Consider the following 113,116-nt stretch of genomic DNA (forward strand, 5'->3'; position numbering starts at 1 on the left):
GCCCAGCGTGATATTCTGAATTCCATCGTCGATCTCGTTCAAAAGATAGACGGCCCCGTCCTCGAATTCGGGCTTGGCAATGGCCGGACCTACGATCATCTGCGTGAGCATTTTCCCGATCGCCGCATCATCGCCTTCGACCGCGATGTGCGCTCCTATTCGTCCTCGACGCCTCCGGCCGAGAACATGGTGACAGGCGAGATCCGCGAATCGGGCCAAGCCTTCCTCGGCATCGGTGCTGCTCTCGCACATGCCGATATCGGAACGGGTCATGATGAGATCGATGCGGTAACGCTGACGTGGCTGCCGCAACTGATGGTTGGCGTTCTGGCAACGGGCGGGATCGCTGTCAGCGGTCTGCCGATCGAACGGCCAGAGCTTGAGCCGCTGCCGCTTCCACCAGGCATCAAGGAAGGCCGCTACTATCTTTACCGTCGGCGTTGATCAGGGCAGGAACAGCACGTCGTACTGATCGATGTCGCCGGGAAGGTCCGTCACGGTCATTTCCTTCTCTCCGTCTTCGAAGAAGACAAGGCAGCGATCGTAGAAACCGGCAAGCGTGGCGATAAACTCGCCTGTCTGCGCCGGGCCGTAAAAGCTTGGTGTGAACTCCATGTAGAGCGGCACGCGTCGCGACATGAGCGGTACCATGGACCGGCACGCCACCGGTTCGTATCCCTCGATATCCATCCAGACGAGACCGATCGCGGCAGGGTCGATCGAAAGATCGGCCAAAATCTCCGTCACCGGCCGAACCGGGACGCTGATCTTCGTGTCGCTGGCGCTTTGCCGGATGGCGCTGCTCTTGCCGTGATTGTTGGCATTCATGAAAAAATCAATTTCGCCCGACGTGTCACCGGCCGCGTAATTGACCGCCGTCACTCTACTGTCGAGCCGATTCTGCCGCAGATTGAGCTGCAGAAGCGGAAAGTTGCGGGGGTCGGGCTCGATCGTAACGATGTGCCGATAGGCGCCGCTGAGCGCGAAATAGACCGTCTGCGTGCCGATATTGCCGCCGATCTCAAGCAGGTGGCCGTCACCGCGCAACAGGCCGCGTTGCTGCAGGATCGTCAACAAGCGATCGACGTGATCGCGCTCGAAATGGCCCTTACGAAACACCTTGCGGCCGATGTAGTCGGCCGGCGAAAAGGTCATCAGGTGATCGCCGGCATCGACAGTCATCGAGACGACGCGCGGCCCGATGCTTTCGATCAAGACACGGCGGCCGGTGCGCGTATCTAAAAGCTTGCCAGCGATCGCGTTGCGCATCTTGCGCCAGCGCTTCATCCAGTATTTGGCGGTCAGCCGCGGTTGGCCGGGCATCAGGTCTGTCCTTCGAGCAGTTCGATCGCCTTGTCTCGCGGAATGACGTAAACTTTCAAGGGCAGTACGCGGCCTCTGACGCTGATTTCACGACTTTCTATCCCGCCCATGTCGGCACCGGCGAGAGCCGCTACCGGTTCGGAGACGACGAGCGCAACTTCGAATTCCTTCGCCGCGGCCTCCAGGCGGCTGGCGACGTTCACCATGTCGCCGATCGCCGTCGTGCTGCGGGCGCGGCCGAAGCCCAGCGTTCCCACCACCGCCGGGCCGGTATGGATGCCGATGGCGATGCGCAGCGGCATCGACAGTTCGTCCGACAGTTCCGCGCTGAGCTTCTCGATGTCGCGCGCGATCGATGCCGCAGCCGTCAGTGCTTGGCGGCAGGCCTCCTCGGGCGAGGTGCCGATGCCGAAGAGCGCCATGGCGCCGTCGCCGATGAACTTGTCGACCCGGCCGCCGGCCTTCTCGACCGCATTGCCGACCAGCGCGAAATAGCGGTTCAGCAGGAAGACGATATCGAAGGGCAGGCGGTCCTCGGTCAGCGCCGTGAAGTCGCGTATGTCGCAGAAGAGAACGGCGATTTCGCGCTCCCGGCCGGGCGTCGTTTCCTGCGTGTTGGCGGGCAACGCGGTCTCCGTCGCGCGAAGCAGAAGCGGCACCACGGTCACGTCTTGCGTTGGGCGCAGCTGACAAGCAAGCCGCACATCGGGTGCGGCGTTGATGCGCTTCAGCGTCGATTGCTCCATCCGGTCTGGAGCAGGAAGCGCCTCGAGATTGCTCAGCACCTGCACCCGGCAGGTCGAGCACTGCCCCTTGCCGCCACAGACGGAATAATGCGGTATCCCACCAAGTCTACTTGCTTCAAGAACCGTGAAGCCGCGCGGAACACGCACCACTTCCCCACCCTGATAGTGCACCGTGATCTGGTCGACACGTTCTCTCCAGCGGCGATGCGTTCTGGCCGCGACGACGAGAAACAAGGCACCTGCGAACGAGCCGTAAAGCCCGGTGCGGATCATCCTAACTTCCGCGATCGCTTCCGGGTCCTTCATGTAGCGCGCATTGAGGTTTGACTCGTAGCGACTGCTATCTGCAATACCCTCATAGGCCGGCTCGGCAATGGTGCGGCCCATCTCGATGAAACCAAGAATGGCGAGAACCGGCACGAGAATAGCCACGACCAGCAGCGACGCCGCTATATCCGTGTACCAGTTGCGATAACGTAGCCAGTAGTGCAGGCCGATGCAGCCGTGGAACCAAACGAACACGAGCGCGACCACCTGGCGCAGCCCATTGCCGGGCGCGGTGATCCACAGCGTGCGCATGATCGTTTCGTAGTTGTCGCGGTAGCCGTAGAGCGCATGAACGACACGCGTGCCGATCACGTGGTCGATCAACAAGATGGGAATTGCCAGACCGAGAATGATCTGGGCAAGCTCGCCCTTGGGCATGACGAGGCTGCGGCGGATGTAGATCGAGCGCAAGACCAGTGCGATGTGGGTGAAGATCGCGCCGTAGAGCGCCAGCGTGCCGACCGGATTTCGCCACAGTGCGGTGAAAAACCGTCTACCGTCTTCCGCCGCCGAAACGGAAATGAGGCCGAGCGCATGATTGGAAAAATGCAGGAACGCGAAGGCGAACATGACGAGGCCGGAGCCGAGCCGCGCGCGCCTGATCGAGCGTTCCGAAAAAATGCTGCTGACTGCGCCGCTCGCCATTCAATACCGTTCTTGAAACCCAAATCACATTTGCACTAGTGATAGGGCAATTGAGGTTTTATTGCCGCCTTTCGACCGTCCGCGCACGTCACATGTTCGTCAGCAAGCCGTAAGGATGAAGACCATAGCAAACTTTCGCCCGGCGGGCACAGGGGCCGGTCTTGAACACTGCGTCTCAAAGTGCGTGACCACATGCGCATAGCATTTTACGCACCGCTGAAATCGCCCAACCATCCAGTGCCCTCGGGCGATCGGCTGATGGCGCGGCTGCTGATCCGCGCCTTGCAGATGAGTGGGCATGAGGTCGACGTCGCGTCGGAGTTCCGCAGTTTCGCGTCGTCGCCGGAAGCGGCGGCAATGGTCGAAGGCGAAGCGGCCTCGGAACTGCAGCGATTGCGGGCCGAATGGTCGGGCGGAGACAAGCCCGATCTTTGGTTCTGCTATCACCCCTATTATAAATCCGTCGATCCGTTCGGACCGACGCTTTGCGCGGAATTCGGCATTCCTCTTGTCACCGCGGAAGCATCCTACTCTCCCAAACGCAATCAGACCGATTGGGCGCCGTATCAGGCGCGGATCGGCGCGATGGTCCGGGATGCAGCGGTCAATATCGGCTTCACGCGGCGCGACCGAGAGGGTCTCGAGCGGGCAATCCCCGAAGCGCACATCGCGGCACTTGCCCCCTTCATCGATACTGCGGCATTTGAGGGCCTCCAGCCAGTGCCGGAGCCCACACGGCTGATCACGGTCGCGATGATGCGCGCCGGCGACAAGATGCAGAGCTACGCGATGCTCGCCGAAGCGCTGGCCACGATAAGAGACAAGCCTTGGACGCTTGCGATTGTGGGTGACGGTCCGATGCGCGGTGAGGTCGAGCGCCTGTTTGCGGCATTCGAGCGGGGGCGGACCGATTGGCTCGGAGAGCGTGGTGCTGACGATATCGTCCAGGAGCTTGGAAGATCAAGCATCTACGTATGGCCCGGCTGCGGTGAAGCGTACGGGCTTGCCTATCTCGAGGCACAGGCGGCGGGCCTACCTGTGGTCGCGCAGAACACAGCGGGCGTTCCCGAAGTCGCGCAAACTGGCGCAACCGGACTGCTGACAGCCGAAGGGGATATCGCCGCCTACGCTTCAGCGATCGGCGAACTGCTCGACGATGCCTCGAAACGCACCGAGATGGCGAACGCGGCACGCCGCTTCGTTCTGGCCGAACGGTCGCTTGCGATTGCGGCAAAGGCGATCGACGAGATTTTATGCAGATACACAGGAAGACAATGATGATGGCTCACGACATCTGGGCGCCATTGCGGGCTGAGCTCGATCGGTGGCAGGCAGTCGGCAAGGCAGCTCGCCTCTGGCTTCGCGACGACGATGCGATCGAGCCGACGCCGGCGTTGGAACAGCTACTGAAGCTGACCAAGGACGCTAACGTGCCTTTAACGCTCGCAGTCATCCCAGCGTCCACGGGCGAGGCTCTTGCAGCGCGGTTGGCTGACGAGCGGCAGGTCATGGTGGCCTTGCATGGATGGTCGCACACCAATCACGCAGGGCCTGACGAGAAGAAGCAGGAACTCGGCGCCCATCGCGCGCCGGAAGTCGTGCTCGGCGAGTTGCGCGACGGCTTTGCCATTCTGCAACGGCTTTTCGGCCCGCGCTTCATCTCGATGCTGGTGCCGCCCTGGAACAGGATCAACGGTGCGCTTATCGCAGAGTTGCCGGCGCTTGGCCTTGAAACCCTGTCCGTCTACGGAGCGGCGAAGGCAGGAAGCCCGATACGCCTCCTGAACACCCACGTCGATATCATGAACTGGCACGGCATCCGTGGCGGCAGGCCGCATGACGAGCTGATAGCTGACATGGTGAGGGAACTGCGGGCCCGCTTCGATCACGATGCCGAGCCGATCGGCATACTCACGCACCATCTCGTGCATGATGAGACTGCTTGGGCGTTCCTTGCCGACCTTCTGGCCGAGACGAGCGCCCATCCCGCCGTCGCCTGGAAATCGGCGGCGGCGTTGGTCGGAGCCTAGAGTTCGAGAACCTGGTTATCCCGCGCCGCGAACGAGCTCGGGAAGGCGGCCTGCGCCTGCTTTTCCATGTCTTCCAGTTGCGCATCGGTGCGCGAGGGTGCGTGGTGGAAGAGCGCGAACTGCTTGGTGCCTGCCATCTTCGCCAGTTCGATGCCATGCTGCCAGGTCGAGTGGCCGAAGCCCTTGAAGCGCTGCATCTCGTCTTCGTTGTAGGTACAGTCGTAGACGGCGAGATCGACGTCCTTCATCATTTCCAACGCGACGGGATCATGGCTGCCGGGCGTGTGCTCGATATCATAGACCAGCGCGATGGAGCGGCCCTGATATTCGACGCGATAGCCGATCGCGCCACCGGGGTGGTTCAGCATGAAGGTCTTGATCCTGACGCCTGGATGCGGTTCCAGAATCTGTCCGGCGTGAAAATCGCGAAAGCTCATCGTCGCCTGGCAGATGTCGGTTTTGACAGGGAACCATGGCGGGCTGATGAACTGCTCGATCATCTCGCGCGTGGTCATCTTGCCATCGAGATGGCCGGACCAGATGCGAAGATCGATTGCCGGATAGTAGATGGCCTTGAAGAAGGGCAACCCGATGATGTGGTCATAGTGACAGTGGCTGAAGAACAGATCGACGTCGCGGACCTGCTCGTTGAGCATGCAGAGCCCGGCCTCGCGGGCGCCGGAGCCCGCGTCGAAGATCATACGGTGTTCGCCACAGCGAATCTCGATGCAGGAGGTGTTGCCACCATAGCGATCGAACTCGGGTCCGGAGACCGGGATACTGCCGCGAACGCCCCAGAACTTTACTTGAAAGAGATCTTTACTCATCGCTTTTTCAAAATGGTCCGACCCCACCGCGCTAACGTGATCATCATTTGATGCCAAGCGTGGCATTCCACAAGCCGTCTTGTTTTACGTACCGCATCCACCCTATCAAACCAACCGGTGGAATTTCTTAAGCAACCGGGTTTTGTCGCAGAAAGCAACAGCTTATGGTTCGATTTTCGTAAATTGCGGTGCGCTTTTGGTCAGCTTGCAGTGCCGAATCCTGATTTTCCTGAAAAATATATGGGAATTCGAATACGGGAATGCAAATGGCCGCCGATCCCACTTAAGTCGAAGGTTTCCCACTTGCCGTCTTGCTCGACGCTCATCCTTGGTCGTGCGATCATCCGACGCGTCGCCGCCCAATCGCCCGATTCTCAGCGACGGCGTCTTCATGGCATTCAGTGTTTCAGGTTCGCGTCCGTAACAGGACGATCCGTGTGGAAAACGAGGTGGTGCGTGGCAGGCGATGCTGATCATGGTTCGATTGCGAGGAAGAACGGCTACTTCATTACCGCCGTGGTGATCGCGATGCTGGCAGGATTGCCGCTGGCGGTGTGGATGGATGTGAGCAATCTCTCGCAAAGCGCGCTGAAGCGGCAGGCTCAGGACATGAGCTCGCTGATAACAGGCATTCGCTCCTACTACGCCACCAATGTCGTTGGCCGGATACTGGCGGCACACGCGGCTGGAGTGGACAGCGGCACGCCGGTCACCCACGAATATGCGACCATTCCCGGCGCGATCCCGATACCCGCGACGCTCTCGCTTGAGCTTGGGGACGTGATCAGGCAACAGCAGGCGAACATCACTTATCGCTTCGTTTCCGACCTGCCGTTCAACAAGCGGGCGCCGCATGATCTCGACCGTTTCGAGACCGCGTCCCTGGCCGCGCTGCGGGCCGATCCAAAACAGACCTTGAGCGACATCAAGAGAAGCGGGTTCACCAATACTTTTCGTCTGGTCACGCCGGTGCTCATGGCTCAAGCCTGCGTTGCCTGCCATAACACGCATCCGGAGAGCCCAAAGAGAGATTGGAAGATTGGCGACGTTCGCGGCATTCAGGAGGTCATCATCCGGCAACCCTTCGCCGCCAACGTCTTCGCCTTCAAATACCTGCTGCTTTACTTTCTTTGTTCAGCCGGTCTCGGCATGGCGTTGATTTTGCTGCAACAACGTCAAGCGACATTGATCCAGGGCTTCAACCGCGACCTGGAATCCGCCAACGAATTCCTGGCCAGCGTATCGATGAAGATTTCCCGCTATCTGTCGCCACAGATCTACAAGGGGATCTTCAGCGGCCAGAAGGACGTCGTGGTTCATACCGAACGCAAGCGGCTGACGATCTTCTTCTCCGACATCAAGGATTTCACCGCGACGACCGAACGCCTGCAGCCGGAGGCGTTGACGGAAATGCTCAACGAATACCTGACCGAGATGTCGGCGATCGCTCTGAAGCATGGCGGCACGCTCGACAAGTTCATCGGCGACGCCGTGCTTGTCTTCTTCGGCGATCCCGAGACCAATGGGGCGGCGGAAGATGCGAAGGCCTGTCTGAAGATGGCGATCGACATGCAGCACCGGCTTGGCGAGCTGAAGGCAAAATGGCGCGGCGACGGCACGGAAGAGCCGTTTGTTGTCCGCATGGGGATCAATAGCGGCTACTGCAATGTCGGCAACTTCGGTAGCAATGACCGAATGGACTACACGATCATCGGCGCCGAGGCCAACCTGGCGGCCCGCCTGCAGTCGATCGCCGAGGGCGGCAAGATCGTGATCAGCTACGAAACCTATGCGCTGGTGAAAGACATCGTTGATGCCACGCCGCTGCCGCCGATCACCATGAAGGGCATCCAGCGGGAGATCGTGCCCTATGCCGTCAATGGCCTGCTGCTTGGCGAGGATCATGCGATCCGCGTCATGAGCGAGCATTTCTCTGGGCTCGACCTGCACCTCGATATCGGGCAACTGGACCCCAAGGAGCGCGCGCGGGTTCGCGCGGCGCTTGCCGAGGCGATGGCCGCGCTCGATGAGCGCGACGCGCAGCGTTGAGATGAACCGCCGCTGCTGCGCGCGCGGATTTCGCTTAGCTGCTCCTCGGGACGAACACGGCCACGCTTTCGCGCTCGACCGTCAGCGGTTCACTGACATCAAGTCTGGTGAATGGCTCGTCCGCACCAGTCGCCAGCACGCGGCTCCACTCCTCGATCCCGTTAACTTGAGGCAGTCGGACCTCGCAATCTCCGCCGGCGTTGAACACCATGAACACGCCGGTGCGCTTTTCAGCGTCAGGCGTGTTGGCGCTGTAGGACATGTAGACGCTGAGCAGGCGCAGTTCCGGATCGTTCCAATCCTCTTCACCCATCTGCTCACCATCCGGCCGATACCAGGCGATTTCGGTGCGCCCATCCTCGCCCATGGCGCCGGTCAGGAAGCGCTCCTGGCGAAGCTCCGAGTGGTCTTTGCGGAGCGCGATCATCTTCTGGCAGAAGTCGAGGAAGGGATCGTCGAGGCTCGACCAATCGATCCAGCCGATCTCGTTGTCCTGGCAATAGGCGTTGTTGTTGCCGCCCTGGCTGTTCCCGACCTCATCGCCGGCCACGATCATCGGCACGCCTTGGCTCAGAAGCAGCGTCGCCATCATGTTGCGGCGGCGGCGGGCGCGGGCATCGCGGATGCCGGCATCATCGGTCGCACCCTCGGCGCCCATATTGTCGGAGTGATTGTCCGAATGGCCGTCGCGATTGTCCTCGCCGTTCGCCTCGTTGTGCTTGTCGTTGAAGCACACCGTGTCCATCAACGTGAAGCCGTCATGGGCGGATAGGAGGTTGACCGACGATGTCGCCGCGCGGTCGGAGTGGTTGAACTGCAGCTGCGAGCCGGTAAGGCGCGACGCGATGTCAGGCGCCATGCCGCCGTCGCCCTTCCAGAAGCGCCTGGTGTCGTCGCGAAACTTGTCGTTCCATTCCCGGAACGGATGCGGAAAGCCGCCGACCTGGTAGCCACCTTCGCCGACATCCCAGGGTTCGGCTATCAGCTTCACGCCTGACAGGATGGGGTCCTGGCGGATCGCTCCGAAGAAGATGCCCTGGCGGTCGAAATCGAGGTCCTGACGCCCGAGCGTGCTGGCAAGGTCGAAGCGGAAGCCATCCACGTGCATGACGCCGACCCAGTAGCGCAGGCTGTCGAGCACCATGCGCATGACCATGGGGTGCGCAACGTTCAGTGTGTTGCCGGTGCCCGTCGTGTCGTAGGTGTGGCGAGGATCGTCGGGGGAGAGGATGTAGTAGCTGGCATTGTCGAGCCCGCGGAAGGAGAGCGTCGGTCCGCGTTCGCTGCCCTCGGCGGTGTGATTGTAGACCACATCCATGATGACCTCGATGCCGGCGGCGTGGAACGCCTTCACCATCGTCTTGAACTCGGTGATCTTGCTTCCCGACAGGTATCGCGGCTGCGGCGCGAAGAAGCCCAGCGTCTGGTAGCCCCAGTAATTGGTGAGGCCCTTCTCAAGCAGATAGCGGTCGTTGGGAAAATGCTGGATCGGCAACAGCTCGATCGCCGAGATACCGAGCTTGGTCAGGTGGTCGATGATCGGCTCGCTGCACATGCCGAGAAAGGTGCCGCGTAGCTCGTCGGGCACATCGGGATGCATCATCGTCATCCCGCGCACATGCGCCTCGTAGATGATCGTGTCCGTCCACGTTCTGCGGATCGCCTGATCGCCATCCCAGTCGAAATCCGGATCCTGCACGATCCCTTTCACCATATAGGGAGCGCTATCGCGGTCGTCGAAGGATAGATCGTCATCCTTGGCGCCGATCATGTAGCCGTAGAGTGCGTCGTCCCATTTGAGTTCGCCGAGCACCTGCTTGGCATAGGGGTCGAGCAGCAGCTTGTTCGGATTGAACCGATGGCCGGCCTGCGGGTCGTAAGGGCCGTGAGCGCGATAGCCGTAGACTGTGCCGGGGCCGACGCCCGCGATGTAGCCGGACCAGATGTCGCCCTCGCGCTTTGGCAGCGCCATGCGCGCAACCTCCTCCTTGCCATCTGGCGAGAAGAGGCATAGCTCCATCTGTTCGGCATGGGCGGAAAACACCGCGAAATGCGTTCCCTGGCCGGTATATTCAGCACCCAGTTCGGGCTTGAGAAAGTCGAGTTCTGAAAACGAAAAGCTCATGGAACGCCCCCGCTTGGTTGTTAGCCTGCAGGGAACGTTGTTGCGCTGCAAAAGTTCCTTGGATCACGGCGAGGGCGTATCGATTTGCGCCACTGAAGATCAGGGCATCAGCTGCCCACCATTGACCTCGATGATCTGGCCGGTGACGTAGCCCGATAGCGTCGGCGATGCGAGAAACAGATAGGCGCCGACGCAATCCTCGGGCGTGCCAACGAAGCCCATCGGGATCGACTTGCGCTGCATCTCCATCTGCTCGTCGTTGGTGTAGCGTTCATGGAACGGCGTGGCGATCACGCCTGGCGCCACCGCGTTGACGCGAATGCGGTCGGCGACGAATTCCTTCGCATGGCCGCGGGTGATGGTGGAGACGAAGCCCTTGGCGGCCGCGTAAAGAATAGCGCCGCCACCGCCGCCGTTTCGCGCCGCGATCGATGTAGTGTTGATGATGAAGCCGCCCTGCTTCTTCAGCCAGGGATGGGCGGCGCGGGTGGCGGCCAGCACGGAGCGGGCGTTGAGGTCCATCACCTTCTCGTAATGCTCGTCGGTGAATTCCGAGGTCGGTTTGCGGCCGAGCATGCCTCCGGCATTGTTCACCAAGCCATCGAGATGGCCGAATGTCTTGGCGGTTTCTTCGACAACGCGCTCGGTCTCACCCTCCTTCGACACGTCGCCATGCACGAGATGGACGTGACCGCCCGCCACCTTGATCTCGTCGGCCAGCGCTTCTGCCTGCTCGCGGCTCGAATTGTAATGAATGCCGACCTTCATTTCCTGCCCCGCAAGCGCCCTGGCGAGCGCCGCGCCAATCCCCGTTGAGGCGCCGGTGATCAGAACGGCCTTGCCGGCCAGATCGGGAATTTTGATTGCCGCAAGCGATTGCGCAAGATGTGCCATGAAAACGATCTCCCAGTTTTATCGAAAGGCCGACGCGCGTCCGGCCAAGATGATGTCCCGCCGGGATTAGATTGGAGATCAGTTGCCCGCGTCAAGCTCCGGGTAGTGACGGAAGATGCCGTCTTCGTTGAAGGCGAGCCGGCGAGGGGAGGCGAGATAGGCGGCGATCCGGGGACGCTCGCGCACCGCCGCATGCAGATCGGCCAAGGCGGTGTAGCGGTCCTGGTAGCCCTTCATCGCATTCGGAAATGCATAGCAGAGACCTTCGATCACCTGGAACAGCGAGAGATCGACATAGGAAAGCTCCGAGCCGACGATGTGCCGCGAGCCGCTCGGGTTCTGTTGCAGCGCGCGTTCGAAATAGCCAAGGTATTTCGGGATACGCTCATCGATGAACGCAGTGGAACGGGCCTTTGCTTCGGCCTTCTGATCCTCGTAGTAGAGCCCCGTCGAGATAGGATGGTGGGTGTCGTGCACCTCGGAGACGAAATCGGTGATCGTCAGCTGAAGCCCGTTCGCGGTGTAGCGCAGCTTTTCATCGGAAGGCGCGAGCACGAGCTTCGGCCCGAGGTAGAAAAGGATGTTGGCAACGTGCGAAATCAGGATGTCACCGCCCTTCAGAAAGGGTGGGGCAAATACGGTCGTCGAATCCAACCCGTGATCCAGGATCTCCAGCATGGCATCGGTGCCCATGCCCGGTTGCTCGTCTCTCACGACGTCGACGTAATCGGCGCCCGCTTCCTCGAGCGCGAGGCGCACGAACTCGCCGCGTCCCTGAATACCGTTCCAATAGTAGAGTTGATAGGCCATACGCGCCTCCCTGAGGGCGCCTGGTCGCTGGATCGTCGTGCAGACGCCGCCTGTTTAGATTATCGGCGATCGGCATCGCCGCAAGGTATCTACTTTCGGCCATACCAGCGTGAAACAGCCGCGATGCGTTCGAATGCCGATCGGCGCATCGAAATGGCGGCTGGCTTTTCTCGGAAGAAGAAGGCCACGAGATTGTCGACGACGACGACAAGCAGCATGGCGAGCGCCAGATAGGCCGTTGCAGCAAGGACCAGGGTCGGCATTTTATCTCACACCGGAGCGATGAACATGTAGCAACCTGCTACGATGAGGGAAACGAGAATTACGTCGAAGTAGCTGCGGTTCATGACCATTCTCCCAGTTTTGCAGGAGAACCGTCAAAAGGTCACTTTTGTTCCATTGGGAACCGCCGCCACAGCACTTTTAAGTAAGTCCGAAATTGCGCTGCGACTGAAGATCTTGCTGGCATTCATTCAATACGACTGAATTAATGCAGAGATGTGACTGAAATGAAAACAGGGCGCCCCGGAGGCGCCCTTTTAAATCAATAATTTGCAGAGATCACGCCGACTTTCGCGGCGAGGATTTCTTGGGCGCACTTTTGGTCGCCTTGGCGGCGCTACTCACCTTGATCTCGGGAGCTGCGCGTTTCGTTCTGCTCTTGACTTCCTTGCCATCGGCGGACGCGGCGGACCCTTCGAGCGCGGCGCGCTCTTTCATCGCCTGTTCCCAATGCGCATGATCACGCCCGCTGGGGCGGCCTTCCTCTTCCCAAAGCGCATACGCGCGCTTCTGAACCCACTCTCTTTGAGTTTCCGTCATCGCCGATCTCCACTGCAGGGATGCCATCGTTCAAACGCGATACTGATTGAAGAGTTCCAGACGAATCGGATTGTTTCAAGTAATTTCTGACACACTGCAAAAATATATGTGGCGTTGCAGCACGATGCTTATCGAAGGCGCGGCATGTGCCCCCAAATACGGGCATTCCGGGGCGGCGGCTGGCGCGGTTATACTGTCATCAGACCGTGTCGGAGATTCACCGGGGATGCCAAGCATGTGTCACCCAAGGGCGTGATTGAACAGTCCTGAATTGCCGCTATATCTTGGTTGCATGTTTTATCTCATATCGACCTATTGGCCGCATATCCTGTTTGTTATTTCGTTGCTCATGGGGGCTGCCGCGGCAATCCACGCGACCATGACGAAGGAAGAGGTGCGCGCCGCGATCGGTTGGGTCGGCGTCATCGTCCTGTCGCCCATCGTTGGCGCCGTGCTTTATGCCATCGCCGGCATCAACCGCATAAGGCGAGCGTCCTTGAGCCTGCGCCGCGACGCGCTAATGCCGCAGGCCGATCTCGATGAACTGGAAACCTTCGACGCCGAAGCCGACATTGTCATCAGCGGTTTCGGCCGTCGTTTCGCGGCCCTGCAGACGCTCGGCGACCGTGTGGCGCGTAGCCCGATCGCGACCGGCAACACGATCGACATGCTCGAGACCGGCGATGATTGCTACGCCGCGATGAAGGCGTCGATCGACGGTGCCGAGCGAAGCGTTCTTCTCGAAACGTATATCTTCGATCGCGACCCGATTGGCCTCCGGATCGCCGACGCGCTGATCGCGGCGACGAAGCGCGGCGTGCAGGTCCGCGTGCTGATCGACGCCGTCGGCGCCCGCTACTCGGTGCCGAGCATCCTCGGTTACCTTGAGGATGGTGGTGTTTCGGTTTCCGTGTTCAACGGCAATGTCATCATCGGGCTGCGCTTGCCCTACGCCAACCTCAGAACGCACAGAAAGATCGTAATCGTCGACGGCCGTGTGGCGCTGACCGGCGGGATGAACATCCGGGCCGGTTTCACGCGCGAGTTTGCCGGCGAGGACTTCGCGCGCGACACGCATTTCATGGTCACCGGGCCGGTTGTCGCCGACCTGTTCGATATCGCGGCTGAAGACTGGCGTTTCACGACCGGTGAGGAGCTGACCGGCGACGAGTGGCGGATCGCAGCACCCGAGCGGGAGCCTGGCGATCCCGTCTTCATGCGCGTCGTCGCGTCAGGACCCGACAGAAGGGTGGAGACGAACCACAAGATGCTGATGGGGGCCTTTTCGGTCGCCCGTACGTCGATCAAGATCATGTCGCCTTACTTCCTGCCGGATCGCGAGCTGATCAGCGCGCTGGCGACGGCGGCGCGCCGAGGCGTCGAGGTCGATATCGTCGTTCCCGCCGCCAATAATCTTGTTCTGGTAGACAGGGCGATGACCGCGCAGTTCGACCAGATCGTCAGCAACTACTGCCGCATCTGGCGCGCCAGCGGCGCGTTCAGCCATTCGAAGCTGTTGTCGATCGATGGCGTCTGGTCTTATGTCGGCTCGTCCAATCTCGATCCGCGCTCCCTGCGGCTGAATTTCGAGATCGATCTCGAAGTTTTGAACGAGGGCTTCGCCAACGAGATCGAGGAACATATCGACGAGGCGATCCGGTCTGCCGCGCCGGTTACGCTGCAAGGCTTGCGGTCCGCGCCGTTTCCGGTGCGCCTGCTGAACAAGGTTCTCTGGCTCGGCTCGCCCTATCTCTGAGCGATTTTTGCATGCTCTGACATGGCAACTTTGAGCGGAGCGCCTATACTGAAGCCAGGGAACCCATTCGCTTCATGGAGCACCGGAAAACAGCGATGCATGCCAGGAACAACAATCTGCCAGCAAGCATTCTTGCTTCCATCCGAAACCACAGGAAGCGCGTCGAACTGGCTCATGCCAGTCCGATGTCACGCCCGGAAGGCACGCTGATTGCGTCCTACAATGTGCATAAATGCGTGGGCAACGACAGACGCTTCGACCCTGATCGCACCAGCCGCGTCATCCATGAAATCGACGCCGACGTCATCGCCCTTCAGGAGGCGGATACGCGTTTCGGCGAACGAACGGGCATTCTCGATCTGCCGCGCCTGGAAAGAGAGAGCGGCTTGGTGCCCGTGCCGATCAGCGGCGTGAACAAGGCGCATGGCTGGCACGGCAATGTGGTGCTCTTCAAGAAGGGGCTGGTTCGAGACGTTCACCAGATCAAGCTTCCGGGCCTGGAACCGCGCGGCGCGCTCGTCGCGGAGCTCGATCTGGAAAGAGGCGGCGCGCTGCGGATCATCGCCGCGCATTTCGGCCTTCTGAGGCATTCGAGAGCGCAGCAGGCGAAGGTGCTGCTCGAGTTGATGGCGGACAAGTCCGACATGCCGACCATCCTGCTCGGCGACTTGAACGAATGGCGGCTGGGCGACCGCTCGTCGCTTCATTCGTTTCAGTCGATCTTCGGTCCGCAGCCGCTCGCCGTGCCAAGCTTTCCAGCGCGTTTGCCGGTGCTTGCGCTCGATCGCATCATAGCAAATCGCTCGGGCGTGCTGACCACGGTCGAAGCTCACGATACGCCATTGTCGCGTGTCGCTTCCGATCATCTTCCGATCAAGGCTTTCGTCAATCTGCGGGAAGACGCCAAGTCCGCCTGATACGACTGCAACCGTGCCCGGTTTACCATAGGCGCCTCGCGCACCTTGACACAGCCTCCAGTCGTGAGAGGGTCTGCGCGGATCGGCACAGGGCCGGCACGGAGAGTATTGAAATGCGAAGCGCACGCCATCATCATGGAGATGCGGTCAGGCGGTCGATTGTGACGGCGCGGCGTGCCATCGCAGCCGTCTCCCTGCTTTCAATCTGTCTTGCGGCGCCCTCGCTCGCTGCAGACGAAGCCGTGCAGACGGAGGCGTCGAGAGCACAGGTCGCGAAGCTGCTGGACAAGATGGGCGAGCATTATGCGAGGGCGAGCACGCTCTCCGAACGCCGGGCCGCCTTCGAGCAGTTGATGCAAAAGACGCCGGGCCCATCACGGGTGCAGATCAAGGAGGTCGACGCCGGTGGCGTGGATGCCGAAATGATATGGCCGGCGCGGCTTCACTATTCGATCGGCAAGCGCGCAATTCTCTATGTCCATGGCGGCGGCTTCTACAGCGGTTCGCTCGACACGCATCGCGCTTCGGCCGCATCCTTTGCAAAGGCGGCATCGGCGGATGTGCTGCTGATCGACTATCGCCTCGCGCCGGAATATCCCTATCCCTCCCAGATCGACGACACGTTGACCGCCTACCTGTGGCTGCTCGATTCCGGATATGAAAGCGGCAACATCGTTGTGCTCGGTGATTCCGTCGGCGGCAACCTCGCGATCGAAGCGGTGCTGCGGCAGATCAAGCTTCAAGGGCCGCCGCCCGCGGCTGTGATCACCATCAGCGCGGTGACCGATCTTGCGGCAACCGGTGCATCGATCAAGACCAACGCCGTCAACGATCCATTCGGCAATGCATTGCAGATCGAGGCGGCGCGCAAGGCCTATCTCGGCGATCGCTCGCCAACGGACCCGCGCGTGTCGCCGCTCTATGCCGACATGAAGGGCTTTCCGCCGCTTTTGATGCAGGTCGGCTCCAAGGAGATTTCGCTCGACGACACCTTGCGTCTTGCCGACAAGGCCAAGCAGGCCGGCGTCGATGTGACGACGGAGGTGCTGCCGGGAATGATCCACCAATGGCAGCTGTTTCCGTTCTGGCTCGACGATGCCCGCAAGTCCAACCAGCGTGCCGCCGAATTCGCACTCCAGCATTTCGCCGACAAGCCGCGTCAGTAGACGCGGCAAGCGTTTCGATGGGCGCATCTATAACCCCGGCCGCCACAAGGCGCATTCGTGCCTCGCGGTCGAGCCGATTATAGGCAATCGTCAAGTAGACCTGAAGAGCTTCCAGCGGGTCGGGCGAAACGCGATGCCGCCTTGGTCAAGGCCGCCTGCCGCTGCTGGCGGCAGTTCAAGCTCGATCGGCGGATGGCCCTGTCCGATGTCGATCTCGACGTGGCGCGTTCCAGCAACGCGGCGGCTGCTGGTGACGACACCGGCGATGCCTTCCGCGCCATTACGAATCTCGATGTCGTGCGGGCGGAAGTAGAGGCTCGCCTCGCCGTCAGCCTCGCCCTCGGCGCGGATGCCGAGCGAGCGCCCATCGAACCAGATTTCGCCGTTGGAAATTTTGACCTTCAGACAGTTCGATTGGCCGACGAAGCCGAAGACGAAGGGCGAATTCGGGTGATCGTAGACATCATCGGGCGTGCCGACCTGTTCGATCGCGCCCTGGCTCATGACCACAACGCGGTCCGCGAGTTCCATCGCCTCATCCTGGTCGTGGGTGACGAAGATGGTCGTGTGTCCCGTCCTGTCGTGGATCTCGCGCAGCCACTTGCGCAGATCCTTGCGGACCTGCGCGTCGAGCGCGCCGAAAGGCTCGTCGAGCAGAAGCACGTTCGGCTCCACCGCCATGGCGCGCGCCAGCGCCACACGCTGCCGCTGGCCGCCGGAGAGCTGCGCGGGATAGCGCTTTTCGAGGCCGGGGAGCTGGACGAGATCAAGCAGTTCCAGCGCTCTGCGGCGTATTTCGTCCTTCGGAGGACGGCGCGAGGAATGGCGAACCTTCAGGCCGAAGGCGACGTTGTCGAGCACCGTCATGTGGCGGAACAGCGCGTAGTGCTGGAACACGAAGCCGATATTGCGCTCCTGCACGCTCTTGCGAGACGCGTCTTCGTCGCCGAAGTAGATAAGGCCGTCTGTCGGGCTTTCGAGCCCGGCGATCAGGCGCAAGAGTGTCGTCTTGCCGGAGCCCGACGGACCAAGCAGCGCGATCAGCTCGCCGGAGCGGATATCGAGCGACACGTCATGCAGAGCCGGAAACCGATCGAATTCCTTGCGTAGGTTTTGAACACGAACTTCCATTCTAATTCCTCAGTGCCGCCGGCTCGCGGCGATTTCGTCGCTGTATCGCATTTCCAGCAAGGTCTTCAAAACAAGGGTGACGAGCGCGAGCAGCGCCAGTAGCGTGGCAACGGCGAAAGCCCCGGTGAAATTATACTCGTTGTAGAGGATTTCCACTTGCAGCGGCATGGTGTTGGTCTGGCCGCGAATGTGGCCGGAGACGACCGAGACGGCGCCGAACTCGCCCATGGCGCGGGCGTTGCAAAGAAGCACGCCGTAAAGCAGCCCCCATTTGATGTTCGGCAAGGTCACGTGCCAGAAGGTCTGCCAACCGCTGGCGCCAAGCGAGATCGCGGCCTCTTCATCGCCGGTTCCCTGTTCCTGCATGAGCGGAATGAGCTCGCGGGCGACGAAGGGGAAGGTGACGAACATGGTCGCCAGGATCAATCCTGGAACCGCGAAGAGGATCTTGATGCTGTGGGCGCTCAGCCATTGCCCGAGATAGGTGTTGGCGCCGAGCAGCAGAACGAAGACCAGACCCGATATGACCGGCGAGACCGAGAAGGGCAGGTCGATCAGCGTTGTCAGAAAGGCCTTGCCCTTGAACTCGAACTTGGCGATTGCCCAGGCGGCAGCCACGCCGAAGACGACGTTCAACGGCACGCTGATGCCGGCGACGATCAGGGTTAGCCGGATAGCCGAAAAGGTCTCGGCATCCTGCAAGGCCGTGAAGAAGGCGGTCGGCCCCTTCCGCAGTGCTTCGACGAACACGGCTGTCAGCGGCAGGATCAGGATCAACGTCAGGAACACCAGCGAGGCGACGATCAGCGTCCACCGCGCCCATCGGTGCTCGGTGACGACGGAGCGCACTTTCGTGGCGGGCGAAGCGTGAGTTTCATGCGCCATTGCCATACCTCCGTCTGCTCCAACTCTGGATAAGGTTGATCACGAGAAGCATGGCGAAGGACAGCACCAGCATTACGGCGGCGATGCCGGTGGCTGCCGCATAGTTGTACTCTTCGAGCTTGATGACGATCAGCAGCGGGGCGATCTCCGATTTGAACGGCAGGTTGCCGGCGATGAAGATGACCGATCCGTACTCGCCGACACCGCGCGCGAAAGCCAGCGCGAAGCCCGTGAGAACCGCAGGCGCCAGGCCAGGCAACAGAACCCGGGTGATCGTCTGCAGGCGGTTCGCGCCGAGCGTGGCGGCGGCCTCCTCGACCTCCTTGTCGATCTCCTCCATGACAGGCTGCACCGTGCGCACCACAAAGGGCAAGCCGACGAAGACGAGTGCCACGACGATACCAACAGGGGTGAAGGCGATTCTGATGCCGAGCGGCGTCAGGAACTGACCAAGCCAGCCGTTGGGCGCATAGAGCGTCGCAAGCGCGATGCCGGCGACGGCGGTCGGCAGCGCGAAGGGCAGGTCGACCATGGCGTCGATGATGCGCTTGCCGGGAAAACGGTAACGCACCAGCACCCAGGCAAGCACGATGCCGAAGATGACGTTGACGCAGGCGGCCGCGAATGCGGTGCCGAAGCTGATCCGCAGCGCGTTCACCGTGCGGGCATCGATCGCGATCGACCAGAATTTCTCCCAGCCGAGTTCGCTCGAACGCCATGCGAGGCCCGAGAGGGGGATGAGGATAAGAAGGGTGAGCCAGATCAAGGTAAAGCCGAGTGCCATTCCAAATCCTGGAATGACACTCGGCCGCCTGAACCGCCACCGCGTGGGGCTATGTGCTCTCATGCGATGTATTATTGTGCCGGCTTGTAGATTTGGTCAAACACGCCGCCATCGCCGAAGAATTTCGGCTGCGCTTCCTTCCAGCCGCCGAAATCGTCGATCGTTGCAAGCGTCAGCTTCGGGAAGCGGGCGATATCGGCGGGGTCGGCGGCCTCGGGCTTGATCGGGCGGTAATAGTGCTTGGCCGCGATCTTCTGGCCCTCGTCGGAATAGAGGTAGTTCAGATAGGCCTCGGCGACCTTGCGCGTGCCCTTCTTGTCGACATTGCCGTCGACCACCGCGACCGGCGGGTCGGCACGGATCGAGAAGCTCGGGGTCACGATCTCGAACTGATCGGGGCCCAATTCTTCAAGCGAGAGATAGGCTTCGTTTTCCCAGGCAAGAAGCACGTCACCCAGTCCGCGCTGGACGAAGGTGGTGGTCGCGCCGCGTGCGCCGGTGTCGAGCACGGGAACGTGCTGAAGCAGGCTCGTCACATAGGCCTGCGCCTTTGCCTCATCGCCGCCGTTTGCCTGTTTGGCCCAAGCCCAGGCAGCAAGGAAGTTCCAGCGTGCGCCGCCCGATGTCTTCGGGTTCGGCGTGATCACCTGGACGTCGTCCTTCACGAGATCGGCCCAGTCCTTGATGCCCTTCGGATTGCCCTTGCGGACCAGGAACACGATGGTGGAGGTGTAAGGTGTCGAGTTGTTGGGAAGCTTGCTCTTCCAGTCGGCGGGGATCTTGCCGGTCTTCTGGGCGATCGCGTCAATGTCGCCTTCAAGCGCGAGCGTCACGACATCGGCATCAAGACCGTCGATAACCGAGCGCGCCTGGGCGCCGGAACCGCCATGCGAAGCCTGGACCGTCACCGTCTCGCCGGTGTCCTTCTGCCACTTCTGTGCGAAGGCGGCGTTGAAATCCTTATAGAGTTCCCGTGTCGGATCGTAAGATACGTTGAGAAGCGTCTGGTCGGCAAAAGCTGGTGCGACAGCGCCGATGGCGAAACTGCCTGCCAGAACCGCGGCCGCGAGAAGCCGGGTAATCCGTTGTGCGTGCATGGGAACCTCCTTCGTTTGTGATCCAAACTCTACCAAGTTGGTCGTATAATGAAACGAAGATTGTTTCTGTTCCATGCGGCGGTTTCGGAATGACGTGCCATTTCGTCCGCCGATTTGAAATGAATGTGCTGCTGAGCCTACAGCGCAAGCGACTGCGATTTGACTCGTGCCGCTTAAGGATGGGCGAGCTTCAAGGGTGACCTTCGAGCGGACGCGGGCATTCCATCGCTTGATGAGCAAAAGCTTTCGCGATGGAATTGAAATCCGTCTTGTTCGGCGACTATAGTCCGCCGACGCCGCGCTCGACTCGCGCGCGGGGAGGCAAGGGAAGGAATACGCAAATGACCAAAGTCCGCGCACTGGTGCTGGAGCGCCAGCATGAGCTCGCAATCCGCGAAATCGATCTGCCGATGGAAACCGGGCCGGGCGAGGTCAAGATCAAGATTCACACGGTCGGTGTCTGCGGCTCCGACGTTCACTATTACACGCACGGCAAGATCGGCCCCTTCATCGTCAACGAGCCGATGGTGCTCGGGCACGAGGCGGCGGGTACCGTCGTCGAGGTTGGCGCCGGCGTCACGCATCTGAAGGTCGGCGACCGCGTCTGCATGGAGCCGGGCATTCCCGATCCGAATTCCAAGGCAAGCCGGCTCGGCATGTATAATGTCGATCCCGCCGTCTCCTTCTGGGCAACGCCCCCAGTTCACGGCGTGCTCACGCCCGAAGTCGTGCATCCCGCCAACTACACGTTCAAGCTGCCTGATAATGTCAGCTTTGCCGAAGGCGCCATGGTCGAGCCTTTCGCCGTCGGCATGCAGGCCGCCACCAAGGCGAAGATTGCGCCGGGCGACACCGCCGTCGTGCTCGGCGCCGGTCCGATCGGCACGATGGTCGCCATTGCGGCGCTCGCCGGCGGTTGCGCCCGCGCGATCGTGGCCGATCTGGCGCAGCCGAAGCTCGATACCGCCGCTCAGTATCAGGGCGTGATCCCGGTCAATATCCGCGAAACGAACCTCGTCGAGGAGGTCTCGCGACTGACGGACGGTTGGGGCGCCGATGTGATCTTTGAATGCTCCGGTTCGCCGAAGGCCTGGGAAACGATCATGGATCTGGCGCGTCCTGGCGGCGTCATCGTTGCCGTCGGCCTGCCGGTCAACCCGATCGGCTTCGACGTTTCGACTGCCTCGACCAAGGAAATCCGCATCGAAACGGTGTTCCGCTACGCCCATCAGTATGAGCGGTCGATTGCGCTTCTCGGCTCCGGTCGCGTCGATCTGAAGCCTCTGATTTCCGATACCTTCGGCTTCGAAGACTCGATCAAGGCTTTCGACCGCGCCGTCGAAGCGCGCCCGAGCGATGTGAAGCTCCAGATCGTGATGGACTAGGCGCCGGCTGGCTAGCTCGTGCTAGCCGACACTTTTCTGAAAGCTCTTCTGAAGACAAGGGCCGCGCCAGCCACGATGGCCGCGGCCCCGAGCCCGACGAAGAGGTGATGGTGCAGCGGAAGACGACCGAGGATATGCTCGATCCCGTGTCCGAAGAGATAGCCGAGCGCCGTAAACAGCTGTCCCCATACGAGCGCCGCGATTGCATTCAACATCACGAACTTGCCGGTCGAGATTCGCGTCGTGCCGATCACGATCGGGCTGATCGTTCTCAGGCCGACGAGAAAGCGGAACGCCAGGATGAAGCCTGTCGGGTAGCGCTCGAGGAGCGATGTAACCTGCGCCAGCGTCGGCGTCTCCATCAGCCTGCGGACGACATGCCAGCGTGACGCATAGCGGCCGGCGAAGAACCACATCTGGTCTCCGGCGAATGAACCCGCCGACGCCATCAGCGAGGCCGACCAATAGGTGAGCAGCCCGCGATGGGAGATGATGCCGCCTAAAAAGGCTGCGGTTTCTCCCTCGAATGCGGTGCCAAGGAAGATCGCGATAATCCCATAGTGTTCGATCAGATGTTCTATGGACACGATTGATCCCTCAGCGTTTCTGGCCTGCCGGGTTGAAGGCTACACGCTCTTGAGGTCGCCAAGCAATGTCGGGATCAATTCGGAGACCGTCGGGTGGATCGGCACGGCCCATTTCAGCTCGGGATAGGTTGTCCCGGCGTTCATCGCGTCGATGAAGCCGTGGATCGCCTCGTCGCCCTCTATGCCAAGAATGGCGGCACCCAGGATCTGCTTGGTTTGCGCGTCGGCGATCACTTTCATGAAGCCCTTCGTCTCGCCCCGCTCCTTGGCGCGGCCGACCTTGGTCATCGGCCGGGTCGAGATCATGATCTCGCGGCCCGATGCGCGCGCCTGTTTTTCCGACATGCCGACGCGGCCGAGCGGCGGATCGATATAGAGCGCATAGGCGAGGATGCGGTCGCTGAGCTTGCGATCCTCGCCGTCGAGCAGGTTTGCGGCCGCGATCTCGAAGTCGTTGTAGGACGTATGCGTGAACGCGCCGCGGCCATTGCAGTCCCCCAGCGCCCAGATGCCCTCGACATTGGTCGCCAGCTTGTCGTCAACGGTGATGTAGCCACGCTTGTCGGTGGCGACGCCGGCATGATCGAGGCCGAGATCGTCCGTGTTCGGTACGCGGCCGGTTGCGATCAGCACATGGCTCGCCGTGATCTCGGCTATGCCGTCGGCGACCGCAACCTTGATTCCCTCCGCTTCGTTCTTGAATGCGATGCGGTCCGCGCCGGTGTGGACCGTAATTCCCTCCGCGCGCAGAATATCGGCAATCGCGTCTGAGATATCCTCATCCTCTCGCGAGGCGAGTTTGGGGCCACGCTCGATGACCGTAACCTCGGCGCCGAAACGGCGATACATCTGTGCGAACTCAAGACCGATATAGCTTCCGCCAATGACCACCAGATGCCGGGGCAGCGTGGCCAGCGCGATGATCGACGTGCTGGTCAAATAGTCGATGTCGTCGATACCCGGCATATCGGGAATGGCCGGTCGCGCGCCGACGTTGAGATAGATCCCGGGTGCGGTCAGCAATTCGCCGTTGACGCTGATCGTCCGTTCGCTTTCGAAGCGCGCATGGCCGTAGATCACGGTGACGCCGTCCATGCCGGCGAACCAGGAGATCAGCCCATTGCGGGCCTCCATGGTCACCGTCTCGGCTCGCTTGCGGACGATCGCCATGTCGACGCCGATCGCGCCCGGGATTGTCACGCCGTAGCCGCCGGCGTTGCGTGCCACATAGGCGGCGCGAGCGCTGGCGACGAGGGTCTTGGTCGGCATGCAGCCGGCGTTGACGCACGTTCCGCCGAGATACTTGCGCTCGATCAGCGCGACCTTCATGCCCTTCTCCGCCATCCGGGCGGCGAGGAAGGGGCCGGATTGGCCGGCGCCGATAACGATGGCGTCGAAGCTCCGCATCAGACCGACGCCACGATCAGGATCGCGCCGACAATAGCGACGGCGTCCTCGAGAATGGCGGCCGGCGGATCTCTATGAAACACGCTTGCCAATTTAGCGCGCGCCGCCGCACCGCCGAGTGTGCCCGCAGCCGCGCCAAGAATGCCGGCGATGAGCCCTGGTATCAATGATCCGCCGGCAGCGCCGATCGTCGCGCCTGACAGCGCGCCCATGATCAGCCTCGCGCCGAACTGCATCGGTACTTTTCTTGAGGGCGTGGATGGCAATTGATCCGTCACCAGTTCGACCAGCGCCAGCAGCGTGAAAATCCACGGGGTCCAGCGATAGCCCATGAAAGCGAGCGGTGTCTGAGACACATCGAACCAGCCGAGTGCTGCGCCCCAGGCGACGGCCGCGGGCGCTGTCAGCGCGCGCAGCCCGGCGATGATGCCGATCAGAAATGCGAGAAACAGAAGCATGCGCAATCCCCCATCGCAGCGCAGGCTCTGCCCGCGACAAGCGAAAGCTTGCACATTGTCGGGTCCGTTGCAATTTGGCGGAGAAGAATTCTCAATCAGTTCGAGAACGCCGCTATTCCCGTTATGGCGCGGCCGAGGATCAGCGCGTGAATGTCGTGCGTGCCCTCATAGGTGTTTACCACCTCCAGGTTGACGAGATGGCGGGCGACGCCGAATTCATCGGATATGCCGTTGCCTCCAAGCATGTCGCGCGCCATTCGGGCGATATCGAGCGCCTTGCCGCAGGAATTGCGTTTGAGAATCGAGGTAAGCTCGACGGGCGGGTGGCCGTCTTCCTTCATCCGGCCGAGGCGCAGGCAGCCCTGCAGCCCGAGCGTGATCTCGGTCGCCATGTCGGCGAGCTTCCTCTGGATCAACTGATTGGCGGCGAGCGGCCGGTCGAACTGCTTGCGGTCGAGCGTGTATTGCCGCGCCCGCGCATAGCAATCCTCGGCGGCGCCGAGCGCGCCCCAGGCGATCCCGAAACGGGCGGAGTTGAGACACGTAAACGGGCCCTTGAGGCCGGACGCGTTGGGCAACAGGTTCTCTTCCGGCACAAAGACGCCATCCATCACCACTTCGCCGGTGATCGAGGCGCGCAGGCCGATTTTGCCGTGAATGGCGGGGGCCGTCAGGCCCTTCCATCCCTTTTCGAGTATGAAGCCGCGGATCACGCCATCCTCGGTCTTCGCCCAGACCACGAAGACATCGGCAATCGGTGCATTGGAGATCCACGTCTTGGCGCCGGAAAGGCTGTAGCCGCCATCGACCTTCTTTGCCCGCGTCGCCATCGATCCCGGGTCGGAGCCATGGTTCGGCTCCGTGAGACCAAAGCAGCCGATCCATTCTCCGGTGGCGAGCTTTGGCAGATATTTCTGCTTCTGCGCTTCGGATCCGAACGCATCGATCGGCACCATCACCAGCGAGGACTGGACGCTCATCATGGAGCGGTAGCCGCTGTCGACCCGCTCGACCTCGCGGGCGATCAGGCCGTAGGCGACGTATCCGAGGCCCGCGCCGCCATATTCGGGCGATATCGTCGGGCCGAGGAGGCCGAGTTCGCCCATTTCGCGAAAGATGCTTGGATCGGTTTTCTCATGGCGGAAGGCTTCGAGCACACGCGGCGCAAGCTTTTCCTGCGCGTAGGAATGCGCGGTGTCGAGCACCATGCGCTCCTCATCCGTCAATTGCTCGACGAGCCGGAACGGATCGGACCAGTCGAAACTCTCGCGGGTGTGCTGCATGGTTCATCCTCCTCGATCCATCGGCATGTCGCGGACCCTATTGGGATACTGCCGGGGCGAGGGAGCGTCAACACGGCGCCGCCTCTGTCGCTCTCGACTGCGCGCGATCATGACATAGCTATCCCTCAATGGGCCCCTCAAATGGGATCGTCTGACGATGGGAGCAGGACATGACAAAAATCGCGTTTATCGGCCTCGGCAATATGGGTGGGCCGATGGCGGCAAATCTGGTCAAGGCAGGGCACACGGTCGCGGGCTTTGATCTGGTGTCGGCATTGCTTCAATCCTCCGAAGCGACCGGCGTGCAGCCGGCGAGTGACATCTCCCAAGCTGTGAGCGGTGCCGATGTCGTCGTGACCATGCTTCCACAGGGCAGGCACGTCCTGACGGCGTGGACAGACATCCTTGGCGCTATTCCCTCGGGAACGCTCGTCATCGACTGCTCGACGATCGACGTCGCCAGCGCGCGCAAGGCGCATGAGATGGCAAAGGCCGCCGATTGCCCATCGCTCGATGTCCCGGTCTCCGGCGGAACCAGCGGTGCTGCGGCCGGAACGCTGACCTTCATGGCGGGAGGAACGCCGGAGAGCTTCGCAAGGGCCAAACCCATACTCGAAGCGATGGGCAAGAAGATCGTCCATTGCGGAGAGGCAGGCGCGGGGCAGGCGGCGAAGATTTGCAACAACATGATCCTCGGCATATCGATGATTGGCGTCTGCGAGGCCTTCGCGCTGGGAGAAAAGCTCGGCCTCTCGCACCAGGCCTTGTTCGATGTCGCCTCGACGTCATCGGGCCAATGCTGGTCGATCAACACATACTGCCCGGTTCCCGGCCCGGTGCCGACGTCGCCCGCCAACAACGATTACAAGCCGGGCTTTGCAGCCGCCTTGATGCTGAAGGACCTCCGCCTGTCGCAGGAGGCGGCGCTCGCGACAGGCGCCTCGACGCCGCTCGGCGCCGAAGCCGCGCAATTGTTCGCTCTCTTCGAAAAGCAGGGCAATGGCGGTCGCGATTTCTCAGCGATCATCGAGATGTTGCGCGGCTGACGCCTTTCTTACGGCAAGCGCAGGTTCGTGCCGCCGACCCAGGCGGTTGCGATATTGGGTTTCGAGGCGGTGTTGATGATCTTCTGGAGAATCTGTTCGCCGCTATCGAATTCGTCGAACAAGCGCACCGATCCCTTCGGCGCCTTGGTGTCGACAACGATCGCATCGAACAGATAGCCGGGCTTGAACTGGCCGATCGGCAGATCGAGCGCCACGCCACCGCCTGCCGTCGCGATATAGAAGGCATCGCGGAAATCGATCTGGGCCGGCCCGTAGCTGGCACGCGATTCGGCATCGCGCTTGGGATCGACGCCGCTCTCAAGAGCGCGCGACATCAGGATCGCGCCGCGGCAGTTCTCAAGCATCGAGGCGCTCGGCCCGCCGGAGACATCCGTGCCGAGACCGACGTGTATGCCCTTGTCTAGGGCGGCCTTGAGCGGGAATACGGCGTTGGCGAAGTAAACGTTGGAGAGCGGGCAGTGGGCGACAGCAGCTTCGCGCTCCCGCACCTTGTTCATGTCACCATCCGTCAGGAAGTTGGCGTGTGCCAGAACCGTGCGCCGGCCGAGCAGGCCGAAGCGATCGAGCGCCTCGGTATCGGTCACGCCGTAGCGGGACAACACATAGCCATGCGCCCAGTCGCTCTCCGAACAGTGGGTCTGCACGTGGCAGCCGCATTCCTTGGCCAGAGCACCCAGCCCCTCAAGCGTCGCGTCGGTGCAGGATGGCACGAAGCGCGGCGTGATGACAGGAAGGACTTTCTTTTCAACGTTATCAGGATGATTGTTGATGTAATCAATCAGTGCACGCGTGCCTTCAATGGCTTCATCCGGCGAGGCGTCGCGGTAGTAATCCGGACACTCGTCGGCATTGTCCATCGCCACCTTGCCGATCAAAGCGCGTTGGCCCTTCTCCAGACATATGTCCGCAAGAGATCGCGTCGCATCCTGGTGCACGGTGGCGAAATAGAGCGCCGTGGTCGTGCCGTTTGCGAGGAGGTCGTCGACGAGCAGGCCGTAGCTGCGCTTTGCGAAGGCAAGGTCTTCGTAGCGGGCTTCCAGCGGGAAGGTGTATTTCTGCAGCCATACCTCGAGCGGCACATCGAGCGCGCTGCCAAGCTGTGGATATTGCGGCGCATGGACGTGAAGATCGATGAAACCCGGAAGGAGATAAGAGCCAACCGGCAGCGTGACCAGCTCGCCGCCTTCCTCGCGGGCCTCGCGAATGGTCCGGTAGTTCGGATCGCTCGGCCGATGCATGGCGGCGATCGTGCCATCCGCGCCGATGTCGATCAGCACCTCGTCCAGGATATCGATCTTTCCGCGCTCCGGAGCGTGAAATCCGGAGGCGCAGAGCGTTTTATTCCGCAAGTCCAATGCTGTATTCCCAATTCAATCAATGCGTCAGTATACGCGCACGTATGCACGAATTTAAATCTATAGCGAATGGCCGCGGGGTCCATCGCAGGAGCCCTGCGTTTTTACGGTGGCTGCCGTGCAATGATGGGACGCTCGGTCGTCCGGCAGCTGTCGCCGTGATTATCAGGCGCGAGTGGACTGCTCGGCATGCTGAAGCAACCACGCCCTGACCTTGGCTACAGATTGGGCTTGTCTCGGCTTGCGGAGCGAGACGACGTAAAAGTCCGATTGCGCACGCATCGTTTCCGTGAACGCCGGCACCAACCGGCCGGCGGCGATATCCTCGTTGACGAAGACCGCGCTTGCCAGCGCGATGCCCTGTCCGGCAAGGGCAGCCTCGATCGCGTGAGACGTTTGATTGAAGCGGACGCCCTTCGAGGTGGCGACGGGCCTTGCGCCAGCGATCGTAGCGATGAATTCCGGCCACTGATTGTGGGTATCGTGGAGCAGCACGAAACGCGCGAGATCGGTGGGGTCGAGCGGTCCGGTTGCTGGCATCAGCGCCGGGCTGCAGACCGGGACAAGCTCCTGCTCGAAAAGCAGATTGGCCTCCAGCGAGGCCGGAAAGGGCGGCCGCGCCAGCCGGACGGCGATATCAACGTCATCTGACTGGAAGTTGGCGACACGTTCGCTGGCGAGAATGCGCATATCGAGGTCCGGGTGGGCGGCCAGGAAATCGGGCAGCCTCGGGATCAGCCACTTCGACGCGAAAGTCGGCGTGACGCTGATCGTCAGCCGCAAGGGCTCCGGCCTCAATGTCGCCGTCGCATCGGAGATCAGTTCGAAAGCACGCCGGATGCTCTCGGCGTAGCCACGTCCCGCTTCGGTCAAGGCAAGCTTGCGGGGGAGGCGCTCGAACAAGGCGAGGTTCAACTCTTTCTCCAGGCCGCGGACCTGCTGGGCCACCGCCGCTTGGGTGACGCCCAGTTCCTCGGCTGCGGCGCGAAAGTTGAGATGGCGGGCGGCGACTTCGAAGGCACGCAGGCCATTGAGCGGCGGAAGGCGGAAAAGCGGATCGTTCATGCGATAGATTTTCTACTGATTGATGCCAATCGAATTGGCTCGAAGCGATGCCTTCCTGATGGTATCATATGGCATCAAGGCTGAAAACAAGCGCGATGCGCAAGAAGAGTGACGAAAGGGTGGATGTCGTGACAGTAGAAAAAGTGGCCCTGGTGACGGCAGGCGGCAGCGGCATGGGGGCTGATGCCGCCAAGCGTCTGGCGGCCGATGGCTTCAAGCTCGCCATCCTCTCGTCCACGGGCAAGGGAGAGGCACTGGCCAAGGAGCTCGGTGGCGTCGGCGTCACGGGCTCGAACCAGTCGAATGACGATATCAAACGCCTTGTGGATCTCGCCATGCAGGCCTGGGGCCGCATCGATGTGCTGGTCAACAGCGCGGGGCACGGCCCGCGCGCGCCCATCCTCGATATCACCGACGAGGATTGGCACAAGGGCATGGACGTCTACCTGATGAACGTCATCCGCCCAACCCGGATCGTCACGCCGATCATGCAGGCGCAGAAGTCTGGCGCGATCGTCAATATCTCCACCGCCTGGGCCTTCGAGCCGTCGGCGATGTTCCCGACCTCTGCAGTCTTCCGCGCCGGTCTCGCCTCCTTCACCAAGATATTCGCCGACACATACGCGGCGGACAATATCCGCATGAACAACGTTCTGCCGGGCTGGATCGACAGCTTGCCGGCAACCGAGGAGCGCCGCGAATCGGTGCCGATGAAGCGCTATGGCACGAGCGAAGAGATCGCGGCGACGGTCGCGTTTCTGGCATCGGACGGCGCCGGATATATCACCGGGCAGAATATCAAGGTGGATGGCGGGCTCGGCCGATCGGTGTGATCGAAACCGTTGACGTCGCGGAATCAAGCGGCTTTTTGACGGCCGCTTGATAAACGTCACGTCGCAGGCCTGCGATAGAGGTTATCTATCGAAATATTTTTCTTTATCTATTTCATTTATCGCTGGCCCCTGTTTATGTTGCGCTGCGAAAGCAGGTTTTCGCTTCGCAGCAATTTCACAGGAGCCTTCATGTCCCTTATCAACACATCCATTAAGCCCTTCAAGGCGCAGGCCTTCAAGCAGGGCAAATTCATTGACGTGACCGATGCCGACGCCAAGGGCAAGTGGGCGGTATTCTTCTTCTACCCGGCCGACTTTACCTTTGTTTGCCCGACGGAACTCGGCGATGTTGCCGATCACTATGCCGAGCTGCAGCGCCTTGACGTCGAGGTCTATTCGGTCTCGACCGACACGCACTTCACCCACAAGGCCTGGCACGACAGCTCCGAGACGATCGGCAAGATCCAGTACACGATGATCGGCGACCCGACGGGCACGATCAGCCGCAACTTCGAAGTCATGCGCGAATCCGAAGGCCTTGCCGACCGCGGCACCTTCGTCGTCGATCCCGATGGCGTCATCCAGGCGATGGAAGTCACTGCAGAAGGCATCGGCCGCAACGCCGTCGACCTGCTGCGTCGCATCAAGGCTGCGCAGTATGTGCGCGCGCATCCGGGTGAAGTTTGCCCGGCCAAGTGGGAAGAGGGCGAAAAGACGCTCGCTCCGTCGCTGCACCTCGTCGGCAAAATCTGACGTTCGAATGACTGCCGCCTTCCGGTCCATCTGGAGGGCGGCACCCAATACCATATTCAGCGCCCCAAACGCGGCGCGGCCATCCATTTTTAGCGGAGTGTCCCATGCTCGACGACAATCTGAAATCCCAGTTGAAGGGCTATCTGGAACGGGTCGTTCGCCCGATCGCGATCACCGCTTCGGTCAATGACAGCGCCAAGTCGAAAGAGATGTCGGAGCTTCTCGCCGAACTGGTCGCACTTTCCGACAAGATCTCGGTCGTGGAAACCCGCGATGACGGCGAGCGCGCACCCTCGTTCGCGCTGACCAGCCCAGGCCACGACATCAACCTTCGCTTCGCGGGCATTCCGATGGGCCACGAGTTCACCTCGCTGGTGCTGGCTCTGCTGCAGGTCGGCGGCCACCCGCCGCGCACCGAGCAGGCGATCATCGATCAGATCAAGGATCTCGATGGCGATTTCCTCTTCGAAACCTATTTCTCGCTCACCTGCCAGAATTGCCCCGACGTCGTGCAGGCGCTGAACCTGATGGCCGTCTTGAACCCGCGCGTGAAGCATGTGGCGATCGATGGCGGCGTGTTCCCGGCCGAGGTTCAAAACCGCCAGGTCATGTCGGTGCCGACGGTCTATCTCAACGGCCAGCTGTTCGGTCAGGGCCGAATGGAAGTCGAGGAGATCGTCTCCAAGCTTGACACCAACTCGGCTGCACGTGCCGCTGAAAAGCTGAATGGCCGCGAAGCCTATGACGTGCTCGTCATCGGCGGCGGTCCGGCCGGCGCTGCGGCGGCCATTTACGCCGCGCGCAAGGGCATCCGTACCGGCGTTGCCGCCGAGCGCTTCGGCGGTCAGGTGCTCGACACGATGGCGATCGAAAACTTCATCTCCGTGCAGCACACCGAGGGTCCGCAGTTCGCGGCCTCGCTGGAAGCGCATGTGAAGCAATACGACGTCGACGTCATGAACCTGCAGCGCGCCGAAAAGCTCGTTCCCGGCAAGGACATGATCGCGGTCGAGCTCGCCAACGGCGCCACTCTGCGCTCGAAGACGGTTATCCTGTCGACCGGCGCGCGCTGGCGGCAGATGGGCGTTCCCGGCGAGGACCAGTATCGCAACAAGGGCGTTGCCTATTGCCCGCATTGCGACGGCCCGCTGTTCAAGGGCAAGCGCGTCGCCGTCATCGGCGGTGGCAATTCGGGCGTCGAAGCGGCGATCGATCTTGCCAACATTGTCAGCCACGTGACGCTGATCGAATTCGACAACAAGCTGCGCGCCGATGATGTCCTGCAGCGCAAGCTGCGCAGCCTTCCCAACGTCGATATCCTGCTCTCCGCCAAGACGACGGAAGTGCTGGGCGACGGCCAGAAGGTGACCGGGCTCGTCTACGAAAACCGCGTTGCGGGTCAGCGCCACACGCTCGATCTCGAAGGCATCTTCGTTCAGATCGGTCTGCTTCCGAACACCGAATGGCTGAAGGGCGCGATCGATCTGTCGCCACGCGGCGAGATCATCGTCGATCATCACGGCCAGACCTCGGTCCCCGGCGTCTTCGCCGCCGGCGATTGCACCACGGTGCCGTACAAGCAGATCGTGATTGCGCTCGGCGAGGGCGCCAAGGCATCGCTTGCGGCCTTCGATCATCTGATCCGCACGTCTAGCCCGGACGAGGATGCGGTGAAGGCGGCTTGAGGCTGATCGACACGGTCCTGAAATGACGCTTCGCGAGCTGGAATACCTGATTGCCTTGGCGGACCACCGGCATTTTGGCCGGGCCGCCGAGGCGTGCCTGGTCAGCCAGCCGACGCTCTCCATGCAGATCCGGAAACTGGAGGAGACCCTTGGCGCTCCTCTGATCGAGCGCACGCCGCGCACGGTCATGTTGACACCGTTCGGCGAGGATACCGTCAAGCGGGCAAGGCGCATCATGCAAGAGGTCGCCGAGATCAAGTCATCGGCCTTGCGCAGCCTCAATCCCGAGGTTGGCACCCTGCGTCTCGGCATCTTCCCGACGCTTGCACCCTATTTCCTGCCGCATGCGGTGCCGCGCATCTATAGGCAGTTCCCGCGGCTGGAGACGCTGCTGATCGAAGAAAAGAGCGATGCGCTCCTGGCGCGGCTCAGAAGCGGCAATCTCGATGCCGCGATCCTCGCTCTTCCCATCAACGACGACCACTTGAAGGCAGAGTTTCTCTTCGAGGAGGACTTCCTGCTCGCCGTTCCCGGCACGCATCCGCTGGCAAAGCGGCGGTCGCTGACGCTCGGGGACCTCGATCGCTACGATCTCATGCTGCTCGAAGAGGGGCATTGCCTGCGGGACCAGGCGCTCGATGTGTGCCGCTTGTCGGGTGCGAGCGAGCGCACCTCGTTTCGCGCCACCAGCCTGGAGACGCTGCGCCAGATGGTCGGCGCCAATGTCGGGATCACGCTTCTGCCCGAGCTCGCCGCGCTGCATCCGGCGTCGGGCGATATCAGGCTTCTGCGTTTCGAAGGCATATCGCCGAACAGGCGCATCGGCATCTGCTGGCGCACGGGTTCGGCGATGGGCGCTTTTCTGGAAAGTATCGCCAGTCTTCTGCGCGAGGTTGCCCAGGAGCTGCTTGCCGACATCAGGCGCTCGCCGGCCGCTTAAAACGACTTCACTTCCACTCCCACAGGAGCTTGGTGGAAAACGGCCGTGCGCCGATCAATAGCTCGGGTTGCGTCAGCTTGGCCTCGAATGTTGCGGCATCCGCGTCACCATTCAGCCCGACAAAGAGCATCTTCATCGAAGCGCCGCGCGGCTGGCCCTTCTTCCGGTAGGCGAACTGGACCGCGCAGGTGGGATATTCCCATCCCGCCGTCAGCGTTTCCGCGAACGCTTCCTCGCCGAGCCCGTTCGCCCGCCCCGTCGACGCCAGGAACTGGCCCAGTCCGAAGAAGCCGGAGAATACCCGGTACGCCGTCTCCTGCGACATCTGCGTGCCCTGTCCGCTTGCCGTGTCGCGACGATAGAAGAGACTGTCCACCTGACCCTGTTTGCGGCTCATCGCGTAGCTGATCAGGTTTTTCTGGGCGAGCAGCTCCATCGTCAGATCGTAAGTCTGATAGCTGCTGGGGTCGGTATGCAGATCGTCGATACGTGCCTTCAGATCGACAACATAGTCACGATAAAATGCGGCGCTCATCGGCGTTTCCTCATGTTTTCCGGCGCGTGGTAGCAGAAAACGCGGAAATTCCAAGGGGGCGGGCGACTTGCGCCGCAACGGCCATGTGGCGCAGATCTGCGACAGAAGCTGCGCGTCACGCGCATAGCGCATAGCTGTTCTGCAGAATTGTGCCTATGATTTGAGCGCGCTTGCTGTATAAACAAATCATCGAAGCGATGCACCTCCTCCCGCAGAGCTTCGAGTTGCAGGTGGCCTTATCCTCCTCCCAAGGGCGCCTGTGGGAATGACAGCACTCCTCCTCCCAGCTGTCATTCGGTTATTTTCGAAAAGCCTGTCGCACCTCCTCCCGCGGCAGGCTTTTTCGATTCTGGCCCACGCGTTCTTCAGCTTTCAGTTTTCCGGATCAACGGGTAGCGCCAGCGCGCAAACCATTCGGCTTGCGCGCCTTTCGTGGTCTTGCGTCAACTGATGCCGCCGAGGCAGACGTACTTGATCTCGGTGAACTCCTCGATGCCGTATCGCGAACCTTCGCGGCCGAGGCCTGAGAGCTTCACGCCACCGAACGGCGCTTCCGCCGTCGAGATCAGGCCCGTATTCACGCCGACCATGCCATATTCCAGCGCCTCGGCCACGCGGAACACACGCGCGAGGTCCTTGGCGTAGAAATAGGAAGCGAGGCCGAATTCGGTGTCGTTTGCCTGTTCGATTACATCCGCCTCATCCTTGAAGCGGAAGAGGGGAGCAAGCGGGCCGAACGTCTCTTCGCGCGCGACGGCCATATCCTTCGTGACGTTGGCGAGGACGGTGGCCTCGTAGAAGGTGCCGCCCAGCGCATGCGGCTTGCCGCCCTGGATGATGTTCGCACCCTTGGCGAGCGCGTCGGCGACGTGCTCCTCAACCTTCTCAAGCGCCGGCTTGTCGATCAAGGGGCCGAGAATGACGCCTTCATCGAAGCCGTTGCCGGTCTTCAGCTTCCCGACCGCTTCCGCGAGCTTCTTGGAGAAGGCGTCATAGACGCCATCCTGCACGTAGAGCCTGTTGGCGCAGACGCATGTCTGGCCGTTGTTGCGGAATTTCGCGATCAGAGCACCCTCGACGGCTGCATCGAGATCGGCGTCGTCGAAGACGATAAACGGTGCATTGCCGCCGAGCTCGAGCCCGAGTTTCTTGATCGTTGGCGCGCTCTGCTTGTAGAGCTCGGCGCCGATTTCGGTCGATCCGGTAAAGGTGAGCTTGCGCACGGTCGGGTTTGACGTCATCTCCGCGCCGATCGCGGCAGCAGACCCTGTTAGCACCGAGAAAAGCCCCGCCGGCAGGCCGGCGCGCTCGGCAAGCACCGCGATCGCGATCGCCGAGAACGGTGTCTGCGATGCCGGCTTCAGCACCATGGCGCAGCCCGCAGCCAGCGCCGGGCCAGCCTTGCGGGTGATCATCGCGTTCGGGAAATTCCAGGGCGTGATTGCCGCGACCACACCGATCGGCTGCTTCATCACCATGATGCGCTTGTCTGGCTGGTGGCCCGGTATCAGGTCGCCATAGATGCGCCGGGCTTCCTCCGCGAACCATTCGATGAAGCTCGCGCCATAGACGATCTCGCCGGTGGCTTCGGCAAGCGGCTTGCCTTGTTCAAGCGTCAGGATGCGCCCGAGGTCGTCCTTGTTCTCGATCATCAGATCGAACCACTTCCGCAGGATGCCGGCGCGTTCCTTGGCGGTGCGGGCGGCCCAGCCCTTCTGCGCGACGCGCGCCGCCTCGATTGCCGCCTTCGTCTCGCCGCCGCCGAGCTTGGGCACGCGGCCGATAATCTCTCCGGTGGCCGGATTGTTGACCTCGATCGCATTGGCGGGATCGACATCGATCCATTCTCCGCCAACAAGAGCGGCCTGGCGAAAAAGGGAGGGGTCTTTCAGCTGCATCGCATTCATCCTGTTTGACACGTTGCCGGCATGGCTGCCGGCACTGATCGGGCCAGCGTCTTTCTTGTGCGAAGGATAAACTGGTGTCCCGTCCGGCAAGATCAAATTGGCCGAATTGCCCAAGACTTGCAACTGGAGCCATTGGTGGCTTTTCAGTGCCGGAAGCGGCGCGACCGTGGGCCGCGCCGATGTTCAACGGGTCAAACGGCGGAGCTCAGGCTTTCTTGGAAGGGCGTCCATGCAGCGGCTCGGCGCGGTGCCAGTTTTCCAGGATCCGGCCGTCGGTGTGGTTCTGCTTTGCCCAGCGGATCCCGTTCGAGATGACTTTATGAATGGTCTTGTCATGGTAGATCGGGTAGCTCTCGTGACCGGGGCTGAAGAAGAAGATGCGTCCCCGGCCGCGCTGGAAGGTGCAGCCGCTGCGAAACACCTCGCCACCCGAATACCAGGAAATGAATACCAGCTCGTCGGGCTGCGGGATGTCGAAGGGCTCGCCGTACATTTCCGACGCGTTCACCTCGAAATAGGGCGGCAGTCCCTCGGCGATCGGGTGAGACGGATTGACCACCCACACGCGCTCGAGATCGCCCTCCGGTGTTTCACGCCAGGAGAGGTTGGCGTTGGTGCCCATCAGGCGACGGAAGAGCTTGGAGTGATGCCCGGAGTGCAGGATGAGCAACCCCATCCCCTTCAGGACGCGCTGCTGGACACGGTCGATCAGTCCGTCGCTGACGTCCTCATGGGCCATATGGCCCCACCAGAGCAGGACGTCGGTGTCGTTGAGTACCGAGTCGGGAAGGCCTTCGTCGGGATCATCCAGCGTTCCTCGACGGATTTCGAAATCGGGATGTGCGATGCCTGCCGCAATCGCACCGTCGATGCGGTCAGGATAGATCTCCTGAACCTCCTTGTGCAGTTGCTCGTGGCGTCCCTCGTTCCAGATGGTGACCTTGATCGTCATGATGTCCTCGATGTTATCAACGTGATTAGGATACTTGAGCCGAGCGGATGACACGCCCGGTGGTGTCGAACAGATGGCAGGCGGCGCCATCGGCTGTCAGAGAGACGCGGTCTCCCGGCCGCACCGCGATATCGCCTTCGGCGCGTACGACGATCGGCTGCGCCTCAGAGCCGACGGTCATGTAAGTCTCGACGCCAAGGCGTTCGACTATGACGACGTCGGCCGTGAAATTGCCCTGGCCCTCGGGCGCGATCTTGAAGTGCTCCGGGCGGATGCCGAGCGTGGCGGCACCCTCGGGCACCGTTCCGGCGCCACCCGGCAGGTCGAGCGCCAATCCGATCGGGCTCTGCACGCGCAACGCGCCGGCCTGCGGCTTGCTGATCGTCACGGGAACGGTGTTCATGCGCGGAGAGCCGATGAAGGTGGCGACGAACTCGTTGTCAGGCTTGTGGTAAAGGTCCATCGGTGCGCCCTGCTGGGCGACAAGCCCCTTGTTCAGGACGACGATGCGGTCCGCCATGGTCATGGCCTCGACCTGATCGTGGGTGACGTAGACGACGGTCGCCTTCAATTCGCGGTGCAAGCGCTGCAGCTCGGCGCGCATCTGTACCCGCAGCGCGGAATCGAGGTTGGAGAGCGGTTCATCAAACAAGATCAGCGACGGCTTCTTGATGATGGCGCGACCGATCGCGACGCGCTGTCGTTGGCCGCCGGACAATGCGGCGGGGCGGCGATCGAGATAGTCAGTTAGCTGCAGGATTTCGGCGACGCCTTCCACCTGCTTGCGGATTTCCGCTTCCGGCACTTTCTTCAGGCTGAGCGAGAAGCCGATATTCTGCGCCACCGTCATATGCGGATAGAGCGCGTAGGATTGAAACACCATGGCGATACCGCGTTTGTCCGGCGGCACGTCGTTGATGCGCTTGCCGTTCAAGATGAGGTCGCCGTCGTCGATGCCTTCCAGCCCGGCGATCATCCGCAGAAGGGTCGACTTGCCGCAACCCGAAGGACCAACGAATACGGCAAACTCGCCGTCCTCGACGGTGATGTCGACGCCCTTGATGACCTCCAGGGCGCCATAGAATTTGCGAACGTTCTTGAGATTGATCATCTGTGAAACTCTTTCTGGATATCAGCCTTTGACGCCGCCCGCGAAGGTCTGGACGAGGAAGCGCCGCGCGAAGCCGAAGGCGATCACAGCCGGCAGGAGGTAGATGAAGGCGAGGGCGGCAAGCAGGCCGTAATCGATCTCGTTGATGCGCAGGAAAGCGCGAAAGAGGCCGAGGGGAAGCGTCTGCAGCTCCGGTGACGAGAGGAAGATCAGCGGCAGCAGGAAATCGCCCCATGCCGACATGAAAGCAAACAACCCGGCCGCGGCCAGCCCCGGCAGCGCCAGCGGGATCAGGACGCGGCGGATGCGCTGCGTCATCGTTGCGCCGTCCATCAGCGCTGCCTCCTCATAGTCGCGCGGCAGGCCGTCAAAGAAGGTTTTCATGATCCACAGCGCCAACGGCAGCTGCATGGTCGCGAGCACCAGGATCAGGCCGAGATAACCGTCGATGAACCCCGTCCAGCGCATGATCGGCCGGGCGTACTCGCCGAAGATCGGCCGTAGGATCGCGCCCTCGGCATTGTTGAGCGTCAGCAGGAACTTGTAGAGCGGCACCACCAGCGCGGTCGGCGGCAAGACGCGGATCAGAAGGATCGCGTAGAGAAACGGCAGCTTCCACCAGGCCCGCGTGCGCGCCAAGGCATAGCCACCGAGGCCGGCCAGCACCATCACCAGCACCGTCGCGGAGCCGACGACAAAGAGCGAATTGAAGAGCCACTTCGCCCCGTCTTCCTTGGTGAACACACGCAGATAATTGTCGAGCGTCCATTGCTCCGGCCAGCGGAGGAACAGCTGGGCGTTGCCATCGAGCGACGCGAGCAGAACCCAGAGGAACGGGACAGCGCAGAAGATCGAGATCAGCGACAGCGTGGCGTAGGCAAGCAGGTCCGATCGGGTCTTGTTGGCGTTTTCTGTCGGGGAAAGCACTGCCATGTCAGACCTCCACCTTCATTGCCCGCACGTATGCGATGCCGAGGATCAGCGAGATCACCAAAGTGACGACCGCGACCGCGGCGCCGTAGCCGAGCTGGAAGGCAGTGAAGGACTGGTTGTAGATGTAGATGCTGATGACTTCGGTCGCGCCACCAGGGCCGCCGCGCGTAAGCGCATAGACAAGACCGAAGACCGCGATCGTCGAGACGGCGGAGATCAGCATGTAGAGAAGGATCGTCGGCATCATCAGGGGAAGCGTGATGCGGCGGAACATCTGCGATGGCGTGGCGCCGTCCATGCGGGCAGCCTCATAGATCTCGCTCGGAATGGTGCTGAGGCCCGCAGTCAAGAGGATCATCGCTGTGGCGATGCCGCGCCAAGTGTTGACGACGATGATCATCGTCAGCGGGAAGACCTGGAGCCAATCGGTGGGTGTCACGCCGAAGAAGCTCACGATACGGCTGAGCGTGGCGTTCTCGCCGCCAGCCAGCATCGAAATCCACATGAAACCGGCAACGACCTCAGGTGCTGCGTTGGGCAGCAGGATCATCGAGGAGAAAATCTGGCGGAACATGATCTGCCGACGCAGGGCAACAGCCGAAATCAGCCCGAGAACGAACTGGCCGATCACAGCGGATCCGACCACGAAGAAGAACGTCACGATGATAGCGTTCCAGAACTTCGCGTCGTTCAGAAGCCGCATGTAGTTGCGAATGCCCACAAAGCGCGGACGCAGCGCTGCGGCGCCCGTGAGGGCTTCGTTGGTGAAGCTCAGATAGACGGAGTAAAGTGCGGGATAGATCACGAAGGCCAGAAGCAGGACCAGCGACGGCAGCAGGATCACGAGGAGCTGCCGCTCGACGCGTCGTTCGTGAGAATTGAGGACCATGAAGCTCGCAACCTTGTCTGATGATCGCAGACGCGGCCAGCTGGCCGCGCCTGCAGTCTTGGGCGGAAGTCGAAGGGCTTGAGGCTTATTTCACCACGTCGTCGCCGAGCGTTTCCTTGACGTAATCGACAAGGATCTTCTGGGCGCCGGCAGCATCCGTTTCCTTGCGCAGCAGCGCCTCGGTTGCGCGTGCCACGCCTTCGGCGATGGTGCCGAAGCCGGAAGCCTGCTTCAGGAAGACGCCATTGCCGGCCGCGGCGTGGATCGGAACGAGTTCCGTCAACTTCTGGAACTCGGCGCTCTTGGCCGCATCCTTGCTTGCCGGAATATTGCCGATGCGCGCGGCGTAAGAGACCTGCGTGTCGACCGAGCCGATCTCAAGCAGCGCCTTCGTCGCCAGTTCCACGTTCGCAGACTTCGCGTTGACGGCCCACGGAGCAGCAAGGTTCGCGAGCACGTACTGGCCGCCCGTCTGGCCGGGAACGGTCCAGGTGCCGACGATCTTTGCCACCTCTGGGATCGGGTTCTTGCTCTCGCGGCCCCAATCGAAGATGTAGCACCAAGAGCCGCAAGTGGTTGCCGCAAGCTTGCCCTCAGGGAACATCTGGTACTTGGGAATGACCCACGGCTCGGGGCCAAGCAGTGGCTGCGTCGGCATCAGGTCCTTGTCGATCAGCTCCTTGTAAACGCCGAAGACGTCCTTGATGCCTTCACCGCTGAGATCGAGCTTTCCATCTGCATCGACGAGTTGCGGCGTCTTGGAGCCGACGAGCAGATGCTGGAAGCCTTCATCGAAGGCGCCGCTGCCCCAGGACACGCCGGCCGGAAAGAGCAGGCCGTAAGCGCCGGTCTTCGCCTTCACTTCAGCGGCACGATCCAGCAGGTCTTGCCAGGTCTTCGGTTGCTCGGTCGAAATGCCGGCTTTCTCCAGCACATCCTTGCGGAAGTAGATCTCCTGGATGCCGAGCATGAACGGCATGACGTAGGTTTCGCCGTCGGGGCTCACGGCCAGCTGCTTTGCGACGTCATAGAAGTTCGCGTAGCCGTCCCAGGCGGTGATCTCTTTGGTTACAGGGGCGAGGTATCCGGCTTCGACCATATCGGCCACAGCCGCCGTCGACGGGATCGAGAACAGATCCGGCGCGTTGCCGGCGCCAAGCTCGGTGAGCAGCTTTGTCAGGTAGTCCTTGTCGGGCGCCGGGTACTCGACGACCTCGACGGTCACTCCGTATTTCTTTTCGATCGCCTCGACCGTCGACTTCATGGCGTCGATGCCGGCTTGGCCGTGATTTGCAATTCGGATTGTTTCGGCATGTGCCAGCGTCGAGACCGCGCTCAGCAAAATGGCGCACAGGCCACCAATGACCGTCTTCTTCAACGGAAGTCCTCCCTTTTTGATTGGCGGCGCCCTCCAGCACCGTGTGAAAAATGTACACGCATTCCTAAACGAGGCAAGGCGGATTTCTCAAAGAATTTATATCAACATATAATATATTGATTTTACGCAATAAAATAGAACTTGCGTCAAGTTTTCCGTTTGTGTAATCGTGTACACAATCATGTGGGAGGAGTTTCATGACACAGAAATTGCGGCTGGGCGTGATCGGCGCCGGCCTGAAGGCGGCCGAGTATGCGGCGAGCTGGGCGACAATGCCGGAGGTCGAGTTCGTAGCGCTTGCCGATACGACCGCTTCGTCGCGCCAGCGTCTGATCGACGTCTGCACCGCAACCGGCGCAGCGGCACCGAAGAGCTTCGAGGACTATCGCGAGATGCTCACGAAATGCCGGGATGAACTGGACATCGTCTACATCTCCACCCCGCACGCCTTTCATGGCGAGCAGGCGGCAGCCGTCGTCGAGGCCGGCATCGATCTTTTCCTTGAAAAGCCGATGGTCACGACCGTTGCCGAGGCTGAAACGCTGATCGCGGCGCAGAAGAAGAGCGGCGTCACGGTTGTCACCGCTTTCCAGGGCGGCCTCTCGCCGTTGGTGATCGATACGCGCAAGCGTGCTCTTGCAGGCGAATTCGGCGAGCTTATCGCGATATCGGGCATGATCTGGGAGAGTTGGGCCGACAATTATGCCGGTCACTGGAAGCAGGAGCCGGAAATCTCGGGCGGCGGCTTCATGTTCGACACCGGCGCGCACATGATGAACACCGTCTGCCTGCTGGCCAATTCCGACTTCGCCAGCGTGTCGGCCTTTATGAACAGGCACGGCCGCAAGGTCGATATCGTCACAGCAGTGTCCGCCCGCCTGAAGAACGGTGCCTTGGCGACCTTGACGGCGGCAGGCGAGGGGCCTCCAGGCTGCGCCTCCTACATCACCTTCTTCTACTCGAAGGCGATCGTGCGGATCGATGCCTGGGGCGGCTGGCGCGAAATCAGCGTCGGTCGGCTCAACGAGCCGCGCGAAGAGGCCGAAATTCTCGGAAACCCGATGAAAAACTTCCTCGCTATTCGCGCTGGTGAAATGGAAAACACCGGCTCCGTTGAAATGGGACTGCGTTTCGCTAGGCTGTGGGATGCAATCAAGGAATCGGCGGCAGCCGACGGCATGCCCGTCCGGCCCGCCGAATAGACGTATCGGACACCAGACATGAACAAGCGGCGGATCACCTCGAAGGAACTGGCAAAGCTCGCCGGGGTATCCTCCGCCACCATTTCCCGCGCATTCTCGCCCGATTCCAGGATCGGCAGCGCCACGCGCGATCGAATTTTGTCGGTCGCGCGCGAACACGGCTATCAGCCGAACGCGATTGCCCGCTCGCTGAACAATCAGCGCTCAAGGCTGGTCGCCCTCGTCGTCAATGCAATCGGAAACCCTTGCGAGGCCGAAGAGCAGCAATTGCTGGTCCACAGGCTGCAGGCGCGCCAGCTGCTGCCGATCATCCTGTGCTGTGCCGATCACGATGATCGGCTGCAATTGATGCGGCTGGCATCCACCTATCAGGTGGATCATGTCGTGGTTTTCTCGGACATGGTGTCGATGCAGGACGCGGTCGATATCTTCCATACCACCAAGCCGATCATCGTCTCGTTCGAACCGCTGGAGAATGAAAACGTCTCCAACATCCGCATCGACGGCTCGGCCGCGGCCGACGAGATCATCGAGAAGATCGTCAATGACGGCAAGAAGCGCTTCGCCTATCTCTCCGGCACCAAATCCAGCTGGATCGACAAGCTTCGACGCAAATGGTTCGCGGACGCGCTCGCCAAGCGCGGACTGGCCATCGAGGCCGAGGCCTTCGGCGACTACACGTACGATTCCGGCTTCAAGGAAGCGGTGCTGCTGCTGCATCGCTCGAAGGTCGACGCCATCATTTGCGGCAACGACGTGATGGCGATCGGCGCGCGAGACGCCGCGCGGCGCATGCTCGGCAAGAACACGCCTGATGACATCGCCATCGTCGGCCAGGATGGCATCGCCATGGCCGCATGGGATTGCAACGATCTTACGACACTCAGCCTCGATCACGTGGCCTTCATAGACGCAGTTGTCGATCTCATCGAGCGCCACGATGCCGATCTGCCGGGGCCGCACAGCATAACGCTGACCTGTAATGCCCGCTGGGGATCCACCGCCTGACACGATCCGCGTCACGCGAATAGGTCGCTGTTTTAGGTGTGGCTTGACTACAGGCTTCAAACGAAATGGTATGCGCGCCTGATATCATCCAATGGCGGCGCCGCCAGCGTGGCGCCGAGAGCAAATGATCGCGATCAGGCGGCGCAGCATCGGTCTATTCGTGTCGTGGGGTTTCCGCCTCTCTCTTTGCATGACACTGATTGGCCCGGCCAGCGCTGCTGAGATCATCGAGGCTCAGCCGGAGGCAGCCTGCCTTTATACGCGCTCGATGACCGGCTCGGCGGAGACGCTTTGCATTCGCAAGGACAGTTTCAACCGCGATCTCTGCGGCGCGATCGAACGCACCGCGACCGAGCACGACCTGCCGCCGGACTTCTTCGCCCGGCTGATCTGGCGCGAGAGCCGGTTCAGGCCGGACGCGCTGAGTTACAAGGGTGCGCAGGGTATCGCGCAGTTCATGCCGGGTACCGCCAAGCTGCGCGGCTTGCAGGACAGTTATGATGTTCTGGAAGCCTTGCAGAAATCGGCCGAATATCTCGACGAATTGCGCGACCGCTTCGGCAATCTAGGTCTCGCGGCGGCAGCGTATAATGCCGGCGAAAACGGGCTGTCCAACTTCCTCAATGGCGGCGGCCTGCCGACGGAGACGCGCAGTTACGTGATGGCGATTACCGCCCATAGCGTCGAGGAGTGGAAATCCTCGGCCCCCGACAAGGCGGCGGGTCCCTTGGCCGAGGATAAGCCGTTCATCGAAAGCTGTGTTGCCCTTGCCGATCGCCGCAAGATGGCCGAGCCGGCTTGGCGGCCGGAAGGGAACTGGGCGCCATGGGGCGTGCAGATCGCGGCGAGCGCCAATCCTGATGTCGCCCGTCGTCTCTTCTACGAGGCTGTCGCGCAGTTTCCGGCGCCGCTCGATCAGGAGCAGCCGCTGATTCTGCGGCAGCGCGACCGCAGCTTCGGCTTTCGGCCGCGCTATGTGACCCGCATCGCGCGGCAGACGAGGGAGGAGGCCAATGATGTCTGCAAACAGATCCGCAAGACCAACCAGATCTGTCTGGTTTTCAAGAACTGAGGCGTTGCGCTCGGTGGCATTCGCGATCTTCCGCGATGCCCCCGGCCTATTCGGCGAATTAAATTGCACGGGTGTGCAAAAAATGAATTCCGGCCCTATCTTGTCATGTCACTGTTACGCGTCGGCGATAGCAAAACCACAGTCCTAAGGGCAATGCCCCAAAACCGAATGGAGACGGTCATGAACAGACGCGAGTTTCTTGTCACATCATCGGCGGCAGCCGGTCTGCTGGCCCTGCCACGCTTTGCAATGGCTGCAGATGGGACGATCAACCTCTACAGTGGCTCCGACGCCAACATCATCGATTTCTGGAACAACACCGTGCTTCCGGCCTTCAAGAAGGCCCACCCTGAAGCTGCCGTGAAGGTCACCGATGCAGGCGACAACGCCGGCTTGCGTGCGATTGCAGACCGCGCTCTGGCAGCGCTCAAGTCGAAGACCGATCCGCAGTCGGATATCTTCGAACACTTCGATCCGCGTTTGCCTGCTGGCGCTATCGATGCCGGCCTCTGGGTCAAGTTCTCGGCCGAAAACATCGACGGCTTCGCGAACGTCAATCCGCTGAGCGTCGACAGCGAATACTCGCTCCCCTATCGCGGTTCGCAGGTGCTGCTCGCCTACGACAAGACCAAGCTCGACCCCAAGGATGCGCCGAAGACCTGGGAACAGCTGACGGCCTGGATCAAGGCCAACCCTGGCCAGTTCATCTACAACCGCCCGGACAAGGGTGGCTCTGGCGGCAACTTCGTGCGCCGCGCGATCCACGAGGCCAACGGTCGTGATCCGAAGAAGTTCACCACAGATAACTACACCGCCGAGCTTGGCAACCAAATGCTGACGCCGGCTTGGGCGATCCTCAACGATCTCGCGCCGTCGCTGTACGAAAAGGGCGCCTACACGGCCGGCAACACACAGTCGATCCAGCTGCTCGCCCAGGGCGTTGTCACGATGACGCCTGTTTGGTCCGACCAGGTTCTGCAGGCTCTGTCGCAGGGTGTCCTGCCTGAGACGACGGGTCTTGTTCAGCTGAGCGATCTGGCGCTCTGCGGCGGCTTCTCGCGGATGACGGTGTTCTCCAACGGTGCCAACAAGGACGCCGCGCTCAAGCTCGCGGCCTTCATGCTGACCAAGGAAATCCAGGAAGCGATCATCACCGAGATCGGTGGCTTCCCCGGCGTTTCCTGGGATCATATCTCTGACGAACTCCGCCAGAAATACGCCGATGTCATCCCGACCACGATCCCGACCTTCCCGGCCGGCGATTGGGAAAGCAACATCAACGACGGTTGGTACCGTAACGTTGCTCCGGGCATCAGCCGCACCTGATGCGTAAAGGCATGACATTATCGCTGCCGGCGCGGGCAACCGCGCCGGGCAAAGCGCAAAATCCGGTAGGGCTTCTTCTGGTCGCCCTGCCGGTGTTCCTGCTCGGATGGCTGATCGTCTACCCGATCTTCTCGGCCGTGATCACCACGGTGTTCGTCCCGCAGGCGGATGGCACGAGGTCGGTATCGCTGGCCTCCTATGCGTTTTTCTTCAGCGACTCCTACAGCCTCGCCAATCTCTGGGTGACGTTGTGGACGACTGTCGTCTGTGGCGTTCTGCTGCTGGTGATCGGCTTGCCGATCGCGCTCTATCTGCGCTTTTCGCAGGGACGTCTTCCCGCCTACGTGCAGGGTATGGCGATTTTCCCGATGTTCGTGCCATCGATCATCCTGTCCTACGCACTGATCCGCACGATCGGGCCCAACGGCACCGTCGATCTGCTGTTGAACGCTGTCGGACTGCCGAAAATCCCGTCGCCCTATCTGACCCCATGGGGCCCTGTGATCGGGCTGGTGTGGGACAATCTTCCGTTGACGGTGCTGATGCTGACGGCCGGGCTTGGCAATATTCCGAAGAGCTCGGTCGAGGCCGCACGTGATGTCGGCGCGTCGCCGATGCGCGTTTTCGTCTCGATCATCCTGCCGCGCATGGGCAATTCGCTCCTGGTCACGGCATCCTTCGCCGTCCTCGGCATCTTCTCGTCCTTCACTTTGCCCTATGTGCTCGGCCCGGCATCGCCGGAAATGATGGGACCGTTCATGCAGCGGACCTTCTCCGATGTGAACGATCCCCTGAATGCGCTGACGCAGGCGGTGATCTCCTTCGGCTTCTGCCTGGTCTTCGGCATCTTTTATGTGCGCTCGATCGCCAAAAACCGGGAGGCGTCGCGATGAAGATCGCAAGCAAGGTCAACGGTTCCGAGATCGATTGGGCGGGCATCCTGTTTGCCGTGCTGCTCACGCTCTTCATCGCCGTGCCGCTGATCGTGGTCGGCACCTGGGCTTTCACCGAGGTGTGGCGCTATCCGTCGGTCATTCCGCAGCAGTTCGGTTTCCGCTTCTGGTCGCAGACGCTGTCGCGCGCGGATGTTTGGGACGCGCTGTTCCTCAGCCTGCGGCTGACGACGACGGTCACGCTTCTCTCCGCCATCATCTGCCTGCCTGCGGCCTACGCTTTCGCGCGCATGTCGTTTCCCGGAAAGAACGTGCTCTTCCTGTCGTTCCTGGCATCGCACGCCTTTCCGAAGTTCGGCCTGCTGGTGGCGATCGCCGGCATCTTCCTGAAGCTTGGGCTGATCAGCACCTTCTGGGGCGTGGTGCTGATCCAGCTCGTCGGGACGCTGATGCTGATGATCTGGATCCCGGTGGCGGCTTTCCAGAACATCGATCGCCGGATGGAAGAGGCCGCGCGCGATGCGGGCGCCGGGCCATTGCGGGTATTCTGGTCGATCACGCTGCCGCAGGCAGCGCCAACGATCTTTGCCGCATTGCTGCTGACCTTCGTCGGCACATTTTATGAAACCGAAGGCGCCTGGCTGATTGGCGCGCCTGAAATACGCACCATGCCGGTTTTGATGATCACCTTCATCAACAACCAGATCGTGGTGCAGTATGGCGCCGTTCTCTCGGTGATGCTCTGGGTGCCGTCGTTCATCGCGCTGATGTTTGCCCGCCGTGTCGTCGGAACGGGTGCGTTTGCTCGCGGCTTCGGCGCGTGACGTTAGGATCGGGCTTCGCCCGAGGAAAGGCTTGATATGGCACGCTTGACGATCAAGAACGTCTCCAAGACGTTCGGCACCTCGTTCGCGGTCCGTGATTTCTCGCTCGATGTGGAAGACGGCGAGCTCGTCTGCCTGCTTGGTCCATCCGGGTCCGGCAAGTCGACGCTGCTTCGCATGATCGGCGGCTTCGAGCAGCCGAGCGGCGGCTCGATCCTGATCGATGCCAAGGATGTGACGACGCTTCCGCCGGAAAAGCGCCCGACGGGTATGGTCTTCCAGAGCCACGCGCTCTGGACCCATATGGACGTCTTCAACAACATCGCCTTCGGCCTCAAGCTTCGTCGCCTGCCAAAGGCCGAGATCCGCGAGCGTGTCGAAAACGCTTTGGCGCTGGTCGGCCTTGCCGACTACGGCCGGCGCATGACGACGCAGTTGTCGGGTGGCCAGCAGCAGCGCGTGGCGTTGGCCCGCTCGCTGGTGCTGGAGCCAAAGATCCTGTTGCTCGACGAACCATTCGCCAGCCTCGACCAGCATCTGCGCGAACGGCTGCGCGAGGAAGTGCGCGACATCCAGCAGCGCGTCGGCATCACCACGCTCTTCGTCACCCACGGCCAGGATGAGGCATTGGCGCTCGCCGACCGCATCGTCGTCATGCGCGACGGCAGCACCGAACAGATCGCACCACCAGACATCGTCTACCGCGAGCCGCAGACGGAATTCGTGGCCGGCTTCATCGGCTCGATGAATTTCGTCAAGACCAGCATTCGTGGCGGCGTCAGCCAGCATCCGGCCTTTCCCGTTGCCGTACCGATCGAAGATGGCGACGTCGTCCTTGCGTTCCGTCCCGAGGCGCTGTCGCTACAGCCATCGAAGACGCTCTCGACCGCGATCGTCCATCGCAGCATCGATTTCGGCACGCACAAGATCGTGGATATCGACCTTGCCGACGGGACGCGCTTGAAGGCGATGACGGCACCGGATAGCAGCTGGGTCAAGGGCGCGGGCATCGAGCCGACGGCTTCCGCATTCCGGGCATTCCGCGACAACCAGCTGGTCTACCAATCGGCAAACTCAGGCGAGCGACATCATGATCGAATCCTTGGCAACGCTTGACCGCAGCGGCATCGCGATCGATCAGGCGGGCCACAAAACCTGGCTGAAATGGCATCGCGGCCACCGCTATGCCGGCGATATCTCGTTTACGGGACAACGCATTGCCGAGGCGATGGCGCTGGGCGCCAGCATCGAGATCGATCTCGTGCGTTACAATGGCGCCGGCTTCGCCGTCCTGCACGACGAGACGCTGAACAAGGCGACGACGGGCGAGGGGCGTGTGATCGATGCGACGGAGAGCGACTTGCGCGTTCTCCATCTGCGCGACCCCTTCGGCGAGCCGACGGCCCACAAGGTCATGCTGATCGATGATCTCGGCCAACTGCTGAAGCGCGTCGGCCGCGACGGTGGTGCTGTGCTGCAGCTCGATCTCAAGGAAGATTCTCCTGATATCCGCGAAGAGGATATCGCCGCCTTCGCCGCCGCGATCTCGCCGGTCGCAAAGTCGGTCATTCTCTCGGCAGGTGATCCCGAGGCTGTGGAACGGTTGTCCCAAGCCGTGCCGGACATGCCGATCGGCTACGACCCCTGCCACCATGGCGCGATCGAGCGGCTGAAGCAAAGCCGCGACTTCGACGGTTTTGTCGCTGATGCCGTGGCTGCCTCGCCACGCGCGCGGATGATCTACCTGCATCATCAGCTGGTGCTGTTTGCCGACGATGCCGGATACGACCTCGTTGCGGCCTTCCATCGCGCCGGGCGCAGCATCGACGCGTACACGATCAATTCGGCAATTCCGGCCGCATTGCCTGTCGTGCGCCGCCTTCTGGCGCTGAAGGTCGACCAGATCACCACCGATGACCCGGTCGGTCTGGAAGCATTGCTTCTCGGCTAGGGCTGTTAGCCCTCGAAGCCTTCTACGAGCCAAGGGTGCAGCGCGGTGTTGGCTGCAAGAATGTCGCCGTTCGCCGTGACGGGGCCGCCCTTGAAGGCTGAAACCGTGCCTCCGGCTTCTGTCACCAATAGCGCGGCCGCGCCGTAATCATGCTTCGATAGGCCATCCTCAAAGAAACCGTCCAGACGGCCGCTTGCGACGTAAGCAATCGACAATGCCGCCGACCCCAGCCGCCTTACGCCGGCGGTGTTGCCCATCAATCGCTTCAAAGCCTCGAAATAGACGTCCGCTGCAACGGCCTTGACCTGGCCGGGAACCGGCAGACCAGCGCCGACCACGACGTTTTCGATATCGGCATTGTCGACGCAGGAAATGCGCTCGCCGTTGAGATAGGCGCCGCCGCCGAGCTCGGCGCTGAACAGCTCGTCGAGCATCGGGTCATAAACCACGCCGGCGACGATCCGGCCGCCTTCGGCGATCGCGATGGTCATGCCGAAATGCGGGATACCCCAGGCAAAATTAGTCGTCCCATCGATCGGATCGATATAGATGATCGGGGCATCCGCACCCACCACCCGGTTGCCGACGTCTTCCTCGCCCTTGATGGAGTAGGAGGGAAAGGCCGCGATCATATCGGTCACGATGATCCGCTCGACAGCAACGTCGATCTCTGTCTGGTAATCGCGCGGCCCCTTCGACACCACATCGCTGATGCGCCGGCGCTGCAACGACCGGCGAGCCGTTTCGCCGGCTTTCACGACCGTCGTCGCGAGAGTGATCAGGCGCGGGGAGGCGGTCGGAGAAAGACGCGAGGAGACGAGGGAGGATGTCATTGGGAACCCGGGTGATGAAACTGCAATACGGCCAGCACGCATGGCAGAGCCGCGTGACGATTTCGTGACGTACGCGGCGCTTTCCAAGCATGATGTTGAGGCCAACCTTGGCACGCCTCAAATCGGCTTGCGTCCGGATAGCTCGCGGAATGACGGTCGTTCGCCTTGCCCGCGCCGAAGCTTTCCAGCGCGCGCCCGGCGACCCAGCTCTGCCGAGAGCTACCCGATCGCGCGTTCCGCCTCGCCATCGCGTGAGCCAACCAGCAGATCCCTAACATTTGCGAGCGTCGCTGCGATCGAGCGTGGCTGTAACGAATAGAACACGGATTGCGAGGCGCGCCGCGTCGAGACGAATTCGCAGGCACGCAGGATCGCGAGATGCTGGGAGAGCGCCGATTGGCCGAGGCCGAGTTTCTTGGCGAGCACGTTGACCTGGATCTCGCCCTCGGCGAGGTTGGTCAGGATCGCAAGGCGGTTGGCGTTTCCGAGAACCGCAAGCTGCTCCGCCAGAGCAGCAATGCTCTGCGGGTTCCGATTGTCTTCCTGCATATGATTTTCCCAATGAATAGGCGGGAATCGTCGTCCACGATATCGCGCGGTCCGCCGTCCCCGGAAGTTTAAGCACGAAATTTAACGACTAGCCCGATACGGCGGGCAGTCGCGCGAAGGTCGACGGATGAATGGATTGGAAGCCAATGTGGAAGCCGGCGGAACGAAGCCGTGGCGGCAACAGCGCATTTTCCGCCATAAGGGGCGGCTGGCCATGCTGTGATGGAATAGTGGACATCATGTTCACCCGGTTGAAGTTACTCTGCCACAATCGTTCACAGTGTTGAAAAGATGGTTAACGACTGCGCTCCAAACCCATGAAAAGTTAGAGTTCTAGCTGCCGAGCGCACTCGCATCGGCAGACGATGTCATGGCCAAACATCGTCCTGCATGCGGGCGCGGCTGTTGCTGAAAATCGGTGTTGGTCGATCTAAAGTAATATTTTTTTTGCTGAATTGAGGTATCTGCACGGACGGCCTTGGTTGACGCGCATGAAAGCTGTAAAGACCTCGGTTGATGAACACTGCCGTTCGGTGGCGCTGCGCGTCGGCGCCCCACACACCATGACGTTGGGATTGCGATGAACCTGTACTTGGAATACCTGGCCGAAATCAAAAGCAGAGAAACTCAAGGGCTCGCCCCCAAGCCGATCGATGACGGCGCGCTGACCGGCGAAATCATTGCCCTGATCGAGGATGCCGGCAGCGAATATCGCGCCGATGCTTTGAAGTTCTTCATCTACAACACGCTGCCGGGCACGACGAGTGCCGCCGGCGTCAAGGCCGCCTTCCTCAAGAAGATCATCCTGGGCGAGACCATCGTGCCCGAGATCACGCCGAAATTCGCCCTTGAGCTGTTGTCGCACATGAAGGGTGGCCCGTCGGTCGAAGTGCTGCTCGACGTAGCGCTCGGCAATGACGCCGAAATTGCCTGTCAGGCCGGCGACGTGCTGAAGACCCAGGTTTTCCTCTACGACGCCGACATGTTCCGCCTGCGCGATGCCTACAAGGCCGGCAATGCCGTCGCGAAGGACGTTCTCGAGAGCTACGCTAAGGCCGAATTCTTCACCAAGCTTCCCGATGTCGAAGACGAGATCAAGGTCGTGACCTTCATCGCCGCCGAAGGCGACATCTCGACCGACCTTCTTTCTCCCGGCAACCAGGCGCACTCGCGCTCCGACCGCCAGCTGCACGGCCAGTGCATGATCACGCCTGAAGCACAGACCGAGATCGTCGCCCTGCAGCAGCAGCACCCGGACAAGCGGGTCATGATGATCGCAGAAAAGGGCACGATGGGCGTCGGCTCCTCGCGCATGTCCGGCGTCAACAACGTGGCGCTGTGGACCGGCAAGCAGGCAAGCCCCTACGTTCCCTTCGTCAACTTCGCCCCAGTCGTCGCCGGCACCAACGGCATCTCGCCGATCTTCGCGACCACCGTCGACGTTACCGGCGGCATCGGCCTCAACCTGAAGAACTGGGTGAAGAAGCTCGACGACAGCGGCAAGCCGATCCTCAACAATGACGGCAACCCGATCCTCGAGCAGAAGTTCTCGGTCGAAACCGGCACCGTGCTGAAGATCGACGCGAAGAACAAGAAGCTGCGCGACGAAGCCGGCAACGAGCTGGTCGATGTCGCTTCTTCCTTTACGCCACAGAAGATGGAGTTCATGAAGGCCGGCTCGTCCTACGCCATCGTCTTCGGCAAGAAGCTCCAGACCTTCGCCGCCCAGACGCTCGGCGTCGAAGCGACCCCGGTCTTCGCACCGAACAAGGAAATCGCGATCGACGGCCAGGGCCTGACCGCTGTTGAGAAGATCTTCAACCGCAACGCTGTTGGCGTGACACCTGGCAAGGTGCTGCATGCTGGCTCCGACGTGCGCGTCAAAGTCAACATCGTCGGCTCCCAGGACACGACAGGTCTGATGACCGCGCAGGAACTGGAAGCGATGGCGGCAACCGTCATCTCGCCGCTGGTCGACGGCGCTTATCAGTCGGGCTGCCACACGGCATCCGTCTGGGACAAGAAGGCCCAGGCCAACATTCCGAAGCTCATGTCCTTCATGAACAACTTCGGCGTCATCACCGCCCGCGATCCGAAGGGCAGCTACCATGCAATGACCGACGTCATCCACAAGGTGCTGAACGACATTACCGTCGACGACTGGGACATCATCATCGGCGGCGACAGCCACACCCGTATGTCGAAGGGCGTCGCCTTCGGTGCCGACTCCGGCACTGTCGCGCTGGCGCTCGCCACCGGCGAAGCCACCATGCCGATCCCGCAGTCGGTCAAGGTCACCTTCAAGGGCACGATGCAGCCCTACATGGACTTCCGCGACGTCGTGCATGCCACCCAGGCACAGATGCTCAAGCAGCATGGCGACAACGTCTTCCAAGGCCGCATCATCGAAGTCCATATCGGCACGCTGCTCGCCGACCAGGCCTTCACCTTTACCGACTGGACGGCCGAGATGAAGGCCAAGGCCTCTATCTGCATCTCCGAAGACGAGACGCTGATCGAGAGCTTGGAGATCGCCAAGTCGCGCATGCAGATCATGATCGACAAGGGCATGGATAACGAAGCGCAGACCCTGAAGGGCCTGATCGCCAAGGCCGACCGCCGTATCGCCGACATCCGCTCGGGCGAAAAGCCGGCGCTGACGCCGGACGATAACGCCAAGTATTTCGCGGAAGTCGTCGTCGATCTCGACCTGATCGACGAGCCGATGATCGCCGACCCAGACGTCAACAATGCCGACGTCTCGCGCCGCTACACCCACGACACAATCCGCCCGGTCTCCTACTATGGCGGCACCAAGAAGGTGGACCTCGGCTTCGTCGGCTCCTGCATGGTGCACAAGGGCGACATGAAAATCGTGGCGCAGATGTTGAAGAACATCGAGAAGAACGAGGGCAAGGTTGAGTTCAAGGCTCCGCTCGTCGTCGCCGCTCCGACCTATAACATCATCGACGAACTGAAGGCCGAAGGCGACTGGGAAATTCTCCAGAAGTATTCGGGCTTCGAATTCGATGACGTGAAGCCAAAGACCGCGAACCGCACCGAGTACGAGAACATCCTCTATCTCGAGCGTCCGGGCTGCAACCTGTGCATGGGCAACCAGGAAAAGGCCGAAAAGGGCGACACCGTTCTCGCCACCTCGACCCGTCTGTTCCAGGGCCGCGTCGTTGAAGATACGGCGGAAAAGAAGGGCGAGTCGTTGCTCGCCTCGACTCCGCTGGTGGTTCTCTCCGCGATCCTCGGTCGTACGCCGAGCATCGAGGAGTATCGCGTCGCCGTCGAAGGCATCAACCTGACGAAGTTCGCTCCGCCGAAGACGACGCCGATCGACAGCCGGTCCGTCCACTACTAAGATCTGATCTGACAAAAAGGCCCCTCAATGCAGTTCATTGAGGGGCCTTTTTTTGTTTGGGACAATGAATTATCGGCGGTTGTTGCGATCAATCATTCACCAAATGGCGCGCTGCTTCACTGCACTTCGTTGACGTAGCGATGATTGGCGGTCGTGGCGCGGTGAGAGGATATGAGAACCGGAGCCGCGAGTTGATCGTAGGCGATCTCGTCAATCGTCAGCACTGCGAAAGGCTGCTGCAGATCAAGCCAACGTGCATCCTGTTCCGTCGCCAAATCCGCCCCGATCTGCTCGCGTATCGCTGAAATGCGGATGTTGTAGGCGTCCAGCAGGTGGAGATAGAAGAGCGGTGGGATATCCTCCGGCCTGTCGGGGAAGTCCGGCACGCGTGACAGCGGTAGCGTCAGCGTTTCATGCATGATCGGCCGTTCGTCGACGCTGCGCACGCGGTGAAATGTCACGATCTCGGCGCCCTCATCTATCTGTAGCTTTCGCGCGTCCTGCGCCGAAGCCGTCCCGCGCGCGATCTCAGTCACCCGAGTAACCGATTGTCGCAGCGAGCCATCGAGACCATGCAGCCGGAAGTACTGGAAGAACAAGCGCAGGCTGTGTTGCGGCTGTCGGCCGGTGACGATCGTGCCGGTCTTGCGACGCCGGCTGAGCAATCCGTCATTGGTGAGATCCATCAATGCGCGTCGGATAGTGCCGACGGCGACCCCGTAGGTTTGCGACAGCGCCACTTCGCTCGGCAGGACAGAGCCCGGAGCGAGTTTCCCAAGCATGATCGCCTCTGTGATCTGGCGCTTGACGACCTCATAGAGCGGGACGGACAACTCGCTCAATCGCGGCGCATCTGCTGAAATAATGGGCAAGTCAGGCAATTATTTGCCTCTTCTTTGGAGTTGACTCATGGAATGGATGTAAGCAGTATTACTATATAGTTTATATGAAAGCGCAAGCTAACGAGCCGGCGCATGCATGCCGAGGACGTACCATGTCTGAGCCGAAATCTGTCCCGCATCAAGACGCTTTCGCGTTGGCCATGGCAGTGATCGAGCGCGATATCGAGACGGCTGTGCAGGATCTGGCGCGCATGGTGGCTGTCGATACGTCCTTTCCACCCGGTCTTGGCTATGACGCCTTTGCTGATCTGATGACCGAACTGACGGCGCCGCTTGGCTTTGAGTTCGAGCGGGTGACGGTTCCTCGCGATCTCTGGTATGTCGCCGGCGGCCCGGCCTCTGGCGAGCGCACCAACCTCATCGCCAGCCGCGAGACCGGCCGCCCGATCTGTGGTCTCTACTACCATGTCGATACCGTTCCGGTGGCCCCGGGCTGGTCACGCGATCCGCTGGCGCTGACGGTCGAGGGCGATAACCTCTACGGCCTCGGCGCCGCCGACATGAAGGGCACGATCGCCGCAACGCTTCTGGCTCTGCGCGCAGCCAAGGAAGCCGGAGCCTCGCTTGCCTACGACCCGATGCTGCTACTCTGCACCGACGAGGAGGGTGGGCTCTACCCCGGCATTCGCTATCTGGCCGAGCAGGACATGCTCAAGGGCCACATCCTCAACTTCAACGGATCTGCCGCACCGCGCGTCTGGGCCGGCTGCTTCGGCATCTTCAATCTCCAGGTGACGATTACCGGTCATGCTGTTCATGCCGGCGAGGGCAACCGCACCGGCTCCGGCGTCAACGCGATCGAAGGCGCGCTGCCGGTTCTGAACGCATTGGCGGCCCTCAAACCCATCGTGGCTACCCGCACGTCGAAGCTGGCGCCGCCACCGCATGCCAGCGGGCCGCTGCGGCCACAGCTGACGATATCCGCGGTCAATGGCGGAACGGCCGGTGGTCAGGTTCCGGCGGAGATCAAGATCCTGGTCAGCCGCCGCTATGCGCCGGAAGAGAGCTACGAGCAGGCGAGGGCGGAAGTCGAGGCTGCGATCCGCGACTGTGTCGCAGGCAGCGATCTCGGTCTAGCCATCGACATCGTGGGGCACCTCATCCCGACCGACGATCCCGATGGTCCGCACTGGCCTCGTTGGCAGCAGGCACTGTCGCTGGGCTTCGGCTATCAGCCCGAGGATTTTCACAAGTGGGGCGCGGCGAGTTGCTCGGACTTTGGCTACGTCCAAAAGGCGGGTTTCGGCCCCGAGGTGCTTCTGGGCGGCCTCGGCCGACCTGAGAGCTGCATTCATAGCCCGGAAGAACACACGACGCGACAGGATATCGTCGCGCTGGCCAAGAGTATTCTCGCCTATCTCGCGGCCGATTTCGCCGCCGACGCCATTCCAGAACACCGCATCTAGTCATATCAAAAGAGGGAACTGACACATGTTGGAAATGAAACGCCGCTTCTTCCTGGCCGGCACCGCCGCCATTTTTGCCGCGCCGGCGTTGGGCCTGGCGCAATCGGCAACGCCTGCAAGAGGCGGCACGCTGCGTATTTCCATCGATCAGGCGGCGAGCGTCATCCATCCGCTGCTGACGCGCGTCAACCCCGAATACATGGTCACCGAGTTGCTCTACAGCAACCTGACGCGCCTCAAGGTCGACATGTCGATCGAGCCAGATCTTGCCGAGAGCTGGAGCCCCAACGAGGCCCTGACCGAATGGACCTTCAAGCTGCGCACCGGCGTCACCTTCCACGACGGCTCGGCTTTCACGGCAAATGATGTCGTCGCCACCTTCAAGGCCATCCTCGATCCGGCAACGGCGTCGCCCGGCCGCAACAATGTCGGCCCCATCTCCGACATCGTCGCCATCGACGATGCGACCGTGCTGTTCAAGCTCTCGGGCGCTTATGCCGACTTGCCGGTCGCCATGGCCTACACCAATGCGCGCATCATCCCCGCCGCGATCGCCATGGGCGATCTCAAAAGCCTGTCGACCAAGGCTGTCGGCACCGGTCCGTTCAGGCTTGTATCTTACGAGCCGGACCGCCTGATCGTGGTCGAACGCAACGAGAAGTACTACGACCCGGCGCGCCCTTATCTGGACCGTGTCGAAGTTCAGGTCTTCCCTGACAATTCGGCCGAAACCTCGGCCCTGATCGCCGGCGATATCGATGTCATCTCGACGATCCAGCCGACCGAGTTCCTGCGCATCGACGGAACCGACGGTCTCGTCGGCCTGCGCACGCCGTCCGGCCAGTTCTGCAACATCAACTTCGGCTGCGACACGGCGCCGTTCAACGACGCCCGCGTTCGTCGCGCAATCGCGCTGACGGTCGATCGCGAGGCCATGGTTGGCTTCGTGACCGAAGGCTTCGGCACCGAAGGCAACGACACGCCGCTCAATGCTTCCTACCGCTTTTTCAAGGACGTGGCGAAGCGCGAGAAGAACATCGAGGAAGCCAAGAAACTGCTTGCTGAAGCGGGTTTCCCGAACGGTCTCGAAGCAACCCTTATCGCGTCGGATCGCCCGGCGGTTCGCACGCAGCTCGCCGTTGCGCTGAAGGAAATGGCGAAAGAAGCCGGCGTCACCATCAACGTACAGACGATGCCGCACGCGACCTATCTCGAGCAGGTCTGGAAGAAGGGCAGCTTCTACGTCGGCTTCTACAACATGCAGCCCACGCCCGACGGCATCTTCAAGCTTCTCTACACGTCGGACGCCTCGTGGAACGAAACGCGCTGGAACAACAAGGCATTCGATGCACTCATCGCCGAGGCACGCGGCACGATCGACGAAGCCAAGCGCACCGAACTCTACACCAAGGCCCAGGAAATCATGAACGAGGATGTTCCATCGATCATCCCGTCCTTCTTCGACGTTCTGGCCGCAAAGCGCAGCTGGGTCGAAGGTTTCGAAGCGCATCCGCGCGCTTCGGTTTTCCGCCTCGACTACGCTTCGCTCACCGACAAGGCGCCGAAGCGCGGCTGATGACGTCAACTTCGCCGGACGCCTGAACCGGGCGTCCGGCCCTCTTGACCAAGGAACACGCCCCTGTCTCCGAACTACATAGCCAAGCGGCTGGTGATGATTGTCTACACGCTTCTCGTCGTGTCGCTCATCGTCTTCGCCATCACCCAGATCCTGCCCGCCGACGCCGCCGTCATGATGCTGGGCGAAAACGCCACCAAGGATGCGCTTGATGCGCTGCGCCAGAGCATGGGTCTGGACCAGCCGATCTGGCAACAATATGCGACGTGGCTCGGCCATGTGCTGCAAGGTGATCTCGGCACCTCGCTGCGCACCGGCCAGCCGGTCGGCCCGGTCATGTTCGAGGCTCTCGGACGCTCTCTGCTGCTCGCCTTCCTATCTATCGGCATGATGCTGATCCTTGCCATTCCGCTCGGCATCATCGCAGCCATACGGCGCGGCAAGGTCGCCGACATGGTCGTGAGCCTGATCTCCTATGCCGGCGTTGCACTGCCTGAATTCGTCACCGCAACGCTTGCAGTCCTCATCTTCGCCGACTGGATGAAATGGCTTCCACCGACAGGTTACGTGCCGCTGACGGATGATTTTGTCGATGGCATTTCGCATCTCGTCCTGCCGGTCTGCGTCATTTCGATCATCCTGATTGCCCACGTTTCGCGCATGGTGCGCTCCGAACTCGTCGATGTGCTGCATACGGATTATATCCGCGCGGCAAGGCTGAAAGGCATGACGCGTGGACATGTGCTTCGTCGCCACGCGCTGCGCAATGCGCTTCTGCCGACGATCACCATCGTCGCGCTCGATGTGGGTTATCTTCTCGGCGGTGTCATCGTTGTCGAAGAAATCTTCGCCATTCCCGGCATCGGCCGTCAGCTGATCGTCGCTATACAGGCGCGCGATCTGCCCGCCATCCAGGCAGGCGTGCTGATCATGGCCGCCACTTATTCGATCGTCAATTTTATCGCCGACATCCTCTATGCCTGGCTCGACAAGAGGATCCAGTATGACTGAGTTCATGAAACGTCTTCTGAAGACGCCGCAGGGCGCCATCGGCACCTTCCTCGTGGTTTTGGTCCTCGCCATCGTCATTTTCGGCCCGATGGTCGCGCCTTACGACCCGGAAAAGCTGTCGCCGCTTGCCCGTTACAAGGGACCGAGCGCCGCCTACTGGCTCGGTACCGACCAGTATGGTCGTGACATCTTCAGCCGCCTGTTGATCGGCGCGCGCGCCACAGTCGTCATGGCGGTTCTCGCCACCATCGTGGGCACCCTGATCGGTGCACTGATCGGCACCGCCTCGGCCTTCCTCGGCGGCCGCGCCGACGAGTTCATCATGCGTACCATCGATGCCGTCATGTCGATCCCGAGCCTGCTTTTCGCGCTTCTCGTGGTCAATCTTCTCGGCTCCAGCACGGTCAATGCGCTTGTCGCAGTTGCCATCGCCTTTGCGCCGGGCATGGCCCGTATCACCCGAAGCGTGGCGCTGTCGGTGCGCAAGCAGGACTATGTGAATGCGGCAATCGCCCGCGGCGAAAGCTCCGCTTACATCATCCGCCGCGAAATGCTGCCGAATGTGATTGCGCCTATTATCGTCGAGATGACCATCCGCGTCTCCTTCGCCGTGATGCTGTTTGCGACGCTCTCGTTCCTCGGCCTCGGCGCACAGCCGCCGGCTGCCGAGTGGGGCCTGATGGTTTCGGAAGCCCGTCGCTACATGCATCTTTCCGCCGGCATCCTGATCTGGCCGAGCACGGCGATCGCCATCGTCGCCGTCGGCTTCAACCTCCTGGGCGACGGTCTCCGCGATGCCCTCAATCCGCGGACTTGAGGTGACCCCCATGACCATTACGGAAAACAAGCCGGTTCTCGCGATCGAGAACTACTCGCTGGACTACGAGACCTCCAACGGCCCGTATCACGCGCTGAAGAATATCGACCTCTCCATCAGTCGCGGCGAGATCCTCGGCCTTGTCGGCGAGAGCGGCTCGGGAAAGACCTCGCTTGCCTGGTCGATCATGCGCTACCTGCCGAAGAATGCCCGCGAACCGGGCGGACGCATCCTGCTTGGCGGTGACAATCTGCTCGATAATTCCGAGCGGCAGATGGAGGCCATTCGGGGCCGCCGCATCAGCATGGTGTTCCAAGACCCGAGCACGTCGCTCAACCCGACGCTGTCGCTTGGCACGCAGCTGGCCGAAGTTCTCGTCCGCCACCGCGGCCTGACGCGGCAGCAGGCGTGGAAGGAGGGCGAGGAGCGGCTGGCTCATGTGGGCCTTAAGACGCCGGCGCAGATGATGCACCGCATGCCGCATGAAGTTTCAGGCGGCGAAAAGCAGCGCGTCGTTATCGCGTCCGCCTTCGCCTGCAACCCGGAATGCATCATCTTCGATGAGCCGACCACGGCGCTCGACGTGATTACCTCGCGGCAGATCCTCGACCTGTTCGTCGAACTGCAGGCAGAGACGGGTGTCGCCTCGCTCTATATCTCGCATGACCTTGCCCTGGTTGCCCGCACGGCAAGCCGTGTGGCCGTGATCAAGCGTGGCGATATCGTCGAACAGGGCAATGTCCGCGACATCTTCACCAACCCGCAGCAGGATTATACCCGCGAGCTGATCAACGCGGTTCCCGATCCGGCTCATCGTCTGGTGAAGGACGAGGTGGCCGCCGGCGACAAGCTATTGGTCAAGGTTGAGAGTGTCAGCGTGCATTTTGGCCGCAAGCCATTCCTGGCGGCACTGACCGGCAAGAAGACCGAACGCGTCACCGGCAACAACGCGATCAGCCTCAGCGTCAGTCCGGGCGAGATCCTCGGCATCGTTGGCGAAAGCGGCTCGGGCAAATCGACACTGGCCAAGGCGATGACCGGCCTCAACCGGTTCGAGGGCAAGATCTGGTTCGACGGTCGTGAGATCAGAAGCCTCGGCGATATGGACAATGCCTATCGCAAGGATGTGCAGATCATTTTCCAGCATCCTGATGCCTCGCTCAATCCACGCCAGAAGATTTCCGAAATCCTCTCGCGCCCGTTGAAGCTGTTCGGCGACGGCAAGGATATGGAGAAGCAGATCGGCGACATGCTGGAACAGGTGCGCCTGCCGCGCACCCATGCCAACCGTTATCCGCACCAGCTTTCCGGCGGCGAAAAACAGCGTGTGGCGATCGCCCGGGCCTTTGCCTCGAAGCCGAGGCTGGTCATCTGCGACGAGATTACATCGGCGCTCGACGTGTCCGTCCAGGCCTCCGTCGTGGAGCTTCTACTCGAACTGCAGAAGGCAAGCGGCACGGCCTACCTGTTCATTACCCATGATCTCAACCTGATCCGCCAGATCGCCCACCGGATCGCCGTCATGTATCGCGGCGACTTGATCGAGGTGGTGAAGGCCGACGAGATCGATAGTCCAGACCGGGCGGACTACACGCGCCGCCTGATCGAGGCGGTGCCGCGCGCCGCCGCACAATACCAGTGATACCGCATCAAGGAGCATGACAATGGACCCGAAGTCCCTGTTGGACCGGATCGACGAAAAGGCCTGCCTCGATTTCCTGTCGAAGATGGTCCAGCACAAGAGCCATTCGGAAACCGAAGGCGAGAAGGATCTCGCCCGCTGGATGGCCAAGGAGCTTGAGAAGATCGGCGTCGAAGCCGAACTCCAGCCGTTCGACGAAGGCCGTCGCTTCAACACGATCGGCCGACTGAAGGGCACCGGCGGGGGCAAGAGCCTGCTGTTCAACGGCCATCTCGATACCAACCCGGTGACCGAAGGCTGGACAGTCGATCCCTATGCCGGCCTCGTCGACGACAAGTTCATTTACGGCATCGGCGTCTCCAACATGAAGGCCGGTGACGCCGCCTATTTCTGCGCCGTGAAGACCCTGCTCGATGCCGGCGTCAAGCTGAAGGGCGACGTGACGCTCACCTTCGTGGTCGGTGAATTGCAAGGCGGCGTCGGCACGCTGGCGGCGATCCACAGCGGCGTGAAGGCCGACTACTTCATCAACAGCGAGCCGAGCGACCTTGTTGCCGTCACCATGCATGCGGCAGCACTCAGCTATGTCATTGAACTGACCGGCGACACGCGCCATCTGTCGAAGCGCGAAGAATCCGTCGATGCGATCGCAGCCGCCTGCGATATCATCCCGCGCATCAATGCCATGACCTTCAGTGGCGCTAAGAGCGACGTGCACCGTTCGATCAATCGCGGCCATGTCGGCGTTGTCCATGGCGCGCTTGGCCGTGATCTGGAAGAATGGCGTCCGCCACAGGTGGCCGATTTCGTCCGCCTCAAGGGCTCGTGCCGCTACGCGCCCGGCCAGACGCAGGAAGGCGTTCTTGCCGATCTCGACCGCGAACTGCGCGCTCTGGAAGGCCGCTTCCCGGGTCTGAAGGCCAAGCTGGTGCCTGAGATGATCGAAGGCCGCCCGCTGATGCCGCCCTTCGAGGTCTCGCCGGATAGCCGTATCGTCAAGTCGATCAATGCTGCCTATGAAGCCGTGCGCGGCGAAAAGCAGCCGACCGGCGCCATCACACCGACCCGCTTCTACGGCACCGATGCCGGTCATCTCTATCATGAGCTCGGCATGGAAGGCATCGTCTGCGGTCCGGGCGGCCGTTACAACACCATGCCCGACGAGCGCGTCGACATCGTCGACTTCCTCGACATGATCCGCGTCTACATGCTGACCATCCTCGACATCTGCGAGGTGGCATAAGATGTTCTCCCGGGCGGAATATGATCGTCGCATCACTCTCGCCCGGGAGGCCATGGCGGCTTCCGGCGCGGATTTACTTCTCGCCGACAGCGGCGAGCTGCTGGCATGGCTGACGGGTTATACCGTCTCCGAAACCATGTATCGCGCGGCCTTTTTGCCGCGCGAGGGTGAAGCCTGGTTTGCCCTGCGCGCGCTCGACGAAGCGCCGTGCCGGGAAAAGTGCTGGATCACCGATGTCGTCGGTTTTGCCGATACAGAGGAAGCACAGGCGGCAGTCGCCGCAAGCATTCGCGACCATGGCTTCGGCGCGGCGCGGATCGGGCTCGACACCAATTCCTACAGCATGAGTGCCGCCACCTTCATGCGGCTGCAGGCGCTTCTGCCGGAAGCGACTTTCGTGCCGATGCCGGGACTGAGCGACAGCCTGCGCTGGGTGAAATCGCAAGAAGAGATCGCCGTGCTTGCCCAAGCATCCGCGATTGCCGACAAGGCGATGGCCGAGATCGCAAGACAGGCCAGGCCCGGCATGACCACGCGTGATGCGGCGGCCATCGCATCCGGCGTATTCCTGCGCGAAGGAGCAGATACCGGCGAGGTCGGCCCGGTGGTCAAGGCTTCCGGCAGCCATGAATTCCTGCATGGCGTGTTCAAGACCGAGGCGATCGAAGAGGGCGACGTGCTGCATGTCGAGCTCATTCCCCGCGTCGGAAACTATGGCGCGCGGATGATGCGGCCGATCGTGGTCGGCAAGCCGTCAGCAGAACTCACGACCGCTGCCGAAAAGCTAATCGAATTGCAGGACCGCCAGATCGCCGCAATGAAACCGGGCGCTATCGCCAGCGACGTCGATGCGATCATGCGTCAGGGCGCGCTCGCTGCAGGCCTGCGTCCCGTCTATGACAATGTCACGGCCTACACGCTCGGGCTTTACACCCGCACGCCGCGCACCAGCGATTTTTCCGGTGTCTTCCTGCCGACCTCGGACTGGCCGCTGGAAGAGGGCATGGTCTTCCATCTTTACGCCACGGCACAAGGGCTCGGCTTCAGCGAGACTGTTGTCGTCAGGAGGGGTGGTGGAATTCGGCTAACAAACAGCCCGCGCCGTATCCTTTAAAGGAAACGCTTAGGTGCGGCGCCGGCTAACAAAGGCGAGTTATGCCGCGACCGTCGGGAACAATGCGGTCGCGGTAATCCCGAGCGCCTTGGCGATCCGCGTCACGAGGCGCTTATCTCCTTCATGGCCGGCTTCGACCTTGGCAATTTCCATCTCGGTCAGCCCACAAGTCACGGCCACCTGCTCAATGCTGTAGCCGGCCACGTGTCTTGCCGAGCGCACAGCCTCACCAAGGTCGATCGTCAATGGCGTTGGAACGTTTGAATCCTCGATATTGCCGTAGGATCGTGACATGTGCGCTTCTCCAAATGTGTCCACTTTCCGACACAATTTAGGTGGTGCGCTAACAATTGCAATGCCACTGAATTCACTATTCGTTGTACGGAATGGTTCACTCGGCAGCCGAGCCGCTCAGCCTAAGGTCTTCTGAGAATTGCCAGCGCGGGCGCCTTCGGTGCGCTGAAGCACGAAGACCGCCTCGCCAAAAATCTCGCGCCGCCTCTGATGGCGAAGCTTGTAGGCGCGTTCCTGATCGGCTGTCTGGATATCGGTCGGCGCGGCCGAGGCTTCGTTTTCGACCATATCGATCAGCAGATTGCGCATGACGGCGTTTGTTTCCCGGATCTCCTGCATCTCGGCCAAGACGGGAGAGGCGCGCAGCTTGCGGGCGATAGCCTCATCGATCTTCTTCTCAACGAGGCGCGTTCTGGCCGCGAAATATCGCGCGATGGAAAACGCACACAAAGCGGCGCAGAGCACGATGATGATTGACGTCATTGGAAGCCTCCTTGTCCCATGTAGATCGTGGCTCGGAGCGCCAATTTCAATGTTTCGATAAGCGTCGGTCGGCTCGCCAAGTCACGATTTTGACTCGGCCAGTGATCCGGCACGCTGACAATGTCCGCGATTGCCATCTAAGTCATTGATTTTACGTCGTCGTATCCTGCGAAATGTACCTAAAACCTGAGTTTCGCACCTGTAACGATAGCCCGGTTTCTTAAAGCTATCCGTTAACAAGACAAACAAAAACCCGCCGGTGAGGGCGGGTTTTGATAAGGCTGGCTCTCTTGGATCTTATTGATCGACGTCGTGTCGATAGTAAATTCTTGATTGGCAACTTTTGGCGTCTATGGCCGGAACGATGTTGCGGTTGTTGAGCTTACGGAACATTTCGGTCGGCTTTTTCCCTTTAAGTTTTGCAAGTGCTGTGAGTGAAATATGGCGGCGATGAAAGTCCGTCAGCAGCTCCTTCGTCGTAAGCAAGTGTGTCTGCTTCCGATGCTGAACGGGCTGAGACTTCAGAAACCCTTTCCTCATCAGCGCCATCGCGTCCGCTTCGCAGATGTCGATCTCTTCGGCCACGTCGTAGCAAGATACCCAACCTTGATCTGGCCCGTCAGCTTTGGCACGAAGCTCCTTCGTCGAGACGTGAATCCCTTCGAAGAACTGATCAGGTACGAAGAACACCTGTTCGAGTTTGCCGTCGGCGAGCATTTCGATAACATCGTCGACAAAGCACAAGCCTGGACCCGCAGCTTCGTGAATCCGGCGCATGTCCGGCGTCTTGACCTCACCTGCAGCGCGAGTGAGTTTCGCAAGCAGGTTCTCCGCCTCGGTGATCGAGTAGAGGCGATTGATACCTGCGGGGTCCGGACGAGGCTTCAATGCATTCGGACCTTGCTTTGCGAAGATCGCGGTGTTCCGCAGCCGCTCCAACCTCATACGCTTCACTAGATCCATACGTGGCAGCAACTCCTGGCGTGGGAATGCGCGCTCGGCCAGTTCTGCATCAAAAACGATCCTGCTGTGAGCTTCGCGGCGAAAGCCATTCTGCGGAGCAATGAAGCCTTCTCGGGTAAGGTTACCTTCGGCCACGAGTGGGCTGATGCCGTATTCGCGTGCGAAAGAAATCACGCTGTGCCACCGCCGCTTTCTCGGTGATCCCAAGAACGAATCCGTTGGACCGATAGGCAGGGCGTCTGTGGCGACGTCCCGAAGTAGATCGCGCAGACCTTTGTGGTCGTCGTCCTGATGGTTGTCCAGATAGCGGTAGAGGTTCCCAAATAGATGCTGGGCGCCTTTGGGACGCGACGAATGCCAGAACGCACTTGTCAGATTTTCGAGGTGCCACCGAAGACTGCCTGCGGTGTCCCCGATCAGATTAAATCCGCGTTCACGGACGACCGCCAATTCTTCAACGGAGGTGGGAACATGGGCATTGGGACCGCTCGCATCGAGGACCCCTAACCGTTCGCAAAGCTGCTTGACCACATAGTAGGGAAGGGCATCGAGATCGGGAACGGGGTCGGCCTCGTGATCGAGGCGAGCGGCGAAGTAGCGGTCCGACTTGGAAAGCTCAAGGGGCTCAACGCGACTGGCTTTGAACTCCACCATCGAAATTCGCTCGGAAACAGCCGCCACGAACTCACGGCGTAGTTGATCCGGACCGCTCGCGCGGTCCAAGACGACCCCGTGCTTGTGGCAACCCGCAACGTCCGTGATCGTCCAAGAGAACCGTTCGAACGGACGAACGACTGGACGGCCGGGGCGGCTATCCAAATCTTCCATCACGCAGAGCGAGCAGAAGCGGGGTGCAGAACGTGATACTGTGCGGCCGCTGACGACCGAACCCCCAACGTTGATGCTGAACTTGTCATGCCGGTGGATCGACGCTTTTGCGAATGTGTCCGCCGACATGCCCGTATAGGCGCTGAGAGTTTCGTACACGGGATCGCTCGGCCGGTCGAAGCCCATATACGAGATCCCAAGATGCCGAACCATGGCTCGGGCATTGCCCGAGCCATTGATCGCAGCAAGACGAGCGATGATGCTGAAGATCGTTTCGGAGGATGCGACCTCCACAGGCTTCAACATCATTTGCCACCTCGTTTACGGTTGCGCTCACCGGCCTCGATACGAGCATCGGCGACCGCCTGGCGCGCAACCAGTTCCGCAAGCGGCACTACAGGCGTCAGGTCCTTCCAGTCGGCGGCCAGGAAGATGTTGTGGTGCGGCTGGCATCCTGTCAGGAAATCGTAGCACTCAACGAAGTGCGCGAGACCGACAACGTCCGATCCCACTTCGATCGCAAAATCGCAGGCCATACGAACCAAGTCGATGATGGTGCCGAAGCCGCCTTCGGAAGCGTGGATCAGCCGGTGCACGATATCCTCGGTCAAAGCCTTGCGAACCTTCTTGACCTTGCGCCCCCCTTCAACATCTTCCACCTCCACGTCCTGCAGAAGCGCCCCGTCGACCTTCATGCCGGCGTGAGTTTCGATAATGCCCTGTGCAATGACACGAATACGTTCGAGGTCACTGGGGAAGGTGACGCGCTCGAGTTCCACGACCAGGCTGCGGTTGCGGAGCTGGGGCTCGTGCTCGATGAACTTGGCCAGGGCGGGTACGCCGGCCAAGACGAGGTGGAGCGGCCAGTCTTCGATCTGCAGCAAGCTCTTGAGGATGTCGGCAAGGTTGCGGATGGTCGCTTTGTCGGTCTCCTTCAGAGCATGCTGAGCCTCATCGATGAAGAGCACCAACACCGAGTACTCCTTGAGCACACGCTTCGCCAGTTCGAAGAGATCGTACTCGGGAATACGATCAGCATTGATCAGCGGATAGCCGGTCGCCTTGATGATCTTGGTCGCAAGGAGACGTAACTTTAGCGGCTTGGGCATGTCGAAATAGATCATGGGGCTGATCATCTCACCCTCCTCGTTGCGATAAGGCTGAAGCTCCGCGCGTTTGAGAAGCGTGTTCTGAAGAGCCGTCGACTTGCCGGAGCCGCTTTCGCCGATGACAAAGAGCGCGCGGCGACGACCAGAAGTGCCGTGCACGGATGCCGCAGCGTTCTCGACGATCTTGGAGACGGCGCGCTCGACACGCTGGTGGCGGTCGGAAGTAATGTAGGCCGAGTAGAGACCGCCGCGCTTCTTGGCGCGATCGGCGGCTTCTGGAGTGAGGACCGACAGCAAACGCGCGGCGGCCTTGTTGAAAAAGTTCTTGGCGTCAAAATTGGTCATAGCGTAGCCCTCCTTTAGAGCTGGATGTCGCTGGCAGACTTGATGGTGACCGGGGCCGCGGAGGCGGCAGCGATCGGCGCGGGGGAGACGTAGCCGGCGATGCCGGTGTTCGGATCGACGGTGAGGATTTCATCGTTGATACCGGGGATGCCGTGCATCAGCGGGTCTTCGGCAACGATGAGCGGCACCAGGATCGGGTCGCGATCCTCCAGATCATCGATAAGGGTGATCGGGTCGAAGTAACGGAGCTGGAGCTCCTTCATCTTGGTCGCATCCATCGAGACGGTCGCGAGGTTGGCGCGAGCGCGAGCCGCGTCGCCGGCCAGACGCAGACGATTGACTGCATCGAGCATCGTGGAGAGATGAAGCTTGCGGTTTTCCGCATTCTCCAGTGCGACTTCGCGGCATGCACCCGTCCACTCCCAGATCGACAGGTCGTTCGGGATGGCGGCGGTCGCATCGACGCTCAGCCAGCCGGTGCCGTTCCAGACGCTGATCGTTTTCAGGTCGTACGGATTGACACGGATATCGACCGTGGCCTTGGTCTTCATACGCAACGCCTGGAGTTCGCGGGACTGATAGTAGATCCCGAAGCTTTCGACGCCGTGGTCGGTAACGATGCGCGTGACCTTGGAGCCGAAGATATGGCGGCGAATGCGCGACGGAGGCGGCGGCATGACGCCGTACACCATGGCCAGGCGCATCCAGGCGTTATGCGGCGTCTCACCGGATAGACCCTCGTGCGGGACATGATGATAGATATCAATGATCGCCTGGCCGAGTAGCGTGTTGACCTCGTCCATAGCCAGCGTCACGCGCTTCGTGGGATCAAGATCGCCCTTCTCGAAGATGTCGCCAAAGGTGCGGCCTTCGAACCAGTGCATGAACTGCTTCGAGAAGGTTTTGAGAACCGACTCGATGGCACCACGCATCTGGGGGCGGCCGGCCTGCGGGAACATGTGCATCATGCCCATGGCGCGGGTGACCGAACGAACACGGTAGTTGTTGAAGGCGCCGCCGTTATCGGTCACCAACAGCTCGGGCGTCAGATGATACGGCCACAGCGAGGTCGCACCACAAAGCTTGGCGAGATAAGCCTTGTCCGTCACCATCATCTCGATGGCATCGATGGCATGCTGTCCGTCAGCAGCGCCCTGCACAAAGCGTAGAGCAAGGATGCAGCGGGTCGCCACGTCAATTGCCACAATGACACGAATACGCGTCGATTTCAGCTTCGCGCGCTGCTCGGCAGTGAGATGGGCGAACATGCCGAGCCAGCCGACCCACTTGAGCAGATCGATCGTCCACTCGTCCATTTCGACGCGTTCGCCGGGGCGCTGGACATCGACCCCCTTGGAGCTGATCTGGTACTTGCGCAAAGCAACATCCATACCCTCGCGGGCCTGGCAGACATGGAAGCCGTCCATGTCCTTGATAAGCTTTTCGAAGACCTTGCGGGTCGGCATCTTGTGCGGCAGGAGAGCATTGGCTGCGCGGGCTGCGTTGAGCTCGTAGAGCTTGGCTTCGAGCTCGCGATAGAGCGCTGCCATCGTCGGTTTGCGCGGATCCGCAAACTCGGCAGCCTTCTCCATCCAGACTAGCATGTCGCCCGCATCATGCACGCTGGGGCGACCCTTGGAGCCGCTGCAGCGCTTCACGAGAGACATGACTTCGTAGCCGCCTTCGATGTAGCGCTTGTAGATGCGACGGAAATGACGCTTGCCAGGCAAGGTGATAGTGGTGCGCTTGCCGGCGCGCTGCTTGCCGTCCAGCTCGGCCTGAATGAGCGGCATGATGCGGTCCAGCGACTCGTCGCTAAGCGAGACGCGGGGCAACTTGCGGTCGGCGCGGGCTTCTTCCTTCATGCGGAGTACGATGTCGCATGCCGCCGCGTAGTAGGTAACACGGGCCTGCTCGTCGTCTGAGAGATCGACGACGCGTGCTTCATCGAAGCGCGCGCGAGACTTTGCGCGACCTTCGGCGAAGTGATCCTGGTCGAAGTCCAACTTGCCGGAGTGGACGAGATCGTAGATCTGGTCGTGCGTGAAGAACTCGCGCATGGCCGTGTTCTCGCATGGGACAAACACATGCCCGATATCCGTCACCTGGTATGTGCGGTATTTGGTCTTGTCGATGATGATGAGCGCCGTCGGTGCGAAGTAGTAACGCTTGCTGGCGTCGACGAAATTGCGGGTAAAATTGGTCATGTCTGATCTCCTTTCGATCAGTTGATGTTCAGGGAAAGAACTGGGTGGGCGGTGGCCGCGAACTGCATGGAGGCGTTGTCCAAGAAGGGCTTGCGACCGCGGCCGTGGTAATCGCCGAAAGCGTTGCGTCCGACCGGCGAAGTGAGCGAGCGCAATTCCTCCTTTGCTTCCTCGAATAGGTGCGGCCAGATCGAACGGCGGCGGCGTTTCAAGTGCTTGGAACGGGGGCGGGGCGTTTGGGCGCGCAAACTCTCCCAAAATTCTTCCAGGCTCTTCTGATCACGCATTGCTTTTGTCATCCCGTCAGCCTCCGCGTCGGTCATGCCGGAGGAGCGGTATTCAACGCCGCCTTCGATGGTGCGGATCGCGGTCGAAGCAGCGTAGCTGGACGGAGAAACTGTAGGCAGGCTGGTAGTTTCGATGAGCAGATTCGTCATGTCTGATCTCCTTTCAATCAGTGAATGTTGATGATGAACTCGAGGGACTGAGCCGCCTTGGCACGGGCGCGCTCGTACTCGCGCAGAGCGCGGCGGAAACCATGCGGGCCGGGCAAATCCTCGTCCGCGGTCGTGAAGCCGGAATTGAGGAGCACCGTCTTGACCTTCTTCAGAAAGTCTTCGAGCAGTTCGTTGCAGCGAAAGCCTTTAGGACGATTGGGGTCGTCCATCATCGAGCTTTCGAGCGTCAGGTAGATGCGGCAGGCCTGGGCGAGGATCTTCGTGCTGCGTGTGAACGAGGCCTTGGTCTGAGCGCCGTGGCCGACGCCACGCATCTGTTCAAGCATGCGAAGAACGGCGGTGCCGTGGACGAAGTCGGCCGAGCTGATGGAGTGCGTAGGCGTAGTCATGGAAGGATTCTCCTGTCCGATGGGGGAATTGGGTTCCGAAGCCGCCGGAGCGGCTGTGGACTTGTTCGGGGCGGCGCCAGTGAGGCGACGGAGCAGGCGGGAAAAAGCGGTCATTGGGAGCACCTGTTAGTTGGAGGTTGCGCGGCGGAGGAAAGAGAGGTCGTCGATGCGGCCGGTACCGACGGGAACCAGGACGGCTTCGTCGATGAGGTTCCAGAGCGCGATACGGCGGCCGGCAGGGCACTTCGCGCCCTGGAGAAGATCGTGGAAGCGGACCGAGCCATTGGTTGCAGAGACCAGTTCGAACGCCTCGAGGTATTCGGACTGATTGCGCATGCGGCGGGCATGCAGCTTCCAGCCGGCATTGAACGCGGCGTCGTGGTTCGCGTAGACTTCGGTGACGAGAGCGACGCGATCAGCGAAACCGCCGATGCCCTGGGCCTGCACCGCCGCCAACGTGTCAAGAATGCCGGAGCTGCGCACTTTCGACACGGGCTTGACCGCGACGGCGATACACGTTCCGTCGGCAAGACGGATCCAGAAGTCGAACGTGGTCTCGTGAACCTCGCCGTGCTGATCCACCCATTCGACGCGTGGCCACTGGTCACGGATTTCAACGATGTCGCGGCGGCTCATCGCGATGACGATGAAGCGGCCCTCGATCGTGCTTTCCATCACGAGCTGGCGGTTGAAGTCGGCATAGTTCATCGCGCCGCGGAAACTTGCGGTGCTCACGAAATCTACGTCGCGGGTGCCGGTCGTCGAGCCGGGCTCGATCCACACCTCACCGGTGGGGGAGCCGTCCTTGGGCATCTGAATGACGCCGAAGTGGTTGCGGTCAGGTACGAGGTACGTGGTCGTATTGGGAATGGTGTTGTCCATAGTGACACCGGCACGGGTGTAGAGTACGCGCTTGAGCGCGGCTTTAGCCTTACGCATCAGGTTCTCCATCAAAGTGGCGAAGGAATTGAGGATGGTCGTCGAGCGGAGGCCGCCACTTAGGAGGCGCCCCTCGTCGGGATTGCGCTCCGCACTCGGCGCGAGCGATTTTCCCGGACTGCGTTTCGCTCCGGTCGCGAGACCGTGGTCGAGGGTGGTGCCAAGGGCGGTTTTGGTCGTCGTGTTCATTTCGTGCTCCTTTCGAGGGCGCAGTTCTCCCGTCGCCGGAGTGGGCCGGACGCTTGAGGGGAGGTTTTGAATTGGGAGGAGATCTAGCCGGGGTCGGCTAGCAGTTGCGGCGAAGGCGTATCGTGCGATCCGGCATCATCTCGAAGGCGGCGAGTACAGCCTGCATGACGACAGCCTCGAGCTCCTTGGGGCGGATCGTACGCTTTCCACCCTCCTGCGCTTCGGTCTGCGCCGTGATCGCGCTTTTTACGCGCCGACGGAAGGTGGTCTCCGATGGAACGCTCGCGATGCCGAGACCCTCCTTCAAAGCAGTCCACTGGAGCTGGCGATGATAGTCGCGCACGGACTGGTGCTGGACATTCGTCACGCATTCCGCGACCGCCTTATTGAGGAGTGCCAGCATCTTTTCGCGCGTCTTCTCGACGTTGCGGCGCTCGAGACGAAGGCATGCGCGGGCAATGCGCAGGTGCACCTCGGTCGAGGTTGGCTTCGCGAAGGGAGCATCGGTGGCGAGGTTAAGGATCTTAGTCATTGATGCTCCTTTCAGAGAGATCGTGGTGTTCGGATAAGAGCCGTGCTTGTCGAGCAGGCACGGCAAAGGGCATGCGTGTTCGTTCTGCGACACGGCAGTTCTCCTTGAAGGATTGGGATCATGGTTAGTTAGAGGGCGTAAAGGCTACCGGGCGGGGGCGCCGGAGACCGTGCCAACTATCTTTTCCGTCTTTGCAGCCGCATTATGAACGTTAATCGCCTCGTCGAGCTTCTGATTGCATGTATCGGCGGCGCTTGGCCCGCGATCGAGGCATACATCGGCAACGTCGCTAATCTTCGCTGCGTACTCGAGGATATCGAGGATATCGGGCTTGAACGTGTCTACTTCTGTGATATCAAACATCTTCATCTGCGTACTCCTTACAATCCGCGATGAGCTTGTTGCCCTGCGATGAGGGATAGGTAGCAGCGGATTTGGCGGCAGGCCACCAAGAACGAACGTGAAAAGCCCCGACAGTCGAACACGGGAATCCTGTGTGGTTTTCAGCTCCGGATCCGCGAAGACACTTCCGGCGAGTCCTTTTGCTTTCCCGATTTGTTCACGTTCGAAAGCTGGTAAGTCTTGCAAAGGGAGTTGGTTGCCCGTCTGGGCGTGAGGCGAACGGCGCTAGCGCGCGAGGGCGCGGCTAGATGGCCGATGAGCCTATTGCCCGAAGCGGGCTACGTATTCGCGCTATCTTCATCGGAAGGATCCGTGTGTTGAAGAACCTGCGCATATAAGGACGCCGATGTTAGCGGACGTCAATCTCGGCACTTTAATAAAGTTTTAACTATGGTTAACGCGACAGTCCTTGGGCGTTAGGCAGGACTGAGACCGGCAAATGCCGCGCGATCGGGCTCAATAGAAACCTTTTCGGACCTTACTTCTCAATGACCGCCCGATTGTCGAACTCGTTTGTCGTATGCAAACGTTGATCCGATGCTCCTCGCATGACGCAATCAACGCCGTGCAAGGACTGCAGGATGTATATCGAGAACATGTTCAGCGAAATCGAACAGCGACTGGAGCCGCTTGCAAAGGTGCTAGGATTGGAACCGCACCGAGACGTTCGTGGGCCCTACTACCGTCTGTCGTACCGTCAAGCCGGAGATGAAGACTGGCGTTCGCCGGTCACCATCATGTTCCCGTTCGAAGAACTTACTGGAAAAGTTGAAGCGGACTGGGAAGACGCGCACCTTGGCATTGATGAGTTTGCGGTGTTTCCGATCGGAACGAATGGATGGGTCGCTCATCAGGGTGCTGGACGTACGATCGTTCCAATTTCCGGCTCCAGTGAAGCCGTAATCAACGAATTCGCTAAATGCCTCCGCCAGCACGAGCTCCGCCCATATGGCAAAGACATGCTCAGTATCCCTAACAGCGAGGCGATGGTCGACGCTTGGAAATTGCTCAGTCAGACATTCGACGAGGCGTCGATCGAGGATGTCGATCTCTATCGAGATGAAACCGGTGAATCCCTGTCATTCGAACTGGGAGATCACGAGTTTGTTCTTTTCTACCCCGTCGAAGCGTCCAAGGCAGTCCTATATGTTGACGGCGTGCCGTCGCGAGAGGTGCCCTCGCGCGATATTCGCGCCGTCGACTCGATGGTGAGCTGGCAGCTTGGAGAGGTCCAGTTTGACCTTATGTGCAGTGGATCGGATTATTCGCCATAATCAACGTAAACTCCGTCGTCTTCTGGTGAACCAAATACCCTCGTCCAATCCCATCTCAATTGATCCACAGGATGAGGGCGACGGATAGCCCTTCCGGTGCGTGCCGGACTGGATGGGGTCGGTTTGCCATACTTTCTTTGAACGAATACTTGTTTGACCGGCCTTTTAACGCGTAGCGGCTTATCGAGGGCTGCGCGAGTATCGAACTCCTCTCCCGTCAGGGCCGAATGGATAGACAAGCCTAACACTTTGACCACGACTGGCGGAATGGACGACGTAATGGCGAATTCCTGAATTTCCTTGCGGCCGTCAACAGTCCAGCCTTGCGGGAAGCCTTGTATCCTTTTCATCATGTCAATGGTGAGTGGAAACATGGCTTTGGGCTGCGGGCTAGCTTCATAAGAGAAATCGATCCCAAGCTCAGCCCATGCCGCGGTATTCTTGTCTTTACGCTCGTCAAAGAAGGGCGGCGCACGTTTGTCGTCGCACAGCTCTCGCCACTGCCGATAAAGCTCGATACCCAGGTCATCGCCGTAATCGTAAATGGCCTTTGCCTCGATAAGATCGCCAATAACGTCCGGTAAGAAAAGCTGCGGTGGGTTCACGAATACGGGGATCGCTGGTCTCGCGATCCCACTTTGGGCCCCCACAAGAATGCTAATCTCCCTTTCCTGTGCGAGCCCGAAGTTTGAAGCACTTAGCGTGTGCCACTCGATCTCGTATCCATGCCCGCCGAAGCCAGTCTGAACTATGCTTCGGCATCTCTCCGACCCACGTTCGATCATGCTCGCTTCAACTTCGAAAAAGAATGTCCTGGGTCGGACTGATTCAGTCAGCTCCAAAGCTTGACGGAAAACATCATACCCATGTCCGTCTTCGCTGCTGAATGGCTTCCACGCTGAGCCCGCGGTCAGAAGGTCTATGTTCTTTGCTCGAAGAAGCTCTAGCTGTTTTCGTGAGGGCTTTTCCCCGACAGGCCAATCCGACCTGTTGTCCTGCATCGTTTGAGGAATCCAGCTTTCATAAAGCGCTGCGGGCTCGAACCCTGCATTTTGGAGGCTTATCGCAGTGACGCCGATGCCCGCACCGAAATCGACGAACGAGAGCGTGCTGAGAGCGAACGGCAAAAGCGTCCTGTTGGTCGTGAGCGGCACAGCGACAGCGCGATGACCGGCCAGGAACTCGATCGCTGGCCGAAGACTAGCTAAGCTAGCACTGCTTCGCTCGATTTCGTGGCGATGGAACTCACCGGAGCCGAGTTTCCCAATAGCGTACCACGCGAATGCAAGGGACGCTTCGAGGTCATTTTTGAGCGAAAGATCAATTAGGCCTTCGATATGGGCATGGGTGCTACCAAAAAGAAGCTCGAAGATTTTGCCGAGCTCGACGGCGCAGGAACGGACCGGCGAGAGGTCCAGCGCTTCGCCTTGCAGATCCTCAATATCTTTAGGCCAAACGTAGCTCTCGACCTTGTCGAACAACTCGAGAAGGTCGGCGGCCTTTGCAGGCAGTGACTCCACCAATGTCGCCGCTAGATTTGCGCCTGCCGATTCAATGGCATTCTGACGGCGGGCCTTGGCGGCGTCCTCAGTTGGGAGGTTCATCTGCGCGTTCTTTTGGATCAGCGCGGAAACGAAGTCACCGTCTACGGCCGCACCTAATGCGAGGCGTTGAAAGAATTCAGTTCGTGTATCGTTGTCGCTATGCGCAAGCCTTTCGATTGTCGACTGCTGCACCCGTTTGTTTCCGATCAACTCGACTTTATCGCCGAGTGTTCTCTGGAAAAGGGTGATGGTAGATGCCTCAATGGGCGACATGCCGATTTCGCGTTGAAGCCAGCTTGACGTCTCGTCGTCCGACCAGCCGTTGGATAGACGGATAGCGTCGACGATTGCGCCACTTTTAATGATGAGCCGCGACTGGTTACTGCGGTGCTGAAGCAGCGCTCGCCTTCCTTCCGTCTGGTTGGACCGAGACGCTGCCAAGGGTACTGCATCTGCTGGAATGACATCTTGCTGTGCTTCGTTTTCCATCTCGGTCTCCATTTCTCGACCGGATCTAACGAATGGGTGTTGCGCTTCTCCCAATTGGAACGTTCAAGTTGTAGGGATCGCACTCTTACGTGTTCCAGGGCCGATACCATCGACCTCATGAAGTCCAGGCATGGTCACGGGCTTTACGCTTTGACCGATGTCGCGACGAGTTCATCCGTTTGACCTACAGTATGATCGTCGTTCGCATTGTTGTTCATTCCCCAACCAATCGGAGGTCCAAGCACCCACTCGTCTAGTTGTGGGTTGTAGAGTCCGGGCAATGGAAAATGGCGATCGATGAGCACAAAATCCTTCACGTTCATCGAAGCAATTGGTAGGCCATAGGCGATAGACATCGCGGCGATCATCGCGTCCGCGCCGAGTTTGATCGTCTCGTTCTTCAGCTCTTGGCCCCACTTATTTATGCGGGGCTGTGTTTCGAACAATTGCCGAAGGTGCGAACAAGCGGCCATCTCCCCGAGTATTCGCGAAGCTTGCAAGTTCATTTCGAGGAAATGCATGCGCTTGTTCAAGAACTTTTCGAACCAGTTCAGGACGAAACTCGCTGTCTCGGGGTTCGAGCGTTCGCACATTCGGATGCCGTACTCGATTTCGTATACCGTGACCCATGATGTGGCGACGGCTTCCGGCCCTAGACGCCGGAACCAACTGATTATCCAGGCGGGCGGTTCGGGTAGGTGCGCGATGCTGACAACGTTGGTATCGAGAATGACTGCGCCCATGATTTCCGGGTCTCGCGTGGGTCGATCGATATGGACCTAGGCTAAGGCGTCTGCATTTGCTAAGTGTTTAATGAATTGAGTCCTTGGAGATGCTCGATGGAACCTCGGAAAATCTGGACCGCTAAAGACGCGCAAGGAGACTTCGAGCGACTGCTTGATGCGGCCAGAAGCGTTGGACCTCAAGAAATTCAGCATGATACAGGTATTTATGAGCTTCGAGTGAGGCTTGATCGTACCAAGGGTGACGCGACCGACTTCCTTGCTCGGCGGCCGTAGCAGCTAATTTTTGGCGCGATACGGTAAGGATTCGTTAAGCATGAAATCGGTTTCATCCGTCAATGAGGTCACCGACGAATTCTTCGACCGACCGACCGGTCAGGTAATTTTCTTCGAAGTCGGGGCCGCACTGTCATCATTTTAGCATTGATTGCCGGCACTCTTGGTATCGTCTCCGAAGTGGGTACGTGCGATGACAAGGGTCAATCGAAGCGCCAACTGGATCAGGCGATCGATCGAATGCGTTCGGACAATCCGTCAATTGGAGTTGCAGGCGAGCCTAGGTACGCCAACGGCTGTACTGGGAATGGGACCACATTGCTTCAGACGTCTCCGTTAGCGACGGTGGGCGAACGAGAGATATTGCGACGATCGGTTCCCACAACCTACGGCGCAAATTCCAGTCCAGAATATATGTCGCTCAGAGCGAGCCTAGCGCCGATCTCAGGAAGGCTGATCACGTCGTCGAGGTTGCCGTAAATTCCCTCGCTCCAACCTTGAGCCGCACGGTAATGGAGCAAGACGCATGCATTTGTTGCGTCAATGAGAAGAATGGAGGCGATCTCTACCTTCGACCTGTATTCCAGAACCTTTCGGTGAGAGTCGAAATCACATGTGAATGGCGACAAAACGTCAATGACCACCGTGGGCTCGGCCGCCGACATGCACTGATCGACACGGCCGCCACAGTCCACGACCGAATCCGGATATCGAACCGTTCCGGGAGAGATGGATATCGCCGTATTCGCAACAGTCGGACGACATCTCTTATCGCGGAGTTGGGTATGAAGCGAAGTCAGGACGTTTGCCGCAATATCCCGATGCCGTTGGGTAGTGACGGCCATCACGATGGCCTCGCCCTTGATCAGTTCCCACCTCTCGTCCCGTGACTGAACGAAATGAAAGAATTCTTCTTCGGAAAATTGGCTCGCTGCGGGGTGTGGCATCAGACTACCTACTCTTGTCAGCAGAGCTGATACTTAGGGAGCGGGAGCGAAGAGGTCAACTTACGGTACGTCGCTTCAATGCGGGAGAGTACGCGTGGACCATTACCTCTACCGAGTTAAACTCTCCGTACGGCGCGACGGCCCTTGATGAACGCGGCTACCAGTTCTGCGGCCAGGTTGGTGGCTTGGTCGAACGAGTCAATTAATTCGAAGAACCATTCGTCGGGGCGGGAGTCATCCGTTCCAAGCAAGTCGAAAAAGAGTGTTGGGGTGTCCGGGCGAGACCACAGGCTAGTTTTGATGTGGAGCCCGGAAAGATGCACAAATGCCGAGCCATCCTCGTATGCCTCGGTCAAGCCGGGGTATCGCTCGTTGAGCTTGCGATGAAGGAAAGCGTCCGTCAGGGGCTCATTCTCGCGAGACCGCAGCTTGCGATAGCTCTGGTCTGTCATCAGCCAAGTGCCCGCTGCTTCGACGTCGTCAACCAGCGTCAAACCAAATATCCGCATTGCTGTGTCGAGTTGAAGCCTGACGAGTGCGGCGGCAGCTAGCGTGTTCTTGGCCCTCACAAGGGTGCAAAAGGCATGGCTCAGCGATGCTGTCTTCTTTATCGCTCCGAGCGCGTACCATTCCACGTCGGCAATGGTTGCACCTACGGGGCCCAGGAAGTCCTTCGGCATTTGAGATAGTTCTCTCGCAACGCACTCAATCCTAGAGAGGCGTTTCTCAAGGTCGAGCGTGTCGAATGTCGCATCCAAATGGATCCTCTCCAGCGCTGCGATGCGCAAGTTAGTTGCACAAGGTCACGCCAGATTGCTCGACGTACTGCGCCCATTCAGCACGCCAGCGATACGCGTTCAAGGCAAAAGCCCCACTGCGCATTGGTTTGCGATCCACCTCATATCTCGACAATTATCTCAGGCATCGAAAATTCCAATTGACGCCGAAGATTTTGTTCGTATTTTGTTCACCATGATGAAAAAGCTCCTACGAATACGCCGAATACGTTGAATCCTGCGCGCCGCTTGATCGCGGCAAGGATCCATTGTTGTTTCGGGTATCGTCATGAGCCAATCGCATTTTGAAATGCCGCAGGCGCTCTATGCTGCGTACAAGCATGCTTCCTCACAAAAATTCTATCCGCTTGGCACTGTAAGGTGCACTGGCGACCATATGTTCAGGAGCCAATTGGCGCGGGATCTTGGTTGCCTGCTGGACGTCGATGATCAGGTCGTCGCGTGGCTCTGCCTTCCGGTCCAGTTTTCAACCATCGACGGCATCCACGTGCCCGACTTTATGGTCGACTACGAGAATGGCAAGCGGTTCTTCCTCGACGTCTGCGAGGACGAGGGCGACGCTTCGGTCGCTGAAGGCGCTGCCTGTAATCAGCTCTATCACCGGTTCGTGCCGCGGGAGGAAATCGAAACCGGATTCCGGCTTGCGAACGCAAAGGATATTTTGCGCTACGCGAACTACCGAACGCCATTGAATGATAGGATGAAGTTGCTCGCGGCGCTGGAGGAGGCGGGTTCCGTCAGTATCGGCGAATGCATGCACGTTTTTCGTGAAGTGCAACCAATGACGGGCATCTCATGGATGCTTCTCAATCGGATGATCTCGGCAGATCTCGACGAGCGCATGCTCGGCCCAGAAACGATGATCCGTCGTTTCGCTTCGGGAGGTGCGAGATGACACCTCGCAATTCGGATTACGGACATCGCACCATCGAGCGCGTTGCTTACGGGTTCGCTCTCAAGAGCGCTATCCGGCTCGGCGGCGGTTTCCGGGCCGTCCCCCACCGTCAGCATGTGATCACCCTCCGCCTTCCCGCGGACGCAGTCTTCACGGAGTACCAAAAGGCGGCGCGAATTCTCGTCGCCGACAATCTTAGTCTGTGCAACTTCGACGTGGTCTGGCCCAAGATCGATCGGAGAGGCCAGCTCAATGTCGATCTTGTAAAAGATGCGGTGGATCATACAGGTTCGTTCTTGATCATCTGGCCGCCCGGCCATGATCTCCCGTCTGCGTTTGAGCTTGCATCCGACGGCGTCATCAATGTGGAGCCCGTGAGGCCTTGTCACCTGGTTGTCGCTGCGAAGATGGTATCGGCGCAAGTTGTTGAACTCGCGGACGCGAAGGCGATTTTGCAGTATCCGTTGCCGTCAGTGTTCGCGGCAATGAGGCGCGGCCGTCCCGTGAGTGATGTTCTTCGGCGCTTAGGGGAGGCGAAGCCTGCCTCGGTGTCCTTGGCTGAGGAGCACCAACCGCGTTTGGAAGACCTTGTCGGCTATGGCGAGGCCAAAACATGGGGACTTTCGCTGGCCCAAGATCTGCGTGAGTGGGAAGATGGGCGGCTTTCATGGAGCGACGTTGACCGCGGTCTTCTGTTGAGCGGTCCGCCGGGCACCGGAAAGACTATGTTTGCCGGCGCGCTTGCGAGATCGTGCGGAGCTCATCTCGTGGCGACTTCCGCAGCTCGGTGGCAGTCCGCAGGGTATTTGAGCGATACTTTGGTGGCAATGCGCAGGGCATTCGAAGAGGCTATCGCCAACAGGCCATCGATCTTGTTCCTCGACGAGTTAGACGCGATCGGCGACCGGTCCCGTCTAGGAGAAGGCGAGCATAAGCTCTATTGGACCCAGTGCGTGAATCTGTTGCTGGAGCTGATGGATGGTCACACGAAACTCGAGGGCGTGGTGGTCCTTGGTGCAACAAACCATCCCGAGGCTATCGATCCGGCACTCCTGCGGCCGGGACGCTTGGATCGTCATCTGAAGATTGGATTGCCTGACTTCGCCGAAAGGGAGCATCTCGCGCGCATCTATTTCGATCAGCAACTGTCCCCGACAGATTTGAAAAGGATCGTCGCAGCCACGGCGGGGTTCACCGGTGCCGCGTTCGAACGGGCGGGACGTCAGGTGAGGCGCGAGGCGCGGAGAGCGAAGTCTGAAATTGACGTTGAAATGGTGATGCGCGCGTTGCCGCCGGCGACGAAGGTGCATGGCTTCCGACGAAGAAAGGTTGCGCTGCATGAAGCCGCCCATGCAGTGGTCGCCATTTCCTTGGGCCTTGGGCCGTTGGAATGTGTTGTTGTCTTGGACGAGGCACGGGAGTCACAGCCGTTCGGCTTCGCGCATCTTGCCGCGCGGGAAGACCACGATGCTGATCGTCAGTTCCATCTAAATCGCATCGCATTCTTTCTGGCAGGGAGGGCGGCCGAAGAGGAGTTTCTGGGGACGGCATACGAAGGTGCTGGAGGGCGTCCAGGATCGGACCTTCATATTGCCACGGACATCGCGACAGAGTTGGAGGTGTTAATGGGTATGGGCGAGGGGCTCGCGTATTTCGACGTCAGCAATCCTCAGCTCAGAGACCGACTTCGCCGAGTAAATCCAGACATCGCGGCCAGGGTGGAGCGAGTTCTTGTCCGTGAGATGAAGCGGAGCCGGGAAATCGTCAGGCAGCAGCGCTCGGCAATCGAGGCGCTCGCGGATGCCTTGGATAAGCGTGGTCATATCGAGGGTGCCGAGGTGGCCAGTATCATCGCGGCGGCGGGTAAAGTTCGCCTGCCAAAATCAAAAAGCCGGCGTCCGTCCACGGAGCGCTCAAGATGAGGCTGCCCTGGAGAATGATCATCCGAACTTTAAAGGAGAGGCCGTCGGCGGAAGCCCGTCCGGCAGTCGCCGCCGCGATCCTCGAAATCGCGGGGTTTCCGCTCAAGCTTCGCGAGGCCCGGCGAAGCCTCTTTCTTTTGACAAAGGCCGCGTCGGAAGGGCGGCCGGCAATCGTCGAGACGGAAGTCGGATTCGTTTGCCTCATCGGCCTTGACGATCTTGTGGAAGCGATCGTCGAACCTGGCCCGACGTTGAAAGAGGTTATGGAGGACGCCGGTGTCACCCGGCGGCCTCGACGGAAAGTCTCTTCCAGCCGGGGGATCAGACCTCCCCCAAAGCCGTCCTCATGAACAAGCTCGACGCTTACCTGCCAAGTTTTCCAAGTTCGCCAGAACATTTTGGCTTCGTAAGACTCTTCTATCGCTTGCCGAATTTTCAGTGCTCTATACCAATAGGCCGAGGAAGTGGGGTTGCAGATATGACAAACACGCCATCCGAAGCGGAGCTGGAGAACGCGCCGACCTTGATCGGATGGCTGTTCGAGCGACCATCCGATCAAAAGCCGTGGCTCTACGGCTGGTTTGTCGGCCACCCCGAGATCGCTGACGGTGATCACGGGCACACCTCTACCTTAATTGCGATTGATCCCAACGAACCGCCGACCTGGGCGAAGACCGAGAGTCGTGTCTATCGCCTCGGCGCCTGGTATCCTCCTGCCGAACGCGAACTTCGATATTGGGCACAAAAGATCCGGCAGCGGCGCCAAGTAGCCTTCGAGATCGCACCGGGAGGCGGAGACGACATCGAGGAGATGATTGCGTTCTTGGGCAAGGAAAAGCTGTTTCGCGAGCGAAAGCTGGTTCGCATGGTCAACGCGTACCGTGAAGAGAAGGCGCGGTTGCCGTCGATGAGTAGTCGCTAACCTAACATGCCGCGCAACGAGACCTTGCCCCCGATCGAGCTTGTGAGCATCTCCCTCGGACGTCACTTGAAGCCGGCGTGGCTTCGTCGGATCATGGTGCTTAAAAGCGATGCAGGGCAATATGTATCAGCGGCCCACCTTCCGGAAGGATGAATGGAACGAGATTCTGCTCCGCTCCATTCATCGTGTCGAGGAAACCGGCACGCAGCGAGCGTTTGCCGATTTCGTCGATCGATGCCGGCGAATCTTCTCTTCGGCAAGCTTGGAACACCGTACTGCATTTGCCGGCATCTCAGCGCGTGTCAAAGAATGCGCCAGAGAACGAAGCCGCCGCCTAGATTATTTGTCGTAGCCGATCGCGGCCCTCTTCCTCTGTCATTTTGCACCTTCCAGATCGTACTGTTTTTTGTGTTCAGGTGGGTTCCAGTCAATCGATGGGGCGTCCACGGGTAGCCGCTCGCAATAGCGGGACCGACCCATCAATGCCTCCCAGTCGATCTCCCACTCCTTCAAGGCTGACATCAATGCCAACCCCATCGCAGTCCCGACTGCCGGGGCAACGGCATTCCCGATTTGGTTTGCAACTGAGCCAATGCCGCCGACGAATTCCCAATCGTCTGGAAAACCTTGGAGCCGTGCACGCATGCGGTTCGTGAGGCTCGGCAAGAAGCCCTCCTTGGCGGCCTCCTGGTTGGTTGGCGCTCTCTTCGCCGGAGGTGCGTAGGAAACGCCATTTTCCCCCGCGCGCCTAGCTTCGCCTTGTTTCGGGCTACCCTGATAGCCTCGAATGGTATCCGACAGTGCTCCAATCCCCAGCGCATTCCCAAACCGGTCGAATTCAGGGCGCTCGCGCATCATGCGGGCCCAGTCTTCCGCGCCGGTCCATCCGTTTTCCGCCATCAGATCCCGCAGGACGTCGCCCATGTTCGTCGCCAACCCCGGAAACTTTGGCGGCATGCGGAAGACGCCTGCTAAATCTTTCCGGAAGCCGATAATCATGATGCGTGATCGATCTTGGGCGAGGCCGTAATCACGCGTATTGATACGATGGATTTCCGTCACGTAGCCCAGCTTGGAGAACTTTCGCAGAAGGGTCGCGACGTAATCCGAGTGCTTTGAATGGAGAAGTCCTTCGACGTTCTCGAAGACGAAAGCTTTGGGCTCGACTTCCTTCACCGCTCGAACGCCTTCAGTCAGCATATCGTTTTCATCATCTTTTCCCCTCCGCTTGCCCACCGTGCTGTATGGCGTGCATGGAAGGCCGCCTGTCAGGAGGTCGATCCGCTGCTCTTTGTACTGCGTGAAATCCACTTTTCGGATGTCTTCCGCGATCACAGGCCATCCCGGACGGTTCGCCTTCAGTGTCGCGACGGCGGTCTTGTCGAGTTCGATGAGGGCGACATGGTCGAATCCTGCGCGTTCCAGCCCGAGTGCAAGACCGCCGCCACCTGCGCAAAGCTCGATGACACGCGGGCGGAGGAAGGTGGAAGGTAGTTCGGCGAGTGGCTTCCGGCGGCGACCGTCAAAGGATACACGAGCCTGGCCGGACACCGACTGGAGCGCGCTTGTCTCTATCGCACCGATCTTTCCGATCTTCCCGGATACGATGTCACGCAACACCTTGTGCGCGTGCGCGATCCGATATTTTGATGACATCGGCCGCAGAGAGGTCAGAGCGGGCTGCTCGCCGCCGAACAAGGATTCGAACTCTATCAGAAGCGACCCGGCCTGATGCCGAAGACCTTCCTGCATTAGCACGAGGTCGGCCTTTCCTTTGCGAAAATGTTGGCGCAGGTCGAAGACGAACGACGACATCTTCTCCTCGAAGGAAAGGACAGCCTGCTTCGCATGCTTGCGGGCGGCCGCCGCGACGATCTTCTTGTTTTCAGCCGTTAGAGCCTCGGCAGGCGTCAGCTTTGCCGCAGCCAACCTTCTTCGGATCAGGGAAATGTCCTTGGTGTCGATATGCGCACCGATCTCCATCCGCTCAAGCACCTCTCGCCTTGTATCGGCGCCTGCCGTCACGAGTGCCTTCACGACCGGCCAGGAAGCGCGAGCTCTTTCTAGGACGCCCTCCTGTCCCTTCAAGGTTTCCGCGAATCATAAATACGTCGATAGCTCCGACGCGGGCAGGTTGCAGCGAGTCTTAAGGAAGGCTTTTGCTTCCGCTGAGGGCAAGGTGTCCGTGAGCTTCTCGATCTCGGCCGCCATCTGAAGTATCTTGTTGGTCATCTGCTCCTGCAGGGCGATAATGCGCGATCGCGCACCGGCAAGAGCATTTGCCTTAATGTCATTGTCGGCCATGCGAGTGTCCCCTTTCGGGACATCGATACAACGTTGGTTCTTTCAGGGCCGGTAATCGGATCGTTCGAATTTGACCAAAATTGGGAATTTGACATCGATACGTTGACCGCTTTCAACGATGTAATTTGTGATTAGCGGCACCAAAGGCGGCGCTGAACGACGCGATCGTTTCGGTCGTAGGCGAAGATCATGTTGCCATCGGGGCGAGCCTTGCGCAGGTCCATTCCTTCAAGCGTCGCGCAGTGAAGGATCCAGGCGTCGACAATGCCGCCCGCGAACCGGCTCTTTACTAGATTGCGTAGATCCTCTTGCTTTCGCGAAACACCGTGTCCGTCCCTGGCACTTGCGTACGCCGTGCGAACCGCTGCGCTAAAGACACGACGCATCTCCCGCAGGAGCGCGGCCTCTTCGTCAGAGCATCGGTATGGAATGGAGATGGCTTGCAAGGCGGGAACATCATTGTTTCGATGTTCCAATGGTCCAGTCGAATCCTTCGCGGCGTCAACCGCCGGCGAAAATGAGGCGGCAACTAAAAGGAGAACTCGTAGCCGACCGAGGGCGAGACAGTCATTTGCCAATCCACATCGAAATCCGGATAGCCTATGTTTCCATCGTGCTGTGGCGGCAATGCGTGAACTCGATAGAAACTTGCTGCTCGCGACCAGGGGGCTGGGCGCAAGCGGTTGGGAGCTTTTCAGCACATTACCTTCCCACTCGTTCTTCCCAGTATCCTCCAGGGGCGTTTCTAGCCTTCATCATCTCGTTTGATGAGCTCGTCGTGACGATGTTCCTCGCTGGCACGGAGCCGACGCTTCCAAAGAAAACATTCGATGATATGCTCAACCAGATCGAACCTACGATAGCTGCAGTGTCGGTGCTGCAGATCGCTATGGTCTGCGTACTCTTGGGCGTTTCCTTCGTTTGCCGCACCGAGGTCAGCGGCAGGATTAAAATCGGCAAGGCGTGATGCAAAACGCCGCCTCACATCGGCGGCGGCGTTTCTCGGCTGGAGAGCTGCACGGCTAGTTGAATCTTTAATCGATCATAGGGCGTGGCGCGCCATTGCCCCTCGCGAAGCGCGAGTCCTTGGCCATGCCGCAGTCTAGGCAGTTCGCGTCCTTCCTCGGGGTGACGAAGCGAACTCGTCGCTCGAGAGGCCGGCCCTGGACCGTTCCTTGGAACGCTTCCTCCATCGTCATGCCCGTGATGTAGAAGAGGAAATCGTTGGCCGCCTGAGAGGCGCTAAGTGCATTGAGCGTTATCACACTTGGCGCGGCTGCGTCGTGAGCATCGACGTAGCGCTCCAACCTACGCACCGCCGAAGGCACGCTTTCTTCACGAAGCTTCACCCGATCAATCGCCTGATTACAAAGAAGGCAGCCGCAATCGGGTCGCACGATACGCGACGTGGTGTGGACGTTTTCGATCGCTCCGGTCTTTTCTTCGGCATGGATGCGGCTGCCGAGTTGAACGCCGGGCACCAGGTATTGATGAACCAGCGCGTTGAACAGACGTCGTGCACGGTGGCCGTCCGCCGCCAGAAAAACGTAGTCGCAAGTCTTCAGTGCTTCGGCCACCGCCGTCTGCTCCATCGAGGTGAAGTGGAGCTCGATGCGCGCTGCGCTGTTTGCCTTCAAGATCACGCGACGAGCCAGATCAATCTTACGAGTTGCGAGCCAACTCCCGAGAGCGCGCATCCAACCTGGGCGGCCATCCGCAGTCAGCCATGACATCGCGTCCAGGCCCGTTGCGTCGACGAGCCGAGGAACGTTGCTAGGCTGAACTCGGTCGGGGTCGACGAGTACGAATTCGCCAACGCCAAGGCGCCCGAGAAGTTCGGCGAGAACCGAGCCGACGCCTCCGAGACCAATAATGGCGACGCGGGTCTTGCCCAGGATGGCCTGGCCATTTGCCCCAAACATTCGGACCTGACGGTCGTATCTCTGCTCGAATGTCACCGTGTCGGCGAGCGGGGCAGGACGTAGCTGGCGGCGACTTGCGCCGACCACGACCATCCTGTCGACCGTGAGACGCCCTCTACCTGGAAACCAGATGTCGCCCGCGATTGCATTGGGCGCGAACACGAGCGATCCCACAGGCATGCCCTCCACCAGATCAAGGAGAGCGGGGAAGCCGCGCTCGTGGCTTTCTATATCGACGTCGGAAAACGACACTCTGTCGCTGCCGCCGTGATTGTGAACGGCCAGATAGACGAGCTTCTCGTCACGGCAAAAACGAGCTTGCTTCATGATGAAGGGCGCGACGAGGCGGCGGTATCCGCGGGTTCTAGGCACCCAGTCGCGTCCTTCCTGAGCAAGAATAACCGAACGGACGGTCAGCACGGGGCCCGCGGGCGTGTCGAGCAGGCCGGCATGGAGAATTGCGCCGTGTTCGTCGTGATCGCCAGGGAACAGGTGCGCATGCAAAGTTTCATACATTTGCGCGGTGATTCTGATTTCGCAGGTGTTCATCGTTCGAGCATCCATTGCAAAACGGTCAGCATCTTTCGTTCTGCCGGATTAGGATGGAGGTTTTTATGCCGCCGCTTATCCGGTTCATGCTCACGCGACTAGCGATCGGCTTTGCCTTGGGCGCTTTGACCGGTGTTGTTGTCTGGGCGATTAACCTATCACAATTGTATCCACCAAACCCCGAGCGCTGGATCGCGCAGTCGCTATTCGTTTATCTTTTCGCAAGTACGATGGGCGTTGGCTATCTTGCCACATCTCTTTTTCTGGATGTTGAGTAAACACCCCAGTGGACTTCAATTCTGGACAGAGCTGCGTTTCGCCCCGTCAACAGCCAACGGCCGGGTGGAGCGCCATCCTCTCAGCCAATTCATGACGTCGTTCGCAGTCACGAGAAAAGTCTCCCCGACTGGATTGCGGTCGAGCACCGTCTGAGTCAGCGCGATACTGCAGAATGTCTCGGCATATTCGAGGAGTCGCGGCTCATCGGCCAACGGCGGCGACGCTACTGAAAGCAGCGCGCGTCGCGATACCGTCACTTCGCCTGTCCGTCCAGATTGAACAAACAGGATGTGCCCAGATTGCACACGTCGATCGAAACGTGCTCGGACGACAACAGGTGTCATATCCATCCTCTCCCCGCAAACACATCAATCCCTTGCTGCAGAACGCATCTCTCTGATCAACCCGAAGGTTGGCGCGGTGACGTCTCAACGCCCCTCAATGCGGTGATCTTCCGTGTCGGTGGGCTCGTTGTCCCGCAGGCCTTTTTTGAACGCGTTTATTCCTTGTGCGAGGTCGCCCATTAACTCAGGCAGCTTTCCTTTGCCGAAGAACATCAGTACGACGACAAGTACTATGACCCAATGCCATATGCTAAGGCTTCCCATGTTGATCTCCTGTTGAACGAAGCCCACGTTATAACGAGGACGCGTGTCCACGTTTGTGACAGATCAATTAAAACAGAAGGATGTTGACTTTCAGCCCCCCGCGCGACCGTTTTGACGTGTAAGATCGCCTTCTGGCCGTGCGTGCGGTTCGTGCACCGTCTTCTGCTGAGGTATTAGCTGGACGCTGGCTGGACGTGAGTGAAACGGGAAGCTCGAACGAGTTTCCATGAGATGCGCTTCTAACGTGGCCTGGATCTCGCCGCTCAGGGGGGCGCCCGAGCTGAAAAGTTCAAGGATGTCGACATGAATATCGGCGGCGCTCGAGTATCTCATCTCCGAGCGCCTAGCGGTAAGGGTGCAAGGCTCCCGTGAGCACCGCGGAGGTCGCGTCTGTTAAAGGTGAATGCGCGAAGTAGCTGTGAACCCAGTCTGGCCTGTTCGGCTAGATCTTCGAAAATCATCGCTGCTTCTTCAAGCTCGCCAATATCGGTGGCTGGACCAAGTTCATCGAATTCGCGGAGTAGTTCGAGTAGCGTCGCAACTTTCGTTCTTTGACGTATCGCGGAAGAGAATAGCTCGCTAACCACCGAAGCCCGCTCAGAAGGCTCCAAACTTGCCAACACTTCGCCGACCACCGTGGAGCAGCCACAATCCAGTTCCGGTTTTCTCGTGAATGCTTTGATCTGGCGGAGCGCAGAAAGGGCTCTCCCTCCATCGGATAGTGCATGCTTTCGTTTGGTCATCATCACCAGTGTCCTTGCGAGTTTCTTTGTCTGGATACCCACTCCGCACCAGCCGAGCCATGGTGGAAGCCATTGGAGAGCGGTGCTTGGGGGAAAGCGGTCCGGAGCAACGCGACTGCCTCCTCCGTGGAGATCTTGCCGCAACAGAGGTCAGCGAAAATCACCGCTACCAACGCCATGTCACAGTCCTGCGGCGAGAGCCTCAGGGATGACACGCCGAGCGACCTGACGTTTTCCGGCGGTTCGGCAAGGGCTTGGCATGAGTGCGATACGGTCTGAACCCCGTTGAGAGCAAGGAATGGCTGTCCCGAAAGTGTGCCTACCGGAAGGCCGTCAGGTTCGTCTTGGCAAACAAACTGGCAGTTGTCCTTGGTCTTGCCTTTTGAGCGAGCATGAGCGCAACGCGCGGAAATGGCGAGCGGAACGCGGCCAAATGCGAATAGCTCGAACTCTGGGCCGGAACACGCTCGAGTGATCTCGGCAACCGATGTCGCCGGAATTTCGGGCGGCAGGCAGATATTGGTCGCTCCGTTTCGAGCAAGGAAGCGGGCCGTCGCGCCGTTGTAGACGTTCACAAACGGCCCGATGGCGTGTGAACGGCCCTTCAGAAGCTGCAGCGCGGAAAGATCATTGGCTTCTACAAGGTGGCACTCGTCGCGAGCGACGGTCTGTTGATATTTCGATTCGCGATCCAGCGTTACCAAGGCAAGAGTCGAGAGGCGCACGGTCTTGCCAGCCCGTTCCAAGCGCTCGACCGCGGCAGCCATCTCGCTTTCAATGAAGTGCAATCTCTTTGAGCAGATGGTTTCACCGAGGACCACTGTCTCCACGGGAGCCTCATCTGCCATACGAAAGTAAAAATCGCGCCATTTCTCCGTCGACCAAAGATAGAGCAGCGGACCCAGGGTGAGGTTAATCGGTTCCATCATGCCTCTATCTCCAGCGTTTCTCGTACGCACCGTGCGTCGTCTGCTGCCCTTCGCTGAGAGCCCGCAGACGGGCCATGAGGAGAGAACGGTCCGCAGGAGCCGCTTTGAGGGTTGCCCTTAGCGTTGAAACGACTTCAGCGATATAGGCCTTCCCACGCTGGCGTCCTTCCACTTTCAATGCCTTCACCCCGGCGGACCGCAGCTCGTCAAGCTGGTCCATCACATCGAGAGACACGGGATCTTCAAAGGCATAGGTTTTGCTGTCGGAGATCTCAAAGCGTCCCTTGCAGAGCGTCGGGTACCCCGCTGCTTCGTCCGCTTGGAATCGATTGATCGTGAAGCCGCCGAGATCCGAAATCATGTCATTGCCCGATTGTCTGTAGCGAACGTGGCTAGCGGGCGAGCAGACGCCGTTCATATTCGGAGACTTGCCGGTGGCATAGGAGGAAAGCGAGCAGCGGCCTTCGGCCATGACGCAAAGGCCACCGAAAACGAACACCTCAAGTTCGCAGATCACACGTTGGGCTATCTTTGCGATGTCCTGGATCGTGAGCGTTCGCGGAAGGACTACCCGCGTCGCGCCGAAGCTTTCTGCAAGGAACGTCAAGGCATCCGGGTTTGATGCGGAAGCCTGGACTGAGATGTGAAGCCGTTGATCGGGATATTCTTCGGCCACGTGAGCCATAAGCCCGAAGTCCGCAACGATGAGGGCGTCCGCGCCTGCCTCTCTTGCCTCTCCTGCGCGCCGATACCAAAGCTCTTCCTTACCGGCGGTCATGAAAGTGTTCAGGGCCACAAATGTCTTCACATTTCGGGCGCGTGCATAGGCGATAGCCTCTTTCAACTCGGAAAGATCGAAATTCAAACCGGGGAAATTGCGTGCGTTGGTCTCGTCACGAAAACCGCAATACACAGCGTCTGCTCCGGCATCAACGGCTTCGCGAAATGAGGCGGGCGTACCTGCGGGGCAGATCAATTCCATTGCACACCTTGATTTTTGAATGCTTCCCGGCGCACGAGATTCAAGGCCCTCGCGGTCAATGCACCAAGGGGACCTGTCAGCCTGCTCATCGAAGCAACAAGATCCAGCTCGTTGTCGTCAAGGGCATTTCTAAGAGCGAGGACCGCTTCCATATCGCCGGTCACCAAGAGCTTGCGGGAGAAGAACATTGCGTCGCCGTCTACTCGTCCTTCCGCCAGTGCGAGCATTAATACCAGCGGCCCGCTTATTGTGGCGTCAGCCATAGGCAGGCTCCCCCGCCTAATCACCCTGAGGGCGCGATCGGATGGGCGTATCCAGAACGAGAACGGAAAGTCGTTTGGGATGAATGCGAAGCGCGCCGTATTATACTCCCCGAGCCGATCAAACAGCTTCGGGTGGGTGCGGAGGGTTTGCTGCAGGAGGATGTCGGCGAATTGAGCCGCGATTGGTAGCGGAACGAAATTTGCAGTTGCCATCAAGCGAGATGGAGCGAACATAGGGGCCTCTTGGATTGGACGGTGCATCCTAGTTGCGATCGCAGCAACGCTATTTGCTCCCGAGCAAAGACGCCGATGGTTTAGCAATGCCATTGCTGCCCGATGCTGAAAGAAACCCAAAATATTCGACGCCACGTCGATCTCCAGAGCTTCATGTCGGATTTGGCCGACAGAGGACTGCTGGTCGAAGTGCAAGAACCTGTTTCCCTTGTGCACGAGGTGACGGCGCTTCACAGGAAGGTCTTGCACGAAGGCGGCCCCGCGCTTCTACTGAGACGACCCGTCGATGCGCAGGGGGCCATCTCCAACATTCCGGTGGTAGCCAATCTTTTCGGCACGCAAGAGCGGATCGAACTCGGTTTTGGGCTGGGACCGGGAGGGTTGCCACGTCTTGCGGAAGAGCTTGCGGAACTCCAGCGTCCGACCCCTCCGAAATCGCTTTCTGATGCGTGGGGCAAGCTGCCGCTCCTGAAGGCCGCCGCGTCGATGCGGCCGCGGTATTCCAGGAAAGCGCCGTGTCAGGAAGTCCTCCTTCAGGCAGACGAGATCGACCTTGGTCGCCTCCCTATACAGTGGTGCTGGCCCGGAGAGCCTGCGCCCCTGATCACATGGCCGCTCGTTGTAACCTGCAGTCCTGATGATCCCGACGACGTGAACGTCGGGATCTACCGTATGCAGTTGGTTGACAAGCGATCACTCATCGTTCGCTGGCTGGCGCATCGAGGAGGCGCGAAGCACTTCAGGCAGTGGCAGCAGAAGGGCATGGACATGCCCGTGGCGGTTGTGATCGGGGTAGATCCGGCGACGATCCTAGCGGGCGTCATTCCGCTTCCAGAAGGAATGAGCGAGCTTAACTTCTCGGGTCTACTCCGGGGTTCAAGGACGCAACTGACGAGGTGCAGAACGAACCCGCTCAGCGTGCCGTCGAACGCCGAGATAGTGTTGGAGGGCTTCGTCTCGAAGGACGAGATCGCGCCCGAGGGGCCATACGGGGACCACACGGGCTACTACAACTCGGTCGAATCCTTTCCGATCGTTCGGTTGAGTGCGATCACCACCAAGCGCTCTCCCGTCTATCTGACCACGTACACGGGGAGGCCCCCGGATGAACCGTCCGTACTCGGCGAGGCGATGACCGAACTCTTCGTTCCGATCGCGAAACGTCAGTTTCCAGAAATTACTGACATCTGGCTTCCGCCGGAAGCTTGCTCCTATCGTGCGGCGGTCGTTTCGATCGACAAGCGATATCCTGGGCAGGCTCGGAGAGTGATGATGGGGCTATGGTCGATGCTTCCACAGTTCAACTACACAAAGCTTGTGATCGTTGTTGATTCCGGCATCTCCGTCCGCCGTTGGGAAGACGTACTATGGGCGATCTCCACCCGCTTCGACGCCGCGCGGGATCTTGTCGTTCTCGAGAATACACCGATCGACTACCTGGACTTTGCATCTCCTAGAACAGGACTAGGAACGAAGATGGGGATCGACGCGACGAATAAAATCGGTGAGGAGACCGACCGTGAATGGGGACTGGAACTTCAAATGCCTGAAGAGCTCTCGCGACGGGCCAATGAGATTTGGGAAAGGACGAGGCATGCTTTTGCGCGGTGATGGTTGCGACGTCGTCGTCGGAGTGAGCGGCGCCTCTCTCGGCGTGGCTGTCGTGGATCGCCTAACGGCCGCCGGGATAAGAGTGCATATCGTCGTGACAGAGGCCGCAAAGCGGACCTTGGCGCACGAGGTCGGGTCGGAGGCGCACGGACGGCTACTGCTCAACGCTCACCGCTGTTATGACGACAAGGATATCGGGGCGGCAATCGCGAGCGGGTCGTTTCCCGTTTTGGGGATGATCGTGGCTCCATGCTCCATGAAGACGCTCGCGGCAGTCGCGACCGGCCTTTCAGAAAACCTTCTTGCTCGCGCCGCAGACGTCCAACTCAAGGAGCGTCGTCGACTCGTGCTGCTGACACGCGAGACGCCTCTTCATTTGGGCCACCTCCGGAACATGACGACCGTGACGGAGATGGGCGCCATCGTGATGCCGCCAGTACCCGCCTTCTACAATCGACCGAAGTCCGTCGAGGATATTATCGACCATCTGGCTGCTCGAGCGATCGATCTCCTTGGCTTGCCGCTGCCTGCCCAATCTCGGATATGGAACGGCGAAGCGTCCTTTGATCAGCCGAAGATTGCTATGGGGTCAGCACCGAAGAGCATCGCGTGACCACCTCCTAGAAGGAGCCAGCAGGCCAAGGCGGCAGTGACAGCGAAAGCGACGATCAGGGCCCCGTCAACCGAAAGGCCTTGTCCCTTGGCCAGCGCGGCGAATGGGACGATCCCCGTACCTTGGGAAAGAGCCGACCAGCGATCACCTAAACGTCGCCGGGCACGCTTTTCTGTCATCGGGATCGCTCCGAGAGCGAACATGGCGAAGCCGCCGAACAACAGCACGGATCGAAGATCTCCGTTTGCTACGATATGCCCGACAGCCCAGAGCGCGAAACCCCATAAGACAGGGTGTCTTGTAATTCGCGCGACTGCGCCGACTTCTTCGGAAGAACGGATGGAAACTGACAGTGGATTCCTGCTAAAGAGCCCTGCGATTACAAGGAAACCGCCCAAGGGTGCCAAGACGAAAGTCACGGCCGCCTGCCAAGGATGCAGATCCCAAAGCGGTATGTAGTCGAGAGAAAGAGCGGCTGAAAACAACCACACGAGCGCGGCGACGGACGCTGCAGAATAGCCGACGAAGTACGCCGGCCGTCCAAGGCGGCCAATGATACCCGCACGGATCGCAGGTAATGCCGGTATCGAATGCAATAATAGGAAGACTGCGAAGGCAGAGAAAAACGAGATCATTGAGGACTCCTTGGCTCTCCAAATAGCATCATCTTCAGATATGCAGTTTGATCGTCGTCAATCATCCCGCGTTGCAGGAGATGGATCAGCAACCGTCGTGTGCTCGCGATTGTTCCTGCGCCCCCGATATGGATTTTGTTTCCAACTAAGCAAAGGAGGGGCTTGGGGAATATTGGAGGTTTGCACGAGCAAGAATCCTAAACTGCAGGTTCAACGACGCTGGCCGGATGTCAACTCAGTGGCCCTTCCGTTTGGGCGAAGGAGTTCGCCTCATGCCAACAAGAGCTTCCGAAACGCTCCCCGATCGCAGATAGGCCTAGCCTTGGAACGACGGCGGCAGTCACGCGTCTTTGCTCCAGCGCAAAGAACGAACTCATCGTGGTCTCTAAATATGACGCTGTAACTCATCTTTAGGGGTCCTTTCATGCTGCGTATTCGCTCTCTCTGCTTTGCTCCCGCCGCACTTGCTGCCATGCCGCTCGTTCTTCATGCCGCAGAGTTTCCAATCGGCGCGCCTCAGGTGGCGGGTGGTATGGAGGTGTCCGCGGTATACCTGCAGCCGATCGAGATGGACCCGCCCGGAATGATGCGACCGGCAGTAGAATCCGACGTTCATCTCGAAGCCGACATTCATGCCACGAGTGACAACGCGAACGGATTTGCAGAAGGAGACTGGGTTCCCAACCTTCACGTTGAATACAAGGTGAAGAACCTCGACAACGGCGCGGAGCAGGCCGGCGCTCTTGAACCGATGGTGGCGAGTGATGGGCCGCACTACGGTGACAATGTCAAGCTGTCGGGTCCCGGTCGCTATGCGGTCGAGATCACCGTGCATCCCGGTGGTCACGGCATGATGAGTTTTGGTCGACACGTCGACAAGGAAACCGGCGTTGCCCCCTGGCCCGAGTCGTTTTCCCTCAACTATGACTTCGTTTTCGCGGGGGTTGGAAAGAAGGGTGGCTACTGATGAGCGCAGCCAAGCCACTAACCGTCCTGCCATTGCTTTTTGCTTGCCTGGCATCGCCGACGGTTGCTGAGGAAGAAGACCCCGTTTTCGCCGTGCATTTTAGCAACGGCGTGATATCTCCATCCATCCTTGAAGTCCCGGCAGATAAGCGTTTCAAGATCGAGCTATACAATGACGGCTCGACGCCAATTGAATTCGAGAGCATTCCTCTTCGAAAGGAAAAGGTACTTGCTCCGGGAGCGTCGAGCTTTCTCGTGTTTCGCTCGTTGCAAGCTGGCGATTACGCGTTCTTCGACGATTTCCACCTCGACATGCCACCCGCCAGGCTCATCGCGAAATGACGTCTCCAACCCTTCTCGAATCGTTCAGGATCGCCACTGTCGTGTGGCGCGAATCCTTCGAAGCGCTGCTCGTTATCGCCATCCTACAAGCTTGGACAGTGCACGAGAGCGTGGAGACCCGGCGGCGGGCAGCTAGATCGATCGCCGGCGGCGCGGCGGTCGGAATGCTGACCGCCGTCGGACTTGCCTTTTTGATGGGCGAAGCTTCCGACTTCCTCGACGGGGACCGCGAAGAAGTTCTTCAACTCATCCTGGCCGCGACGGCGTCCGCGCTTATGCTCCGTATGGTCATCTGGATGCGAAGCTCTGCACGTCATGCTTCGAGTGACATGAAATCGCGGGCCGCGGGACTTGGGAAGACCGGCAACTGGGCTGCACTCGGCCTACTCGCCGCACTTGCGGTCGCTAGAGAAGGTGCCGAGACTGTGGTCTTTCTTTTCGGGATGCTTTCCGGGTCGGACTTGGGAAGCGCAGGTCTCGTCGCCGGATCCGGCACACTAGGGCTGGGGGCGGCGCTCCTGACCCTGGTGGCGTTCCGATCTGGTGCCTCTGCCTTTTCCAAAAAGGCAGTTTTGACGTTCAGCCAGATTTTACTCTTGGCTTTGGGAAGCGGCCTGCTGATGACCGCGTTGGACAAGGCAGTTTCACTTGATTTCATCTCGACGATGACTTCTCCCCTATGGGATACGAGTTGGCTCCTGGACGACGCCACCGGGCCTGGCGCGTTCATATCAGGACTAATCGGGTACCGGGCTCGACCTGAACTTCTTCCCCTGCTTGCCTTGGGCGGCTACTGGACGACGGCGTTGCTGGCATATGCTTCGCCCCTTGCTAATAAAGCTCTTGCATGACCACGGCGCAAAGTTTTGCCGGGAGGTTCGTCAGCGGGCTGGGTGACGTGCTTTTAAGGTACCAGTCCGGAATCCGCCGAATGCAGTGGATGATGATCGCGGCCTACGTTGCGCTGCTCGTTGTCCCGCTAGCACTTCCGCTGCCTGGAGCCAGCGATTACATTTGGAACAACCTCGCGCGCTTTGTCCAGTTCGTGTTCTGGGGTGTCTGGTGGCCTTTTGTCATCTTGGGAACAGCTCTGGTTGGTAGGTTCTGGTGCGGGCTGCTCTGCCCTGAAGGAGCTCTTTCGGAATTCGCAAGCGAACGGGGCGCGGGCAGGGCGATACCAAGCTGGATGAAATGGTCCGGGTGGCCGGTGGTGGCTTTTATTTCCACAACTATCTATGGCCAGCTCACAAGCATCTACCAGTGTCCCAAACCAGCCGCGCTCTTACTCGGCGGATCGACGCTAGCGGCGATGGTTGTCGGCGCGCGCTATGGGAAAGCAAAACGCGTCTGGTGCAGGTTTCTATGCCCGGTAAGCGGAGTCTTCGGCACCGTGTCGAAAGTTGCCCCCTTGCATTTTCGGGTCGAGCCCGACGCCTGGAAGCGCTCGTCGCCAGCGGAGGTCGCCGGCGTGAACTGCGCTCCCCTCATCCCAATCAAGACTATGCAAGCGAGTTCGGCCTGCCACATGTGTGGACGCTGCAGCGGGCATCGCGGCGCGATCCGGCTCGCATGGCGCAAGCCGGCGGCGGACATCGTGTTCGGATCCGGCCGAATGGCAGCTCGATGGGACACCATCCTCATCATACCGATACTTCTCGGGCTGGTCCCCGCAGCCCTTCACTGGACAGCCAGCGGAGCGTTCCAAGCCATGAGGACTTGGTTGGTCGAGCGGTGCGTCGAGCTGGGGTTTATGTGGCCGTTGTCGCTCCGGCTTCCTTGGTGGCTGCTGACAAACTATCCATCGGTCAACGACGTGATGAACGTAGTCGATGCCGTCAGTCTGTTGGCGTTTGTTGCTCTCGGAGCATTCACGTCGTCTGTCCTGTTCCTGCTCCCGCTCGTGGCGGCCACGACAATCCTCCGCCGGACGAGGAAAGTTGTCCATCACCTTGCCCAGGCAATGATTCCGCTCGCAACTTCATCGCTATTTTGTGGCCTTCTCGCGCTGACGACAAGCCAGCTCCGGTCTGACGGGATTAATCTGCCAGGCGTGGATGCCGCTCGCGCAGCGTTAGTAGTTGTTGCCGGGCTTTGGTCGGTGGGACTCTTCTTCAGGATTTCGAGCGTCTATTGCAGGTCTCTCACACGGCGCATTATAGCGACAGCACCTATTGCAATGGCTGTTGCCGCGTTCTCAGCAACTTGGCTGTTCATATTCTTGGGAGGCTGATCCACTCAGGGCAGCCGGAGCTTTCCGACTGATCTTCGCACTCCAGACTCGTTGCTTCCCGTCGATTGAACCGTGACGGGCTCGCGCAGCGCAACTCGCCGCGACTTTTTGATTTCGACTACGAAGGGCTTGTTCTTTTGCATGATCTCTCTCGGAAAATGAGACAGGTTTAGGCCGATGGCCGGGTGATGACGAATGCTGCACATGCGCTCAGTGCCGTGGCGACGATGGCGAGCGCCAACGGGCCGGGATCCAGCCAGACGAGTACGCATAGACTGCAAATCATCGCGACTACCGCGGAAACTTTCGCGCCTTGATTTATCGCCTTACGATCTCGCCAAGCTCTGACCGAAAGACCCAACGTCGGGTGAGCCACAAGCCAGGATTCAAACCTTGGCGAGACGCGGGCGAAAATGCCTGCAGAAAGCAGCAGGAAGGGGGTCGTCGGCAACAGCGGCAGGAACACTCCAACCACGCCGATGATGATCGAGGCCCAAGCAATCGTCAACCACAGCATGCGCATCGGAATCTCCATTTTCCCGTTGACTCTAAGACCTCACGGCATCCTCATCTTTGACGCTGATCAAAGACGACGACGCAGATCCGTTTAAAAAGTGGGTCATCACTTTTGATGGAGGTTGCAATGCTGCCCAGATTCGTCACCGCCTTTCTGAAATCGTCGGGCGATCAAGGCGTCGTGGTAATGGAACACGACGGCGCTCACCGGGTAGTCGTCGTCGATAGGGAGGCGCTTTGCGAGATTTCAAACCCGCCTCGGGCCGACGAGTCCCGTCTTCAACAAAGCATTGGTGCGATTTGCGAAATAGCGACGACAAAGATTCTCAAAGATGGTCGGTCTCCACACTCGCGGATCGCGGTTTCCGCGTCCGACGTCGCAGCGTGGAAGGTTGAACAGGCAAAGCTGCACTGAGAAATTCTCATCGGGACACGGAAGAGTCGGCGCAGGATCAAGATCCACGCCCTATTTGATGCATTGGCGAAAATTCTTTTTTCCACGAGAAGGCCAGCAGCTTTCCCGGATTGACCTTCCGTACTATGGATGAGGCAATTACGCTGCGCGCTCCAGCAGATTACGATCTGTTCTCTCCGACAAGTGGCGAACAAGTATTCTTCGACACTTTCTGCCTTCACACCTAAAGACGTCAACGCTCACTCCTAGCCGAGCGAATTTGGCCGCCCTCGCGTGGTAGCGCCCGGCGGTACGACTCCCTGTTGGGCCAATAGTTACGAGTCCACTCAATCAAGCGCAGGTCGTCTCCATCCTGTATGACAGTTAGCCGCTTGAGGGTGGCTGTTTGCTTATCGCTAAACCGCACCTTGGTCCCATAGCGTTCGATTTTCCGACGCATGGTCCGATAGGAAGTTACGCTGCCATTCGGACGAGCGACCGCTGCAAAGTACGTCATCGATACGGCTGCGAAAATATGCGATGTCGCTATCTGACAGCAAGCGCGGTCCCACATTGCCTACTATCATACTGAGTATCACCTAAAACGCGATTGCATCAGCTTGCACAATATTACGGGGTTTCTTGCTCTCTCGTTCACTCTCATGGTCATGCGCGATGGCGAAATACTGCGCCAACCAAAGTATTTCAGGGACAAAGAAAAACTGACAAGATCTTAAATGGCACATGTTGCCCGGAGCGGCCTTCTGGACAGACCGGAGTTAGCTTCTGGAGCCACGGCAAATTTTAGAGGCGTGATAGGGGCGCCGCCGCTCTCCGCATCAGTCGCGACTCAACAGGAAGAGGTTTAAACTTGACGCCCTAAAGTCGTGTAGTTGGGGCATTTGATGAAAACGATTGTGATTGTGGCTACGGCCATTTGCCTTTGCAGTGGCAATACGCTGGCTTGGGAGCGAAAAACAGTCGGCGAAGGAATCGAGAAAATGTGCGAAGCGCGATTTCTCGATGATTGGCCAAGCCAATCAGCCTGCATCAGCCTTCAATGGGAGGCGCTCAAAAGCATGAGCCCTCCGAACGTCGTGCATCCGGAATTGCAGACGCTTTATCAGCAATGCAAAGCAGAGAACTTGAAGTTCGACTTCGCGGCCATCCAGCTTTGCTATTCTGCGAAGGAAGCGGAGCTAGAAGCGAAGAAAAAGGCGACACAGGTCGATGAAGTAAAGAACAAAACGAAGGCCCAGGAGGATAACTTCAAGAGACTGCCACTCGTCGCTACCTGCAGCGACGGTTCTATCGTAGTTCGCCAGAGGGAAGACGGCGGCTGGAATATTCTCGTGAAGGTCGGTGATGCACCGCCAGTAACCGGATTCGCCGGCGATTACGTCTACTCGTGGGGCAGCAGTTCCATCGAAGTTGATAAATGCATCAAACCAAAACAGTAAAACAGGTGTCGGATTTCCTTGCAGTTGCAATCGACTGTAACACTATAGGGAGGAAACACGAGCCGCCACACCTTCCAAAGTTCTGCAACAAAGACGTCCCGATTGCATATGACCCGATCCCCGACGTCGTATCGTCTCTGTCGCGGTCATCATCGCCGTAGGCGTCAACACTGATGGTCGGCGCGAGGTGCTCGGCATGGAGATTGGCACTTCCGAGGCCGAGGCGATCTGGACCGAGTTTCTGCGAAAGCTGAACCGACGGGGCCTGCGCGGCGTCAAGCTCGTCGTTTCCGATGCGCATGAGGGCATCAAGGCCGCCGAATCGAAGGTGCTCTCCCCCACCTGGCAGAGGTGCAGAGTTCACTTCATGCGCAATGCGCTGGCCCATGCGGGAAAGAGCGGAAGGCGTGTCGTCTCCGCCTTCATCGCCACGGCCTTCGCCCAGGACACCCCGGAGGCGGCAAGCACCCAATGGCGCAATGTCGCTGACCAGATCAGGCCGAAGGTGCCAAAACTCGCCGCTGATGGATAGTGCCGAACGGGATGTGCTCGCCTACATGACCTTTCCCAAGCAGCACTGGGCAAAGCTTCATTCGACAAATCCAATCGAACGTCTCAACGGCGAGATCAAGCGACGCACTGAGGTCGTCGGTATCTTCCCCAACGACGACGCCATCGTCAGGCTGGTCGGCGCATTGCTGCTGGAGCAGAATGACGAGTGGGCCGTTCAGCGATCCCGCTACATGACACTTGAAACAATCGCCACGATGAGCGATGATCCGCTCATCAGCCTGCCTGCCGCAAGCTAAATGATTCCCGGCTCTGTCCGGAAGGCACGGCGACCGCCGAAGCTACACCAATCCATGTGACACGATCCTCGACTTTGGTGATATCAAGTTCGAAGCTCCGGAACGGCTTACGGGGATTACGCTTCGTCCTACGCGAGACGGATCGGCTGGATCGTTGAAAGTTTGACTACTTGGCAACAAGCTACTGACCCCGTGGAGTGCGGTTAGAGGCGGCCCTCGGTGCGGTTGGTGTCCTAGACGACCGCGGTTTTTGGGAGGCGGCAAAAGGGCTCTTGTCTCGTAGCAGAAGCGTTATTCAAGGCATGGTCTGGGTGATCCAACGTCGCAGTGCTGAAGCGATTACAGGCCTCGGTACACCGCGGTGGGAACGCGAGCACCTGAACTCTCTACACGAGACGGGCAGATTGGAAGATTGGAATGAACGGGGCAGTTCACGTTGCTAATCGCGTGCCGAGTAGCGTCGAAGGATCCGGAAAGCAGACGGTTCCGTCTGATCAAAGGATGTCAGAAAGAGTCTTCTTCGCGAGATGACGGACATAGGCTGATGCTGCCTCGTCCTGTACCCGCCGCCAGCCTACGAGGACCTCATCGCGAACATGACACGCCGGCTGGGAACCAAGCAAGGACTGGACCACGGCGCCGAGGTCGATCGCCTCGGGGGGCAATGCAAAGTTTCAGGCCGCCACGTCTTCCCCTTAAGCTACAGAGGAAACCGCCTTTGACAAGCCGGTTAGCGGCCTTCGCCAGATGGGCATGAGAGGCGGCACAGCTCGCGGCCGTCTCACGAATTGTCACCTTGTCCGGAGCTCGAGCGGCTGCGAGCACCAAAAGTCGAATTCCGAGGTCCAACAGCACGGACATATCAATCAGTCCAGTTCGCCTTCCGCAAGCTTTAAGAGGCGCGGAGGGTCGGTTACGGTGAGCTTCTGTCGGCCACCCTCTACTATGCCTCTGGATTCCCAGGCGCTAAGGATGCGCGAAACTGTGTGAAGGGTTGTACCGGTCATCTCCGCGATGTCTTGTCGCGATATTGGAAAGTCGATCCGGATCCCCGCGTCGACGGCCTTTCCTGCCTGCTTCGATAGGCGCAAGACGGCATGAGCGACGCGCTTCTCCACCTCTTCCGTAGACATCTCGCGGATGCGAGTATGGGCTTCTTCGAGACGCTGGCCGATCGTCTGCATTGCAGTCATAGCCAATCGGGGGTTCTGCTCGACAAACCGGGACCACATTTCCGTGGGCCAGCCGATGATCAGGCTTTCGGCCGCCGCTCGGGCGGTGCCGGGGTAGTCATTGCGGCGCAGAGCCATCGCAAAGCCGAAGAGGTCGCCAGGATGAACCATCCGCACGATAATTTGCTGTCCGTCGTGGGTCACCTGCGTGACCTTAAGCCTTCCATGAATGAGCAGAAAGAACGACTTGGCATTTCCGCCCTGTTCGAAGACTGCGTCGCCTTGAGCGACCCTGCGAGGCGTTGCGTGTTCGAGCATCGAATCCAGATCGGGATCAGTCATGCGCTCGAACAGCGGCAGCGACTTCAGGACTGCGCGATCAACCTTCATTGGTGCCTGTCTCCATGTGCGCCTGTTTCGGCCGGGCGATAAGATCGGCCGCGGCTCTTCTTGCGAAGTCCGTGACGCCTTCGATGAGCGTCGGCTGACGGACAAGCCTGAATCCCAGATTATCCGGTGGCGCTCCCACCGAGCATCCGCCTCCTTTGGGGTTGCGAACGAAACTGCTCATTGGCGCGCGGTGCTTTCCGGAAGCAATGAAGATGCCGCAGTCCAAACTTGACGGCTTTTCTTTAGCCTTACCTTGATCAAGATCAACACGAGTGTTGCAAGTCGACGTCCACTCCCAAATATTTCCGCCAAAATCCATAAGCCCGGTCTTGCTGACGCCAAACGAGCCTTGCGGCTGAGGGCGAGGGTTCACCGAAGCGGCTCGACGTGCTTCTCGCTCGTAGTCGGCGAGCCATCGCACCGCCGGGTTCTTCTCGTCGTCGGCAACTCCCAGAGCGTCGTCTGGGAAGCGGTCGTCGGCAGCATTGGCGAGCTCGAAGTCAGTGGGCAACCTCCAGGTTCGCCCCGTTCGCTTCGACAGCCAGACGGCATAGCGAACCGCGTCATCATAGCTTACTCCCGTCAGAGGCATTTCAGCCGTCGCTCCACCCTCTGGCTCGTCCGCGGGGATACATTCTCCCTCATCCACGCAGCGACGATATTCGCTGCGCGTTGTTTGGAATTTCATGATCTGCAGAGGCGTCCGGACGTCGACTTTGGTGAGAGGCGCGTCCACCGCCAAACCCTTGCGGAAGTACTCTGCCGAGTCCCGATATGCGAACGTCCTCGGTGCCACCACAACGGACTCCGGCTCTTCAAGCTTCGGAGCCGCGTCCTCGAAGGGGACGGATCCTGTTTCGACCGCGACCGCTGCCGACAGGGCCACGAGCAGCGCCAGTGGGATGGCGATCGAAATACCCGAAATCTTGTCAGTTCCAGTCTTGCCAATCATGGCTCAAACGCAGAGCGCGCCTCTCGTCAAAAACAGGTTAGTGCGCGGTTATTACCGCGCACTGCACCATTGATTGTTAAGCTCCCGAAGGCGCTTTGACCGACGTCATAAGGTCGTCGTTCCAGTCGCCGGTGACCTTGAAGTGGGCCGCAGCACCGAGCTCGAATGCCTCGATCAGGTTATGATTGACGTAGGCGTAGATGCCGGGTTGCGCGAAGGTGTAGACGGCAGCACCAGCCGTTCCACCCGGAATGAACCAAGTTTCCTGGTCTACATCGGGAACGTTTGCGAACTTTCCGGTCGCCCAGACGTACTCGCCATGGCCGCCGATCAGATGGGGTCGGGTATCGCGGTTAGCCTGCGAGTGGATGATCAGCACAGTTTCGCCGACCTTGGCGGTCATTGCGTTTTCCCCGGTCAGGGCGCCGACCGCACCGTTGAAGACGATGTGCGTGGGAACGAGCTTCTTCATGACCTCGACAGTGTCCGCATAGGCCTCGCCGGGGCTGTCGTACTTTTTGAAGTTACCCTTCTCGTCGCGAGGGATATAGAAGTCCTGTTCGCCGACGTAGTAGACCTTGTCGTAGACGATCGGCTTGCCGTGGCCATCGGTCAGGCCCTCACGAGGCAGTACCATGATCGCGCCGTTCATGCCCGAGGTAACGTGCCATGGCACCATTCCGGGAGGTGCGCAGTGATAAACGAAAACCCCGGCCTTTGTCGCCTTGAAGCGGAGTACAGTGCTTTCGCCTGGGTTGACGACCGTCAGCGCGCCGCCGCCAAGGCCGCCAGTCGCAGCATGGAAGTCGATGTTGTGCTGCATGGTGTTTGTTTCGGGATTGACGAGGGTTAGCTCGACGTAATCGTCTTGGTGGACGACCATCAGTGGGCCGGGGACCGATCCGTCGAAAGTCATGGCGTTGACCTCGGTTCCCTCCTTGTCCAGCACCATCTTCTGTTCCTTGATAGTGAGCGTGAACTCCGTGATCTTGGGACCGCCCTTGACCTTTTGATCATGAATGTGGACGAATGGCGGTTTCACAAGCTCGACCTTTTCGCGAGGGAGCTTCGAAATATCGACCGGCGCGCTCTTGCCGCCTTGTGGAGTGGCATGCTCATCTTCCGCGTGAGCAGTGCCGGCCACCAGAATGGGCGTAAGTGCACCTGCGACGGCCGCACCCGTCAGCATTGTACGCCGGGTCATCTGAAGAGTATTGTTCATTTCCCTATCTCCTATAGTCGAAGAGCGAGCGAACCCCGCCCGGTCGAAGAAGAGAGTAGTAAAACCGGGCGGGAACTCTTTGAGTTGGAGCAAACTTGCTGTTTGCTGCAGCGCAAAGTGACCGGAAGGCTGTTTGCGTAATGTCAACGACCTGTGCTGCAAAGAACGGCATTTGTGCATGATCAACTTCGGAGACACGATCATGCAGAACAAAAAGAATGACAGCGCCAACGCTCCCCGCGGAATGTCTCGTGAAGGCCTCGTCATCTTCTCTTACGGCTTCAGGCCGTTCTTTCTGGCAGCCGCGATTTGGGCGATCGTCAGCATCGACATATGGGCCGCCTTCCTGACTCTTGGACTTCCGGTGGCGACAGAGTATGGGACGCTCTACTGGCATGCCCATGAAATGCTGTTTGGCTTCGCGCCTGCGATCCTGGCCGGCTTTCTCCTGACCGCCATTCCCAACTGGACTGGTAGGCTGCCTATCGCTGGCAGGCCGCTCATGTGTCTTTTTGCGCTTTGGTCTGCTGGCCGAATCGCGATGCTCTCATCCGGAGTGATCGGAGTCGCACTAGCCGCGGCGATCGATGCGCTCTTTCTGCCTGCCATGCTTGTCTTGTGCGCCCGCGAAGTGGTGGCGGGTAAGAAATGGAAAGACCTAAAGGTCATCGCGGGACTGGCCGTACTTTCGGCTGCCAACCTCCTGTTTCACATTCAAGCGATCGCCGGCAATGGCCCGGACGTGTCGATCCGGCTCGGGCTGGGCGCCTACATCCTGCTAGTCACGATAGTGGGCGGTCGGATCCTTCCCAGTTTCACTCGGAACTGGATAAACCAATTCGGCCGAACAGATTTTCCTGTTCCCTACAATCGCTTTGACTCTGCGAGCATCATCGTTGGGGCTCTCTCGCTTGCTATCTGGTCGCTCGCACCAGATTCAATGTTAAGCGGCGCGCTTGGCTTGCTAGCTGCCGGCCTTAACGTGGCGCGTCTTGTCCGTTGGCGCGGTTGGGTTACGTGGCCCGAGCCAATCGTCTTCATCCTGCACGCCGCGTTTGCGTTTGTCCCACTTGGTTTTGCCGCGATCGCCCTTCAGCCGTTGGGACTGCCGGAGCTCGCAGTCATTCATGTCTTCGCGATCGGCGGCGTGTCGTTGATGATGCTGGCAGTGATGACGCGTGCAAGCCGCGGGCACACCGGACGAAAGCTGAAGTCAAGTCTGACGACAAACTTTTCCTACGTCTTGCTCGCAGCGGTCGCTCTTGTAAGGCCTATTGCCGAACTTCTTCCGAACTACGGCAGCGTTATTGTGCTGCTCGCGGCAGTCGGTTGGACCGTGGCCTTCGCGCTTTTCGTGTACGAGCATGCCGGGATGCTCTGCATCGGGCGGAAACCACTGACGATCCGCGGAAGCTAATCTGGAGCGTTCACGGTCGTAACTCTAGGCCATTCCCCCTTTTCTGACTCTCGCAAGTTCCGCATCGACTGTACATCGTCGTTAGTACCGTGTTCGCTGAGGCCATTCGCGATCCAGGCACAGGGCCACGATCAAAGACGGAACGCTCGAACCGTAGCTCGATGGCTGGAAAGTAACAGAGAAAGGATCACAGTTCTCGAGACAGTCGAAGCGCAGCGATACGAGCGCGAGACATTCTGGGAAACGGCGGGGAAACCGGATGACCAACATTCAGACTGGAGCGACCCTGGGGACCCAAGGGCTTTCCAGCCGTCCAAGATCTCAAAGCTGCGTTTGCCAAACCGAGGAAATCGTCGTGGTCATGGATGATCGTGACGGGCGCGACGCTGTAAGAGCTATTCGAGCCGGTATAGCATTAATGGGCACGAGCACGTTCATCCGTGGATGAAAGAGGAATTTGGCATCGAATTAGCGGCGAAAGCCCGGCAGGTTGTACGCACGGCAACGGCGAAACACCGCACCAAAGGTGAGAAATTTCATCGGCCTCGAAGTACAAGGATGTTTGGTGGTGGTTGCCCAATTCCGCCTCTTTTCGTCTTGGCGTCTGCATTGACACCTTGTTCGGCACAGGGTGTGGTAACGAAAAAGGGGCGCCTTTCAATACCTCCGAGCGAGATCAGCAACGGGTATCTGCGCCATATGCCGCTCGGATCGCCCATTACGCCAGCAAGGCGCGGACTGCAGACCGAAGCAAAGCTGGCAAAATTTACAGCTTAAAAGAGTTGGAGAGTCATCATACGACTCTTCCAACACAGGGGACTGTTCGAGTTCAATAGGCAGCCTCAGTCCTGACGAATTCGGCCGCGTCTTTTTGAGACTTTCACTCGCGTCATGCAGCTTGTCCGGCAACGATTTTGTCCACATCGGCGATGAGGTCGTCGATGTCCTCATAATCTCCGTCCGCGATCTGATCGCGGCCGCGAACCGCCGCCAACACATCCGCCCCTTCGTTTAGGAGATACGTCTTCAGGGCGCGAACGATGATGTAGTCTCTTGATCGATCGGTAGCTTCAGCGATAGCCTCGATCCTCGCAACGACATCCGAAGGGACAGGGAGGGTTACAGATTCCGATCCATGCGACTTAGTCATAGAACTTCTCCCATTCGGCAAACTGCAAGACAATGTAAGACAAATCGGTTGGCTGGTCACCTCATCTGAGCCCGCTGTAGATCGACGCCACAAACCTGACGCATTTTCATCCGATTCGCGTCCAACATTCAGACTGGATGGGGTGAAAGTCGTGGGATCGAGAGCCCGTCATCGGGAGGATTTCGCCCCATATCCGAATACACATTACTTCATAGAGCAGAACACCATACGTTCGGTGATCCTAGTTCCGTCTTCCGCAACGACGGCAATCCAAGAACGATTGCCGATCCGGACGGTGAGCCGTGTTCTCCCTGCATCCGCACCTTCGCCTCGTTCTATCACGCTGCGAACGAGCCCCTGCTGCATCTGACGGCGGAGGATTTCGGTCGGAACACCGAACCGACCGGCTAGAAAGTCGGCATCCAATGTGAAATCTTTGATGTCAATTTGATCGGCCATCATCTGTTCCTCACTTGATGGCGGAGCCTACAGAAAACAGCTCCGCCATTTCGGGTGACCATGCAGGCTCATAGACGAGCTCTACAGTGGCCCGCGGAACCCCTTCCAGCGACTCTACGCGCGTCTTCACCGCATCTGCGAGAAAGGCCGAGGCGGGACAGAAGCGGGTTGTCGTTGTCATCTTGACGCTGACCGCGCGATCCTTGTCGATGGTGACGTCGTAGATCAAGCCTAGATCTACGATGTTCGTTCCGATCTCGGGGTCTTCGATGTCCCGCAAGGCATCGAGTATTACGTCGGATGTTAACTCAGGTTTTGGCATTGCTTCCCTCCAGCGGTGTGCAACGGATCATGATGCGGTAGACCTTTCCCGTCTCGTCGAAGTTACCGATCCATTCATGACCGCGCTCTTTCAGTTCGTTGAAGAGAAAGACGGGTTCTCTGTTGAGCAACGCAAACATCACTTCGCCGCTGTCCATCATTTCGAGTCTCGCTAGTATACGCTCCATCGGTTCGGGCGGCGGAAGGTCAGTCAGATCCAGATTCCAAACAGGATCAGGCCACAGCGCGTCGGGTTCCGACGCCTCTTCGGCTGCGCCCTTTGGGACGAAGTCTATTTCCCAATCGTCGTCAGCAATACGTCGGGCTGTATGATCGAAGCCGCGGTCCGTGAGCTGGCGTATTAGCGGCCGGGGCTCGAAGATCGCATGGAGACGAACGCCTTCGCCAGGCTGCAGGCTAGCAAAAGTATCCATGATCAGTTGGAAGGGCATGCCTCCGTCGCGGAGTATCTGTCGTACATCGAGTTCACGAAGCTGAACCATTGGCATCACCTCTGTGGTTGCCGGCGAAGAAGAAGGCCGGGTGTTTGAATGGACTTTTCTTTGTATCCGCATCGACACACGCCAACGCACGGGAAAGTGCGAGTTCCACGGCGATGGCAGCCGTCGAAAGGGTTTGCGCCAAGGCGGCGACGCGGAAGGCACCGTCTTGAGAGAAGAGTATCGCGGCAGCCGCCACGACCACGGCGCTATAAAATATTGTAAACCAGACCGAAGCGCGACCGCCGTGGACCAGATCTGCCAGCTTCGGTGTCGGGCGACGTCCAAGAAGCGGCCCGAACGCCTCGATCCATGTCAGGAAAGGGACGATCTTCAAGAGCTGGGCCATGCCAAGCCCGGTCAGCCATCCAAAGACGAAGAGGTAGGTCAGTGAGACGAATACCCTGTCCTCAGCGCTTGCCAGCATGGCTATGGGAAAAATGGCAGCGCTGACGCCGAACATGGCGAAGGCAGGGAGCGACCAGTAAGTGTTCACTTCGAGCACCTTCCTCCGCCGGGTCCTGTAGGCATGCACCAGCTCGACGACGTACGCGCCGCCTGCCAGCAGAAAGAATGCCGCGGCGAGGAGTCCGAGGATGCGAGCGAAGGTTTCGTCGACAGTCACCGCGCACGCCGATAGGGCAAGAAGACCGACGACGGCAATGCAACTACGAAGGAGTGTTCTCGAATGTTTCATGTCATCCGAAAGCAAGAACATTGGAAGCAGCTTGTAGCTGACTCCAACAGCGGCGAAGGTCATCCAACCAACCAAGCCAAAACCGGCATGTAGTGGGAGTGCCGCGACGACGAATTTCACAACGGTAGGCACGCTTACAACACCCGGAAGGACGATTGCAAACAGCGCGCCCAAACCTACTGTGGCGACGAGACTTGCGATACCGAGCAGGACGTATGGCGACGCCTCATGGGCAGAGCGCCCGCGCCAGAGCAAAGAAAAAAGCACTGCCGCGATCGACAGGATCGAGGTTACAAGTACCGCGGCCGCACCCGTCATCGTCGGCCCCGCATACGACGAGCCGGCATCGATCAGGCCGAAGCCAGAAAGTAGCAGAACCAAACCTAACACGATGCCGAAAAGCACCATCAGGCCAAGGTTGCCTTTAGGAAGCTCAAGGCCCGTCAAGACAGGTCCGAATTGCAAGAGTGCGCCAATCATCAGCAACAAGAGCCAGCCGATGGTGGTTGAATGCACGATGATGAGAGCACAGGGTTCTGTAACGCCGAAAGACGGCGCCCAGCCCCCTGCCGCAAGCAGACCTTCTGCAAGCAGCAGAAAGAAGAGCGCCGCTGCGAAGTAGGACATCGTCCACCGCGACAGGCTCGTCCCCATGGGCATCATCGTGCTTCTCCTATCCTAGTGACTGCCGCAGCAGCAGTCGCACCCGGAGTCCAGGCGAACAATTTCGACGCGCCAAACGTCCGGCCCCTGTTCGAGATACTCCCAGGAAAACTTACCGGGCAACGCGGTCTCGAGTTGGTACTGAAGCGGACGTGGTTCGTGGTCGCTCGTAATGTGCAGCATTTCTCCCGGCGTCAGGGTGTGGAGCGTACCAAAAATCCGTGGGTGACGTTCGCTTGGAGGTAGGATGCGAACGTCGATATGGGGGATTCCGGTCGATTGGCTCAAGTTCTCGGACATGAAACTGAAATTCCTTTTGATCGCCGCTTGAAGTTCGGTGACGGACGGCGGCACGCCATTGTGTCGGATGAAACGATAGCCGCCGACGGGCTGCTGAACTTTGACAGCGGACAAACTTCACGAAGGTTTCCGCTAATATTCGATTCCGTTCATTGACATATGACAAGGAGGATCGCCGCGCCGGAGTTCATAAGGACGCATGGTTGAAACAACGGACAAGATGATGTCGAAGTATCTGGTGGCCAAGTACGGTGAAGCGCGCCTTCCTCGTTATACGAGCTATCCGACCGCTCCTGCCTTCGGAGAAGCTGTCGGTCCCGAGCAATATGCAGCGGCGCTTAAGGACGTGGCTCGCGGCGATCCCGTGTCATTATATCTCCACGTGCCATTTTGCAGATCGATGTGCTGGTACTGTGGCTGTCACACCACGATCACCCAGAAGGACGCTCCCATCCTTGATTACCTGGATGTCATGAGCCGGGAGATCGAACTGGTCGCGGATGCCGCCCAGGGAGGCATTCCCGTTCGAAACGTGCACTTTGGCGGCGGCACGCCGACCATCATGAAACCGCACGAATTTGCAGCTCTTATGAAGAGGCTGAGGACTTCCTTCGACTTCGAAGACCAGGCCAGCATCGCCGTGGAGATCGATCCTAGGACGCTCGACAGTCAAATGATCGTGGCTCTAGGCGAAAACGGTGTGAACCGGGCCAGCCTAGGAGTCCAGAGCTTCGATCCGATCGTACAGAAGGCGATTAATCGAATTCAGACCTTCAACCAGACGAAGGCAGCGGTTGCGGGCTTGCGGGCCTATGGCGTGACCAGCATCAATTTCGACCTGATCTATGGATTGCCATTTCAAACCGTCGACTCGTGCATAGAAACGGTTCAGATGGCGGTCGAACTTCGCCCAGAGCGTTTCGCAGTATTCGGCTACGCGCATGTTCCTGCCTTTAAAAAGCATCAGCGCTTGATCGACGAAACCGCGCTTCCGGGCGCGTCTGAACGCAATGAGCAGGCGGAAGCGATAGCGCAAGAACTCATTGCCGCAGGCTACGTGCGGATCGGCTTAGATCACTTCGCATTGCCTGAGGATGAACTTGCCGTTGCCTCCACTAACGGGCGACTCCACAGAAACTTCCAAGGCTACACTACCGACGACTGCAGCACTCTGATAGGTCTAGGCGCGTCGTCGATCGGCCGTCTTTCCTCAGGCTACTACCAGAATCATGTGGCGATAGGACGATATACCGAAATGGTGGCGTCCGGCATTCTTCCGACTGCCAAAGGCTACATGCTCACGGACGAAGACAGGTTGCGGGCTCAGATCATCGAGCGCCTAATGTGTGACTTCGAAGTGGACGTTGCCAAGATCAGCGGCAAGGCTGGCTACGAGGCGGAATTCCTGCTCGACCGCAATGAGCGCCTTGAAGAGCTCATTCGAGATGGCGTCGCCGTCAGCGTCGATGGTCGGGTGTCCGTCACCAAGGACTCGCGGTTCATGGTACGCGCTGTTGCTGCAGCATTCGACGTGTATCTCGGCGCATCTGGCAGAACGCATAGCAAAGCGGCCTGAGTCCGATCGCAACCGCTGGGTCCGCACCTAGCCAACTGGAACTTACCCCACACGAATCTTGGCTGTGGGGAATGTTCTAGGTTCTACCAATTTTGCCACGCTGTGAGACAACTCCGCACCGGCGAGGGCGTCAGCGAGTAGAGGGGCTTCTCGATACGATTGAGAGATTGTAGAACTCGTAGAAAATGGCGCTTGCTAAGGGTACCTGAACTACTTCGTCACGGAGGCTGAAACCCAGCGGCAAACTCAAAAATGCGCGGAATCGCTAATCGGCTCTGCTGGCGCTTCGTCCCGAGACGGAATGAACCAAGATACCGTAGAAGACGTGCGGAGGTTCCGAGAGAACGGGAAGCTCGTGCGTCGAAAGAGATCCAATCTCCCACCAGTCGGGCTGTGTTTGTAAGAGCGACCAGGCTTTGATGCGCTCATCCCGCCAGAGATCATTGTCGGGAAACTCCTCGAATGCTCCGTCGATCAACACGCTTGTCCAGCCGGAGGTCGATCGCTGCTCGACGTGGAGGCAGACCTTATCGTGCTCTCTCATCCAATCAAGCTTCTTGCCCGGCATCGTGAAGCTATAGGCCATGTTGCCCGAGAAGGCGAAGTAGATGGCCGCAATGTAAGGCTGCCCATTCCTGCAACACGCAAGGTGTCCGAAGCGGGTATGCTCCAGAACCTCGTAGCATTCGTTCGGGCTTAGTTCGCGTAGATGCATCGACATGACGTCTCTCCTCGGATGGGATCTGCCTCTTTCAGCGCAACGAACGAACGCAATCTATGCAAAATGGCGTGTAGGGGACGGCGTGGAGTCGTTCGACCCCGATCTCGCTCCCGCATTTCACGCATTTTCCGAAGGAGCCGCCTTGAATACGAAGCAAAGCGGCGTCAATAGCAGCGATCTGTTCGGCACCTTCGAGTTGCAACCCTCGGAGAACCTCGTCATTCTCGACCTGAGTTGCTCGTTCGCCGCTGTCTCTGTCGAGCGCGATAGACAAATCGGCTTCGATCGATGAGGCTCGTCTTTGCAGATCGTTCTTAAGGTTCGTCAAACGTTCGGTTGCCTGCTGAGTATTCATTGAACTTGTTTTCTCAAAAAACCAAACCCCGTCTGACGCCGCCCGCCATGTGGTAGGCCATCGAGATGTCATTGATGACCCTTCGCACGCCGTTCACGCTTTCTGCAGACACCTTCGCTGCTTCCCGTCTGGACGGGCTCCCCAACTTGCCGCGCAAGGTCACGACGCCTTTCGAGACGGTGGCCTTCACGTCCTGATGGGTTAGTCCGAGTTCAAGCTGCAGACGGCTCCTGACGGCTGTGGATAGGGCGTCGTCGCCAATTGGGATAATGTCGGTTGCGTACATCGT

Annotated in this window: 111 protein-coding genes and 1 pseudogene (1 of these 112 cut by a window edge); 47 read left to right on the forward strand and 65 right to left on the reverse strand. The window is 59.7% G+C overall.

The genetic code is table 11. The annotated features are described in order from the left end of the window. Positions 1-444, forward strand: partial view of a class I SAM-dependent methyltransferase gene (locus tag J5286_RS24790; protein ID WP_111560949.1) — the 3' portion only. The gene continues 36 nt to the left of window position 1, outside the view; the window shows 444 of its 480 coding nt (coding positions 37-480); the start codon falls outside the window, past its left edge; it ends in the stop codon at positions 442-444. Here the strand turns inward: J5286_RS24790 and J5286_RS24795 are convergent, their stop codons facing one another. Together J5286_RS24795 and J5286_RS24800 are read right to left on the reverse strand one after the other, a co-directional pair. After that, entirely contained in the window at positions 445-1,323 is an 879-nt protein-coding gene (locus J5286_RS24795; RefSeq protein ID WP_209192454.1) for an FkbM family methyltransferase, read from the reverse strand. After that, complete coding sequence (locus J5286_RS24800; RefSeq protein ID WP_209192455.1) at positions 1,323-3,041, reverse strand: adenylate/guanylate cyclase domain-containing protein; 1,719 nt, start codon at positions 3,039-3,041, stop codon at positions 1,323-1,325. Before J5286_RS24800 ends, J5286_RS24795 begins: the two co-directional genes overlap by 1 nt. 192 nt (positions 3,042-3,233) lie before the next feature. On the opposite strand from J5286_RS24800, the gene J5286_RS24805 reads away from it, so the two are divergent. Further along, positions 3,234-4,319 (forward strand): glycosyltransferase family 4 protein, encoded by a 1,086-nt coding sequence (locus tag J5286_RS24805; protein WP_209192456.1) that lies wholly within the window; start codon positions 3,234-3,236, stop codon positions 4,317-4,319. Then, positions 4,319-5,071, forward strand: coding sequence for a polysaccharide deacetylase family protein (locus tag J5286_RS24810; protein ID WP_209192457.1), 753 nt, complete (start codon positions 4,319-4,321; stop codon positions 5,069-5,071). The genes J5286_RS24805 and J5286_RS24810 overlap by 1 nt, the downstream gene beginning before the upstream one ends. Here J5286_RS24810 and J5286_RS24815 read toward each other — a convergent pair. Beyond that, positions 5,068-5,898, reverse strand: coding sequence for an MBL fold metallo-hydrolase (locus J5286_RS24815; protein ID WP_209192458.1), 831 nt, complete (start codon positions 5,896-5,898; stop codon positions 5,068-5,070). The genes J5286_RS24810 and J5286_RS24815 overlap by 4 nt on opposite strands. 528 nt (positions 5,899-6,426) lie before the next feature. On the opposite strand from J5286_RS24815, the gene J5286_RS24820 reads away from it, so the two are divergent. Beyond that, positions 6,427-7,947 (forward strand): adenylate/guanylate cyclase domain-containing protein, encoded by a 1,521-nt coding sequence (locus J5286_RS24820; protein WP_209192974.1) that lies wholly within the window; start codon positions 6,427-6,429, stop codon positions 7,945-7,947. A gap of 34 nt (positions 7,948-7,981) precedes the next feature. Here the strand turns inward: J5286_RS24820 and glgX are convergent, their stop codons facing one another. From glgX to J5286_RS24845, 5 genes are all read right to left on the reverse strand, one after another. Beyond that, complete coding sequence (gene glgX, locus J5286_RS24825) at positions 7,982-10,072, reverse strand: glycogen debranching protein GlgX (RefSeq protein WP_209192459.1); 2,091 nt, start codon at positions 10,070-10,072, stop codon at positions 7,982-7,984. Between the two features lie 99 nt (positions 10,073-10,171). Beyond that, entirely contained in the window at positions 10,172-10,966 is a 795-nt protein-coding gene (locus tag J5286_RS24830; RefSeq protein WP_209192460.1) for an SDR family NAD(P)-dependent oxidoreductase, read from the reverse strand. A 78-nt stretch (positions 10,967-11,044) separates the two neighbouring features. After that, positions 11,045-11,776, reverse strand: coding sequence for a glutathione S-transferase (locus J5286_RS24835; protein WP_209192461.1), 732 nt, complete (start codon positions 11,774-11,776; stop codon positions 11,045-11,047). A gap of 89 nt (positions 11,777-11,865) precedes the next feature. Beyond that, on the reverse strand, positions 11,866-12,039 hold the full coding sequence (locus J5286_RS24840; RefSeq protein WP_018901217.1) for a hypothetical protein: 174 nt from the start codon (positions 12,037-12,039) through the stop codon (positions 11,866-11,868). A gap of 298 nt (positions 12,040-12,337) precedes the next feature. Then, positions 12,338-12,598: a DUF2934 domain-containing protein gene (locus tag J5286_RS24845; RefSeq protein WP_209192463.1), complete on the reverse strand. Its 261-nt coding sequence runs from the start codon at positions 12,596-12,598 to the stop codon at positions 12,338-12,340. A 292-nt stretch (positions 12,599-12,890) separates the two neighbouring features. Here J5286_RS24845 and J5286_RS24850 point away from each other — a divergent pair, with 292 nt between their 5' ends. From J5286_RS24850 to J5286_RS24860, 3 genes are all read left to right on the forward strand, one after another. Further along, positions 12,891-14,354, forward strand: coding sequence for a phospholipase D-like domain-containing protein (locus J5286_RS24850; protein ID WP_112436649.1), 1,464 nt, complete (start codon positions 12,891-12,893; stop codon positions 14,352-14,354). Positions 14,355-14,449: 95 nt separating this feature from the next. After that, positions 14,450-15,271: an endonuclease/exonuclease/phosphatase family protein gene (locus J5286_RS24855; RefSeq protein ID WP_209192465.1), complete on the forward strand. Its 822-nt coding sequence runs from the start codon at positions 14,450-14,452 to the stop codon at positions 15,269-15,271. A gap of 179 nt (positions 15,272-15,450) precedes the next feature. Next, on the forward strand, positions 15,451-16,437 hold the full coding sequence (locus tag J5286_RS24860; RefSeq protein ID WP_449090039.1) for an alpha/beta hydrolase: 987 nt from the start codon (positions 15,451-15,453) through the stop codon (positions 16,435-16,437). Between the two features lie 90 nt (positions 16,438-16,527). Here J5286_RS24860 and J5286_RS24865 read toward each other — a convergent pair whose 3' ends face one another. The 4 genes from J5286_RS24865 to J5286_RS24880 are packed head-to-tail and all read right to left on the reverse strand — an operon-like array spanning position 16,528 to position 20,334. Beyond that, a complete protein-coding gene (locus tag J5286_RS24865; RefSeq protein ID WP_209192466.1) occupies positions 16,528-17,568 on the reverse strand; it encodes a sulfate/molybdate ABC transporter ATP-binding protein in 1,041 nt (346 codons plus the stop codon). A gap of 9 nt (positions 17,569-17,577) precedes the next feature. Continuing rightward, the gene (cysW, locus tag J5286_RS24870; protein WP_112436653.1) at positions 17,578-18,453 is read right to left on the reverse strand and encodes a sulfate ABC transporter permease subunit CysW; all 876 of its coding nucleotides are present in this window, start codon (positions 18,451-18,453) and stop codon (positions 17,578-17,580) included. Further along, on the reverse strand, positions 18,443-19,300 hold the full coding sequence (cysT, locus tag J5286_RS24875; RefSeq protein ID WP_209192468.1) for a sulfate ABC transporter permease subunit CysT: 858 nt from the start codon (positions 19,298-19,300) through the stop codon (positions 18,443-18,445). Before cysT ends, cysW begins: the two co-directional genes overlap by 11 nt. An 8-nt stretch (positions 19,301-19,308) precedes the next feature. Next, entirely contained in the window at positions 19,309-20,334 is a 1,026-nt protein-coding gene (locus J5286_RS24880) for a sulfate ABC transporter substrate-binding protein (RefSeq protein ID WP_209192470.1), read from the reverse strand. A 341-nt stretch (positions 20,335-20,675) separates the two neighbouring features. On the opposite strand from J5286_RS24880, the gene J5286_RS24885 reads away from it, so the two are divergent. Next, positions 20,676-21,719 carry an NAD(P)-dependent alcohol dehydrogenase gene (locus J5286_RS24885; RefSeq protein ID WP_209192472.1) on the forward strand — a complete coding sequence of 348 codons (1,044 nt, stop codon included), beginning with the start codon at positions 20,676-20,678 and terminating at the stop codon, positions 21,717-21,719. 11 nt (positions 21,720-21,730) lie between these two features. On the opposite strand, the gene J5286_RS24890 is transcribed toward J5286_RS24885, so the two are convergent. The 4 genes from J5286_RS24890 to J5286_RS24905 form a co-directional block, all read right to left on the reverse strand. Beyond that, complete coding sequence (locus tag J5286_RS24890; RefSeq protein ID WP_209192474.1) at positions 21,731-22,306, reverse strand: DedA family protein; 576 nt, start codon at positions 22,304-22,306, stop codon at positions 21,731-21,733. Positions 22,307-22,345: 39 nt separating this feature from the next. Then, positions 22,346-23,713, reverse strand: coding sequence for an FAD-containing oxidoreductase (locus tag J5286_RS24895; RefSeq protein ID WP_209192476.1), 1,368 nt, complete (start codon positions 23,711-23,713; stop codon positions 22,346-22,348). Beyond that, positions 23,713-24,171: a DUF4126 family protein gene (locus tag J5286_RS24900; RefSeq protein WP_209192478.1), complete on the reverse strand. Its 459-nt coding sequence runs from the start codon at positions 24,169-24,171 to the stop codon at positions 23,713-23,715. Before J5286_RS24900 ends, J5286_RS24895 begins: the two co-directional genes overlap by 1 nt. Before the next feature lie 95 nt (positions 24,172-24,266). Next, complete coding sequence (locus J5286_RS24905) at positions 24,267-25,454, reverse strand: acyl-CoA dehydrogenase (protein WP_209192481.1); 1,188 nt, start codon at positions 25,452-25,454, stop codon at positions 24,267-24,269. 170 nt (positions 25,455-25,624) lie between these two features. Between J5286_RS24905 and mmsB the strand changes: the two genes are divergently transcribed. Further along, complete coding sequence (gene mmsB, locus J5286_RS24910; RefSeq protein ID WP_209192483.1) at positions 25,625-26,500, forward strand: 3-hydroxyisobutyrate dehydrogenase; 876 nt, start codon at positions 25,625-25,627, stop codon at positions 26,498-26,500. Positions 26,501-26,508: 8 nt separating this feature from the next. Here the strand turns inward: mmsB and guaD are convergent, their stop codons facing one another. Together guaD and gcvA are read right to left on the reverse strand one after the other, a co-directional pair. Beyond that, entirely contained in the window at positions 26,509-27,876 is a 1,368-nt protein-coding gene (gene guaD / locus J5286_RS24915) for a guanine deaminase (protein ID WP_209192486.1), read from the reverse strand. 165 nt (positions 27,877-28,041) lie between these two features. After that, a complete protein-coding gene (gcvA, locus tag J5286_RS24920) occupies positions 28,042-28,941 on the reverse strand; it encodes a transcriptional regulator GcvA (protein WP_209192490.1) in 900 nt (299 codons plus the stop codon). 128 nt (positions 28,942-29,069) lie between these two features. Between gcvA and J5286_RS24925 the strand changes: the two genes are divergently transcribed. The 4 genes from J5286_RS24925 to J5286_RS24940 all read left to right on the forward strand — a co-directional run bounded on the left by J5286_RS24925 (position 29,070) and on the right by J5286_RS24940 (position 33,152). Next, a complete protein-coding gene (locus J5286_RS24925) occupies positions 29,070-29,774 on the forward strand; it encodes an SDR family oxidoreductase (RefSeq protein ID WP_209192492.1) in 705 nt (234 codons plus the stop codon). Between the two features lie 189 nt (positions 29,775-29,963). Continuing rightward, positions 29,964-30,527, forward strand: coding sequence for an alkyl hydroperoxide reductase subunit C (gene ahpC, locus J5286_RS24930; RefSeq protein WP_209192494.1), 564 nt, complete (start codon positions 29,964-29,966; stop codon positions 30,525-30,527). Between the two features lie 104 nt (positions 30,528-30,631). Beyond that, positions 30,632-32,212 (forward strand): alkyl hydroperoxide reductase subunit F, encoded by a 1,581-nt coding sequence (ahpF, locus tag J5286_RS24935; protein WP_209192497.1) that lies wholly within the window; start codon positions 30,632-30,634, stop codon positions 32,210-32,212. 22 nt (positions 32,213-32,234) lie between these two features. Beyond that, a complete protein-coding gene (locus J5286_RS24940; RefSeq protein ID WP_209192499.1) occupies positions 32,235-33,152 on the forward strand; it encodes a LysR substrate-binding domain-containing protein in 918 nt (305 codons plus the stop codon). A gap of 7 nt (positions 33,153-33,159) precedes the next feature. On the opposite strand, the gene J5286_RS24945 is transcribed toward J5286_RS24940, so the two are convergent. The 7 genes from J5286_RS24945 to J5286_RS24975 all read right to left on the reverse strand — a co-directional run bounded on the left by J5286_RS24945 (position 33,160) and on the right by J5286_RS24975 (position 40,857). Continuing rightward, complete coding sequence (locus J5286_RS24945) at positions 33,160-33,687, reverse strand: hypothetical protein (RefSeq protein ID WP_209192500.1); 528 nt, start codon at positions 33,685-33,687, stop codon at positions 33,160-33,162. Between the two features lie 443 nt (positions 33,688-34,130). Then, positions 34,131-35,585, reverse strand: a complete 1,455-nt coding sequence (gabD, locus tag J5286_RS24950) for an NADP-dependent succinate-semialdehyde dehydrogenase (protein WP_209192501.1) — start codon at positions 35,583-35,585, stop codon at positions 34,131-34,133. Between the two features lie 214 nt (positions 35,586-35,799). Continuing rightward, a complete protein-coding gene (locus J5286_RS24955; protein WP_209192502.1) occupies positions 35,800-36,546 on the reverse strand; it encodes a ThuA domain-containing protein in 747 nt (248 codons plus the stop codon). A 25-nt stretch (positions 36,547-36,571) separates the two neighbouring features. Continuing rightward, a complete protein-coding gene (locus J5286_RS24960; protein ID WP_209192504.1) occupies positions 36,572-37,657 on the reverse strand; it encodes an ABC transporter ATP-binding protein in 1,086 nt (361 codons plus the stop codon). 21 nt (positions 37,658-37,678) lie between these two features. Beyond that, positions 37,679-38,590, reverse strand: coding sequence for a carbohydrate ABC transporter permease (locus J5286_RS24965; RefSeq protein WP_209192505.1), 912 nt, complete (start codon positions 38,588-38,590; stop codon positions 37,679-37,681). A 1-nt stretch (position 38,591) separates the two neighbouring features. Then, complete coding sequence (locus J5286_RS24970; protein WP_209192507.1) at positions 38,592-39,479, reverse strand: carbohydrate ABC transporter permease; 888 nt, start codon at positions 39,477-39,479, stop codon at positions 38,592-38,594. A gap of 85 nt (positions 39,480-39,564) precedes the next feature. After that, entirely contained in the window at positions 39,565-40,857 is a 1,293-nt protein-coding gene (locus J5286_RS24975; protein WP_209192509.1) for an ABC transporter substrate-binding protein, read from the reverse strand. Between the two features lie 197 nt (positions 40,858-41,054). Between J5286_RS24975 and J5286_RS24980 the strand changes: the two genes are divergently transcribed. The 8 genes from J5286_RS24980 to J5286_RS25015 all read left to right on the forward strand — a co-directional run bounded on the left by J5286_RS24980 (position 41,055) and on the right by J5286_RS25015 (position 49,133). Next, complete coding sequence (locus tag J5286_RS24980; RefSeq protein ID WP_209192510.1) at positions 41,055-42,059, forward strand: Gfo/Idh/MocA family protein; 1,005 nt, start codon at positions 41,055-41,057, stop codon at positions 42,057-42,059. 18 nt (positions 42,060-42,077) lie between these two features. Then, positions 42,078-43,067: a LacI family DNA-binding transcriptional regulator gene (locus J5286_RS24985; RefSeq protein ID WP_047504035.1), complete on the forward strand. Its 990-nt coding sequence runs from the start codon at positions 42,078-42,080 to the stop codon at positions 43,065-43,067. 124 nt (positions 43,068-43,191) lie between these two features. After that, entirely contained in the window at positions 43,192-44,139 is a 948-nt protein-coding gene (locus tag J5286_RS24990) for a lytic transglycosylase domain-containing protein (RefSeq protein WP_209192512.1), read from the forward strand. A 180-nt stretch (positions 44,140-44,319) separates the two neighbouring features. Next, the gene (locus J5286_RS24995) at positions 44,320-45,465 is read left to right on the forward strand and encodes an extracellular solute-binding protein (RefSeq protein ID WP_047504030.1); all 1,146 of its coding nucleotides are present in this window, start codon (positions 44,320-44,322) and stop codon (positions 45,463-45,465) included. 11 nt (positions 45,466-45,476) lie between these two features. After that, positions 45,477-46,358, forward strand: coding sequence for an ABC transporter permease (locus tag J5286_RS25000; protein WP_245206530.1), 882 nt, complete (start codon positions 45,477-45,479; stop codon positions 46,356-46,358). Then, positions 46,355-47,182, forward strand: a complete 828-nt coding sequence (locus tag J5286_RS25005) for an ABC transporter permease (protein WP_047504024.1) — start codon at positions 46,355-46,357, stop codon at positions 47,180-47,182. Before J5286_RS25000 ends, J5286_RS25005 begins: the two co-directional genes overlap by 4 nt. 36 nt (positions 47,183-47,218) lie before the next feature. Next, entirely contained in the window at positions 47,219-48,298 is a 1,080-nt protein-coding gene (locus J5286_RS25010; RefSeq protein ID WP_209192515.1) for an ABC transporter ATP-binding protein, read from the forward strand. Next, on the forward strand, positions 48,273-49,133 hold the full coding sequence (locus J5286_RS25015) for a glycerophosphodiester phosphodiesterase (protein ID WP_209192517.1): 861 nt from the start codon (positions 48,273-48,275) through the stop codon (positions 49,131-49,133). Before J5286_RS25010 ends, J5286_RS25015 begins: the two co-directional genes overlap by 26 nt. Before the next feature lie 5 nt (positions 49,134-49,138). On the opposite strand, the gene J5286_RS25020 is transcribed toward J5286_RS25015, so the two are convergent. Both J5286_RS25020 and J5286_RS25025 read right to left on the reverse strand, forming a co-directional pair. After that, positions 49,139-49,966 carry an inositol monophosphatase family protein gene (locus J5286_RS25020; RefSeq protein WP_209192519.1) on the reverse strand — a complete coding sequence of 276 codons (828 nt, stop codon included), beginning with the start codon at positions 49,964-49,966 and terminating at the stop codon, positions 49,139-49,141. A gap of 219 nt (positions 49,967-50,185) precedes the next feature. Next, entirely contained in the window at positions 50,186-50,515 is a 330-nt protein-coding gene (locus J5286_RS25025; protein ID WP_209192521.1) for an ArsR/SmtB family transcription factor, read from the reverse strand. 580 nt (positions 50,516-51,095) lie between these two features. Between J5286_RS25025 and J5286_RS25030 the strand changes: the two genes are divergently transcribed. Further along, the gene (locus tag J5286_RS25030; protein WP_209192524.1) at positions 51,096-53,885 is read left to right on the forward strand and encodes a bifunctional aconitate hydratase 2/2-methylisocitrate dehydratase; all 2,790 of its coding nucleotides are present in this window, start codon (positions 51,096-51,098) and stop codon (positions 53,883-53,885) included. A gap of 116 nt (positions 53,886-54,001) precedes the next feature. On the opposite strand, the gene J5286_RS25035 is transcribed toward J5286_RS25030, so the two are convergent. Beyond that, positions 54,002-54,727 carry a GntR family transcriptional regulator gene (locus tag J5286_RS25035; protein WP_245206531.1) on the reverse strand — a complete coding sequence of 242 codons (726 nt, stop codon included), beginning with the start codon at positions 54,725-54,727 and terminating at the stop codon, positions 54,002-54,004. 152 nt (positions 54,728-54,879) lie between these two features. Between J5286_RS25035 and J5286_RS25040 the strand changes: the two genes are divergently transcribed. The 7 genes from J5286_RS25040 (at position 54,880) to J5286_RS25070 (ending at position 63,596) form a co-directional block, all read left to right on the forward strand. After that, on the forward strand, positions 54,880-56,193 hold the full coding sequence (locus J5286_RS25040) for a M20 family metallopeptidase (RefSeq protein ID WP_209192528.1): 1,314 nt from the start codon (positions 54,880-54,882) through the stop codon (positions 56,191-56,193). A gap of 25 nt (positions 56,194-56,218) precedes the next feature. After that, positions 56,219-57,769: an ABC transporter substrate-binding protein gene (locus tag J5286_RS25045; protein WP_209192530.1), complete on the forward strand. Its 1,551-nt coding sequence runs from the start codon at positions 56,219-56,221 to the stop codon at positions 57,767-57,769. 63 nt (positions 57,770-57,832) lie between these two features. Further along, entirely contained in the window at positions 57,833-58,780 is a 948-nt protein-coding gene (locus J5286_RS25050; protein WP_209192976.1) for an ABC transporter permease, read from the forward strand. Next, positions 58,773-59,597: an ABC transporter permease gene (locus J5286_RS25055; protein ID WP_209192532.1), complete on the forward strand. Its 825-nt coding sequence runs from the start codon at positions 58,773-58,775 to the stop codon at positions 59,595-59,597. Before J5286_RS25050 ends, J5286_RS25055 begins: the two co-directional genes overlap by 8 nt. 10 nt (positions 59,598-59,607) lie before the next feature. Continuing rightward, positions 59,608-61,239 carry a nickel ABC transporter ATP-binding protein NikE gene (gene nikE / locus J5286_RS25060; protein WP_209192536.1) on the forward strand — a complete coding sequence of 544 codons (1,632 nt, stop codon included), beginning with the start codon at positions 59,608-59,610 and terminating at the stop codon, positions 61,237-61,239. Between the two features lie 22 nt (positions 61,240-61,261). Further along, positions 61,262-62,482, forward strand: coding sequence for a M20 family metallopeptidase (locus J5286_RS25065; protein ID WP_209192539.1), 1,221 nt, complete (start codon positions 61,262-61,264; stop codon positions 62,480-62,482). A gap of 1 nt (position 62,483) precedes the next feature. Further along, the gene (locus tag J5286_RS25070; RefSeq protein ID WP_209192542.1) at positions 62,484-63,596 is read left to right on the forward strand and encodes a M24 family metallopeptidase; all 1,113 of its coding nucleotides are present in this window, start codon (positions 62,484-62,486) and stop codon (positions 63,594-63,596) included. Positions 63,597-63,635: 39 nt separating this feature from the next. Here the strand turns inward: J5286_RS25070 and J5286_RS25075 are convergent, their stop codons facing one another. The 10 genes from J5286_RS25075 to J5286_RS25120 form a co-directional block, all read right to left on the reverse strand. Next, positions 63,636-63,890 (reverse strand): helix-turn-helix domain-containing protein, encoded by a 255-nt coding sequence (locus tag J5286_RS25075; RefSeq protein WP_209192545.1) that lies wholly within the window; start codon positions 63,888-63,890, stop codon positions 63,636-63,638. A gap of 117 nt (positions 63,891-64,007) precedes the next feature. Further along, a complete protein-coding gene (locus J5286_RS25080) occupies positions 64,008-64,373 on the reverse strand; it encodes a hypothetical protein (protein ID WP_209192548.1) in 366 nt (121 codons plus the stop codon). A 297-nt stretch (positions 64,374-64,670) separates the two neighbouring features. Then, the gene (locus tag J5286_RS25085; protein WP_209192550.1) at positions 64,671-66,473 is read right to left on the reverse strand and encodes a TniQ family protein; all 1,803 of its coding nucleotides are present in this window, start codon (positions 66,471-66,473) and stop codon (positions 64,671-64,673) included. Beyond that, a complete protein-coding gene (locus tag J5286_RS25090; RefSeq protein WP_209192552.1) occupies positions 66,470-67,618 on the reverse strand; it encodes a TniB family NTP-binding protein in 1,149 nt (382 codons plus the stop codon). The genes J5286_RS25085 and J5286_RS25090 overlap by 4 nt, the downstream gene beginning before the upstream one ends. 14 nt (positions 67,619-67,632) lie before the next feature. Then, positions 67,633-69,825 carry a TnsB C-terminal domain-containing protein gene (locus J5286_RS25095; RefSeq protein ID WP_209192555.1) on the reverse strand — a complete coding sequence of 731 codons (2,193 nt, stop codon included), beginning with the start codon at positions 69,823-69,825 and terminating at the stop codon, positions 67,633-67,635. A gap of 17 nt (positions 69,826-69,842) precedes the next feature. After that, positions 69,843-70,262, reverse strand: coding sequence for a hypothetical protein (locus J5286_RS25100; RefSeq protein WP_209192558.1), 420 nt, complete (start codon positions 70,260-70,262; stop codon positions 69,843-69,845). 17 nt (positions 70,263-70,279) lie between these two features. Beyond that, entirely contained in the window at positions 70,280-70,672 is a 393-nt protein-coding gene (locus tag J5286_RS25105; protein ID WP_209192561.1) for a hypothetical protein, read from the reverse strand. A gap of 126 nt (positions 70,673-70,798) precedes the next feature. Further along, on the reverse strand, positions 70,799-71,800 hold the full coding sequence (locus J5286_RS25110; RefSeq protein WP_209192563.1) for a hypothetical protein: 1,002 nt from the start codon (positions 71,798-71,800) through the stop codon (positions 70,799-70,801). Positions 71,801-71,897: 97 nt separating this feature from the next. Further along, the gene (locus J5286_RS25115; RefSeq protein ID WP_209192566.1) at positions 71,898-72,332 is read right to left on the reverse strand and encodes a hypothetical protein; all 435 of its coding nucleotides are present in this window, start codon (positions 72,330-72,332) and stop codon (positions 71,898-71,900) included. 144 nt (positions 72,333-72,476) lie between these two features. Then, positions 72,477-72,701: a hypothetical protein gene (locus J5286_RS25120; protein WP_209192569.1), complete on the reverse strand. Its 225-nt coding sequence runs from the start codon at positions 72,699-72,701 to the stop codon at positions 72,477-72,479. A 614-nt stretch (positions 72,702-73,315) separates the two neighbouring features. Between J5286_RS25120 and J5286_RS25125 the strand changes: the two genes are divergently transcribed. Then, a complete protein-coding gene (locus J5286_RS25125; RefSeq protein WP_209192572.1) occupies positions 73,316-74,008 on the forward strand; it encodes a hypothetical protein in 693 nt (230 codons plus the stop codon). Here the strand turns inward: J5286_RS25125 and J5286_RS25130 are convergent. From J5286_RS25130 to J5286_RS25145, 4 genes are all read right to left on the reverse strand, one after another. Beyond that, positions 73,996-76,041, reverse strand: coding sequence for a DNA cytosine methyltransferase (locus tag J5286_RS25130; RefSeq protein ID WP_209192574.1), 2,046 nt, complete (start codon positions 76,039-76,041; stop codon positions 73,996-73,998). The genes J5286_RS25125 and J5286_RS25130 overlap by 13 nt on opposite strands. A 143-nt stretch (positions 76,042-76,184) precedes the next feature. After that, complete coding sequence (locus tag J5286_RS25135; RefSeq protein ID WP_209192576.1) at positions 76,185-76,784, reverse strand: type II toxin-antitoxin system VapC family toxin; 600 nt, start codon at positions 76,782-76,784, stop codon at positions 76,185-76,187. Between the two features lie 662 nt (positions 76,785-77,446). Continuing rightward, a complete protein-coding gene (locus J5286_RS25140) occupies positions 77,447-78,007 on the reverse strand; it encodes a Uma2 family endonuclease (protein WP_209192579.1) in 561 nt (186 codons plus the stop codon). Positions 78,008-78,123: 116 nt separating this feature from the next. After that, entirely contained in the window at positions 78,124-78,765 is a 642-nt protein-coding gene (locus tag J5286_RS25145) for a hypothetical protein (protein ID WP_209192581.1), read from the reverse strand. A 307-nt stretch (positions 78,766-79,072) separates the two neighbouring features. Here J5286_RS25145 and J5286_RS25150 point away from each other — a divergent pair, with 307 nt between their 5' ends. The 4 genes from J5286_RS25150 (at position 79,073) to J5286_RS25165 (ending at position 82,543) form a co-directional block, all read left to right on the forward strand. Beyond that, a complete protein-coding gene (locus J5286_RS25150) occupies positions 79,073-79,699 on the forward strand; it encodes a hypothetical protein (protein WP_245206532.1) in 627 nt (208 codons plus the stop codon). Next, complete coding sequence (locus tag J5286_RS25155; RefSeq protein ID WP_209192584.1) at positions 79,696-81,621, forward strand: AAA family ATPase; 1,926 nt, start codon at positions 79,696-79,698, stop codon at positions 81,619-81,621. The genes J5286_RS25150 and J5286_RS25155 overlap by 4 nt, the downstream gene beginning before the upstream one ends. After that, complete coding sequence (locus J5286_RS25160; RefSeq protein ID WP_209192585.1) at positions 81,618-81,971, forward strand: hypothetical protein; 354 nt, start codon at positions 81,618-81,620, stop codon at positions 81,969-81,971. The genes J5286_RS25155 and J5286_RS25160 overlap by 4 nt, the downstream gene beginning before the upstream one ends. Before the next feature lie 128 nt (positions 81,972-82,099). Beyond that, positions 82,100-82,543 (forward strand): DUF6634 family protein, encoded by a 444-nt coding sequence (locus tag J5286_RS25165; protein ID WP_209192587.1) that lies wholly within the window; start codon positions 82,100-82,102, stop codon positions 82,541-82,543. A 375-nt stretch (positions 82,544-82,918) separates the two neighbouring features. On the opposite strand, the gene J5286_RS25170 is transcribed toward J5286_RS25165, so the two are convergent. Together J5286_RS25170 and J5286_RS25175 are read right to left on the reverse strand one after the other, a co-directional pair. Next, entirely contained in the window at positions 82,919-84,568 is a 1,650-nt protein-coding gene (locus tag J5286_RS25170; RefSeq protein ID WP_209192590.1) for a DNA cytosine methyltransferase, read from the reverse strand. A 75-nt stretch (positions 84,569-84,643) separates the two neighbouring features. Further along, the gene (locus J5286_RS25175; protein ID WP_209192592.1) at positions 84,644-84,847 is read right to left on the reverse strand and encodes a hypothetical protein; all 204 of its coding nucleotides are present in this window, start codon (positions 84,845-84,847) and stop codon (positions 84,644-84,646) included. Between the two features lie 571 nt (positions 84,848-85,418). Between J5286_RS25175 and J5286_RS25180 the strand changes: the two genes are divergently transcribed. Further along, complete coding sequence (locus J5286_RS25180) at positions 85,419-85,814, forward strand: ABC transporter permease subunit (protein ID WP_209192595.1); 396 nt, start codon at positions 85,419-85,421, stop codon at positions 85,812-85,814. Positions 85,815-85,881: 67 nt separating this feature from the next. On the opposite strand, the gene J5286_RS25185 is transcribed toward J5286_RS25180, so the two are convergent. Further along, positions 85,882-87,318 carry a HesA/MoeB/ThiF family protein gene (locus J5286_RS25185; RefSeq protein WP_209192597.1) on the reverse strand — a complete coding sequence of 479 codons (1,437 nt, stop codon included), beginning with the start codon at positions 87,316-87,318 and terminating at the stop codon, positions 85,882-85,884. A gap of 65 nt (positions 87,319-87,383) precedes the next feature. Here J5286_RS25185 and J5286_RS25190 point away from each other — a divergent pair, with 65 nt between their 5' ends. Continuing rightward, on the forward strand, positions 87,384-87,596 hold the full coding sequence (locus J5286_RS25190; RefSeq protein ID WP_209192600.1) for a hypothetical protein: 213 nt from the start codon (positions 87,384-87,386) through the stop codon (positions 87,594-87,596). A gap of 15 nt (positions 87,597-87,611) precedes the next feature. Here J5286_RS25190 and J5286_RS25195 read toward each other — a convergent pair whose 3' ends face one another. The 5 genes from J5286_RS25195 to ubiT form a co-directional block, all read right to left on the reverse strand. Then, complete coding sequence (locus tag J5286_RS25195) at positions 87,612-87,941, reverse strand: hypothetical protein (protein ID WP_209192603.1); 330 nt, start codon at positions 87,939-87,941, stop codon at positions 87,612-87,614. Positions 87,942-88,025: 84 nt separating this feature from the next. Continuing rightward, a complete protein-coding gene (locus J5286_RS25200) occupies positions 88,026-88,205 on the reverse strand; it encodes a twin-arginine translocase TatA/TatE family subunit (protein ID WP_209192605.1) in 180 nt (59 codons plus the stop codon). Between the two features lie 745 nt (positions 88,206-88,950). Then, positions 88,951-89,877 carry a ubiquinone anaerobic biosynthesis protein UbiV gene (gene ubiV / locus J5286_RS25205; RefSeq protein ID WP_209192608.1) on the reverse strand — a complete coding sequence of 309 codons (927 nt, stop codon included), beginning with the start codon at positions 89,875-89,877 and terminating at the stop codon, positions 88,951-88,953. Positions 89,878-89,881: 4 nt separating this feature from the next. Continuing rightward, on the reverse strand, positions 89,882-90,859 hold the full coding sequence (ubiU, locus tag J5286_RS25210; protein WP_209192611.1) for a ubiquinone anaerobic biosynthesis protein UbiU: 978 nt from the start codon (positions 90,857-90,859) through the stop codon (positions 89,882-89,884). After that, complete coding sequence (ubiT, locus tag J5286_RS25215; protein ID WP_209192613.1) at positions 90,850-91,356, reverse strand: ubiquinone anaerobic biosynthesis accessory factor UbiT; 507 nt, start codon at positions 91,354-91,356, stop codon at positions 90,850-90,852. The genes ubiU and ubiT overlap by 10 nt, the downstream gene beginning before the upstream one ends. Before the next feature lie 102 nt (positions 91,357-91,458). Here ubiT and J5286_RS25220 point away from each other — a divergent pair, with 102 nt between their 5' ends. Together J5286_RS25220 and J5286_RS25225 are read left to right on the forward strand one after the other, a co-directional pair. Then, on the forward strand, positions 91,459-92,967 hold the full coding sequence (locus J5286_RS25220; RefSeq protein WP_209192614.1) for a UbiD family decarboxylase: 1,509 nt from the start codon (positions 91,459-91,461) through the stop codon (positions 92,965-92,967). Beyond that, complete coding sequence (locus tag J5286_RS25225) at positions 92,951-93,580, forward strand: UbiX family flavin prenyltransferase (RefSeq protein ID WP_209192616.1); 630 nt, start codon at positions 92,951-92,953, stop codon at positions 93,578-93,580. The genes J5286_RS25220 and J5286_RS25225 overlap by 17 nt, the downstream gene beginning before the upstream one ends. Here J5286_RS25225 and J5286_RS25230 read toward each other — a convergent pair. Further along, the gene (locus tag J5286_RS25230) at positions 93,535-94,215 is read right to left on the reverse strand and encodes an NnrU family protein (protein WP_209192618.1); all 681 of its coding nucleotides are present in this window, start codon (positions 94,213-94,215) and stop codon (positions 93,535-93,537) included. The two genes, J5286_RS25225 and J5286_RS25230, sit on opposite strands and share 46 nt — an antisense overlap. A gap of 472 nt (positions 94,216-94,687) precedes the next feature. On the opposite strand from J5286_RS25230, the gene J5286_RS25235 reads away from it, so the two are divergent. Genes J5286_RS25235 through J5286_RS25250 form a run of 4 tightly spaced genes read left to right on the forward strand, consistent with a single transcriptional unit; the run spans position 94,688 to position 97,753 of the window. Continuing rightward, positions 94,688-95,182 (forward strand): iron transporter, encoded by a 495-nt coding sequence (locus tag J5286_RS25235; RefSeq protein WP_245206563.1) that lies wholly within the window; start codon positions 94,688-94,690, stop codon positions 95,180-95,182. Next, complete coding sequence (locus tag J5286_RS25240; RefSeq protein WP_153272702.1) at positions 95,182-95,523, forward strand: cupredoxin domain-containing protein; 342 nt, start codon at positions 95,182-95,184, stop codon at positions 95,521-95,523. Before J5286_RS25235 ends, J5286_RS25240 begins: the two co-directional genes overlap by 1 nt. Next, positions 95,520-96,374, forward strand: coding sequence for an FTR1 family iron permease (locus J5286_RS25245; protein WP_209192622.1), 855 nt, complete (start codon positions 95,520-95,522; stop codon positions 96,372-96,374). The genes J5286_RS25240 and J5286_RS25245 overlap by 4 nt, the downstream gene beginning before the upstream one ends. Further along, on the forward strand, positions 96,371-97,753 hold the full coding sequence (locus J5286_RS25250) for a 4Fe-4S binding protein (RefSeq protein ID WP_209192624.1): 1,383 nt from the start codon (positions 96,371-96,373) through the stop codon (positions 97,751-97,753). Before J5286_RS25245 ends, J5286_RS25250 begins: the two co-directional genes overlap by 4 nt. Positions 97,754-97,922: 169 nt before the next feature. On the opposite strand, the gene J5286_RS25255 is transcribed toward J5286_RS25250, so the two are convergent. Continuing rightward, positions 97,923-98,276 (reverse strand): YbaN family protein, encoded by a 354-nt coding sequence (locus J5286_RS25255; RefSeq protein WP_209192626.1) that lies wholly within the window; start codon positions 98,274-98,276, stop codon positions 97,923-97,925. A gap of 120 nt (positions 98,277-98,396) precedes the next feature. Here J5286_RS25255 and J5286_RS25260 point away from each other — a divergent pair, with 120 nt between their 5' ends. The 3 genes and pseudogenes from J5286_RS25260 to J5286_RS25270 all read left to right on the forward strand — a co-directional run. Continuing rightward, positions 98,397-98,684, forward strand: coding sequence for a hypothetical protein (locus J5286_RS25260; RefSeq protein WP_209192629.1), 288 nt, complete (start codon positions 98,397-98,399; stop codon positions 98,682-98,684). An 884-nt stretch (positions 98,685-99,568) separates the two neighbouring features. Then, positions 99,569-100,123 (forward strand): hypothetical protein, encoded by a 555-nt coding sequence (locus J5286_RS25265; protein WP_209192631.1) that lies wholly within the window; start codon positions 99,569-99,571, stop codon positions 100,121-100,123. 127 nt (positions 100,124-100,250) lie between these two features. Beyond that, positions 100,251-100,932: pseudogene (locus tag J5286_RS25270) on the forward strand (IS256 family transposase); the annotation flags it as partial. A gap of 585 nt (positions 100,933-101,517) precedes the next feature. Here J5286_RS25270 and J5286_RS31795 read toward each other — a convergent pair. The 4 genes from J5286_RS31795 to nirK all read right to left on the reverse strand — a co-directional run bounded on the left by J5286_RS31795 (position 101,518) and on the right by nirK (position 104,668). Continuing rightward, positions 101,518-101,793 carry an Rrf2 family transcriptional regulator gene (locus J5286_RS31795; RefSeq protein WP_209192633.1) on the reverse strand — a complete coding sequence of 92 codons (276 nt, stop codon included), beginning with the start codon at positions 101,791-101,793 and terminating at the stop codon, positions 101,518-101,520. Between the two features lie 5 nt (positions 101,794-101,798). Continuing rightward, positions 101,799-102,494 carry a Crp/Fnr family transcriptional regulator gene (locus J5286_RS25280; RefSeq protein ID WP_209192637.1) on the reverse strand — a complete coding sequence of 232 codons (696 nt, stop codon included), beginning with the start codon at positions 102,492-102,494 and terminating at the stop codon, positions 101,799-101,801. Beyond that, positions 102,484-103,446, reverse strand: coding sequence for an SUMF1/EgtB/PvdO family nonheme iron enzyme (locus J5286_RS25285; protein WP_209192640.1), 963 nt, complete (start codon positions 103,444-103,446; stop codon positions 102,484-102,486). The genes J5286_RS25280 and J5286_RS25285 overlap by 11 nt, the downstream gene beginning before the upstream one ends. A gap of 76 nt (positions 103,447-103,522) precedes the next feature. After that, positions 103,523-104,668 (reverse strand): copper-containing nitrite reductase, encoded by a 1,146-nt coding sequence (nirK, locus tag J5286_RS25290; protein ID WP_209192645.1) that lies wholly within the window; start codon positions 104,666-104,668, stop codon positions 103,523-103,525. 202 nt (positions 104,669-104,870) lie between these two features. Here nirK and J5286_RS25295 point away from each other — a divergent pair, with 202 nt between their 5' ends. Next, a complete protein-coding gene (locus J5286_RS25295; RefSeq protein WP_209192978.1) occupies positions 104,871-106,085 on the forward strand; it encodes an NnrS family protein in 1,215 nt (404 codons plus the stop codon). 889 nt (positions 106,086-106,974) lie between these two features. Here J5286_RS25295 and J5286_RS25300 read toward each other — a convergent pair. The 6 genes from J5286_RS25300 to J5286_RS25325 all read right to left on the reverse strand — a co-directional run bounded on the left by J5286_RS25300 (position 106,975) and on the right by J5286_RS25325 (position 110,175). Beyond that, positions 106,975-107,235, reverse strand: coding sequence for a ribbon-helix-helix domain-containing protein (locus tag J5286_RS25300; protein WP_209192648.1), 261 nt, complete (start codon positions 107,233-107,235; stop codon positions 106,975-106,977). A 204-nt stretch (positions 107,236-107,439) separates the two neighbouring features. Further along, positions 107,440-107,694 carry a DUF6522 family protein gene (locus tag J5286_RS25305; protein WP_245206533.1) on the reverse strand — a complete coding sequence of 85 codons (255 nt, stop codon included), beginning with the start codon at positions 107,692-107,694 and terminating at the stop codon, positions 107,440-107,442. Positions 107,695-107,704: 10 nt separating this feature from the next. Continuing rightward, positions 107,705-108,016 carry a metal-sulfur cluster assembly factor gene (locus J5286_RS25310; protein WP_209192654.1) on the reverse strand — a complete coding sequence of 104 codons (312 nt, stop codon included), beginning with the start codon at positions 108,014-108,016 and terminating at the stop codon, positions 107,705-107,707. After that, complete coding sequence (locus J5286_RS25315; RefSeq protein ID WP_209192657.1) at positions 108,003-108,518, reverse strand: DUF2249 domain-containing protein; 516 nt, start codon at positions 108,516-108,518, stop codon at positions 108,003-108,005. The genes J5286_RS25310 and J5286_RS25315 overlap by 14 nt, the downstream gene beginning before the upstream one ends. Then, the gene (locus J5286_RS25320) at positions 108,502-109,839 is read right to left on the reverse strand and encodes a hypothetical protein (protein WP_245206534.1); all 1,338 of its coding nucleotides are present in this window, start codon (positions 109,837-109,839) and stop codon (positions 108,502-108,504) included. The genes J5286_RS25315 and J5286_RS25320 overlap by 17 nt, the downstream gene beginning before the upstream one ends. 51 nt (positions 109,840-109,890) lie before the next feature. Beyond that, positions 109,891-110,175 (reverse strand): DUF2249 domain-containing protein, encoded by a 285-nt coding sequence (locus J5286_RS25325; protein WP_209192979.1) that lies wholly within the window; start codon positions 110,173-110,175, stop codon positions 109,891-109,893. Between the two features lie 223 nt (positions 110,176-110,398). Here J5286_RS25325 and hemN point away from each other — a divergent pair, with 223 nt between their 5' ends. After that, positions 110,399-111,751: an oxygen-independent coproporphyrinogen III oxidase gene (hemN, locus tag J5286_RS25330; protein WP_209192663.1), complete on the forward strand. Its 1,353-nt coding sequence runs from the start codon at positions 110,399-110,401 to the stop codon at positions 111,749-111,751. A gap of 265 nt (positions 111,752-112,016) precedes the next feature. On the opposite strand, the gene J5286_RS25335 is transcribed toward hemN, so the two are convergent. From J5286_RS25335 to J5286_RS25345, 3 genes are read right to left on the reverse strand one after another with little or no spacing between them, the layout of a single operon-like run. Beyond that, positions 112,017-112,472, reverse strand: a complete 456-nt coding sequence (locus tag J5286_RS25335; protein WP_209192666.1) for a pyridoxamine 5'-phosphate oxidase family protein — start codon at positions 112,470-112,472, stop codon at positions 112,017-112,019. A 31-nt stretch (positions 112,473-112,503) separates the two neighbouring features. Then, entirely contained in the window at positions 112,504-112,899 is a 396-nt protein-coding gene (locus J5286_RS25340) for a TraR/DksA family transcriptional regulator (RefSeq protein WP_449090782.1), read from the reverse strand. Beyond that, positions 112,841-113,113: a BON domain-containing protein gene (locus J5286_RS25345; RefSeq protein ID WP_209192670.1), complete on the reverse strand. Its 273-nt coding sequence runs from the start codon at positions 113,111-113,113 to the stop codon at positions 112,841-112,843. Before J5286_RS25345 ends, J5286_RS25340 begins: the two co-directional genes overlap by 59 nt. Positions 113,114-113,116: the final 3 nt, after the last annotated feature.

Origin of the sequence: Rhizobium sp. 16-488-2b (assembly GCF_017741815.1) — a bacterium.
Lineage (GTDB): Bacteria > Pseudomonadota > Alphaproteobacteria > Rhizobiales > Rhizobiaceae > Rhizobium.

Coding starts and splice junctions, on each gene's coding strand:
- J5286_RS24795 (WP_209192454.1), bottom strand. CDS start 1,323: ATGCCCGGCCAACCGCGGCTGACCGCCAAATACTGGATGAAGCGCTGG.
- J5286_RS24800 (WP_209192455.1), bottom strand. CDS start 3,041: ATGGCGAGCGGCGCAGTCAGCAGCATTTTTTCGGAACGCTCGATCAGG.
- J5286_RS24805 (WP_209192456.1), top strand. CDS start 3,234: ATGCGCATAGCATTTTACGCACCGCTGAAATCGCCCAACCATCCAGTG.
- J5286_RS24810 (WP_209192457.1), top strand. CDS start 4,319: ATGATGGCTCACGACATCTGGGCGCCATTGCGGGCTGAGCTCGATCGG.
- J5286_RS24815 (WP_209192458.1), bottom strand. CDS start 5,898: ATGAGTAAAGATCTCTTTCAAGTAAAGTTCTGGGGCGTTCGCGGCAGT.
- J5286_RS24820 (WP_209192974.1), top strand. CDS start 6,427: ATGCTGGCAGGATTGCCGCTGGCGGTGTGGATGGATGTGAGCAATCTC.
- glgX (WP_209192459.1), bottom strand. CDS start 10,072: ATGAGCTTTTCGTTTTCAGAACTCGACTTTCTCAAGCCCGAACTGGGT.
- J5286_RS24830 (WP_209192460.1), bottom strand. CDS start 10,966: ATGGCACATCTTGCGCAATCGCTTGCGGCAATCAAAATTCCCGATCTG.
- J5286_RS24835 (WP_209192461.1), bottom strand. CDS start 11,776: ATGGCCTATCAACTCTACTATTGGAACGGTATTCAGGGACGCGGCGAG.
- J5286_RS24840 (WP_018901217.1), bottom strand. CDS start 12,039: ATGCCGACCCTGGTCCTTGCTGCAACGGCCTATCTGGCGCTCGCCATG.
- J5286_RS24845 (WP_209192463.1), bottom strand. CDS start 12,598: ATGACGGAAACTCAAAGAGAGTGGGTTCAGAAGCGCGCGTATGCGCTT.
- J5286_RS24850 (WP_112436649.1), top strand. CDS start 12,891: ATGTTTTATCTCATATCGACCTATTGGCCGCATATCCTGTTTGTTATT.
- J5286_RS24855 (WP_209192465.1), top strand. CDS start 14,450: ATGCATGCCAGGAACAACAATCTGCCAGCAAGCATTCTTGCTTCCATC.
- J5286_RS24865 (WP_209192466.1), bottom strand. CDS start 17,568: ATGGAAGTTCGTGTTCAAAACCTACGCAAGGAATTCGATCGGTTTCCG.
- cysW (WP_112436653.1), bottom strand. CDS start 18,453: ATGGCGCATGAAACTCACGCTTCGCCCGCCACGAAAGTGCGCTCCGTC.
- cysT (WP_209192468.1), bottom strand. CDS start 19,300: ATGAGAGCACATAGCCCCACGCGGTGGCGGTTCAGGCGGCCGAGTGTC.
- J5286_RS24880 (WP_209192470.1), bottom strand. CDS start 20,334: ATGCACGCACAACGGATTACCCGGCTTCTCGCGGCCGCGGTTCTGGCA.
- J5286_RS24885 (WP_209192472.1), top strand. CDS start 20,676: ATGACCAAAGTCCGCGCACTGGTGCTGGAGCGCCAGCATGAGCTCGCA.
- J5286_RS24895 (WP_209192476.1), bottom strand. CDS start 23,713: ATGCGGAGCTTCGACGCCATCGTTATCGGCGCCGGCCAATCCGGCCCC.
- J5286_RS24900 (WP_209192478.1), bottom strand. CDS start 24,171: ATGCTTCTGTTTCTCGCATTTCTGATCGGCATCATCGCCGGGCTGCGC.
- J5286_RS24905 (WP_209192481.1), bottom strand. CDS start 25,454: ATGCAGCACACCCGCGAGAGTTTCGACTGGTCCGATCCGTTCCGGCTC.
- mmsB (WP_209192483.1), top strand. CDS start 25,625: ATGACAAAAATCGCGTTTATCGGCCTCGGCAATATGGGTGGGCCGATG.
- gcvA (WP_209192490.1), bottom strand. CDS start 28,941: ATGAACGATCCGCTTTTCCGCCTTCCGCCGCTCAATGGCCTGCGTGCC.
- ahpC (WP_209192494.1), top strand. CDS start 29,964: ATGTCCCTTATCAACACATCCATTAAGCCCTTCAAGGCGCAGGCCTTC.
- ahpF (WP_209192497.1), top strand. CDS start 30,632: ATGCTCGACGACAATCTGAAATCCCAGTTGAAGGGCTATCTGGAACGG.
- J5286_RS24940 (WP_209192499.1), top strand. CDS start 32,235: ATGACGCTTCGCGAGCTGGAATACCTGATTGCCTTGGCGGACCACCGG.
- J5286_RS24945 (WP_209192500.1), bottom strand. CDS start 33,687: ATGAGCGCCGCATTTTATCGTGACTATGTTGTCGATCTGAAGGCACGT.
- gabD (WP_209192501.1), bottom strand. CDS start 35,585: ATGCAGCTGAAAGACCCCTCCCTTTTTCGCCAGGCCGCTCTTGTTGGC.
- J5286_RS24955 (WP_209192502.1), bottom strand. CDS start 36,546: ATGACGATCAAGGTCACCATCTGGAACGAGGGACGCCACGAGCAACTG.
- J5286_RS24960 (WP_209192504.1), bottom strand. CDS start 37,657: ATGATCAATCTCAAGAACGTTCGCAAATTCTATGGCGCCCTGGAGGTC.
- J5286_RS24965 (WP_209192505.1), bottom strand. CDS start 38,590: ATGGCAGTGCTTTCCCCGACAGAAAACGCCAACAAGACCCGATCGGAC.
- J5286_RS24970 (WP_209192507.1), bottom strand. CDS start 39,479: ATGGTCCTCAATTCTCACGAACGACGCGTCGAGCGGCAGCTCCTCGTG.
- J5286_RS24980 (WP_209192510.1), top strand. CDS start 41,055: ATGACACAGAAATTGCGGCTGGGCGTGATCGGCGCCGGCCTGAAGGCG.
- J5286_RS24985 (WP_047504035.1), top strand. CDS start 42,078: ATGAACAAGCGGCGGATCACCTCGAAGGAACTGGCAAAGCTCGCCGGG.
- J5286_RS24990 (WP_209192512.1), top strand. CDS start 43,192: ATGATCGCGATCAGGCGGCGCAGCATCGGTCTATTCGTGTCGTGGGGT.
- J5286_RS24995 (WP_047504030.1), top strand. CDS start 44,320: ATGAACAGACGCGAGTTTCTTGTCACATCATCGGCGGCAGCCGGTCTG.
- J5286_RS25000 (WP_245206530.1), top strand. CDS start 45,477: ATGACATTATCGCTGCCGGCGCGGGCAACCGCGCCGGGCAAAGCGCAA.
- J5286_RS25005 (WP_047504024.1), top strand. CDS start 46,355: ATGAAGATCGCAAGCAAGGTCAACGGTTCCGAGATCGATTGGGCGGGC.
- J5286_RS25010 (WP_209192515.1), top strand. CDS start 47,219: ATGGCACGCTTGACGATCAAGAACGTCTCCAAGACGTTCGGCACCTCG.
- J5286_RS25015 (WP_209192517.1), top strand. CDS start 48,273: ATGATCGAATCCTTGGCAACGCTTGACCGCAGCGGCATCGCGATCGAT.
- J5286_RS25020 (WP_209192519.1), bottom strand. CDS start 49,966: ATGACATCCTCCCTCGTCTCCTCGCGTCTTTCTCCGACCGCCTCCCCG.
- J5286_RS25025 (WP_209192521.1), bottom strand. CDS start 50,515: ATGCAGGAAGACAATCGGAACCCGCAGAGCATTGCTGCTCTGGCGGAG.
- J5286_RS25030 (WP_209192524.1), top strand. CDS start 51,096: ATGAACCTGTACTTGGAATACCTGGCCGAAATCAAAAGCAGAGAAACT.
- J5286_RS25040 (WP_209192528.1), top strand. CDS start 54,880: ATGTCTGAGCCGAAATCTGTCCCGCATCAAGACGCTTTCGCGTTGGCC.
- J5286_RS25045 (WP_209192530.1), top strand. CDS start 56,219: ATGTTGGAAATGAAACGCCGCTTCTTCCTGGCCGGCACCGCCGCCATT.
- J5286_RS25055 (WP_209192532.1), top strand. CDS start 58,773: ATGACTGAGTTCATGAAACGTCTTCTGAAGACGCCGCAGGGCGCCATC.
- nikE (WP_209192536.1), top strand. CDS start 59,608: ATGACCATTACGGAAAACAAGCCGGTTCTCGCGATCGAGAACTACTCG.
- J5286_RS25065 (WP_209192539.1), top strand. CDS start 61,262: ATGGACCCGAAGTCCCTGTTGGACCGGATCGACGAAAAGGCCTGCCTC.
- J5286_RS25070 (WP_209192542.1), top strand. CDS start 62,484: ATGTTCTCCCGGGCGGAATATGATCGTCGCATCACTCTCGCCCGGGAG.
- J5286_RS25075 (WP_209192545.1), bottom strand. CDS start 63,890: ATGTCACGATCCTACGGCAATATCGAGGATTCAAACGTTCCAACGCCA.
- J5286_RS25080 (WP_209192548.1), bottom strand. CDS start 64,373: ATGACGTCAATCATCATCGTGCTCTGCGCCGCTTTGTGTGCGTTTTCC.
- J5286_RS25085 (WP_209192550.1), bottom strand. CDS start 66,473: ATGATGTTGAAGCCTGTGGAGGTCGCATCCTCCGAAACGATCTTCAGC.
- J5286_RS25090 (WP_209192552.1), bottom strand. CDS start 67,618: ATGACCAATTTTGACGCCAAGAACTTTTTCAACAAGGCCGCCGCGCGT.
- J5286_RS25095 (WP_209192555.1), bottom strand. CDS start 69,825: ATGACCAATTTTACCCGCAATTTCGTCGACGCCAGCAAGCGTTACTAC.
- J5286_RS25100 (WP_209192558.1), bottom strand. CDS start 70,262: ATGACGAATCTGCTCATCGAAACTACCAGCCTGCCTACAGTTTCTCCG.
- J5286_RS25105 (WP_209192561.1), bottom strand. CDS start 70,672: ATGACTACGCCTACGCACTCCATCAGCTCGGCCGACTTCGTCCACGGC.
- J5286_RS25110 (WP_209192563.1), bottom strand. CDS start 71,800: ATGAACACGACGACCAAAACCGCCCTTGGCACCACCCTCGACCACGGT.
- J5286_RS25115 (WP_209192566.1), bottom strand. CDS start 72,332: ATGACTAAGATCCTTAACCTCGCCACCGATGCTCCCTTCGCGAAGCCA.
- J5286_RS25120 (WP_209192569.1), bottom strand. CDS start 72,701: ATGAAGATGTTTGATATCACAGAAGTAGACACGTTCAAGCCCGATATC.
- J5286_RS25125 (WP_209192572.1), top strand. CDS start 73,316: ATGTATATCGAGAACATGTTCAGCGAAATCGAACAGCGACTGGAGCCG.
- J5286_RS25130 (WP_209192574.1), bottom strand. CDS start 76,041: ATGGAAAACGAAGCACAGCAAGATGTCATTCCAGCAGATGCAGTACCC.
- J5286_RS25135 (WP_209192576.1), bottom strand. CDS start 76,784: ATGGGCGCAGTCATTCTCGATACCAACGTTGTCAGCATCGCGCACCTA.
- J5286_RS25140 (WP_209192579.1), bottom strand. CDS start 78,007: ATGCCACACCCCGCAGCGAGCCAATTTTCCGAAGAAGAATTCTTTCAT.
- J5286_RS25150 (WP_245206532.1), top strand. CDS start 79,073: ATGAGCCAATCGCATTTTGAAATGCCGCAGGCGCTCTATGCTGCGTAC.
- J5286_RS25155 (WP_209192584.1), top strand. CDS start 79,696: ATGACACCTCGCAATTCGGATTACGGACATCGCACCATCGAGCGCGTT.
- J5286_RS25160 (WP_209192585.1), top strand. CDS start 81,618: ATGAGGCTGCCCTGGAGAATGATCATCCGAACTTTAAAGGAGAGGCCG.
- J5286_RS25165 (WP_209192587.1), top strand. CDS start 82,100: ATGACAAACACGCCATCCGAAGCGGAGCTGGAGAACGCGCCGACCTTG.
- J5286_RS25175 (WP_209192592.1), bottom strand. CDS start 84,847: ATGGCCGACAATGACATTAAGGCAAATGCTCTTGCCGGTGCGCGATCG.
- J5286_RS25185 (WP_209192597.1), bottom strand. CDS start 87,318: ATGAACACCTGCGAAATCAGAATCACCGCGCAAATGTATGAAACTTTG.
- J5286_RS25190 (WP_209192600.1), top strand. CDS start 87,384: ATGCCGCCGCTTATCCGGTTCATGCTCACGCGACTAGCGATCGGCTTT.
- J5286_RS25195 (WP_209192603.1), bottom strand. CDS start 87,941: ATGACACCTGTTGTCGTCCGAGCACGTTTCGATCGACGTGTGCAATCT.
- J5286_RS25200 (WP_209192605.1), bottom strand. CDS start 88,205: ATGGGAAGCCTTAGCATATGGCATTGGGTCATAGTACTTGTCGTCGTA.
- ubiV (WP_209192608.1), bottom strand. CDS start 89,877: ATGATGGAACCGATTAACCTCACCCTGGGTCCGCTGCTCTATCTTTGG.
- ubiU (WP_209192611.1), bottom strand. CDS start 90,859: ATGGAATTGATCTGCCCCGCAGGTACGCCCGCCTCATTTCGCGAAGCC.
- ubiT (WP_209192613.1), bottom strand. CDS start 91,356: ATGTTCGCTCCATCTCGCTTGATGGCAACTGCAAATTTCGTTCCGCTA.
- J5286_RS25220 (WP_209192614.1), top strand. CDS start 91,459: ATGCTGAAAGAAACCCAAAATATTCGACGCCACGTCGATCTCCAGAGC.
- J5286_RS25225 (WP_209192616.1), top strand. CDS start 92,951: ATGCTTTTGCGCGGTGATGGTTGCGACGTCGTCGTCGGAGTGAGCGGC.
- J5286_RS25230 (WP_209192618.1), bottom strand. CDS start 94,215: ATGATCTCGTTTTTCTCTGCCTTCGCAGTCTTCCTATTATTGCATTCG.
- J5286_RS25235 (WP_245206563.1), top strand. CDS start 94,688: ATGCCGCTCGTTCTTCATGCCGCAGAGTTTCCAATCGGCGCGCCTCAG.
- J5286_RS25240 (WP_153272702.1), top strand. CDS start 95,182: ATGAGCGCAGCCAAGCCACTAACCGTCCTGCCATTGCTTTTTGCTTGC.
- J5286_RS25245 (WP_209192622.1), top strand. CDS start 95,520: ATGACGTCTCCAACCCTTCTCGAATCGTTCAGGATCGCCACTGTCGTG.
- J5286_RS25250 (WP_209192624.1), top strand. CDS start 96,371: ATGACCACGGCGCAAAGTTTTGCCGGGAGGTTCGTCAGCGGGCTGGGT.
- J5286_RS25255 (WP_209192626.1), bottom strand. CDS start 98,276: ATGCGCATGCTGTGGTTGACGATTGCTTGGGCCTCGATCATCATCGGC.
- J5286_RS25260 (WP_209192629.1), top strand. CDS start 98,397: ATGCTGCCCAGATTCGTCACCGCCTTTCTGAAATCGTCGGGCGATCAA.
- J5286_RS25265 (WP_209192631.1), top strand. CDS start 99,569: ATGAAAACGATTGTGATTGTGGCTACGGCCATTTGCCTTTGCAGTGGC.
- J5286_RS31795 (WP_209192633.1), bottom strand. CDS start 101,793: ATGTCCGTGCTGTTGGACCTCGGAATTCGACTTTTGGTGCTCGCAGCC.
- J5286_RS25280 (WP_209192637.1), bottom strand. CDS start 102,494: ATGAAGGTTGATCGCGCAGTCCTGAAGTCGCTGCCGCTGTTCGAGCGC.
- J5286_RS25285 (WP_209192640.1), bottom strand. CDS start 103,446: ATGATTGGCAAGACTGGAACTGACAAGATTTCGGGTATTTCGATCGCC.
- nirK (WP_209192645.1), bottom strand. CDS start 104,668: ATGAACAATACTCTTCAGATGACCCGGCGTACAATGCTGACGGGTGCG.
- J5286_RS25295 (WP_209192978.1), top strand. CDS start 104,871: ATGCAGAACAAAAAGAATGACAGCGCCAACGCTCCCCGCGGAATGTCT.
- J5286_RS25300 (WP_209192648.1), bottom strand. CDS start 107,235: ATGACTAAGTCGCATGGATCGGAATCTGTAACCCTCCCTGTCCCTTCG.
- J5286_RS25305 (WP_245206533.1), bottom strand. CDS start 107,694: ATGGCCGATCAAATTGACATCAAAGATTTCACATTGGATGCCGACTTT.
- J5286_RS25310 (WP_209192654.1), bottom strand. CDS start 108,016: ATGCCAAAACCTGAGTTAACATCCGACGTAATACTCGATGCCTTGCGG.
- J5286_RS25315 (WP_209192657.1), bottom strand. CDS start 108,518: ATGGTTCAGCTTCGTGAACTCGATGTACGACAGATACTCCGCGACGGA.
- J5286_RS25320 (WP_245206534.1), bottom strand. CDS start 109,839: ATGTCCTACTTCGCAGCGGCGCTCTTCTTTCTGCTGCTTGCAGAAGGT.
- J5286_RS25325 (WP_209192979.1), bottom strand. CDS start 110,175: ATGTCCGAGAACTTGAGCCAATCGACCGGAATCCCCCATATCGACGTT.
- hemN (WP_209192663.1), top strand. CDS start 110,399: ATGTCGAAGTATCTGGTGGCCAAGTACGGTGAAGCGCGCCTTCCTCGT.
- J5286_RS25335 (WP_209192666.1), bottom strand. CDS start 112,472: ATGTCGATGCATCTACGCGAACTAAGCCCGAACGAATGCTACGAGGTT.
- J5286_RS25340 (WP_449090782.1), bottom strand. CDS start 112,899: ATGACATCTCGATGGCCTACCACATGGCGGGCGGCGTCAGACGGGGTT.
- J5286_RS25345 (WP_209192670.1), bottom strand. CDS start 113,113: ATGTACGCAACCGACATTATCCCAATTGGCGACGACGCCCTATCCACA.